At 73.9% G+C, this 113,235-nt stretch carries 95 protein-coding genes and 2 pseudogenes (1 of these 97 cut by a window edge); 49 read left to right on the top strand and 48 right to left on the bottom strand.

Features of this window, described 5'->3' with window-relative positions; genetic code table 11:
• Positions 1-54 precede the first annotated feature (54 nt).
• Together AB5J51_RS06370 and AB5J51_RS06365 are read left to right on the top strand one after the other, a co-directional pair.
• The gene (locus AB5J51_RS06370) at positions 55-1,131 is read left to right on the top strand and encodes a LacI family DNA-binding transcriptional regulator (RefSeq protein ID WP_053789911.1); all 1,077 of its coding nucleotides are present in this window, start codon (positions 55-57) and stop codon (positions 1,129-1,131) included.
• Positions 1,128-1,943: a sugar phosphate isomerase/epimerase family protein gene (locus AB5J51_RS06365; RefSeq protein ID WP_369777108.1), complete on the top strand. Its 816-nt coding sequence runs from the start codon at positions 1,128-1,130 to the stop codon at positions 1,941-1,943. The genes AB5J51_RS06370 and AB5J51_RS06365 overlap by 4 nt, the downstream gene beginning before the upstream one ends.
• Here AB5J51_RS06365 and AB5J51_RS06360 read toward each other — a convergent pair.
• From AB5J51_RS06360 to AB5J51_RS06340, 5 genes are all read right to left on the bottom strand, one after another.
• Positions 1,931-2,917, bottom strand: coding sequence for a hydroxyacid dehydrogenase (locus AB5J51_RS06360; protein WP_369780226.1), 987 nt, complete (start codon positions 2,915-2,917; stop codon positions 1,931-1,933). The genes AB5J51_RS06365 and AB5J51_RS06360 overlap by 13 nt on opposite strands.
• Positions 2,918-2,961: 44 nt before the next feature.
• Complete coding sequence (locus AB5J51_RS06355) at positions 2,962-3,894, bottom strand: carbohydrate ABC transporter permease (RefSeq protein WP_369777107.1); 933 nt, start codon at positions 3,892-3,894, stop codon at positions 2,962-2,964.
• The gene (locus AB5J51_RS06350) at positions 3,891-4,739 is read right to left on the bottom strand and encodes a carbohydrate ABC transporter permease (protein WP_369777106.1); all 849 of its coding nucleotides are present in this window, start codon (positions 4,737-4,739) and stop codon (positions 3,891-3,893) included. The genes AB5J51_RS06355 and AB5J51_RS06350 overlap by 4 nt, the downstream gene beginning before the upstream one ends.
• Before the next feature lie 131 nt (positions 4,740-4,870).
• A complete protein-coding gene (locus tag AB5J51_RS06345; protein WP_369777105.1) occupies positions 4,871-6,196 on the bottom strand; it encodes an ABC transporter substrate-binding protein in 1,326 nt (441 codons plus the stop codon).
• Positions 6,197-6,332: 136 nt separating this feature from the next.
• Complete coding sequence (locus AB5J51_RS06340; protein ID WP_369777104.1) at positions 6,333-7,466, bottom strand: substrate-binding domain-containing protein; 1,134 nt, start codon at positions 7,464-7,466, stop codon at positions 6,333-6,335.
• A 189-nt stretch (positions 7,467-7,655) separates the two neighbouring features.
• Between AB5J51_RS06340 and AB5J51_RS06335 the strand changes: the two genes are divergently transcribed.
• From AB5J51_RS06335 to AB5J51_RS06320, 4 genes are all read left to right on the top strand, one after another.
• Positions 7,656-9,470: a beta-galactosidase family protein gene (locus AB5J51_RS06335; RefSeq protein WP_369777103.1), complete on the top strand. Its 1,815-nt coding sequence runs from the start codon at positions 7,656-7,658 to the stop codon at positions 9,468-9,470.
• Between the two features lie 84 nt (positions 9,471-9,554).
• On the top strand, positions 9,555-10,595 hold the full coding sequence (gene galT / locus AB5J51_RS06330; protein WP_369777102.1) for a galactose-1-phosphate uridylyltransferase: 1,041 nt from the start codon (positions 9,555-9,557) through the stop codon (positions 10,593-10,595).
• Complete coding sequence (galK, locus tag AB5J51_RS06325) at positions 10,592-11,749, top strand: galactokinase (RefSeq protein ID WP_136223795.1); 1,158 nt, start codon at positions 10,592-10,594, stop codon at positions 11,747-11,749. Before galT ends, galK begins: the two co-directional genes overlap by 4 nt.
• A 90-nt stretch (positions 11,750-11,839) precedes the next feature.
• Positions 11,840-12,781 carry an aldo/keto reductase gene (locus AB5J51_RS06320; RefSeq protein WP_053789919.1) on the top strand — a complete coding sequence of 314 codons (942 nt, stop codon included), beginning with the start codon at positions 11,840-11,842 and terminating at the stop codon, positions 12,779-12,781.
• A gap of 27 nt (positions 12,782-12,808) precedes the next feature.
• Here AB5J51_RS06320 and AB5J51_RS06315 read toward each other — a convergent pair whose 3' ends face one another.
• From AB5J51_RS06315 to AB5J51_RS06305, 3 genes are all read right to left on the bottom strand, one after another.
• Complete coding sequence (locus tag AB5J51_RS06315; protein ID WP_369777101.1) at positions 12,809-13,540, bottom strand: carbonic anhydrase; 732 nt, start codon at positions 13,538-13,540, stop codon at positions 12,809-12,811.
• A 179-nt stretch (positions 13,541-13,719) separates the two neighbouring features.
• Complete coding sequence (locus tag AB5J51_RS06310) at positions 13,720-14,598, bottom strand: ABC transporter permease (protein WP_369777100.1); 879 nt, start codon at positions 14,596-14,598, stop codon at positions 13,720-13,722.
• Positions 14,595-17,339, bottom strand: coding sequence for an alpha/beta fold hydrolase (locus AB5J51_RS06305; protein WP_369777099.1), 2,745 nt, complete (start codon positions 17,337-17,339; stop codon positions 14,595-14,597). The genes AB5J51_RS06310 and AB5J51_RS06305 overlap by 4 nt, the downstream gene beginning before the upstream one ends.
• A gap of 152 nt (positions 17,340-17,491) precedes the next feature.
• Between AB5J51_RS06305 and AB5J51_RS06300 the strand changes: the two genes are divergently transcribed.
• The 5 genes from AB5J51_RS06300 (at position 17,492) to AB5J51_RS06280 (ending at position 21,537) form a co-directional block, all read left to right on the top strand.
• Entirely contained in the window at positions 17,492-19,018 is a 1,527-nt protein-coding gene (locus AB5J51_RS06300) for an ATP-dependent DNA ligase (RefSeq protein ID WP_369777098.1), read from the top strand.
• 79 nt (positions 19,019-19,097) lie between these two features.
• Complete coding sequence (locus AB5J51_RS06295) at positions 19,098-19,787, top strand: helix-turn-helix domain-containing protein (RefSeq protein ID WP_369777097.1); 690 nt, start codon at positions 19,098-19,100, stop codon at positions 19,785-19,787.
• Positions 19,788-19,797: 10 nt separating this feature from the next.
• The gene (locus AB5J51_RS06290) at positions 19,798-19,920 is read left to right on the top strand and encodes a DUF6126 family protein (RefSeq protein WP_037635127.1); all 123 of its coding nucleotides are present in this window, start codon (positions 19,798-19,800) and stop codon (positions 19,918-19,920) included.
• Positions 19,921-19,978: 58 nt separating this feature from the next.
• Positions 19,979-21,061: a dihydrodipicolinate reductase gene (locus tag AB5J51_RS06285; RefSeq protein WP_369777096.1), complete on the top strand. Its 1,083-nt coding sequence runs from the start codon at positions 19,979-19,981 to the stop codon at positions 21,059-21,061.
• Complete coding sequence (locus AB5J51_RS06280; RefSeq protein WP_030296442.1) at positions 21,058-21,537, top strand: carboxymuconolactone decarboxylase family protein; 480 nt, start codon at positions 21,058-21,060, stop codon at positions 21,535-21,537. The genes AB5J51_RS06285 and AB5J51_RS06280 overlap by 4 nt, the downstream gene beginning before the upstream one ends.
• A gap of 71 nt (positions 21,538-21,608) precedes the next feature.
• On the opposite strand, the gene AB5J51_RS06275 is transcribed toward AB5J51_RS06280, so the two are convergent.
• From AB5J51_RS06275 to AB5J51_RS06265, 3 genes are all read right to left on the bottom strand, one after another.
• A complete protein-coding gene (locus AB5J51_RS06275) occupies positions 21,609-23,264 on the bottom strand; it encodes a GMC oxidoreductase (RefSeq protein WP_369777095.1) in 1,656 nt (551 codons plus the stop codon).
• A gap of 91 nt (positions 23,265-23,355) precedes the next feature.
• On the bottom strand, positions 23,356-23,982 hold the full coding sequence (locus tag AB5J51_RS06270) for a DUF6629 family protein (protein WP_369777094.1): 627 nt from the start codon (positions 23,980-23,982) through the stop codon (positions 23,356-23,358).
• A 13-nt stretch (positions 23,983-23,995) separates the two neighbouring features.
• A complete protein-coding gene (locus tag AB5J51_RS06265) occupies positions 23,996-25,501 on the bottom strand; it encodes an MFS transporter (RefSeq protein WP_133895977.1) in 1,506 nt (501 codons plus the stop codon).
• Between the two features lie 164 nt (positions 25,502-25,665).
• Here AB5J51_RS06265 and AB5J51_RS06260 point away from each other — a divergent pair, with 164 nt between their 5' ends.
• Positions 25,666-29,229, top strand: coding sequence for a S8 family serine peptidase (locus AB5J51_RS06260; RefSeq protein WP_369777093.1), 3,564 nt, complete (start codon positions 25,666-25,668; stop codon positions 29,227-29,229).
• 59 nt (positions 29,230-29,288) lie between these two features.
• Here the strand turns inward: AB5J51_RS06260 and AB5J51_RS06255 are convergent, their stop codons facing one another.
• Positions 29,289-29,984: an ATP-grasp domain-containing protein gene (locus AB5J51_RS06255; RefSeq protein ID WP_369777092.1), complete on the bottom strand. Its 696-nt coding sequence runs from the start codon at positions 29,982-29,984 to the stop codon at positions 29,289-29,291.
• A gap of 170 nt (positions 29,985-30,154) precedes the next feature.
• Between AB5J51_RS06255 and AB5J51_RS06250 the strand changes: the two genes are divergently transcribed.
• From AB5J51_RS06250 to AB5J51_RS06235, 4 genes are all read left to right on the top strand, one after another.
• Positions 30,155-31,045, top strand: a complete 891-nt coding sequence (locus AB5J51_RS06250) for a hypothetical protein (protein ID WP_369777091.1) — start codon at positions 30,155-30,157, stop codon at positions 31,043-31,045.
• Positions 31,046-31,326: 281 nt separating this feature from the next.
• Complete coding sequence (locus tag AB5J51_RS06245; RefSeq protein WP_136223804.1) at positions 31,327-32,592, top strand: cytochrome P450; 1,266 nt, start codon at positions 31,327-31,329, stop codon at positions 32,590-32,592.
• A gap of 35 nt (positions 32,593-32,627) precedes the next feature.
• The gene (locus tag AB5J51_RS06240; protein ID WP_136223805.1) at positions 32,628-33,425 is read left to right on the top strand and encodes a hypothetical protein; all 798 of its coding nucleotides are present in this window, start codon (positions 32,628-32,630) and stop codon (positions 33,423-33,425) included.
• Complete coding sequence (locus tag AB5J51_RS06235) at positions 33,422-33,655, top strand: hypothetical protein (RefSeq protein WP_053789931.1); 234 nt, start codon at positions 33,422-33,424, stop codon at positions 33,653-33,655. The genes AB5J51_RS06240 and AB5J51_RS06235 overlap by 4 nt, the downstream gene beginning before the upstream one ends.
• Here the strand turns inward: AB5J51_RS06235 and AB5J51_RS06230 are convergent.
• Positions 33,641-35,038 carry a gluconate:H+ symporter gene (locus tag AB5J51_RS06230; RefSeq protein WP_053789932.1) on the bottom strand — a complete coding sequence of 466 codons (1,398 nt, stop codon included), beginning with the start codon at positions 35,036-35,038 and terminating at the stop codon, positions 33,641-33,643. The two genes, AB5J51_RS06235 and AB5J51_RS06230, sit on opposite strands and share 15 nt — an antisense overlap.
• 12 nt (positions 35,039-35,050) lie before the next feature.
• Complete coding sequence (locus AB5J51_RS06225; RefSeq protein ID WP_369777090.1) at positions 35,051-35,626, bottom strand: gluconokinase; 576 nt, start codon at positions 35,624-35,626, stop codon at positions 35,051-35,053.
• A gap of 105 nt (positions 35,627-35,731) precedes the next feature.
• On the opposite strand from AB5J51_RS06225, the gene AB5J51_RS06220 reads away from it, so the two are divergent.
• Together AB5J51_RS06220 and AB5J51_RS06215 are read left to right on the top strand one after the other, a co-directional pair.
• Entirely contained in the window at positions 35,732-36,448 is a 717-nt protein-coding gene (locus tag AB5J51_RS06220; protein WP_369777089.1) for a FadR/GntR family transcriptional regulator, read from the top strand.
• Positions 36,449-36,498: 50 nt separating this feature from the next.
• Positions 36,499-37,419, top strand: coding sequence for a hypothetical protein (locus tag AB5J51_RS06215; RefSeq protein ID WP_369777088.1), 921 nt, complete (start codon positions 36,499-36,501; stop codon positions 37,417-37,419).
• Here the strand turns inward: AB5J51_RS06215 and AB5J51_RS06210 are convergent.
• The 4 genes from AB5J51_RS06210 to AB5J51_RS06195 form a co-directional block, all read right to left on the bottom strand.
• Positions 37,416-38,276 (bottom strand): NAD(P)-dependent oxidoreductase, encoded by an 861-nt coding sequence (locus AB5J51_RS06210; protein WP_107093668.1) that lies wholly within the window; start codon positions 38,274-38,276, stop codon positions 37,416-37,418. The two genes, AB5J51_RS06215 and AB5J51_RS06210, sit on opposite strands and share 4 nt — an antisense overlap.
• 125 nt (positions 38,277-38,401) lie before the next feature.
• A complete protein-coding gene (locus AB5J51_RS06205; protein WP_369777087.1) occupies positions 38,402-39,529 on the bottom strand; it encodes a MerR family transcriptional regulator in 1,128 nt (375 codons plus the stop codon).
• Between the two features lie 56 nt (positions 39,530-39,585).
• A complete protein-coding gene (locus tag AB5J51_RS06200; RefSeq protein ID WP_369777086.1) occupies positions 39,586-39,972 on the bottom strand; it encodes a VOC family protein in 387 nt (128 codons plus the stop codon).
• A gap of 64 nt (positions 39,973-40,036) precedes the next feature.
• The gene (locus tag AB5J51_RS06195) at positions 40,037-41,938 is read right to left on the bottom strand and encodes an ABC transporter ATP-binding protein (RefSeq protein WP_369777085.1); all 1,902 of its coding nucleotides are present in this window, start codon (positions 41,936-41,938) and stop codon (positions 40,037-40,039) included.
• 129 nt (positions 41,939-42,067) lie between these two features.
• Here AB5J51_RS06195 and AB5J51_RS06190 point away from each other — a divergent pair, with 129 nt between their 5' ends.
• Positions 42,068-44,164: an AMP-binding protein gene (locus AB5J51_RS06190; protein ID WP_369777084.1), complete on the top strand. Its 2,097-nt coding sequence runs from the start codon at positions 42,068-42,070 to the stop codon at positions 44,162-44,164.
• Here the strand turns inward: AB5J51_RS06190 and AB5J51_RS06185 are convergent.
• Positions 44,080-45,954, bottom strand: coding sequence for a GNAT family N-acetyltransferase (locus AB5J51_RS06185; RefSeq protein ID WP_369777083.1), 1,875 nt, complete (start codon positions 45,952-45,954; stop codon positions 44,080-44,082). The two genes, AB5J51_RS06190 and AB5J51_RS06185, sit on opposite strands and share 85 nt — an antisense overlap.
• Positions 45,955-46,069: 115 nt before the next feature.
• On the opposite strand from AB5J51_RS06185, the gene AB5J51_RS06180 reads away from it, so the two are divergent.
• On the top strand, positions 46,070-46,492 hold the full coding sequence (locus tag AB5J51_RS06180; RefSeq protein WP_136223812.1) for a DUF350 domain-containing protein: 423 nt from the start codon (positions 46,070-46,072) through the stop codon (positions 46,490-46,492).
• Positions 46,493-47,090: 598 nt separating this feature from the next.
• On the opposite strand, the gene AB5J51_RS06175 is transcribed toward AB5J51_RS06180, so the two are convergent.
• Complete coding sequence (locus tag AB5J51_RS06175; protein ID WP_369777082.1) at positions 47,091-47,702, bottom strand: SMI1/KNR4 family protein; 612 nt, start codon at positions 47,700-47,702, stop codon at positions 47,091-47,093.
• Between the two features lie 127 nt (positions 47,703-47,829).
• Between AB5J51_RS06175 and AB5J51_RS06170 the strand changes: the two genes are divergently transcribed.
• The gene (locus AB5J51_RS06170) at positions 47,830-48,198 is read left to right on the top strand and encodes a hypothetical protein (protein WP_136223814.1); all 369 of its coding nucleotides are present in this window, start codon (positions 47,830-47,832) and stop codon (positions 48,196-48,198) included.
• A gap of 227 nt (positions 48,199-48,425) precedes the next feature.
• On the opposite strand, the gene AB5J51_RS06165 is transcribed toward AB5J51_RS06170, so the two are convergent.
• From AB5J51_RS06165 to AB5J51_RS06145, 5 genes are all read right to left on the bottom strand, one after another.
• A complete protein-coding gene (locus tag AB5J51_RS06165; RefSeq protein ID WP_136223815.1) occupies positions 48,426-48,842 on the bottom strand; it encodes a hypothetical protein in 417 nt (138 codons plus the stop codon).
• 155 nt (positions 48,843-48,997) lie between these two features.
• Positions 48,998-50,209, bottom strand: coding sequence for an acyltransferase (locus AB5J51_RS06160; protein ID WP_369777081.1), 1,212 nt, complete (start codon positions 50,207-50,209; stop codon positions 48,998-49,000).
• A complete protein-coding gene (locus AB5J51_RS06155) occupies positions 50,206-51,249 on the bottom strand; it encodes an alpha/beta hydrolase (RefSeq protein ID WP_136223817.1) in 1,044 nt (347 codons plus the stop codon). Before AB5J51_RS06155 ends, AB5J51_RS06160 begins: the two co-directional genes overlap by 4 nt.
• Positions 51,250-51,380: 131 nt before the next feature.
• Positions 51,381-52,061 carry a response regulator gene (locus tag AB5J51_RS06150; protein ID WP_369777080.1) on the bottom strand — a complete coding sequence of 227 codons (681 nt, stop codon included), beginning with the start codon at positions 52,059-52,061 and terminating at the stop codon, positions 51,381-51,383.
• Positions 52,058-53,422, bottom strand: a complete 1,365-nt coding sequence (locus AB5J51_RS06145) for a sensor histidine kinase (protein ID WP_369777079.1) — start codon at positions 53,420-53,422, stop codon at positions 52,058-52,060. The genes AB5J51_RS06150 and AB5J51_RS06145 overlap by 4 nt, the downstream gene beginning before the upstream one ends.
• A gap of 84 nt (positions 53,423-53,506) precedes the next feature.
• Here AB5J51_RS06145 and AB5J51_RS06140 point away from each other — a divergent pair, with 84 nt between their 5' ends.
• The gene (locus tag AB5J51_RS06140; protein WP_369777078.1) at positions 53,507-54,454 is read left to right on the top strand and encodes an AEC family transporter; all 948 of its coding nucleotides are present in this window, start codon (positions 53,507-53,509) and stop codon (positions 54,452-54,454) included.
• A gap of 64 nt (positions 54,455-54,518) precedes the next feature.
• Positions 54,519-54,914: a hypothetical protein gene (locus AB5J51_RS06135; protein ID WP_369777077.1), complete on the top strand. Its 396-nt coding sequence runs from the start codon at positions 54,519-54,521 to the stop codon at positions 54,912-54,914.
• Here the strand turns inward: AB5J51_RS06135 and AB5J51_RS06130 are convergent.
• Complete coding sequence (locus tag AB5J51_RS06130) at positions 54,868-55,788, bottom strand: serine protease (protein ID WP_063785290.1); 921 nt, start codon at positions 55,786-55,788, stop codon at positions 54,868-54,870. The genes AB5J51_RS06135 and AB5J51_RS06130 overlap by 47 nt on opposite strands.
• A 66-nt stretch (positions 55,789-55,854) precedes the next feature.
• Positions 55,855-57,375 (bottom strand): FAD-binding oxidoreductase, encoded by a 1,521-nt coding sequence (locus AB5J51_RS06125; RefSeq protein ID WP_369777076.1) that lies wholly within the window; start codon positions 57,373-57,375, stop codon positions 55,855-55,857.
• A gap of 336 nt (positions 57,376-57,711) precedes the next feature.
• Between AB5J51_RS06125 and AB5J51_RS06120 the strand changes: the two genes are divergently transcribed.
• Positions 57,712-58,845, top strand: a complete 1,134-nt coding sequence (locus AB5J51_RS06120) for a hypothetical protein (RefSeq protein WP_369777075.1) — start codon at positions 57,712-57,714, stop codon at positions 58,843-58,845.
• 17 nt (positions 58,846-58,862) lie between these two features.
• Here the strand turns inward: AB5J51_RS06120 and AB5J51_RS06115 are convergent, their stop codons facing one another.
• On the bottom strand, positions 58,863-60,413 hold the full coding sequence (locus AB5J51_RS06115; RefSeq protein ID WP_369777074.1) for an IucA/IucC family protein: 1,551 nt from the start codon (positions 60,411-60,413) through the stop codon (positions 58,863-58,865).
• A gap of 111 nt (positions 60,414-60,524) precedes the next feature.
• Here AB5J51_RS06115 and AB5J51_RS06110 point away from each other — a divergent pair, with 111 nt between their 5' ends.
• The 6 genes from AB5J51_RS06110 to AB5J51_RS06085 all read left to right on the top strand — a co-directional run bounded on the left by AB5J51_RS06110 (position 60,525) and on the right by AB5J51_RS06085 (position 67,609).
• Positions 60,525-62,108 (top strand): IucA/IucC family siderophore biosynthesis protein, encoded by a 1,584-nt coding sequence (locus AB5J51_RS06110; RefSeq protein WP_369777073.1) that lies wholly within the window; start codon positions 60,525-60,527, stop codon positions 62,106-62,108.
• A 150-nt stretch (positions 62,109-62,258) separates the two neighbouring features.
• Positions 62,259-63,026, top strand: a complete 768-nt coding sequence (locus AB5J51_RS06105; protein WP_136223826.1) for a GntR family transcriptional regulator — start codon at positions 62,259-62,261, stop codon at positions 63,024-63,026.
• Between the two features lie 180 nt (positions 63,027-63,206).
• Positions 63,207-64,127, top strand: a complete 921-nt coding sequence (locus AB5J51_RS06100) for a SigB/SigF/SigG family RNA polymerase sigma factor (protein ID WP_136223827.1) — start codon at positions 63,207-63,209, stop codon at positions 64,125-64,127.
• 177 nt (positions 64,128-64,304) lie between these two features.
• Positions 64,305-65,366, top strand: coding sequence for a glycine betaine/L-proline ABC transporter ATP-binding protein (locus AB5J51_RS06095; protein ID WP_053789953.1), 1,062 nt, complete (start codon positions 64,305-64,307; stop codon positions 65,364-65,366).
• On the top strand, positions 65,366-67,159 hold the full coding sequence (locus tag AB5J51_RS06090; RefSeq protein ID WP_369777072.1) for an ABC transporter permease/substrate binding protein: 1,794 nt from the start codon (positions 65,366-65,368) through the stop codon (positions 67,157-67,159). The genes AB5J51_RS06095 and AB5J51_RS06090 overlap by 1 nt, the downstream gene beginning before the upstream one ends.
• A 207-nt stretch (positions 67,160-67,366) precedes the next feature.
• Positions 67,367-67,609: a hypothetical protein gene (locus AB5J51_RS06085; protein WP_136223829.1), complete on the top strand. Its 243-nt coding sequence runs from the start codon at positions 67,367-67,369 to the stop codon at positions 67,607-67,609.
• Here AB5J51_RS06085 and ligA read toward each other — a convergent pair.
• Positions 67,599-69,677, bottom strand: coding sequence for an NAD-dependent DNA ligase LigA (ligA, locus tag AB5J51_RS06080; protein WP_369777071.1), 2,079 nt, complete (start codon positions 69,675-69,677; stop codon positions 67,599-67,601). The genes AB5J51_RS06085 and ligA overlap by 11 nt on opposite strands.
• Before the next feature lie 183 nt (positions 69,678-69,860).
• Between ligA and AB5J51_RS06075 the strand changes: the two genes are divergently transcribed.
• The 3 genes from AB5J51_RS06075 to AB5J51_RS06065 all read left to right on the top strand — a co-directional run bounded on the left by AB5J51_RS06075 (position 69,861) and on the right by AB5J51_RS06065 (position 75,072).
• Complete coding sequence (locus tag AB5J51_RS06075; protein WP_053789956.1) at positions 69,861-70,469, top strand: TetR/AcrR family transcriptional regulator; 609 nt, start codon at positions 69,861-69,863, stop codon at positions 70,467-70,469.
• 22 nt (positions 70,470-70,491) lie between these two features.
• Positions 70,492-71,709, top strand: a complete 1,218-nt coding sequence (locus AB5J51_RS06070) for a cytochrome P450 (RefSeq protein WP_369777070.1) — start codon at positions 70,492-70,494, stop codon at positions 71,707-71,709.
• 153 nt (positions 71,710-71,862) lie between these two features.
• Positions 71,863-75,072, top strand: coding sequence for a TIM-barrel domain-containing protein (locus AB5J51_RS06065; protein WP_369777069.1), 3,210 nt, complete (start codon positions 71,863-71,865; stop codon positions 75,070-75,072).
• Between the two features lie 13 nt (positions 75,073-75,085).
• Here AB5J51_RS06065 and AB5J51_RS06060 read toward each other — a convergent pair whose 3' ends face one another.
• Positions 75,086-75,658, bottom strand: a complete 573-nt coding sequence (locus AB5J51_RS06060) for a DUF6817 domain-containing protein (protein WP_136223830.1) — start codon at positions 75,656-75,658, stop codon at positions 75,086-75,088.
• 189 nt (positions 75,659-75,847) lie between these two features.
• Between AB5J51_RS06060 and AB5J51_RS06055 the strand changes: the two genes are divergently transcribed.
• Positions 75,848-76,756: a LysR family transcriptional regulator gene (locus AB5J51_RS06055; RefSeq protein WP_053789958.1), complete on the top strand. Its 909-nt coding sequence runs from the start codon at positions 75,848-75,850 to the stop codon at positions 76,754-76,756.
• On the opposite strand, the pseudogene AB5J51_RS06050 reads toward AB5J51_RS06055, so the two are convergent.
• The 3 genes and pseudogenes from AB5J51_RS06050 to AB5J51_RS06040 form a co-directional block, all read right to left on the bottom strand.
• A pseudogene (locus AB5J51_RS06050) lies at positions 76,739-78,070 on the bottom strand (MFS transporter); the annotation flags it as partial. The gene AB5J51_RS06055 and the pseudogene AB5J51_RS06050 sit on opposite strands and share 18 nt — an antisense overlap.
• Complete coding sequence (locus AB5J51_RS06045) at positions 78,067-78,750, bottom strand: TetR/AcrR family transcriptional regulator (RefSeq protein WP_369777068.1); 684 nt, start codon at positions 78,748-78,750, stop codon at positions 78,067-78,069. The pseudogene AB5J51_RS06050 and the gene AB5J51_RS06045, both read right to left, overlap by 4 nt.
• 42 nt (positions 78,751-78,792) lie before the next feature.
• Positions 78,793-79,710 (bottom strand): alpha/beta fold hydrolase, encoded by a 918-nt coding sequence (locus tag AB5J51_RS06040; protein WP_136223967.1) that lies wholly within the window; start codon positions 79,708-79,710, stop codon positions 78,793-78,795.
• Positions 79,711-79,863: 153 nt separating this feature from the next.
• Between AB5J51_RS06040 and AB5J51_RS06035 the strand changes: the two genes are divergently transcribed.
• Positions 79,864-80,478: a TetR/AcrR family transcriptional regulator gene (locus AB5J51_RS06035; protein WP_053789960.1), complete on the top strand. Its 615-nt coding sequence runs from the start codon at positions 79,864-79,866 to the stop codon at positions 80,476-80,478.
• Positions 80,479-80,482: 4 nt separating this feature from the next.
• Here AB5J51_RS06035 and AB5J51_RS06030 read toward each other — a convergent pair whose 3' ends face one another.
• Positions 80,483-81,601: a M20 family metallopeptidase gene (locus tag AB5J51_RS06030; RefSeq protein ID WP_369777067.1), complete on the bottom strand. Its 1,119-nt coding sequence runs from the start codon at positions 81,599-81,601 to the stop codon at positions 80,483-80,485.
• Between the two features lie 95 nt (positions 81,602-81,696).
• Here AB5J51_RS06030 and AB5J51_RS06025 point away from each other — a divergent pair, with 95 nt between their 5' ends.
• Entirely contained in the window at positions 81,697-81,939 is a 243-nt protein-coding gene (locus tag AB5J51_RS06025; RefSeq protein WP_053789962.1) for a DUF6158 family protein, read from the top strand.
• Between the two features lie 22 nt (positions 81,940-81,961).
• On the opposite strand, the gene AB5J51_RS06020 is transcribed toward AB5J51_RS06025, so the two are convergent.
• The gene (locus tag AB5J51_RS06020; RefSeq protein WP_369777066.1) at positions 81,962-82,126 is read right to left on the bottom strand and encodes a DUF6126 family protein; all 165 of its coding nucleotides are present in this window, start codon (positions 82,124-82,126) and stop codon (positions 81,962-81,964) included.
• A 172-nt stretch (positions 82,127-82,298) separates the two neighbouring features.
• On the opposite strand from AB5J51_RS06020, the gene AB5J51_RS06015 reads away from it, so the two are divergent.
• Positions 82,299-83,834, top strand: a complete 1,536-nt coding sequence (locus AB5J51_RS06015) for an MFS transporter (protein WP_369777065.1) — start codon at positions 82,299-82,301, stop codon at positions 83,832-83,834.
• A 30-nt stretch (positions 83,835-83,864) separates the two neighbouring features.
• Here AB5J51_RS06015 and AB5J51_RS06010 read toward each other — a convergent pair whose 3' ends face one another.
• Positions 83,865-85,199, bottom strand: a complete 1,335-nt coding sequence (locus tag AB5J51_RS06010; protein ID WP_369777064.1) for a tetratricopeptide repeat protein — start codon at positions 85,197-85,199, stop codon at positions 83,865-83,867.
• 150 nt (positions 85,200-85,349) lie between these two features.
• Here AB5J51_RS06010 and AB5J51_RS06005 point away from each other — a divergent pair, with 150 nt between their 5' ends.
• Positions 85,350-86,717 (top strand): M64 family metallopeptidase, encoded by a 1,368-nt coding sequence (locus tag AB5J51_RS06005; protein WP_369777063.1) that lies wholly within the window; start codon positions 85,350-85,352, stop codon positions 86,715-86,717.
• 20 nt (positions 86,718-86,737) lie between these two features.
• Here the strand turns inward: AB5J51_RS06005 and AB5J51_RS06000 are convergent, their stop codons facing one another.
• Both AB5J51_RS06000 and AB5J51_RS05995 read right to left on the bottom strand, forming a co-directional pair.
• Positions 86,738-87,889 carry a serine hydrolase gene (locus AB5J51_RS06000; protein WP_053789966.1) on the bottom strand — a complete coding sequence of 384 codons (1,152 nt, stop codon included), beginning with the start codon at positions 87,887-87,889 and terminating at the stop codon, positions 86,738-86,740.
• A 124-nt stretch (positions 87,890-88,013) separates the two neighbouring features.
• Positions 88,014-88,577, bottom strand: coding sequence for an HPP family protein (locus tag AB5J51_RS05995; protein ID WP_369777062.1), 564 nt, complete (start codon positions 88,575-88,577; stop codon positions 88,014-88,016).
• Between the two features lie 185 nt (positions 88,578-88,762).
• Here AB5J51_RS05995 and AB5J51_RS05990 point away from each other — a divergent pair, with 185 nt between their 5' ends.
• The 4 genes from AB5J51_RS05990 (at position 88,763) to AB5J51_RS05975 (ending at position 91,963) form a co-directional block, all read left to right on the top strand.
• Entirely contained in the window at positions 88,763-89,020 is a 258-nt protein-coding gene (locus AB5J51_RS05990; protein WP_369777061.1) for a hypothetical protein, read from the top strand.
• A 64-nt stretch (positions 89,021-89,084) separates the two neighbouring features.
• Positions 89,085-90,158 carry a GNAT family N-acetyltransferase gene (locus tag AB5J51_RS05985; RefSeq protein ID WP_136223837.1) on the top strand — a complete coding sequence of 358 codons (1,074 nt, stop codon included), beginning with the start codon at positions 89,085-89,087 and terminating at the stop codon, positions 90,156-90,158.
• Between the two features lie 171 nt (positions 90,159-90,329).
• On the top strand, positions 90,330-91,340 hold the full coding sequence (locus tag AB5J51_RS05980; RefSeq protein WP_369777060.1) for an isopenicillin N synthase family dioxygenase: 1,011 nt from the start codon (positions 90,330-90,332) through the stop codon (positions 91,338-91,340).
• An 89-nt stretch (positions 91,341-91,429) separates the two neighbouring features.
• Positions 91,430-91,963 carry a GNAT family N-acetyltransferase gene (locus AB5J51_RS05975; protein WP_053789969.1) on the top strand — a complete coding sequence of 178 codons (534 nt, stop codon included), beginning with the start codon at positions 91,430-91,432 and terminating at the stop codon, positions 91,961-91,963.
• Positions 91,964-91,997: 34 nt separating this feature from the next.
• Here the strand turns inward: AB5J51_RS05975 and AB5J51_RS05970 are convergent, their stop codons facing one another.
• On the bottom strand, positions 91,998-92,279 hold the full coding sequence (locus AB5J51_RS05970; RefSeq protein WP_053789970.1) for a hypothetical protein: 282 nt from the start codon (positions 92,277-92,279) through the stop codon (positions 91,998-92,000).
• On the bottom strand, positions 92,276-93,010 hold the full coding sequence (locus AB5J51_RS05965) for an HNH endonuclease family protein (RefSeq protein ID WP_107093676.1): 735 nt from the start codon (positions 93,008-93,010) through the stop codon (positions 92,276-92,278). Before AB5J51_RS05965 ends, AB5J51_RS05970 begins: the two co-directional genes overlap by 4 nt.
• 242 nt (positions 93,011-93,252) lie before the next feature.
• Between AB5J51_RS05965 and AB5J51_RS05960 the strand changes: the two genes are divergently transcribed.
• The 5 genes from AB5J51_RS05960 (at position 93,253) to AB5J51_RS05940 (ending at position 106,219) form a co-directional block, all read left to right on the top strand.
• Positions 93,253-94,122 carry a DUF4132 domain-containing protein gene (locus AB5J51_RS05960; protein ID WP_053789971.1) on the top strand — a complete coding sequence of 290 codons (870 nt, stop codon included), beginning with the start codon at positions 93,253-93,255 and terminating at the stop codon, positions 94,120-94,122.
• Positions 94,119-99,080, top strand: coding sequence for a DNA-binding protein (locus AB5J51_RS05955; protein ID WP_369777059.1), 4,962 nt, complete (start codon positions 94,119-94,121; stop codon positions 99,078-99,080). The genes AB5J51_RS05960 and AB5J51_RS05955 overlap by 4 nt, the downstream gene beginning before the upstream one ends.
• Before the next feature lie 109 nt (positions 99,081-99,189).
• Entirely contained in the window at positions 99,190-100,353 is a 1,164-nt protein-coding gene (locus AB5J51_RS05950; protein WP_053789972.1) for an AAA family ATPase, read from the top strand.
• On the top strand, positions 100,350-104,273 hold the full coding sequence (locus AB5J51_RS05945) for a DUF5682 family protein (protein WP_369777058.1): 3,924 nt from the start codon (positions 100,350-100,352) through the stop codon (positions 104,271-104,273). Before AB5J51_RS05950 ends, AB5J51_RS05945 begins: the two co-directional genes overlap by 4 nt.
• A complete protein-coding gene (locus AB5J51_RS05940; protein ID WP_369777057.1) occupies positions 104,270-106,219 on the top strand; it encodes a hypothetical protein in 1,950 nt (649 codons plus the stop codon). Before AB5J51_RS05945 ends, AB5J51_RS05940 begins: the two co-directional genes overlap by 4 nt.
• Before the next feature lie 2 nt (positions 106,220-106,221).
• On the opposite strand, the gene AB5J51_RS05935 is transcribed toward AB5J51_RS05940, so the two are convergent.
• Both AB5J51_RS05935 and AB5J51_RS05930 read right to left on the bottom strand, forming a co-directional pair.
• Positions 106,222-106,608 (bottom strand): hypothetical protein, encoded by a 387-nt coding sequence (locus tag AB5J51_RS05935; RefSeq protein ID WP_369777056.1) that lies wholly within the window; start codon positions 106,606-106,608, stop codon positions 106,222-106,224.
• A gap of 81 nt (positions 106,609-106,689) precedes the next feature.
• A complete protein-coding gene (locus tag AB5J51_RS05930; RefSeq protein ID WP_053789974.1) occupies positions 106,690-107,214 on the bottom strand; it encodes a hypothetical protein in 525 nt (174 codons plus the stop codon).
• A gap of 76 nt (positions 107,215-107,290) precedes the next feature.
• Here AB5J51_RS05930 and AB5J51_RS05925 point away from each other — a divergent pair, with 76 nt between their 5' ends.
• Positions 107,291-108,022 carry a hypothetical protein gene (locus tag AB5J51_RS05925; RefSeq protein WP_159047336.1) on the top strand — a complete coding sequence of 244 codons (732 nt, stop codon included), beginning with the start codon at positions 107,291-107,293 and terminating at the stop codon, positions 108,020-108,022.
• Between the two features lies 1 nt (position 108,023).
• Here AB5J51_RS05925 and AB5J51_RS05920 read toward each other — a convergent pair whose 3' ends face one another.
• The 4 genes and pseudogenes from AB5J51_RS05920 to AB5J51_RS05905 all read right to left on the bottom strand — a co-directional run bounded on the left by AB5J51_RS05920 (position 108,024) and on the right by AB5J51_RS05905 (position 110,569).
• Positions 108,024-108,641 carry a carboxylesterase family protein gene (locus AB5J51_RS05920; RefSeq protein WP_369777055.1) on the bottom strand — a complete coding sequence of 206 codons (618 nt, stop codon included), beginning with the start codon at positions 108,639-108,641 and terminating at the stop codon, positions 108,024-108,026.
• Positions 108,642-108,771: 130 nt separating this feature from the next.
• Positions 108,772-109,626, bottom strand: a pseudogene (locus tag AB5J51_RS05915) (carboxylesterase family protein); the annotation flags it as partial.
• Positions 109,627-109,756: 130 nt separating this feature from the next.
• Positions 109,757-110,266, bottom strand: coding sequence for a DUF664 domain-containing protein (locus AB5J51_RS05910; protein ID WP_369777054.1), 510 nt, complete (start codon positions 110,264-110,266; stop codon positions 109,757-109,759).
• A 114-nt stretch (positions 110,267-110,380) separates the two neighbouring features.
• Entirely contained in the window at positions 110,381-110,569 is a 189-nt protein-coding gene (locus tag AB5J51_RS05905) for a DUF6381 family protein (protein ID WP_106975077.1), read from the bottom strand.
• A gap of 233 nt (positions 110,570-110,802) precedes the next feature.
• On the opposite strand from AB5J51_RS05905, the gene AB5J51_RS05900 reads away from it, so the two are divergent.
• Complete coding sequence (locus AB5J51_RS05900; RefSeq protein WP_369777053.1) at positions 110,803-111,834, top strand: hypothetical protein; 1,032 nt, start codon at positions 110,803-110,805, stop codon at positions 111,832-111,834.
• Between the two features lie 79 nt (positions 111,835-111,913).
• Here AB5J51_RS05900 and AB5J51_RS05895 read toward each other — a convergent pair whose 3' ends face one another.
• Together AB5J51_RS05895 and AB5J51_RS05890 are read right to left on the bottom strand one after the other, a co-directional pair.
• Positions 111,914-112,939, bottom strand: a complete 1,026-nt coding sequence (locus tag AB5J51_RS05895) for an NAD(P)/FAD-dependent oxidoreductase (RefSeq protein WP_053789977.1) — start codon at positions 112,937-112,939, stop codon at positions 111,914-111,916.
• On the bottom strand, positions 112,936-113,235 hold the 3' portion of the coding sequence (locus AB5J51_RS05890) for an isoprenylcysteine carboxyl methyltransferase family protein (RefSeq protein WP_136223972.1). The gene runs 252 nt beyond the window's last position; 300 of the gene's 552 nt are visible here — the last part of the coding sequence; the start codon falls outside the window, past its right edge; the stop codon is at positions 112,936-112,938. The genes AB5J51_RS05895 and AB5J51_RS05890 overlap by 4 nt, the downstream gene beginning before the upstream one ends.

Here is a 113,235-nt window from a genome sequence, read left to right as displayed (position 1 = left end):
AGGGCACACACCGGATGAGACGATGACCCGGGACGAGCAGGAGGGGTGTGCAGGATGGCGGTGACTCTCGCCGAGGTCGCGGCGCACGCGGGCGTATCGCCCGCGACGGTCTCGCGGGTGCTCAACGGCGGATACCCGGTGGCCGGGGGCACCCGGACGCGTGTGGAACAAGCCGTCGAAGAGCTCGGCTACGTGGCCAACGGCCCCGCCCGCGCCCTCGCGGCCGCCACGTCCGACCTGGTCGGCGTCCTCGTCCACGACGTCGCGGACAGCTTCTTCGGCATCCTCGCCGGATCCCTGCAGAGCGCCCTCTCGCCGGCCGGCCGGCCGGACGCCCGCCGGCTCGCCGTCGTCTGCAACACCGAGGGCGCCCCCGCGGCCGAACTCGCCTACCTCACCCTGCTGGAGGGCCAGCGGGCCGGCGGGGTCGTCCTGACCGGCGGCGCCGTCGAGGAGCCCGGGCACACCGCCGCGCTCACCGCCCGCATCACCCGGATGGCGGGCAGCGGAGCTCCCGTCGTCCTGTGCGGCCGGCCCCCGCTGCCCGTACCCGCCGCACTGCCCGTCGCCACCGTCATGTTCGACGACCGCGGCGGCACCTTCCGCCTCGCCGAGCACCTGCTGACGCTCGGCCACCGGCGCATCGCGTACGTCGCGGGCCCGCCGGGGCTGAGCACCACCCGGGAGCGGCTCGGCGGACACGTCGAGGCGCTGCGGCGCCACGATCCCGCCCTGCCCGCGGCCTGCGACCCGCTCACCGTGCACGCCGGCTTCGAGCGCTCCGCCGGGTACGACGCCACCCGCGAACTGCTGCGCCGCGGGGAACCCTTCACCGCCGTCGCCGCGGCCAACGACACCGTCGCCACCGGAGTGGCCGCGGCCCTGCGCGAGGCCGGTCTGCGCATCCCCGAAGACGTCTCCGTCGCCGGCTTCGACGACCTCCCCTTCTGCGTCGACACCGCCCCCGCGCTCACCACCGTCCGCGTGCCGCTGCGCGAGGCGGGCATACTCGCCGCCCAGCTGGTCACCGGCCGCAGACCGCTGCCCCCGGGCGGCATCACCACCCTGCCCACCGAGCTCATGGTGCGCGGTTCCACCGCGCCTCCCCCGGCCGACGAGAGCCGTCCGTGAGGTACGCCTACTCCACGCTCGGCCTGCCCGGTACGCCGCTCGACCGGACCGCCGCCCTCGCCGCCGCCCACGGCTACGACGGCCTCGAGCTGCGCGCCCACCCCGAGGAGCCCCTGCACCCCGACAGCCCGCCGGCCGACCGTGCGGCGGGTCTGCGCACCCTCACCGCCGCCGGCGTCACGCTCCTCGGGGTCGCGGGCTATGCCCGAGTGGCCGCCCCCGGCGCGGACGAGCCGGTCCTCGCCGAACTGCACGACCTGGTGCGGCTCGCCGCCGACCTCGAAGCCCCGTACGTCCGGGTGTTCCCCGGCGGAGCCGAGCAGTCCGCGGCCGTCGCCGACGCGCATGCGGTACGCAGGCTGACCGCCGCCGCGCCGTTCGCCGAGCGGCACGGGGTACGGATCCTGCTCGAGACGCACGACTCGCACCGGACCGGAGCCGCCGCCGGGCGGGTGCTGGACCGGGTCGCGCAGGGCGGTGCGGGCGCGCTGTGGGACGTACTGCACACCTGGCTCGGGGGCGAGTCCCCGGCCGAGACGCGGCGGGCCCTGGCCGGGCACCTGGGCTACGTACAGGTGAAGGACGTGGCGTCGGCGCAGGAGCTCACCCCCCTCGGGCTCGGCACCGGAGTGCTGCCGCTCGCCGAGGTGGTGGCCGCCGTGCCGCCGGACGGCTGGCTCTGCTGGGAGTACGAGAAACGCTGGTATCCCGGCGCCGCCGAGCTGCCGGGACAGCTCGCACGGGGCCGGGATTACCTGGCGGGCCTGGTGGCGAAGGTCAAGGCGACGGCGGCCGCGCCTCAGGCCGAGTAGGCGAGCCGCCCGCGATCGACGGCGTAGCGGAAGTCCAGGCCCATGGCGTACCGCTCCAGCTCCTCGACCGCGGTGGCCGCCAGCCGGTCCAGCTCCCCGCCCAACGAGCCCGCCACATGCGGGGTGAGCAGTACGTTCGGGAGGTTGTACAGCGGGGAGCCGGTGGGCAGCACCTCGGGCTCGGTGTGGTCGAGCACGGCGTGCAGCCGTCCCGCGACCAGCTCCTCGGTGAGCGCCACGGTGTCGACGAGCGAGCCCCGCGCGGTGTTGACGAGCGTCGCGCCGTCCGGCATCAGGGCCAGCCGGGCGGCGTCGAGCAGATGGCGGGTCCGGGGGAGCGCGGGGGCGTGCAGGCTCACCACGTCGCTGCGGCGCAGCAGTTCGTCGAGCGCGCAGGATTCGCCGCCCAGCGCGGCGAGCTCGGCCGGGTCGGCGTACGGATCGTGGACGAGTACCCGCAGGTCGAACGGGCGCAGCAGCTCCATGACCCGCCGGCCGATGAGCGAGGCGCCGACGATGCCGACGGTGCGGTGGTAGTTGCCGACGGCCGGGTAGCGGCGCAGCAGGTCGATCGGGGCGCGCGCCGCCCGGTAGGCGTGGGCGGACTCCAGGACCCGCTTGTTGGCGAACAGGATCGCGGCGAGCGTGTACTCGGCGACCGGTACGGCATTCGCGGCGGCGGCGCTGGAGACCAGCAGCCCACGTTCCCAGCAGGCCTCCGTGACATGGTGTTTGACGCTCCCGGCGGCATGCACCACGGCGCGCAGCCGCGGCATCCGCTCCAGCGCCCCGGCGTCGAGCGGCGGGCAGCCCCAGCCGGTGAACAGCACCTCGGCCTCCGCGAGGCGGCGGTGGAGCTCGGGCTCGTCGTGGTCGAAGCCGGTCAGCAGCAGATCGGCGTCCACATCGGCGACGCGGACGAGCTCGGGCAGCATCCGGCCGCCGAGGACGGCGGCCCGGGTGCCGGGGCTCATGGCGAGCACCGTGGCGGGGCGCCGCCGGGGGAGGAGACGGTGGGTCACTTGACGGCTCCTGCAGTGAGACCCGAGCGCCAGAACCGCTGCAGGCCGAGGAAGGCCAGCACGAGCGGGACGACGGCGACGAGTGAACCGGTGATCAGCAGGGGATAGAGCTCGGGCTGCTGGTAGACGCTGCGGTTCCACATGAACAGGCCCAGACTGACGGGGTAGAGCCGCTCGTCGTTCAGCATGGTCAGGGCGCCGTAGAAGTTGTTCCAGATGGCCGTGAAGGTGAACAGGAAGATGGTCACAAACCCCGGCCACAGCATCGGGAACGACACGTGCGCGAACAGCCGCAGTTCACCCGCGCCGTCGACGCGGGCGGCGGCCAGCACCTCGTCGGGGACGTAGCCCTCGGCGAACACCCGGGCCAGGTAGACCCCGAAGGGATTGACCAGGGCGGGCACCAGGTAGGCCCAGTACGTGTTCACGGCGCCGGCGGCCGAGGCCATCAGGTACAGCGGCAGCTGGAGCACGGTGGCGGGGACCAGGATGCCGGCGAGGACGACGCCGAAGAGCTTCTCCTTGTGCCGGAACTCGTAGGCGTGGAAGGCGTAGCCGCAGGCCACGCTGATGAGGGCCGAGAGGGTGGAGCCGACGACGGTGTAGAGCAGGCTGTTGGCGAGCCAGCGGCCGAAGACGCCGTCGTCGTACGTGAAGACCTCGCCGAGGTTGGCGAGGAGGCCGAAGTCCCCCAGGGCGTAGGGGTCGGTGGCGAAGAGGTCGCGGCGGTTCTTCGTGGCGGCCAGGACCAGCCAGGCGAGGGGCATCAGGGTGTAGGCGGCGACGAGGAGGAGGGCCGCGTTGACGGCGGTACGGGAGAGCAGGGCGCTCCTCGGCGCGGGGCGGGCCGGGGCGGGTTCGGCGGCCTGGCCGGGGGCAGGGCCGCGGGCCGGGGGCGCGGCCTCGGCCCGGGCGAGCGAGGCGGTCATGCGGACCTCCAGCGGTTGCCGAGCTTCGTGACGACGTAGGAGGCGGCGCCCGCGGCCAGGGCGAGGAGCAGCGCGCTCGCGGCCGCCAGCCCGTAGTCGTGGCCCTTGAACGCGGCGCTGAAGATGTACATGGTCGGGGACCAGGACTCGCCCATCTCGGTGGCCCGCAGCTGGAGCAGCTGCGGGGCGTCGAAGAGCTGGACGGCGCCGACGCAGGTGAACAGGACGGTCAGGATGATGGTGGGCCGGATGCTCGGCACCTTGACCTGGAAGGCGGTGCGGACGGCACCGGCGCCGTCCATGGTGGCGGCCTCGAGGGTCTCGCGGGGGACGGCCTGGAGCCCGGCGTAGAAGATGATCATGTTGTAGCCCATCCACTGCCAGGCCGAGACGTTGACCACGGACAGCAGGGCCTCGTCGCGGCCGAAGAAGTTCCAGGAGATCCCGGCCGAGTCGAGGACGTCGAGGACGGGGCTGAGGCCGGGGGTGTAGAGGTAGAGCCAGATCATCGCGGCGATCAGGCCGGGGACGGCGTGGGGCAGGTAGAAGGCGATCTGGAAGAACCGCCGGGCGCGGGCGAGGGCGGAGTCCAGGAGCAGGGCGAGGACCAGGGCGCCGCCGACCATGACCGGGATGTAGAGCAGGCAGTAGACGGCGACGTGGCGGAACGAGGCCAGGAACAGGGGATCGGACAGAGCCTTGGTGTAGTTCCCGATTCCGCTGAAGACCTGTCGGGCGCCGCCGAATCCGAGGCCGGACTGCTCCGCGCGGAAGAGGCTGAGCCAGGCGGCGTACCCGATGGGGGCGAGGGTCACGAGCGCGAAGAGGAGGAAGAAGGGGGCCATGAACCAACCGGCCGCGCCGGTGCCTGCGGCGGTGGGAACGGTTCGGGCCGAGTGCGCAGAGCGGCGTCCGGCTGCCGGGCGGGTGGCCGTGGGGGCGGGGTGGTGGGAGGTGCGCGGCTGGGGGCTGCGCATCAGCCGGCCAGGCCCAGGCCGCGGTCCTTGATGGCCTTCTCGGCGGCCGACTGGCCCTCGGCGAGGGCCTTGACCAGGTCCGGCCCGGCCGCGTTCTGCGCCGAGTTGACCTGGAGGTGGACCGGACCCCACGTCCAGCCCGGCACGATGGTCGCCGCAGCGGCGCCGGCCAGGCCGTACGGGTCCTGCCCCTCGAAGTACGTCGTGTCGAACAGCTTCGCGGCCTCGGCCCGCATCTCGGCATTGGCCGGCAGGGCGCTGCTCGGCGATTTCAGCGAGCTGAGCCGCGCCTTGATCGCGTCCGGCTCGGTGGTGACCCATTGGATGAACTCCGCCGCGGCCTTGGTGTGCTTGCTGCCCTTGGGCACGATGTACGAGGTGCCGCCGTACATGCCGGTCGCGGGCTTGCCGTCCCAGGTCGGGAGCGGGGCGATGCCCCACTTCCCCTTGAGGTCCGGGTAGTTCGCGAGGAAGGTGCCCGCGGTCCAGGCCGCGCCGATCACGGTCGCGACCTGCCCGGACGAACGTTCCTTCGCCTCACCCTCGCCCCACAGCGGGGTCTTCGACGCCACCCCCGAGGCCATCAGTCCGTTCCAGTACTCCGCCACCTTCTTCGAGGCGGGGTCGTCGATCGCGACCTTCCACTTGTCGCCCTCGGTGCCGTACCACCGGGCGCCCGCCTGCCACGAGAGGCCCGCGAGCACCGCCGGGTCGCCACCGCCGAAGTTCGTGATCTTCACCGAGGGGTCGGCCCGGTTGATCTTCTCCGCGGCCGCCTTGTACTCGTCCCACGTCTTCGGCACGGCCACCGCGTGCTCCTCGAAGATGTCCTTCCGGTAGAAGAGTTCGAGCGGGGTGACGTCGAACGGCACCGCCCACGTCTTGCCGCCCAGCTTCACCAGGGACTGGACCGCCTCGGGGAACTTCTCGGAGACCAGCTTCCCGGAGGTCCCGCTCAGGTCCTCCAGGTTGCCGCCGCTCGCGAACTCCGGGAGCGCCGAGTAGTCCATCGTCGCGACGTCCGGCGCGTTGCCGCCCTTGACCGCGTTGGCCAGCTTGGCCGCCCCGTCCGGCCCGCCGGGCACCGCCGAGAACTGCACCCGGATGTTCGGGTGCGTCCTGTTGAAGGCGTCCGCGGTCTGCTGCGCACCCGCGGACGAGGACCAGTACGTGACGGTGACCGGCTGCTCCGGCGAGCCGCCGGCCGCCCCGGCCGTGCCCGGCTCCGTCTTCCCTCCGCACGCGGTGGCGATCAGGGCGAACGAGACGGCCGAGGCGGTCAGGACGGACCGGGGCATGCGGGAGGAACGGAAGCTGCGCGACATGGAGTGACTCCTACGGACGACCGCAGACGGCGGCGGATGGGAGAACGCGGCCCATCTTTTGTGCGAACACGCACACCGTCAAGAGCGAATGCGCAACTCGATCGAAATGATCGGTCCGGGAGTCCTTTCCTGTTCCTTACGAGCGGATCGTCAGGCGGGGGAGCAGGTCCAGGTGCTGCCGCGCCCCCGCCTGCTGCTCCGTGTCCCGTCCCTCGCCGGCCGCCGTCACGCGGTCCAGCAGCAGTCCCGCCGCCCGCGCCCCCACCTCGTGCTTGGCCGGTGCCACCGCCGAGAGCGGTACGTCGGCCAGCCCCGCCACCTCGTCGTCGTACGTGATCACCGCGAGGTCCTCCGGCACCCGTACGCCGCGCGCCTGGAGTCTCGGGATCAGCATGATCGCGTCGGTGTCGCTGTGGATCAGGGCGGCGGTCACCCCGCCCGCCGTCACCGCCTCGCACAGGTAGTCCAGCGTCCGCGCGAACAGGTCGGCGTCCGAGAGCGGGCCAGGCCCGGCCTGCGGCCACGGCGGCGCCGGCTCCAGTCCGAGGGCGGCCACCGCCGCCTCGTACCCGGCCCGCAGCCGCGGCGTCGTCGGCGTCGCACGGCTGGCCAGCGCGATCCGCCGGTGGCCCCGTTCCACCAGGTGCTGCACGGCCGCCGCAGCGCCGTGCGCATGGTCGGAGGCCACCCGGTCCAGGGCCGCGGCCGGATGCCCCGGCGGGGCCCACCGCTCCACCAGCACCGTCGGAACCGGCAGCTCCGCCGTCCACGCCCCCTCCCCGGGGCCGGGCGAACCGGCGACCCAGTTCGGGGTGAGCAGCAGCCCGTCCGCCCCGGTGGACAGCAGACGGTCGGCCTGCGTCCGGTCCTCGCCCGGCAGGTACCGGGTCAGGCCCACGGTCAGCCGCGCGCCCCGCGCCTCGACCACCTCGCGGGCTCCGCGCACGACCTCCGCGTAGTAGTACTCCGTGGTCGGCACCACCATCCCGATCACCAGCCCCTCGCCGGCCGAGGCGCCCGCCGAGGCACCCGCCGACGCCGGTGGCGCCGACGCCCGGGCTGCCGGAGCGCCCGCCCGCCCGGTCTCCACCCGGCTGATCACCCCGTGCATCCGGTGGATCTCGCCCCGGGCCGCCATCGCCTCGATGTCGCGCCGCAGGGTGACCGGCGAGACGCCCAGCTCCTGCGCCAGGTCCGCCACGCGCACGCTGCCCCGCGCCCGGACGAGCGCGAGCACCTGCGCCTGGCGCTGGTCCACATGTGGTCTCAAGGTTGCCGTACCCCCTGCGGTTTTTCGGCGGCATCACTGTCCGCGCCGTGTCCAGGCCATCATAGAGAACCGAACCGATCGATTCGATCGTTTCCGATCAACCGGTCATTGACGGCGCGGAGGGTGCGTTCATATATTCGGCGGCGTCCGGCACCTCACGGCATCACGACCTCTCTCGGGAGTCAGCGCATGCTCACGTACGACCAGGACGGATTCCGGCGCGCAGGCCGCCCCCACCGCATCGTCTCGGGAGCCCTGCACTACTTCCGGGTCCATCCGGACCTGTGGGAGGACCGGCTGCGGCGGCTGCGCGCCCTGGGTGCCAACACCGTGGACACGTACGTCCCCTGGAACTTCCACGAGACCGCCCCCGGCAAGGCCGACTTCACCGGCCCGCGCGACCTCGGCCGCTTCCTGCGCACCGCCCAGGACCTCGGCCTCGACGCCGTCGTCCGCCCCGGCCCGTACATCTGCGCCGAATGGGACTTCGGCGGCCTGCCCGCCCGGCTCCTCGCCGTCGACGGCCTCCACCTGCGCTGCTCCGACCCGCGCTTCGAGGCCGAGGTGGACGGCTGGTTCGACCTGGTCGTCCCCGAGCTGCTGCCGCTGCTCGCGAGCCGCGGCGGTCCGGTCGTCGCCGTACAGATCGAGAACGAGTACGGCTCGTACGGCAACGACACCCGCTACCGCGCCCATGTGGAACAGGCCCTGGTCGAACGCGGCGTGGACTGCCTCTTGTTCACCGCCGACGGGCCCGAGGACGCCATGCTCCAGGGCGGCACGGTCCCCGGCCGGCTCGCCACCGCCACCTTCGGCGCCCGGCCCGCCGAACGCCTCGCCCACCTGCGCCGCTACCAGAGGACCGGCCCGCTCACCGCCATGGAGTTCTGGATCGGCTGGTTCGACCACTGGGGCGAGGGCCACCACGTCCGCGCCGTCGAGGACGCGGCGCAGTCCCTCGACGAACTCCTCGCCACCGGCGCCTCCGTCAACCTCTACATGGCCCACGGCGGCACCAACTTCGGCTTCTGGGCGGGCGCCAACCACACCGGGTCCCGCCCCGGCGACCCCGGCTACCAGCCCACCGTCACCAGCTACGACTACGACGCCCCCATCGGCGAAGCCGGCGAACTCACCCCCAAGTTCCACGCGTTCCGCGAGGTCATCGGCAAGTACGTACCGCTGCCAGACGGGCCGCTGCCGCAGCCGCCGCCCCGTATCACCCCCGCCCTCGCCGTCCCGGCCGGCACCGCACCGCTCCTGGACCACCTCGACCTGCTCGGCGGGGAGCCCGCGCTGCGACCCGCGCCCGAGTCCATGGAGAAGCTCGGCCAGGCCCACGGCATGATCCACTACCGCACCACGGTCACCGGCCCGCGCCCCGCCATGCCCGTCCGGATCGACGGCCTCGGCGACCGCGCGTACCTGTTCGCCGACGGGGAGCCCCTCGGCATCCTCGACCGCAACCGGCCCGACGAGGGGCTCGACCTGTCCGTCGGCGAGGCGGGGGTCGTCCTCGACGTCCTCGTCCGCGCCCAGGGCCGGGTCAACTACGGCCCGCTCCTCGACGACCGCAAGGGCATCTGGCGCGGCGTCCGCCACGGCCACCAGCTGCTGTTCGAGTGGGAGATCCGGCCGCTCCCGCTGACCGACCCGACCGGCCTGCGCTGGTCACGCCACACACCCGACGCACCCGAGGCACCCGGCACACCCGGCGCAGGCCGCCCGGCCTTCCACCGCTTCACCCACGCCCTCCCGGACGCGCCCGCCGACGGATTCGTCGACGTCTCCGGCTGGGGCACCGGCCTCGTCTGGCTGAACGGCTTCCTCCTCGGCCACTACGACACCCCGCGCGGCCCCCAGCGCACCCTCTACGCGCCCGCGCCCCTGTGGCGGACCGGCCGGAACGAGATCGTCGTCCTCGAGCTGGAGCATCCCGGCGCCGACCTGCCGCTGCGCGACCGCCCCGACCTGGGCCGCCCCACCGTCGTCACGCTCGAATGAACCCCGCCGCGCCCCCGGCCAACCCCGCGAGCCGCCGGCACCCCAGTGCACTGCGGTGACCATCCCTTGAGAGAAGCTCTCCCCGTGAAGCGAACGAGCACCCGCCTGGCCGACGGCCGCGAGATCCTCTACTACGACGCCGACGACGCCGCAGCCCGCGCCGTCCCCGACACCCGCACCCTCGACGCGTCCGCCACCTCCCCCGAGGTGCGCCGCGACCCGCTGCTGGGCGACGCCGTCGTCATCGCCTCCCACCGCCAGGGGCGCACCTACCACCCGCCCGCCGACGCCTGCCCGCTGTGCCCCTCCACCGAGGGGCGCGCGAGCGAGATCCCGGCACCCGACTACGACGTGGTCGTCTTCGAGAACCGTTTCCCCTCCCTCGCCGGCGACACCGGCCGCTGCGAGGTCATCTGCTTCACCCCCGACCACCTGACCTCCTTCGCCGAGCTCGACGAGGGACGCGCCGCGCTCGTCCTGGCCGCCTGGACCGACCGCACCGCCGAACTCTCCGCCCACCACGGGGTCCGGCAGGTCTACTGCTTCGAGAACCGCGGCACCGAGATCGGCGTGACCCTCGCGCACCCGCACGGCCAGATCTACGCCTTCCCCTTCATCACCCCGCGCACCACCCGCATGCTCGCCACCGTCTCCGCCCACCGCGCCCGCACCGGCGGCAACCTCTTCGAGGAGGTGCTCGCCGCCGAACGCGCCGAGGGCACCAGGGTCGTCCTCGAAGGGGAGCACTGGACCGCCTTCGTGCCCTACGCCGCGCGCTGGCCGTACGAGGTCCACCTCTATCCGCACCGCCGCACCGCCGACCTGACCACCCTGGACGACGCGGCCCGCGCCGAGTTCCCCCGCCTCTACCTGGAGCTGCTGCGACGCTTCGAGCGGCTGTTCGGGACGCCGGGGCCCACCCCGTACATCTCCGCCTGGCACCAGGCGCCGGTCTCCGGCGAGGGCCGGGCCGACTTCGCGCTCCACCTGGAGCTCTTCACGGTCCGCCGCACCGCTGACAAGCTCAAGTACCTGGCGGGAACCGAATCCGGCATGGAGGCCTACATGAACGACGTCCGCCCCGAGGACGCGGCCGCGCGGCTGCGGGAGGTGGCGAGCCGATGAACCAGGCAGCGGACGGGTTCCGCCGGCTGTACGGGTCCGAGCCCGAGGGAGTCTGGGCGGCTCCGGGCCGGGTCAACCTGATCGGCGAACACACCGACTACAACGACGGCTTCGCCCTGCCCTTCGCGCTCCCGCAGCGCACGGAGGTCGCCGCCGCCCGGCGCGCCGACGGGATCCTCCGCCTCCACTCCGCCGACGTCCCCTCCGGCGTGGTCACCGTCCGCCCCGCCCACCTCGACCCGGCCCGCCCGCCCACCGGCGCCGCAGGATGGGCCGCGTACCCGGCCGGCGTGCTGTGGGCCCTGCTGGACGCCGGCCTTCCGGTCGGCGGCGCCGATCTGTACATCCGCTCCGACGTGCCCACCGGAGCCGGACTGTCCTCCTCCGCCGCCCTGGAGGTGGCCACCGCCCTCGCGCTCACCGACCTGTACGGGATCCCGCTCACCCGGACCGAACTGGCCGCGCTCGCCCGCCGCGCCGAGAACGCGTACGTCGGCGTGCCCTGCGGGGTGATGGACCAGACGGCCTCGGCCTGCGCCACCGAAGGCCACGCCCTGCACCTGGACACCCGCACCCTCGAACAGCGGCACATCCCCTTCGACTGCGCGGCGGCGGGCCTGCGCCTCCTGGTCATCGACACCCGGGTCAAGCACGACCTGGCCGACGGGGCCTACGCCGAACGCCTCGCCTCCTGCCACGGGGCGGCCGCCGAGCTCGGGCTGCCCGCCCTGCGCGACCTCCCGTACGAGGAGCTCGACCGGGCCCTGGCCCGCCTCGACGACCCGGTCCGGCGCCAACGGGTCCGGCACGTCGTCACCGAGAACGAACGGGTCGTACGGGTGGAGGAACTGCTGCGCGCCGGACGGCTGCGGGAGGCGGGCCCGCTGCTGACCGAGGGCCACGCCTCGCTGCGGGACGACTACGAGGTGTCCTGCGCCGAGCTCGACCTGGCGGTCGCCACCGCCAACGCGGCGGGCGCGTACGGGGCCCGGATGACCGGCGGCGGGTTCGGCGGTTCGGCCCTGGCCCTGATCGACGCGGAGGCCGAGCCGCTGGTGGCCGAGGCCGTCACGGAGGCCTTCGTACGAGCGGGCCACAAACCGCCGCGCATCACGGCGGCGGAACCCTCCGCAGGGGCGGGCCGGACGGTCTGAGGAGAGGAAGAGCAGCTTCCGTCGAACCGGCGTGCCTAGACTCGTCACTTGGTCGATCATGTGCCGGACGAGTGCGGAGGAACGAAACGCATGCGCTACATCCCGCTGGGCAGTTCAGGTCTGCAGGTATCCGCCGTCGGACTCGGCTGCAACAACTTCGGCGGCCGCCTCGACGCCCGGGCGACCCGCGCCGTCGTCGACGCAGCCCTCGACGCGGGGATCACCCTCCTCGACACCGCCGACATCTACGGCGGCCGCGGCGGCTCCGAGCGCCACCTCGGGCAGGCCATCAAGGGCCGCCGTGACCAGGTCGTCCTGGCCACCAAGTTCGGCTACGCGGGCATGGACATGGAGTACGGGCCCGCCGCCGGATCCCGCGGCGGCCGCGCGTACATCCGGCGGGCCGTCGAGGAGTCCCTGCGCCGCCTGGACACCGACCACATCGACCTCTACCAGCTGCACAGCCCCGACCCGGCGACCCCCGTCGCCGAAACCCTGGCGGCGCTCACCGAGCTGGTCACCGAGGGCAAGGTCCGCTACATCGGCCACTCCAACTTCAGCGGCTGGCAGCTCGCCGAAGCCGCCCACGTCGCCCGCGAAACGGGCGCGGCCCCCTTCGTGTCGGCGCAGAACGAATGGTCGCTGCTCCGGCGGAACGCGGAGGCGGAGCTGGTCCCGGCCGCCGTGCACTACGGCCTCGGCGTGCTCCCGTACTTCCCGCTCGCCAACGGCCTGCTGACCGGCAAGATCCGCCGGGGTGCCCCGGTCCCGGCCGGCTCCCGCCTGGAGGGGCGCGACGCGTACCTCACCGAGGAGCGGCTCGACACGGTCGAGGCGCTGGCCGCCGTCGCCGACAAGCACGGCCGCAGCGTCCTCGAACTGGCCATCGGCTGGCTCTCCGCCCAGCCCGGCTGCTCCTCCGTCATCGCGGGCGCCACCTCCCCCGAGCAGGTACGGGCCAATGCGGCCGTCGCCGACCGCCCGCTGGAGCCCGAACTGCTGGCGGAGATCGACGCGATCGCGGGGGCCTGAGCCGCAGCGCAGCTCCGGCGGGGCGGCTCAGGCGGGCACACCCGTCAGGACCTCCACCTTGCCGGTGTCCAGCGAGTAGTAGGCGCCGACGACGGCCAGGGCGCCCTTCTTCACGAGGGGCCCCAGGTCGGCGTTGGCCCGCAGATCGTCCGCGGTCACCTTGATCTGGTGGTGGGTCATGGTGTCGACGGGGTCGGCGCCGGGGTTCTCGGCCGTCAGCTCGTACGCCGGCACCATGGCCTTGGCGATGGCCTGCAGATTGCCGGGCAGCGGGGTGCCGCCCTTCAGCGCCTTGTACGCGGCCTCGATCGCGCCGCAGCGCTGGTGTCCGAGCACGACGACCAGCGGGGTGCCGCCCGTCATGGGCCCGTACTCGACGGAACCGGTCACGACCGGGCCGACCGCCTGTCCGCCCGTGCGCAGGACGTACAGGTCGCCGAGCCCGGTGTCGAAGATCAGCTCGGGTGCCACCCGGGAGTCGATGCACGAGAGGACCACCCCGAAGGGGTCCTGCGCCTCGGCGACCAGCTCGCGCCGCTCGGGATCGCGGTCGGGATGTTCGAGGTTTCCGCTCACCCAGCGCTGGTTGCCCTCCATCAGGCGCGCGAACGCGGCCTGAGGGGTGGCCGGGCGCGGCGGCGGGGCCGCGGTCGTCACCCGGGGCGGCCTCGGGGACGAGCATCCCGAGAGCGCGACGACGGCGGCCGCGAGGCCTCCGGTCAGCAGGGCCCTGCGGGCCGGAAGTCCTGTCGTGTGCATGGGTGGTACCCCTCGGTGCCGCGCAGACGCGTCCGTACGTCATGACGACCGCGATTGTTCAGCGCGCCGGGGGCGCCCGGACGGCAGGCACACGCGGGCACACACCCCATTGGCACGGACGGCCCACACCCCGGGCGGGGCCGGCCGAAAGCCGACGGCCCGCCCGGCGCTTGCGGCGGTCAGGACACGATGTCCTTGCGGGCGAACCCGCGGAACGCCAGCGCGAACAGCACCACCGCGTACGCCACCGACACCGCCGTCCCCTTGACCATGCCGCCCCACTCCAGCTGCGGCTGCAGCGCGTCCGCCCACGCGAACTGCCAGTGCGCCGGCAGGAACTCCCGCCAGGAGCCGAGCGCCGTCACCGCGTCCAGCACGTTGCCGACGATCGTCAGACCGACCGCCCCGCCCACCGCACCCAGCGGCGCGTCCGTCCGGGTCGACAGCCAGAACGCCAGCCCGGCCGTGACCAGCTGCGACACGAAGACGAACGCCACGACCAGGGCGAGGCGCGGCACGGTGTCCGCGGCCGGCAACGAGCCGCCCGTGGGCAGCTTCAGAGGTCCCCACCCGTACGCGGCCGTGCCCGCCGCCAGCGCCACCAGCGGCAGCAGCACCATCGCCGCCAGGCTGAAGCCCAGCGCCACCACCAGCTTGCTCCACAGCAGCCGGGCCCTCGGCACCGGCGAGGCCAGCAGGTAGCGCAGCGAGGACCAGCTCGCCTCCGAAGCCACCGTGTCCCCGCAGAACAGCGCCACCGGTACCACCAGCAGGAACCCGGCCGACACGAACAGACAGGTGGCCGCGAAGTTCGCGCCCGAGGCCGTCGCCGTGTCGATGAGAGTGATCCGGCCGTCCCCGCCCCCGCGGCCGCCGTCCTGTCCGCCGCCCACCGCGAACGCGATGATCATGACGAAGGGGAGCGCGGCCAGCACCCCGGCCATCACCAGCGTCCGCCGCCTGCGCCACTGGCGCAGCGCCTCCACGCGCAGCGGCAGCGTACGGCTCGCCCGGTAGCCGGGGGCCACCTCTGTCACGGACTGCGTCACGGCGCTCACGCCGCACCTCCGATCAGGGTGAGGAACGCGTCCTCCAGCCGGCGGTGCGGCCCCACTGCGGACACCGGCACCTCCAGCCGTACCAGCTCGGCGATCAGCCCTGCGGCCGTCGCTCCCTCCAGCCGTACCAGCAGCCCGTCGTCGGCCGCCGCCACGGAACCCACTCCCTCCAGAGCCGCCACCTTGCCCACGACCCCTTCGTCCACCGGCTCCGCCAGCGTCACCAGCAGCACGTCCCCACCACCCGTGATCTCCGCGACCTCGCCGGCCTGCACGAGCCGTCCGCGGTCCATGACCACCAGATGGGTGCACGACTGCTCGACCTCCGACAGCAGATGGCTCGAGACGATGACCGTCCGCCCGCCCGCCGCGTACCGGATCATCACGTCCCGCATCTCCCGGATCTGCGGCGGGTCCAGACCGTTCGTCGGCTCGTCGAGGATCAGCAGGTCCGGCATCCCGAGCATGGCCTGCGCGATCGCGAGCCGCTGCCGCATGCCCTGCGAGTACGTGCGCACCGCGCGCTCCAGCGCATCGCCCAGGCCGGCGATCTCCAGGGCCTGCGCCATGTGCGCGTCCTCGGCCGGCCGGCCGGTGGCCTGCCAGTACAGCTCCAGGTTGGCCCGCCCCGACAGGTGCGGCAGGAAACCGGCCCCCTCGACGAACGCCCCGACCCGCGACAGCACCGGAGCACCGGCCCGTACCGCGTGCCCGAACACCCGGATCTCCCCGGCGTCCGGGGAGATCAGCCCCATCAGCATCCGCAGGGTGGTGGTCTTTCCGGCGCCGTTGGGCCCGAGCAGGCCCAGGACCTGCCCCTTCTCCACCCGGAACGACAGGTCTCGCACCGCATACCGGTCCTGTGCCTTTGCGTACCGCTTCGTCAGACCGGTGATTTCAAGCGGTACGTCGGCCAGCGCGGGGTCGGGCTGCGGTACCCCGGCCCGCGCCCCCGCACCCTCCCGGCCGGTCCTCCGGATCCCCAGCAGCGCCGCGGCCAGCAGCGCAGCGCCCAGCGGCAGCCCCCAGGTCCACGCGGGCAGCCCCGCCGAGGCGGTCCGTACCCCGTCGGCCACCGGAACGGCCAGGGCGCCCTGCGCCGCGACCGTGTAGGTGGCCGGCGCGGCCGGGGACGCGTAGCCGAGGTCGGTGGCGGCGACGACCAGCCGCAGCCGGTGCCCGGCCTGCACGGCGTGGTCGACGGCCGGGAGCCGCAGCTGCACCGTCGCCCCCTCCTGCGCGTTCTCCACGCGCACCGGGGCGACCAACTGGCTCGGCAGCACCGCTTGGCGCCCGTCGGGCCCGACGTCGTACAGCTTGCCGAACAGGACGGCAGAACCGTCCGCAGCCGTCGACCTCACGTTCAGGGTGATGGTCGGCGTCCCGGTGATCCTCACCTCCCCGGCCAGCGGCTCCGACTCGAACCGGGCGTTCTGCCCGGGGAAGTCCAGCGAGAGCCCGGCTCCGAACGCGGCGAGCTGCCCGCCGATCCCCGGCAGGGACGACAGCGCGGGCGGAGCGCCGCCCGCCGGATTGCCGAAACTCTGCTCCCGGCCGCTCAGGGCGAACTCCCGGGGACCGGACGTCAGCCCCGGGTAGCGCTCGCCGTTCGCGCCGCGCAACTGGACCGCCCCGTCGGTGGAGTCGATGCCGCCGGAGCGCGAGACGCGGAAGGCCGGGCCGGTGTCCGCGCCCCGGTCGTCCTTCAGGTAGCGGTCGAACCAGGCGGCCACCCGCGCCTCGACCCGGCCCGACTCGCGCATGCCGCCGTCGTGCCCGCCGGCCGCCCAGTCCACGGAGACGGGCGCACCGTTCGCCGCGATCGCCCTCGCCATGGCGTCGGCCTGGTCGAGCGGGAAGAGGGAGTCCTCCTGGCCCTGCACGATCAGGGCCGGCACCTTGATCCGGTCGCCGACCGCCGACGGGCTGCGCCGCTCCAGCAGGGCGCGGGCCTCGGCGTCGGGCTTCCCGGCCACCGCGACCCGCTCGTACATGGCGCACAGCTCCGGCTGGAACCGCCCGCAGGCGGTGGCCGTGTCCGCGGCGCCGGAGGCGGGGGCGCCCGCCGCTGCGGGGTTGCCCGTCGCCAGCGCCCCGGGCTGCATCCCGTCGGCCGAACCGGTGGTGAAGAACAGCCCCGCCCACAGCTTCTTGAACACGCCTTGCGGGAAGAGGGAGTCCGCGAGGTTCCAGTACGTGATCTGCGGGGCGATCGCGTCGATCCGCCGGTCGTATCCGGCGGCGAGCAGCGAGATCGCCCCGCCGTACGAGGCCCCGGTGACGCCGACGCGCGGGTCGCCGTCCCCGTCGAGCCGCACCTCGGGCTGTTGCGCGAGCCAGTCGACGAGCCGCGAGACGTCCTTGACCTCGTGCTCGGGGTCGTTCAGCCCGATATGGCCGCCGGAGCGGCCGAAGCCGCGCGCCGACCAGGTCAGCACGGCGTACCCGTCCCGGGCCAGCTGCTCGGCCTGCGCCCGGACGTCGTCCTTGCTGCCGCCGAAACCGTGCCCGAGGAGCACGGCGGGCCGCTTGCCGCCGCCGCCCGCCGTGAAGTACGAGGTGTCGATCCCGGCGCCGGGCATCTCCAGCGTCCGGTCCTGGCGGTGCACGGGGGTCGCCCCGCCGGACGCGGCGGCGGTCCACGTACCGGCCCCCGCGACGACGGCGAGCGCGGCGGCGCCCGCGAGCAGGCGGCTTCGGCGGCGCCGTGGCGGCCGGAGCTTCGGCAATCGGAGCTTCATACGGGAACCCTAGACGCCGGACCGCCCGGCCCTGAGCGCCCCCAGGGGGAACCGCCCACCTCCTCGAGGAGTACACGGGCGGCCCGGCATACCGCACCTGCGGTACCGGGACCCGACCTGCGCGGTACGCCGAGCGGCGGGAGGATGACGGCATGCTGCTCGCCGAGGTCGCGCGCGTGTCCCGGGAGGTCGCCGAGACCTCCGCCCGGTCCCGGAAGACCGCCCTGCTCGCGGAGCTGTTCGCCGCGGCGCCCCCCGAGGAGGCCGGCCTGGTCATCTCGTACCTCGCAGGGCGGCTCCCGCAGGGCCGGCCCGGCATCGGGTGGCGCGCGCTCGGCCGGGAGGTCGAACCCGCCGCCGAACCCACCTTGACCGTCACCGCCGTCGACGCGGCGGTGACGGAGCTCGCCGCAGTGGCGGGCGCGGGCTCGCAGGCCGAGCGGCGCCGGATCCTCGACGCCCTGCTCGGCGCGGCCACCGCACCCGAGCAGCGGTTCCTGCGCAGCCTGCTCTCCGGCGAGGTCCGCCAGGGCGCCCTCGACGCGGTCGCGCTGGAAGGCGTCGCCGCGGCCTCGGGGGTGCCGGCCGCCGAGCTGCGCCGGGCCGTGATGCTGGACGGATCGCTGCCCCGGGTGGCCGCGGCGGCGCTGGCCGGCGGCGCGGCGGCCCTGCGCGAGGTCACCCTGCGCGTCGGGCAGCCCGTACAGCCGATGCTGGCGAACACCGCCAAGTCGGTGGCCGAGGCCCTGGCCGCGCTCGGGCCCTGCGCGGTGGAGGAGAAACTCGACGGGATCCGGGTGCAGGTGCACCGGGACGGGGACGACGTACGGGTGTACACGCGCTCCCTCGACGAGATCACCGGCCGGCTGCCGGAGGTGGCGCAGCTCGCGCGGGCGTTGCCGGGGGAGAGGTTCATCCTCGACGGCGAGGTGATCGGGCAGACGCCGGACGGCCGGCCGGTGCCCTTCCAGGAGGTCGCGAGCCGGGTCGGATCGCGGGTCGACGTCGAGACCGCGCGGCGCACCCTGCCCGTCGTCCCGTACTTCTTCGACGTACTGGCGGCGGGGGACGAGGTGCTCCTGGACCTCCCGGTGCGCGAGCGGTATGCGGTGCTCGCCGCCCTCGTGCCGCAGGAGTCCCGGGTCCGCCGTTTCGTCGTCGAGGACCCGCAGGAGCAGGCGGCCGCCGCCGAGGAGTTCTGGGCCGAGACCCTGCGCCGCGGCCACGAGGGGGTGATGGTCAAGGGCCTCGACTCGACCTACGCGGCCGGGCGGCGCGGCAGACACTGGCTCAAGGTGAAACCGGTGCACACGCTCGACCTCGTGGTGCTCGCGGTCGAATGGGGGCACGGCCGGCGCACCGGACTGCTGTCGAACCTGCACCTCGGGGCCCGGGCCGCCGACGGCACGTACGCCATGCTCGGCAAGACCTTCAAGGGGCTCACCGACGAGATGCTGCGCTGGCAGACCGCCCGGCTGCGGGAGCTGGCGGTGGAGGACGACGGCTTCACCGTGCGGGTGCGGCCCGAGCTGGTCGTGGAGATCGCGTACGACGGCCTCCAGCGCTCCCCGCGCTACCCCGCCGGGGTCGCCCTGCGCTTCGCGCGGGTGCTGCGACACCGCCCGGACAAGCGCGCGGAGGAGGCGGACACGGTGGAGACGGTGCTCGGCGGGAGCTGAGGGGACGACCAGGACCAGCCTTTTTGCCTCAGAGGCAAGTGAAATTGCCAGGCGGGCAGGATTCTGGCTCAATCTGGGTATGACATCCGGTCCTGCACCCGGCCCCGAAGGCCCCGAGCGTCCCGACGACCAGGTCGGCAAAGACGATCCGGTCGGCACCGACGTCGGCGCCGGCGCCGACGAGCTGCCGTCCGTGGCCCCGCAGCTGCGTGAGCTGCGGCGCCGCGCCGGGCTCACCCTGGAGGCCGCCGCCGCGCGGGCCCGGCTCTCGCCCGCGCACCTGTCCCGGCTGGAGACCGGGCGGCGCCAGCCCTCGCTGCCGCTGCTGCTCGGACTCGCCCGCACCTACGGTACGACGGTCTCGGAACTGCTCGGCGAGACCCCCGCCGTCGCCGATCCCATCGTACGGGCGGGCGGTCCCGGCGCCCGCGAGGCCGACGGGTGGACGTACTGGCAGGCAGGCGGCCCCGGCCGCGGGATGCAGGCGCTGCGCGTGCACGTCCCGCACGGGCGCAGCCAGGGGGAGCTGGTCCGCGTCCACCCCGGCGAGGAATGGCTGTACGTCCTCAAGGGGCGGCTGCGGCTGCACCTGGCGGAGGCCGAGTACCTGCTGGAGCCGGGGGACAGCGCGCACTTCGACTCGCTGACCCCGCACCGGATCGGCGCGGCCACCACGGGCGGAGCCGACCTGCTGTTCGTCCACACCCTGCTGCAGAGCAGCCTCGCCGGGCTGTGCCTCGGCGGCGGCACAAACGCCCACCAGCCCTAGGAGCCCCACCATGAACATCCAGTCCAAGTTCCCGCGCGGTCTGGTGATCCGGCTGATCGCCTACTTGTTCGTCGGCCACCTCTTCGCCTTCTTCGTCTACCTCCTCTTCGTCCTGGGCGGCCAGAACCAGTGACCGAAGGCCGGGGCCCGCGACTCTGGAAACGTGCAGGTCCTGTCGCTACCCTCCGCGCATGATTTCCACGGTTGTCTGGGGTACCGGCAACGTCGGCCGTTTGGCCATCCGTGCCGTAGAGGCCCATCCGGCGCTGAAACTGGCCGCCGTCATCGTCCACCATCCCGACAAAATCGGCCGCGACGCGGGCCGGCTCGGCGGACTCGACCACGACACCGGGGTCCTGGCCACCGACGACATCGAGGCGGTCCTCGCCGCCCGGCCGCAGGCCGTCGTCTACGCGGCCTCCGGCGACACCCGCCCCGACGACGCCCTCGCCGACATCACCCGGGCCATCCGGGCCGGCGCGGTCGTCGTCAGCCCCGCCCTCTACCCGCTCTACGACCACCGGGGCGCCCCGCCCGAGTTCCGCGATCCGGTGGCCGCCGCCGTCGCGGAGGGCGGCGGCTCGCTCTTCGCCTCCGGCGTCGACCCCGGCTGGGGCAACGACGTACTCCCGCTCCTGCTCAGCGGACTGGGCAGCACGATCGACGCCATCCGCTGCCAGGAGATATTCGACTACTCCACCTACGACCAGCCGGACTCCGTCCGGTACCTCGTCGGCATGGGCCAGCCCATGGACTTCGAGCCGATGATGCTGATGCCGTCCGTCCCGACCATGGTGTGGGGCGGGCAGATCCGCATGATGGCCCGGGCCCTGGGCGTCGAACTCGACGAGATACGCGAGACCGTGGACCGCCGCGCCCTCGACAGCACCGTCACCACCCGCACCATGGGCGAGTTCGCGGCCGGCACCCAGGGCGCCGTCCGCTTCGAGGTGCAGGGCATCGTCGAGGGTGAACCCCGCCTCGTCATCGAGCACGTCACCCGTATCCACGCCTCCTGCGCCCCCGACTGGCCCACGCCGCCCGACGGCGGTGACGGCGCCCACCGGGTGGTCATCGAGGGCCGCCCGCGCATCGAGGTCACCGTCGAGGCCACCGACGAGGGCGAGAACCGCTCGGCAGGCGGCAACGCCACCGCCGTCGGCCGTCTGGTCGGCGCCATCGACTGGCTGGTGGAGGCCGGACCGGGCCTCTACGACGCCCTCGACGTCCCCCTGCGCCCCGCCATCGGCAAGCTCGGAAGGAAGAAGTCATGAGGATCGACATACCCGAGGGCCAGCACCCGATCGAGTACGTGTGGGGCGACATGGTCCCCGGGATCGGGATGGCCGCCGCGAACTTCTCCCTGTCCGTGTACGCCCACACCACCCTGGGGCTGCGCGAGTTCGAGGCCGCCCGGCTGCGCGTCGCGCAGATCAACGGGTGCGTGTTCTGCCTCGACTGGCGGACCGAACGGGACGGGGAGAAGGTCGAGGAGGAGTTCTCCGATGCCGTCACCGAGTGGCGCACCACGGACCGCTTCGACGAACGGACCCGGCTGGCCGCGGAGTACGCGGAGCGGTACACGCTCGACCACCACAACCTCGACGAGGAGTTCTGGGAGCGGATGACCGCGCACTACAGCCAGCTCGAGATCGTGGAGCTGACGATGAGCATCGGGTCCTGGCTGGCCTTCGGCCGGCTCAACCACGTGCTCGGCCTCGACAGTGTCTGCGTACTGCCGGGGCACTGAGGCCGGTTGCAGGGCAACGGGTCCGGGGCCGGTCGGTACGTCCGACGGCCCCGGGGCTGTGGGCGGACCGCCTACAGGTCGGTGGCGATGATCTTCTCGATGTTGCGCTCCGCGAGCGCCGTGATGGTGACGAACGGGTTGACGCTGGTGTTGCCGGGGATCAGCGAGCCGTCGATCACGTACAGGCCGGTGTAGCCGTGCAGGCGGCCGTAGTTGTCGGTGGCCTTGTTCAGGACCGCACCGCCGAGCGGGTGGTAGGTGAGGTGGTCGCCCCAGATCTTGTTGGTGCCGAACAGGTCCGTGCGGTAGATCGTCCCCTCCTTGGAGTTGATCTTGTCGAAGATGGTCTTGGCCATGTCGATGGACGGCTGCTTCCACGCCGTCTGCCAGTTCAGCTCCACCGCGCCCGAGGCCGCGTTGTACGTGAACTCGGCGCGGTGCGGGTTCTTGGTGATCGACAGGTAGAAGGAGGCGTACGTCTCGATCCCGGTCGGCAGCGGCGCCACCTCGGCGAACGCCCCGCCCGCGTCCCAGTTGTCGATGCCGCCGCAGGGGATGGACGCCTGGACCTTGCCGGTCGGGTCCCACAGGTGGTTGGCCCGCCCGCACATGACGTTGCCGTTGTCGCCCCAGCCCTTGCCGACCTCGCCGTTCAGGGCGGGCAGTGCGCCGGTGGCCTTGAGCCTGACGAGCAGTTTGCTGGTGCCGACACTGCCGGCCGCGAAGAACACCTTGTCGGCGATCACCGTCTTGGTGGCGGTGGCCGCGCCGGTGGTGTTGATCTGGTCGATGACGACGGTGTACCCGCCGCCGGCCGCGGGGGACACGGAAGTGACCTTGTGCAGTGGGGAGATGGTGACCTTGCCGGTGGCCCGGGCCTGGGCGAGATAGGTCTTCTGCAGCGATTTCTTGCCGTAGTTGTTGCCGTAGAGGATCTCCCCGGCGACCGCGGACTTGGGAGCGGTCCCGGCGGCCTCCTGCTTCATGTAGTCCCAGTCGTAGACGTCCGGGACGAAGACGAACGGGAAGCCGGAGCGCTGGGCGTGCTTGCGGCCGACGCGCGCGAACTGGTAGCAGTCGACGGTGTCGAACCAGGCCGGGTCGACCAGGCCGACCCCGAGCCCGGCGTTGGCCCGCGGGTAGTAGGTGGTGTACATCTCGTCGGCGTCCACCGACGGGAGGATGGCGGCGAAGTTCGCACGCTTCGGGGTGACCGCCATACCGCCGTTGACCAGCGAACCGCCACCGACGCCGCGGCCCTGGTAGACGATGATGCCGCCCATCTCCTCGGCGTCCAGGATCCCGGTGTAGCGGGGGATGTCCCTGTCGATCGGGAAGCCGAGGAAGTTGCTCAGCGGCTGCTTGGTCTTGGTCCGCAGCCAGTAGGAACGCTGGTCCGGACTGGTCGTGTTGCAGAAGATCTTGCCGTCCGGTCCCGAGGTGTCCCAGGCCATGCCCATCTCGATCATGTGGACGTCGACGCCTGCCTGGGCGAGTCGCAGGGCGGCGACGGACCCTCCGTAGCCGGTGCCGATCACCAGCGCCGGTACGTGCGCGCCGTTGTCGATGGGGCCGACGGCCGCTGCGACTGAGGCGACCGTCTGCGCGTGGGCCGGGGTGCTCTGACCGGCAAGGGCAGCCGCCCCGAGAATAGAACTTGTTCTCGCCATGAATCCACGGCGCGAGATTCCCTTGGAGCCGGATTTGTGCAGGGCTTTGTCACCCATGTGACGTTCCTCACTCTCGGCGGAATGGGAACGAGTTCTACTGCCGGTCGCATGGGAAGTCACTACATACGTCTAGGTAACTTTCGGCCTGTCATGTCACAGAGGCGCCGGGCCGGGCGCGCCGTACCCACCCCAGCACCAGCAGGGACGCGACCGCCGCCCAGGCGCACCAGGTGGAGACGAATTCCAGCCGCCACAGCGCTGAGCAGGCCAATGCCCCGGCGCCGAGCACCGCACCGAGGAGCCGCAGCCGCCGCTCGCCCGACAGCAGCAGGGCGCCCAGGGTGGCGAACAGGTAGCCCGCGAGGACGAGCGGTATCCACGGAACATTCACGCCGTAACCCAGGGTGTGACCCCGGATCTCGGCGGTCGCCGGCCGGGTCGCGAGGCAGTACGAGAGCACCGCGGCGGTGGCGAGACCGGCGACGGCCGGCCCCCACGGGAGGCGGCGGTCCGCCGGAGCGGCGGCGAGCAGCACCCCGAACGGCACCCACACCGGCAGCACCGGCAGGGCGATCACCACCCAGGCCGTGGTGGCCGGGCCGCAGCCGCCGCCCGCGTGCCACACCGCGGCCTCCACCAGCTGGTGGGCGCCCAGCAGCAACGGCAGTGCGGCGATCGGCAGATCGCGGGCCCGCCGTACGCGCGCCACGCACACGACGCCCACGGCGGTGATGACCGCACCCGCCGTCAGATCTGCCGTGGCGTTCCAGCACATGGCGGGCCGTCGGTCAGGGCTTCGCCGTCCTCGGGGGTTCGAGCGGCGGGGAGGTCGTCGCGCAGAAGGTGTGGCACTCCGGGTGGCACCCCGCTCCCGGTACGGGCTTGCGTACGGTGGCCCAGGCCACGGCCGCGCCCGCCACGAGCAGCCCCGCGCACCACAGCATGGCCCGCCCGAACGCGGCGTCGAACTCGGACGCCGAGCGGTAGGCGTCCGGCCCCATGCCGGCCAGCAGCGGCAGTGCCGCCACCGCCAGCAGTCCGGCCGCCCGGGCGGCCGCGTTGTTGATGCCGCTGGCCAGGCCCGCCCGGCCGGGGTCCACCGAGGACAGCACGGTCGCCGTCAGCGGAGCCACCAGGGCCACCATGCCCATGCCCATCACGATCAGCGCCGGCAGCACGTCCCGTACGTACGAGGCGTCCGGCCCCACCCGCAGCATCAGCAGCAGCGCCGCCGCGCACAGCAGCGGCCCCACCGTGAGCGGGATCCGCGGACCGATCCTCTCCCCGAGCGCCCCCGACCGGGCCGACAGCAGCAGCATCAGCGCGGTCGTCGGCAGCAGAGCCGCCCCCGCGCCCAGGGCCGAGTAGCCGGAGACCACCTGGAGCTGGAGCACGAAGAGGAAGAAGAACCCGCTGAAGGCCGCGTACACGAACAGCGTGACCACGTTGACGGCGGTGAACTGCCGGGAGGCGAAGATGTCGGGCGGCAGCATCGGATCGGCCCGGTGCCGCTCGACGTACACGAACACGGCGGACAGCAGCACGCCCCCGACGGCCGAGGCGATCACCAGCGGGGACCCGGACCGGGCCTCGATCAGCGCGTACGTCAGCAGGGCGAGGGCGGCTGCCCCCAGGAAGGCGCCGAGCACGTCGAACCGCCCGTGCGCCTGCGGGTCGCGCGATTCCGGTACGTGCCGCAGGGCGATCGGCACGCACACCGCGGCCACCGGCACGTTCAGCAGGAACACCCAGCGCCAGCCGGGCCCGTCCACCAGCCAGCCGCCGAGGAACGGCCCCACGGCCGCGCCCACCCCGCCGAACCCCGACCACAGCCCGACGGCCCGGGCCCGGTCCTCGGCGGCGATCGAGCCCTGGATCAGCGCGAGCGAACCGGGGGTCAGCAGTGCGCCGCCGGCACCCTGAAGGGCCCGCGCGGCGATCAGGACCCCCGCGTTCGGCGCGATCCCGCACAGCAGCGAGGCGCCCGCGAACCACACCACCCCGAGGACGAAGATCCGGCGCCGCCCGAAGCGGTCCCCGAGCGCTCCGCCGACGAGGATCAGTCCGGCCAGGGTGAGCATGTAGGCGTTGGCCGTCCACTGGAGCACGGCCATGTCGGCGTCGAGGTCCACCCCGATCGTGGGGAGGGCGACGTTGACCACGGTCGAGTCGAGCAGGGCCATGGTCGACCCGAGCACGGTGGTCAGTACGATCCACCGGCCCCGGGCGGAGGCGAGCGGCACACCGGGCCCGGCCGGAACGCGTTCTTCCGTGCCCGGCGCTGGATCGGTCATGTCTTCAGGCTGGCCCGCCGGGACCGCGATGGCCACCCCAGGCGCGCAGCATACGGCTCATTAGGCCCTCTTGTAATGAGCATGACCCCTCCTTCACCATGACCGCGCACGTCACGCACGCCCTTCCCGCACAACCTGCACACGGCGTCCGAGGAGGACCACACGTGGCCCAACGCAACAGACGACGATCCTTGCGCGCGGCGCTGGCCGCGCTCACCGCAGCCCTGCTGTTACCCGTCGGCGCGGGCGTGGCGGCAGCCGCGCCGGAACCCGGGCCCACCCCCGGAGCGGCCGAGCGCAAGATCGAGCCGAAGCTCCGCACCCAGCTCGACGACTCCGGCAAAGCCGCCTTCTGGGTCTACCTGGACAGCGCCGCCGACCTCTCGGCGGCGGGCAGGGAACGGACCCGCGCCGCCAAGGCAGAAACGGTTCTGCATGCCAAGCAGCAGCACGCCGCGCGCAGCCAGGCCGAGGTGATCAAAGCCCTGGACGGCGCCAAGGCCGAGTACACCTCGTACTGGATCGTGAACGCCGTCCGCGTCGTCGGCAGCCAGAAACTCGCCGGAACCCTCGCGCAGCGCCCCGAGGTCTCCCGGATCGACGCCGACGACAAGGTCACCCTCCCCAAGCCCGCCGAGGGCAAGCGGGAGAAGGCCGCCGCCGACGCCGTCGAGTGGAACGTCGACCGCATCAAGGCCCCGCAGGTCTGGGACCAGCTCGGGGTGCGCGGCGAGGGCATCGTCGTCGCCAACATCGACAGCGGCGTCGACTACACCCACCCGGCCGTGAACGGCCAGTACCGCGGCAAGAACGCCGACGGCTCGTACGACCACGACTACAACTGGTTCGACCCGGCCGGCGTCTGCCCCACCGCAGCCCCCTGTGACAACAACGACCACGGCACCCACACCATGGGCACGATGGTCGGCGACGACGGCGGCGCCAACAAGATCGGCGTGGCTCCCGGCGCCAAATGGATCGCCGCGAAGGGCTGCGAGACCAACTCCTGCTCCGAGGCCTCCCTCCTCGCCGCCGGCCAGTGGATCGTCGCCCCGACCGACCTGAACGGCCGCAACCCCCGCCCCGACCTCGCCCCGCACATCGTCAACAACTCGTGGGGCAGCGCGACGCACGACGACTGGTACCAGCAGATCGTCGACGCCTGGCGCGCCGCCGGCATCTTCCCCGCCTTCTCCAACGGGAACTCCGGCCCCGGCTGCGCCACCAGCGGATCGCCCGGCGACTACGCGAGCTCCTACAGCTCCGGCGCCTTCGACATCAACGGCGCGATCGCGCCGTTCTCCTCGCGCGGCGCGGGACCCGGCGGCATCATCAAGCCCGACATCGCGGCCCCCGGCGTGAACGTCCGCTCCTCCGTCCCCGGAGGCGGGTACGAGGCCTTCTCCGGCACCTCGATGGCCTCACCGCACACCGCGGCCACCGTGGCCCTGCTCTGGTCCGCCGCACCCGCCCTCGAAGGCGACGTCGCGCAGACCGAGCAGCTGCTGAACGGCACCGCCCAGGACACCGACAACGGCCAGTGCGGCGGCAACGCCGCCGACAACAACGTCTTCGGCGAGGGCAAGCTCGACGCGCTCGCCGCCGTCTCGGGCGCCCCGCGCGGCGCCATCGGCGCCGTCTCCGGCACCGTCCGCTCCGGCGGACAGCCGGTCGCGGGCGCGAAGGTCACCGCCACCGGACCGATCGCCCGTACGACGACCACCGCGGCCGACGGCAGCTACACCTTCCGCTCCCTGTCGGTCGGCGCCTACACCCTGACGGCCGCCAAGTTCGGCTACGGCCAGGAGACCGCCACGGCGACGGTGACCGAGAACGCCACCGCCACCGGTGACTTCACCCTCACCCAGGCCCCCTCCGGCAAGCTCACCGGCACCGTCACCTCGGCCGCCGGACCAGCCGCGGGCGCCACCGTCACCGTCACGGACACCCCGGTGACCGCGACCGCCGACGCGCAGGGCCGCTTCGAGGTCACCCTGCCGCACGGCACGTACGAGGTACGGGCCGCGCACTCCTCCCGCTGCGTCACCGGCGGCAGCGCCACGACCACCGTCGCCGGCGACACCACGGTGGCGGTCACCCTGCCCGAGCGCACCGACGGCTACGGCTACGCCTGCTCCACCGCGGGCAGCCGCCCGTACGCGGCGGGGGACCGGCAGCTCGCGCTGACCGGCGACAACACCACCGAGCGCGTCGACCTCCCCTTCCCCGTCCCGCTGTACGGCAAGACGTACGGCCAGGCCTGGATCGGGACGAACGGCACGGTCAGCTTCGGCGGAAACAACACCGGTGACATCAACGGGGACATCCCGAGCACGGCCACGCCCAACGCGGCCCTGTACCCGTTCTGGGACGACCTGGTCGTCGGCGCGGCCGGCAGCGGCTCGGGCGTCTTCACCGCCGTCACCGGCACCGCCCCGCACCGGACGTACGTGATCGAGTGGCGCGAGGTGTCCCACTGGTCGGCGCAGACCGACAAGTTCTCCTTCTCGGCGGCGATCGGCGAGGACGGCACCGTCGCCTACACGTACAAGGGGACCGGCGGCACCGGCATCAAGGGCGGCTCCACGGCCACGGTCGGCGTGGAGAACGCAGCGGGCACGGACGCCTTCAAGTACTCCTTCAACCAGGCGGTCGTCACCGACGGGCTCGCCATCGCCTTCCGGACCACCAAGAGCGGCGTGGTCGCGGGCCGGGTGCTCGACGCGAACGACGGCAACGGCGTCGCGGGAGCCACGGTGACCGTGGGCACCGGCGACACGGCGGTGTCGGCGACCACGGCGGCGGACGGCGGATACGTCGTCCAGAGCCCGTCCGGGGCGCGGGCGGTGTCCCTCACCGCCCCCTCGTACGAATCCGCGGCGGCGACGGTCGACGTCAAGGCGGCCGACGTCACGACGGTGACGCAGTCGCTGCGCACGGGCCGGGTCACCGCCGCCAAACCCGCGGTGGAGGTCGTCCTCCCCGCGGACCAGAAGCGGACCCGCACCCTCGACCTCACCAACCCGGGCCTCGGCACGGACTTCACGGTGACCGAGGACGCGGCCTGGCTGACGGCCACCCCGGGGACGGGGAACCTGCCGACCGGTGGCAAGGCCGCGGTCACGCTGGCTGTGGACACCAAGGGTCTGGCTGCCGGGACGGTCCTCACGGCCGACCTGAAGATCACCTCGGCCAGTGGGCGGGCGCCGGTGCTCACGGTGCCGGTCAAGGTCGTCGTCCCGCGCTACCAGGTCGCCCTGGACGCGGGCTCCGACTACACGGCCACGGACACCCTGGGCGACAGCTGGTCCCCGGACCGCAAGTACACGGCCGGGTCGTACGGCTACCAGGGCAACTCCTCGGTGAACGCCACCGGCCGCACCATCGCCGGCACGGCCGAGCAGAAGCTGTTCCGCAACGCCCGTGAGGGCATGTACGAATACCGCTTCGACAACGTCCCGAACGGCACGTACACCGTGGAGCTCGGCTTCGCGGAGCTGTCCTCGACGAAGCCGAACAAGCGCGTCTTCGACGTCCTGGCCGAGGGCACGCAGGTCCTGCCGTCGCTGGACATCTCGCTGGAGGCGGGCACGTACACGGCCCTGACCCGGACGTACACGGTCACGGTCACGGACGGGGTGCTCAACGTCCGCTTCGTCGCGCACGGGGGCTACGGCAAGCCGCTGCTGAACTCCCTGCGGGTGACGGACCGCCCCGACAAGAGCTGACGCGGTCGGGCGGGTCTTTTCGGGGGCGGGGCGCCGTGGGGCGCCCCGCCCCTCCCGTGTCACCGCAGGAACGGCCGGTCGCGCTCCGCGACGGTGTGCAGCGGGGCCGCGGCGCGCAGGACGACGTCGAGGGCGCGCTGCGGATCGCAGGTGTACATGCCGCTGGCCCAGGCGGCGTTGGCCTCGATCACCGACCAGCGGCCGTCCGCGACGCCGACGTCGACGACGATCGCGGACGGGAGGGTGACGAAGGGCAGCCGCTCGGCGAAGGCCACCGCCTCAGGAGCCGCCGGGCCGAGGCTCAGGCTGCCGTCCTCCGCGTAGCGGCCCGCGGTGTGCACGGCGCCGTCGAGGAGGTACGTCCGGTACTCGGCCGTGAAGCGCACGACGTCGCTGACCAGCACCTCGGTCTCCGGGTCCACGGCGTCGGGGCCGGGGAGGCGGGAGCCGTCGGCGTAGACGAGGGCCGGGATCGACTTGTCGTTCGGCGACTTCACGAAGACGGGCCGGCGCAGTGCGTAGGCCTCGCGGATCGGGATCAGGCGGACCTCCCGCCCGGTGAACTCCTGCGGCAGCCGCGCCAGCCAGTCCGCCGGGGCCTCCAGCAGGCCGATCCCGAGCGGCGGCGCCACGACGTCGGCGAAGGCCGGACCGGCATGCACATGCCGTGCGCGCAGCCCGTCGGGCACGGCGAAGGTGTCCAGCCGTACGGTGTCCAGCCCGCGCGCGCGGGCGGCCCCCGCCGAACAACACATGCTTTTCCGGCCGCGGGCACGGCCGGGCCGAGGGCAGCCCGCCGTCGGCCATCGGCGTCGGCCGCCGGGCGGCACGTGGCTGGCATTCGGGTGGCCCGGGGGCGAATCAGCGCCGAGTTCATGGCGACGCTCTCGCGAGGGCGGTCGGCGGGTGGCTAGCGTGGGGAACCATGACGCTCCAGAGCGACCATGCCGATGCGGCCGAGCCGGCCGACACAGCCGCGCGAGCCGATGTGGCCGACGCGGTCATGCCAACCGACGGTGCCGAGCGGGCCGGCGGGGGCCGTGGGGCCGCCACGGCCGGCGCGGGCCGGGTGGCCGACGCGGTCTGCGGGGCGGACCTGGCCGACCCCGTCGGTGCGGTCTGCGTGGCGGAGCGGGTCCGGGACGTGGTGCAGGGCGCGGATCCCGATGCGGTGTGGGCCTTCGGGGGGCCGGGCGGGGTTCACGGCGGCACGGCGGGTGACGGCTCGGCCCTCGACGTCGGCGGGCTGGTTCCCGTGCTCGCGCTGTGGCCCGTGATCGGCAGCCTCGTCGCCGAGAACGAGCTGCGGCTGCACACCCCCCTCGCTGCGTACGGGGTCGAAGCCGAACCCGGCGTCACCACCCACCACCTGCTCAGCCACTCCACCGGCCCCGTGGCCCACGCCGCCCTCACCCGTCTCGCCGAGCACCTCACCGGCAGTCCCCTCGCCGAGCTCGCCGCCACCCGCATCTGGCACCCCCTCGGCATGACCGGCACCCGCTTCGCCGACGGCACCCTGCGCGCCCCGCTGGCCGACCTCGGCCGTTTCCTGGTCCACCTCGTCTCCTCGGTGGACCACCCCGTCTCCCGCGCCTGGATCACCGAGTCCCTCCGCATCCGGACGGGCGAGTTGACCCCCTCCCGGGGCCTGCTCTGGCACCCGTCCCGGCACGGCACCTGGTCGTACGGTGAAGCCCCCGCGGTCTGGGTGTCCCCCCGCCTCCACCGCTGGGCGATCCTCCTCCCCACCCACCCCCCGGGCCCCCTCCGCCAGACGTTCCGCGACGCCGCCTTCGCACCGACCCCCTCTCCCTGAGCGCACCTCGAGGCCAGAGGGCGAGGAGGGGAGGTGCTCGTCGAGCGGGGGACGCCGGTCGACGAGGCGGTGACGCCCGTGCGGCGGCGCCGGTCGGCCTGGGCGCTGGGCGCGACGCCTGCACCTCATACCTCCCTCTCCGCCCGGGTTCGGCGTCGCCGCGCTGCTCGTGGGGCCGGACCCGCGCGCGTGGTGCTCGGGGCGCGGTCGCCGCGAGGCCGACGTACGGTGAGCTCGATGTCACCGACCGTTGGTTTCCGGCTGCGCGCGGAGGTACACGGATGCGCACGCTTCACGAGGCCGCCCTCGACGTGCTGCGCGTACGGCGCCGGCGCCCGCCGGAGGACCCCGTCGCCCGGAACGGCCGCCCCGCGCGGCCTCCGGCGGCCCGATCCCGGGGAGGTGGTGCAGCCGTGACCGGTCCTGGTACGACCCAGTCGGCCGTTTCGCGCGGACAGCAGGCGCGGACCGGGCGCGCCGGGTCCGTCCGGTTCGTCGCCGGCCGCGCCCTCCCGCTCTTCGTCCGGGGCTCCGGCGGTGCCCGCCCGGTCTTCTCCGCCGACGCGCTGCGCGCCCTGCGGGCCCGCCACGGCGGGGCTCCCGTCCTCGTCCGCGGGCTGTCAGGGGCCGTGCTCGTCCTGCTGGACCGGCAGGAACTGCGGCAGTTCTACGAAGCCGAGGCCGACGCCGAGGCCGACACCGAAGCCGCGGTGCCGTCGCCCGGCGCCGGCGGGATCCGCCCGTGCGGAGCCGTCAGCAGCATCGTCGCCGAGGAGGCCCGGCACCTCACCGCCGCCGCCACCCTCGACCTGGCCCGCGTCCGGCACACCGTGGCCCGCACCGCCCGGCGCATCGTGCTCGGCGACGCCGCCGCCGCGGGGGACGAGCAACTCACCGGCCTGCTCGGCCGCCTGCGCCGCCGAGGCCGGGAGCGTGCCGGGGCGGCCGACGGGCACACCCGGCTCGGCCGGGCCGGCGCGTACGCCGACCGCGAGGAGCGGGCCCTGCGGGCCATGGACTGCATCCCCGCGACCCTGCTGCGCACCCTGCTCCTGCTCGCCGCCCATCCCGCCGAACAGGACGCGGCTGCGGCGGAAGCCGCCGGATCGGCGGCCCCGGGGGAGCTGCCCCGGCTGCGCGCCTGCGTACGGGAGTGCCTGCGCCTGTACCCCGCGGTGCCCGACCTGATCCGGGTCACCCGCGCCGAGACCGAGTGGAGGGGCGTGCGCCACCCGGCCGGCACCTCCGTCCTGCTGCCCGCCCACTTCCACCAGCGCGACCCGGAACACGTGCCCGCCCCGCACGTCTTCGTCCCGGGCCGCTGGAAGACCCCCGGCGCGGACGAGGACATCCGGATGGCTCCGTTCGGGCACGGCCCGGGCCGCTGCCCGGGCGACCGGCTGGGCCTGCTGATCACCACCGCGCTGTGCGCCGAGGTCCTGCGCCGGCGCCGCATCACGGGCACCCGTCCGGTGCTCGACCCGCCCGGACCGCTGCCCGTGGCGCTGGACCCGCGCGGCATCCGGCTCACCCTCACCCGCCGCTGACGCCACCCTCCCCACCGACATCCCGCGAGGATTCCATGTCCGACGCCGCGACCTCCGCGCCCACCGACCCGGACGCCGAGCTGCTCGACGCCCTGTGCCGCGAGCTCGCCGAGGCCGCCGACGCCGTCGGCGAAGCCGCCCGGCACGCCTCCGAACTGGCCCTCGGCCCCCGACTCCCGGCCGCAGCCCTGGGCCGCCGCAGGGCCCGTGCCCGCGCCCGCTCCCGGCGCGGCTGGCGCACCCTGCTGCGCACCCTCACCGATCCGGCGGGCCTGGGCTGGGCCCCGCGCGGCCGGGGTGTCGCGCGGGCCGGCTGGTTCGCGGGGATCCTCACCGGCCGCGAGAGCCTCGCCGTCAGCCTCGCCGTCTGCGGCCTCAAGGCCCGGATCCGGGTGGCGAGCGCGGGCCGCCCCGATCTGCTGGACGACCCCGACTGCGCGGCGATCCTGCGCGCCGTGGACGAGGACCGGCAGGCGGCGGCCGTCCGGGTGTTCCGCCGACTCGTGCGGGACCGGGGAGCGGAGCGGGCGTTCGCGCTGCTCTCCCCGTCCTTCGCCGACCTGCTCGCGTGGAACGCCCTGACCGACGTGAACCCCTTCAACGACCACGCCGGCTGGCAGGTGGCCACCGGCCGCGCGGTGCCCGCCGAACCGCTGCTCGGACTCGGCGCCGCCGTACGGGCGTTCCTCGACCGGGACCGCGACCGGGATCGCGATCAGGTCCCACGTCCCACCCCGGCCGCCCCGGCCGCCACGCACAAAGGCTGCGTCCACACCATCGGCCTCATCGGCACCGGCGGCATCCTCCTCGTCCAGCCCTGGCGCAGCCGGTGAGCCCCGCCACGAGGCTGCGGTCCGGGCCGCCGGATCCGGCCGACGGCCTGCGCAGCCACTCCGCCGTCCTGCGCGGCCACGCGTTCCGGCTGCGCGCGGCAGCCGAGGCGCTGGACTGGCAGGGCCCGCAGGCCGACGCGTTCCGCGCCGAGGTCGCCGCCCTGGCCGATCGCTGCGCCACCGCCGCGAACGGCCTCGCCGTGGCCGCCGCGCAGCTACAGGACGAGTGACAGCAGCAGGACGAAGCCCAGGCCGACCACCGAGATGATGGTCTCCATGACCGACCAGGTCTTGATCGTCTGGCCGACGGTCATTCCGAAGTACTCCTTGACCAGCCAGAATCCGGCGTCGTTCACGTGGCTGAAGAACAGCGAGCCCGACCCGATCGCCAGCACCAGCAGGGCCGTCTCCGTGGTCGACATGCCCGCGGCGAGCGGGGCCACCAGCCCGGCCGCCGAGATCGTGGCGACCGTCGCCGAGCCCGTCGCCAGCCGGATGGCCACGGCGATCAGCCAGGCCAGCAGCAGGGCCGGGACGGACCAGTCCTTCGACAGCTCCAGGATCATCCGGCCGACGCCCGCGTCGATCAGGGTCTGCTTGAAGCCGCCGCCCGCGCCCACGATGAGCAGGATGCCCGCGATCGGGGCCAGCGACTTCTCCACCGTCGTCGCGATGCGCGCCTTGCCGAACCCGGCTGCCCGGCCGAGGGTGAACATGCCCACCAGCACCGCCGCGAGCAGCGCGATCAGCGGGGATCCCGCGACGTCCGTGATCCGCTGCAGGCCGTTCTCCGGATCGTCGACAACGATGTCGACGAATGCCTTCACCAGCATCAGCGCCACCGGCAGCAGCACGGTGAACACCGTCGCCCCGAACCGCGGGCGGTGCTCGAGCTCCGCCGACGGCCGCTGCGGGATCATGTGCTCGGGCGCCGGGATGTCCACCCAGCGGGCCGCGTACTTCGAGAACAGCGGCCCGGCGATGATCACCGTCGGGATCGCCACCACCACGCCGAGCGCGAGCGTCACGCCCAGGTTCGCGTGCAGCGCGTCGATGGCGACGAGCGGACCGGGGTGCGGCGGGATCAGCCCGTGCATCACGGACAGGCCGGCCAGCGCCGGGATGCCGATCCGCATCAGCGAGTAGTTGCCGCGCTTGGCCACCAGCAGCACCACCGGGATCAGGAGCACGATGCCGACCTCGAAGAAGAGCGGCAGCCCGATCACCGAGGCGATCAGCACCATGGCCCACGGCATCGCCCGGCCCTTGGCCTTGGCGAGGATGGTGTCGACGATCTCGTCCGCGCCGCCCGAGTCCGCGAGCAGCCTGCCCAGGATCGCGCCGAGCGCGATCAGTACGCCGACCCCCGCGACCGTGGCGCCGAGCCCGGCGGTGAAGCTGGCGATGGTCTTGTCCAGCGGAGCGCCCGCGAACACCCCGAGGGCGAGCGAGCCGATCGTCAGCGCCAGGAAGGCGTGCAGCTTGAGGCGGGTGATGAGCAGGACGATGACGGCGATGCCCGCGAGGACGGCCAAGCCCAGCTGGGCGTTCCCGGCCGAGGTGATCGGGGCGGGCGCGGCCGCTGCCAGTATCTCGGCGCTGAGACCTGTCACGGTGAGGGTTCCTTAGCTTTCTCGGGAGGGAGCGGTGGGCGGGCACACGCCGGGCAGCGCGCACAGCGCGGCCAGGGCCCGTTCGGTGATCTCCTCGGGTGATCCGGACACGTCGACGACGACGCCGAGTTCGTCCTGCTGGAGCGGCTCCAGCGTGGCGAACTGCGAATCCAGCAGGGCGGCGGGCATGAAATGGCCCGTGCGGGCCGCCATCCGCCGCTCGATCAGCGGGCGCTCTCCGGTGAGGTGCACGAACACGGCGTCGGGCGCGGCGCTGCGCAGCCGGTCGCGGTAGGCGCGCTTGAGCGCCGACGAGGCCACCACCGCGCCCCGTCCCGCGGGCCGGGCGCGGATCCACTCGCCGATGGCGTCCAGCCAGGGCCACCGGTCTGCGTCGTCCAGCGGGATCCCGGCGGACATCTTGGCGACGTTGGCCGCCGGGTGGAACGCGTCGCCCTCTACATACGGGAGACCGAGCGCGTCCGCGAGCAGCCTGCCCACGGTCGTCTTGCCCGTGCCGGCCACGCCCATCACCACCATCACGCGCTGGGTGCCGCTCACGTCGTACCTCGCTGTCTTCGTCGACATCGGTTCGTGCGCCCTCACTGAAGCCCATTAAGTAGTACTTATTCAAGAGTCTGGCAGTAAACATCACATCTTTTGTTCACCGAAGGGTGACCGTACGCTTACTCCATGACCACTGACGGCCAGGGACTCCACTCCCACGTGCTGGACACCCTCGGCCTGGCGATCACCGCGGGGGAGCACCCGCCCGGCACCGTGCTGCGCACCGACGAGATCGCCGAGCGCTTCGACGCCTCGCGCACCGTGGTCCGCGAGGTCGTCCGCGTGCTGGAGTCCATGCAGCTGGTCGAGTCCCGCCGCCGGGTCGGCGTCACCGTCCGCCCCGCCGAGGAGTGGAACGTCTACGACCCGCGCGTCATCCGCTGGCGTCTCGCCGGCACCGACCGCCCCCGCCAGCTGCGCTCCCTGACCGTGCTGCGCTCCGCGATCGAGCCGGTCGCGGCCGGCCTCGCCGCCGCCCGGGCCACCCCCGACCAGTGCGCCGCGCTCACGGAGGCCGCCCTCGGCATGGTCCGCACCTCGCGCGGCCACCAGCTCGACGGCTACCTGCACCACGACATCGCGTTCCACCGGATCGTGCTGAACGCCTCCGGCAACGAGATGTTCGCCCGGCTCGGCGATGTCGTCGCCGAGGTCCTGACCGGCCGTACGCAGCACGCGGTGATGTTCCACGACCCCGACCCGGCCGCCGTCACCCTGCACGTCCGGGTCGCCGAGGCCGTACGGGAGGGCGACGCGGCCCGCGCCGAGGCCCTGACCCGGCAGATCGCGGTGGGCGCCCTGGAGGAACTCGACGTCCTCGCGCCGGCGCCCACCTCCCCGTGACGGGCCTCCCGGCCGACGGAACGGAACAAGTCATTCAATAGAGTCGGGCCATGAAGTTCTTCCGGTCCAAGTCGGCCACCTCGTACGATCCCCATCTGCCCGCCCTGACGGCCCGCCAGGCCGAGCACCTCCGGGAACTGGTGCACCGTCACCACGCCGACCAGGGCGCGCAGGTCACCGTCACCGGCGACTGCGTCCACGCACCCCAGGGCACCCGGGCCCTGCACAACCTCGCCGAGTTCGTGCGCCGCGCCGACCCGCGGGACTGGCCCCGCATCGTGGAGCAGCACTTCACCGCCCTCGACAACGCCTCCCGGTCGACGGCGGACGCCCCCGACCGGACGCTGCGCGGCGCGTACCTGCGGCTCGTCCCCGAGGACGCCATCCCGCCGCAGGCCGCGCCCTCCTTCAGCTACGCCCGCCGCATCGCGCCCGGACTGCTCGAGACGCTCGCACTCGACCTTCCCGACGCCGTACGGATCCTCGACGACCAGGACGTCGCCCGCATCGGCCTCGAGGCGCTGCGCACCGCCGGCCGCGCCAACCTCGTCGCCGAGCCCGTCGAGTACGAGACGACGCGCATGCAGAGCGGCGGGCTGCTGCACATCGTCTCGGGCGAGTCCATGTTCGTCGCGAGCAAGGCGCTGGTCCTCGACGAGCTCGTCCGCTCCGTGACGGGGAGCCCGCTGCCGGACGACGGCGCCCTGTTCACCGTGCCCAGCCGGCACCACCTCGTCTTCCACCCGCTGGCGGACCACCACGTGGTGGACGCCGTCAACGACCTGGCCGCCTTCGGGCTCGGCGCCTACCAGGACAACAATCCGGGCCCCCTCTCACCGCGGCTGTACTGGTGGCGCCAGGGCGCCGTGACGAGCCTGACGCAGATCGACGACGCGACCCGGTCCTTCTCCGTGGTCCCGCCCGACGAACTGATGGCGGTCATGCGCCGCCTGCACGCTGCGAACGCCTAAGGCGTCTGCTCGAAGCCGGCGAAGTAGGCGGCGGCCATGTCCTGTTCGGCATGGCCGGCCGCCGCGGCGCGGTGGAGGCGGGCCGCGGCGGCCCGGGCCAGGTCGACGGCCACGCCCGCCCGGTCCGCCGCCTCCGCGATCAGGCCGGTGTCCTTCTCGGCGCCGTGCACCGTGAAGCTCGGGGCGAAGTCCCGTTCCAGGACCGCCTTCATCTTCGCCTGGAGGTACGGGTTGTCCATCGGGCCGCCGGTCACCGCCTGTGCGAACAGGCCCGGATCCACCTCCAGCCCCTCCGCCAGCGCGAGGGCCTCGCCGACCGCCGCCGTCAAGGTGATCGCGTACCCGACCGTGGTCAGCTTCAGGCGGGTCGCCGCCCCGGCTTCCTCCCCGGCGCGGAGCGTCTTGGCGCCCACCGCGGCGAACACCGGCTCCAGCCGCGGATCCGCCGGCCCGGAGGCCAGGACCACCAGCGTCCCGGCCTCGGCGGGCTGCCGGGTCCCCTGCACCGGGGCGTCCACGAACACCAGGCCGTGCTCCCGGGCGAGGCCGGCCAGTTCCTCGAGCGCGGCCACGCCGACCGTGCTCATCTGCGCCCATACCTGCCCGGCCCGCAGCCCCGGCGCGGCTGCGGCCATCGCCTGCGCCACCGCCGCGCCGTCCGTCAGCATGGTCAGCACCACACCGGCCCCGGCGACCGCCTCGGCGGGGCTGTCCACGACGACCGCGCCTTCGGCGGCCAGCGGCTCGGCCTTCTCCCGGGTCCGGTTCCACACCCGCAGCCCGAGCCCGGCCCGCAGCAGGTTCCGGGCCATCCCCGAGCCCATGATCCCGGTGCCCAGCAGCGCGACAGTCTCCACGGCGACACTTCCCTTCCCAGTACGTCCGGTTGCCCGTCCAGTCTGGACGCCGCGCGCCACCGCCGGGTCACCCCGCGCCCGGGGCCCGTGCCGTGCATGCGGCCGGACGACCTCCGTTTCCGGACTCACGGGGCCCGGCCTCCGCCGGCCGGGCGGGCGGGCAGGGCGACGGGCATGACCAGCGTCGTGAAGCTGCCCTGGTCGGCAGAGCGGACCAGGACCGGGCGGGCGGGCGCAAAGGAGATCTCCAACAGGACGTCCGGCCCGACGGCGGCCTCCAGCGCCGGTGCCAGCACCGCCGGGTCGAAGCCGATCCGCACCGGCTCGGCCTCCTCGCGCACGGCGGCCAGCCGGGCGGCGCAGACGCCGGTGTCCGGCCGGGACACGAGCAGCCGGTCGCGGCCCAGTTCCACGGCGACGGCCGGGACATCGGCCCCGCACGTGTCGAGAGCGGCGATCAGCGCGGCCCGGTCCACGACCACGCGGTGGGCGGGGCCCTCGAGGGCCGCCAGCATCTCCCGGTACGCGGGGAACGCGCCGTCGGCCGGGACCACATCGCGGGAGCCGCCGGGATGCCGGATCGTGAACGGGATCCCGGACCCCTCGGGGCCTGCCGTCACCGTCACCTCGGCGGCCCGGGCCGCCCATGCCCCCAGTGCGACCAGGGCGTCCGCCTCGATCAGGAACCGGCCCGGCGGACCGGTCAGCGCCGAGGGGCGCAGCGTGCGCAGGGCGAACCGGTAGCGATCGGTGGCCACGAAGCGGACCTCGTCCTCCTCGAACTCCAGCAGCACACAACCCAGGACGGGATGTCCGGGATCCCGCCCGGCGGCAGGCGCCACCTGCCGGGCCGCGCTCGCCAACTCGGCTCCGCCGAGCGTGAACTCGGTGACCCCCGGTCCGCCGGGCAGCCCGCCCAGCACTGCCCGGATCGCCTCGTCGGCGGCCCGCCCGCGCTCCCGGACCGCGGCCCGGTGCCGCTCCAGCACCTCCCGGGCCCCCTCGGCCGGCCCGTCGAGTACGGCGACCACGTCGGCCAGCGCCAGCCCGGCGGCGCGCAGATCGCGCAGCAGCGCGGCCCGGGGCTCCTGCGCGGCGGTGTAATGGCGGTAGCCGGTCAGGGGGTCCACGTGGGCGGGCAGCAGCACGCGGCAGTCGTCGTAGAAGCGCAGGGCGCTGGGTGCGAGTCCGACCCTGCGGGCGAACGCGCTGATGGTCATCAGGTCGGGCGGGGTGTCGCGGGTGTCATCCATGACGGCGATTGTCGACTTTCATCCCGCTTGAAGGTCAACTCGCCGCCAGACACCCCCTAGCCCTCGGCTGCCGCCGCTTTGCGCGGGGTCGTCTGCTGCACCGCCCAGCCGTTGCCGTCGGGGTCGGAGAAGTAGACGAACGAGCCCCACGGCATGTCCTGGATCTCCGTCACCTCGATGCCCCGGCCGCGCAGGTCCGCGTACGCCTCCTCGATGTCGGTGACGACGACCTGCATGTTGTCCAGCGAGCCGGGGGCCATCCGGGTGAGGCCCCTGCCCAGGGCGATCGAGCAGGCCGACCCCGGCGGGGTCAGCTGCACGAAGCGGATGTCCTCGCTCACGGTGACGTCGTGATCGGCGTGGAAGCCGACCCGCTCGTAGAAGGCCTTGGCCCGGTCGACGTCGGTGACGGGGACGGCGACCAGCTCCAGCTTGATGTCCATCGGTGCTCCACGTGCTCCACGGTCGGTGGTCGGCAGGGGCCCGCCGCATGAGGGCCTCCCGGCATCATGCTCCCGCAGCCGGTACGGCGCCGCCCGGTGCGGTGTCCGACGCGGCGAACTGGGTCCGGTACAGCTCCTCGTACCGGCCGCCCGCGGCCAGCAACTCCGGGTGCGTTCCGCGCTCCACGATCCTGCCGTCCTCGACCACCAGGATCAGGTCGGCCGCCTGTACGGTCGACAGCCGGTGCGCGATGACCACCGCGGTCCGGCCCGCCAGGGCCTCGCCGAGCGCCTCCTGCACCGCCGCCTCCGAGGTGGAGTCCAGGTGCGCCGTGGCCTCGTCCAGGATCACCACCCGCTGCCGTGCCAGCAGCAGCCGCGCGATGGTCAGCCGCTGCCGCTCGCCGCCCGACAGGCGGTAGCCGCGCTCGCCGACCACCGTGTCCAGGCCGTCCGGGAGCGAGGCGACCAGCCCGTCCAGCCGCGAGCGCCGCAGGGCCTCCCAGATCTCCTCCTCGCCCGCATCCGGCCGGGCCAGCAGCAGATTGGACCGCACCGACTCGTGGAACAGGTGACCGTCCTGGGTGACCATGCCGAGCGTCTCCCGGATGGAGTCGGCCGTGAGGTCCCGTACGTCGACCCCGCCCAGGCGGACGGCGCCCGCGTCGGCGTCGTACAGCCGCGGCAGCAGCTGCGCGATGGTGGACTTGCCGGCGCCGGACGAGCCGACCAGGGCGATCATCTGCCCGGGCTCGGCGCGGAACGACACCTCGTGCAGGACCTGCGTGCCGCCCCGGGCGTCGAGGACCGCGACCTCCTCCAGCGAGGCGAGCGAGACCTTGTCGGGGGAGGGGTAGCCGAAGGAGACCCGGTCGAACTCCACGGCCACCGGCCCGTCCGGCACCCGGCGTGCGTCCGGCTTCTGGGCGATCAGCGGCTTCAGGTCGAGGATCTCGAAGACCCGCTCGAAGCTCACCAGGGCGCTCATCACCTCGACGCGGGCCCCGGCGAGCGAGGTCAGCGGGGCGTACAGCCTGGTGAGGAGCAGCGCGAGGGCGACGACGTTCCCGGCGTCCAGGGTCCCGCGCAGGGCGTAGTACCCGCCGAGCCCGTAGACGAGCGCGAGCGCGAGGGCCGAGACCAGGGTGAGCGCGGTGATGAACGCCGACTGGGCCATCGCCGTACGGATCCCGATGTCCCGTACGCGCGCCGCCCGCGCCGCGAACTCCGCGGACTCGTCCGCGGGCCGCCCGAAGAGTTTGACGAGGGTGGCGCCCGGCGCGGAGAAACGCTCCGTCATCTGCGTGCCCATCGCCGCGTTCAGCGCCGACGCCTCCCGCTGCATGGCGGCCATCCGAGCCCCCATCCGGCGGGCCGGCAGCACGAACACCGGCAGCAGGACGAGCGCCAGCAGGGTGATCTGCCAGGAGATGCTCAGCATCACGGCCAGCGTCAGCAGCAGGGTCACCGTGTTGGCGACCACCCCGGACAGGGTGTTGCTGAACGCCCGCTGCGCGCCGATCACGTCGTTGTTGAGCCGGCTGACCAGCGCCCCGGTCCGGGTCCGGGTGAAGAAGGCCACCGGCATCCGCTGCACGTGGTCGAAGACAGCCGTCCGCAGGTCCAGGATCAGCCCCTCCCCGAGCGTGGCCGACAGCTTGCGGGTGAGCAGCCCGAGCCCCGCCTCCGCGACCGCGATGACCGCGATGAGCAGGGCGAGCCGGGTGACCGCACCGCTGTCCCGGCCGTCCACGATGGCGGTGACCACCCGGCTCGCGAGGACCGGCGTGGCCACCGCGAGCAGTGCGGTCACGACGCTGAGCAGCAGGAACAGGGTGAGCCCGCGGCGGTGCGGGCGGGCGAATGCGGCGACCCGGCGCAGGCTCGCCCGGGAGAGCGGGCGCCGGTCCTGCTGGGCGTTCATCGCGCTGTGCAGCGATGTCCAGGCGGTGACTTCCATGTCCATGGTGGGAACGCTAGGACCTCAACCAAACTCGAGGTCAACCTTTTGGCCGGATCGGTACCGAACTCCCGCTCGTACGGGGGATGTTCACGTCTCCGGCCCGCTGTCGGCGGCGGGTGTCATCATCGGGGGATGACGCAGGGATCGACGCAGGAACCAGGGTCCGATCGCTCCGGCCGGGCCACCGCCGCCACCGTCCTGGACCTCTTCGAGCAGCAGGCACGGGACACCCCGCAGGCATACGCCGTCATCGCCGGCGCGGACAGCATCACCTACGGACAACTCGACGCCCGCGCCAACCAGTTGGCGCACCATCTCATAGCCGGCGGGCTGTCGCCCGGCGCCGTCGTGGCGATCGGGACCGCCAGGCGGCCCGAACTCGTCGTCGCCCTCCTCGCGGTCCTCAAGGCCGGCGGGGTCTACACGGTCATCGACGTCGAGGTCCCGCTCACGGGGCAGCGGCAGCTCTCCGCCGGCACGCCGTACGTCCTGCTCACCCACGCCGCGCACCACGCCCGGCTCGACGACGGCAGCGGCCTGCGGGTGATCCGCCTCGACACGGAGGCGGCCGCGATCACCGGCCGGCCCACCGAACCCCCGGAGCGGCCCGTGCCCGGGACGGCGGCCGCGGCCGTCCTGTTCACCGGAGCGACGGTGCCGCGCGCCGTCCCCGTCGGCCACGCCCGGCTGCTCGCCGCCCAAGAGGGCTGGGCCGAGGTCACCCGGCCGGGCCCCGAGGACCGCCACCTGATCACCCCCGGAGCGGACGTCACCGCCTTCGCCGCCGGCTGGACCCGGGCCCTGTGCTCCGGCGGCGCCCTCGTCGTGCCGGAGCGCGGGCCCTGGACGCCCGAGGGGATCCGCCGGGCCGTCGCCACCGAACAGGTCAGTGTGGTGCACACCGACCCGGCCGGGGCGGCCCGGCTGCTCCTGCACCCCGCGAGCGGCGCCGGATCCGGCTCCTCGGCCGCGCCGCGCAGGCAGCGCCGCGACCCCGACCCGGCCCTGCGGTCGCTGCGGCTGGTCACGGTCACCGGGGACCGGCTCTTCCTCGACGAGCAGGCCGCCCTGCAGCGCACGCTCCGCCCCGGCGCCCGGCTGCTCAACGTCTATGGACCCACCGACACCGCGGGCGTCGGCGCCTGGTTCGAACTGCCCCAGCTGCCCCGCCCGTTGGACGACCCCGAGCAGATCGCCCTGATCGGCACCCCGTTCCCCGGCTGCCGCGTGGACCTGCGCGACGGGGAGATCCACCTCACCCCGCCCGACGGCGGCGATGCGATCCCCACCGGCGACCGCGCGGAAATCCGCCCGGACGGACTGCTGGAGTTCCGCGGCCGCATCCGGGACCAGCTCACCGTGGCCGGTGCGGTGCTCCACCCGCACGCCGTCGAATCCGTCATCCGGACCCACCCGGACGTCGGCGCCGCACTCGTCGCCAAGGTCCCGGACCGCGACGGTACGGGCCGACTGGTCGCCTACGTGGCCCCGCCCGCCGACGAGCACTCCTGGCCCCCGGGCGCCGGCCTGCCGGACAGCGGTGAGCTCCGTGCCCACCTCACCGGGAAGGTGCTCCCGACGCGGACCCCGAGCGCCGTGGTCCGGCTGCGCACCCTGCCCCGCAACCGCGCGGGCCAGGAGAACCGGCAGGCCCTGGCGAAGCCCGCGCTCGCGGCGAAGCCGGGCGAGGGGGGCGCCGGAAAGTACAGGGCCGCCGTCAGCGGCAACCTCACGGCGTTCGGGATCGTCTGTTTCGGCGTTCCGTTCCTGGCCGGCACCGGCCTGCTCTTCTTCATCCTCTCCAAGATCTTCTGGCCGGGCGCGACCGACCTGAGCGGTGTGCCCAACCCGTGGGCGTTCCTCTTCTTCGTGCTCTACCTGTTCGAGGGAGCCGCGTTCGCCGCCGGGCTGATCTTCCTCTTCACAGGCCGCGCGCTGATGATGCGCCACGGCCCGGGCGCGAGCCCGGGCCAGAGGCCCGGCTCCACCGCGGCCGCGCACCTGGCGGTGGTCTACCTGCTCATCGCCTGGTGGCCGCAGGACAACTCCTACCGGCTCGCGGCCAAGCAGGACTGGCCGGTCCAGGCCGCGCTCGTCTACCTCTTCAACATCCCGCTGATGATCGCGGCCGTCGTCGTCGCCCTCTACGTCACCCGGAAACCGCCTTCGCCGTTCGACTTCGACGAGGCCGACGAGGCCGACGACGCCGAGGGCTCCACCACCCGCTGATCCTCGGCGAACGCCGCCCCCACCGCGAGTGCCTCCGCCCGCACCAGTGTCTCGGCCGCGTCCAGCACCTCCCTGCTGTGCGCGGCCACGAACACGCCCAGCCAGGGCGCCGGGTCGAACGCTCCGGTCGGGATGGCGGGGAGGAACACCGCCCCGAGCTCCGTGCAGCGCCGGGCCAGCATCTCGCACAGCTCCTCGAGCGGGGCTTCGGGCAGCCGGGCCCCCAGCTCCACCCGGTCCACGATCCGTACGAGATGGCCCGCGCCCCGCAGCGCGTCGAGCCGGGCCGCCACCATGAAGGCGACGGACGGCCCGGTGAGCCGCAGGTTCGTCTCGGTCGGCGCCAGCCGTCCCGCGCCGTCGGCGACGAAGTCCACGTCGAACCAGCCCCGGTAGCCGGCGGCCGCCAGCTCCCGTCCCACCGCCTCCCCGAAGGCGAGCAGCGGCTTCTCCGCCCATGCGGGCACCACCCCGGGGCCCACCGTGGCGCCGCGGTACCCGGTGCCCGCCACGTCCATCACCGCGCCGCCGGCCTCGTGCACCCGGCCCGCCCCGTCCACGAACCCGTCGTACGTCAGATCGCGCGGTGCGCCGGCTTCCGTCGGGCCTGCCACGTACTCCTCCACCAGCAGCGGCCCGCGCGGCAGAGCACGCAGGACCGCGCGGGCGCCGCCGGCCGCCCGGACCCGGTCGGGCGTCACCACGGTGGTGCCCGAGCCGCCGACACCGTGCTCCGATTTGAGAACGGTGCTCTCGCCCGCCTCGGCCCGGGCGGCCAGCAGCCGCGCCGCGGCCCGCCGGTTGGCGGCCCGCCACTGGGCGGGGAGCACGATGAGGGGGTGCCCGCCGCCCGCCAGGGTCCGCGCGAACAGGCCGTGCGCCGCCGACTTCGACTCGTACCGCAGCTCGCGCGGCCGCCACGGCCGCCCGGTCAGCCGCGCGAAGGCCTCCGTCCGGCCCCACGGTACGAGGGGCAGCCCGGCCGCGGTCAGCCGCCCGGCCAGCGCCGGGCGGGCCCGTACGGCATCCGACAGTCCGGAACCCCCGTCCACCAGGCCGTCGTACACCTCCGGCCCCTCCCCTTCGGATCCCTCCCACTCCAAGACGTGGCAGACCCGGTCGATCCAGTCCCGCGGCACCGCCCCGGGCAGCACCAGCGCCCCCGGCCACGGGCTGTAGAACGCGGCCAGGCAGGCGTAGTGGTGCGCGGCCCGCTGTTCGCGGTCCAGGGAGGCGTCGGCGAACTGCGCGTTGTACTCGGCGACATTGCCGACGTGCACGGCCGGTCCGCCGCCGGTCCAGGCCCGTGCCCAGCCGGCGAGCGGCGCGGGCGCCGCCTCGAACCGCACCAGGCCCGCGGGCACGTCCTCGTCGCCCGGCCGGCAGGACGCCGGTGAAGCCAGCGCGCCCATCGCCCGGTAGAACCCCGCCGCATGCGGATCGGCGTCGATCAGCAGCCTGCGGAACCCCAGTGCGGCAGCCCGGCGCAGCGCATCCCGGTACAGCCGCCGCCCCACGCCCCGTCCGACGGACTCCGGCTCCACGAACAGCAGCCCCAGCCTGGCCACCGGCGCCGTGCCCTCCAGGGAGGCGAGCCCCAGCACCCGGCCGCCGGACGCGTCTTCGGCCACCACGATCCGGCGGTCCGCCACCTCATCGGCCCGGATCCGCAGTTCGTGCGCGAAGGAGGCCAGGAGCTCCGCGTCGTACCCCCAGTACCCCTTGGAACGCAGCACCAGCGCCGTGAGCGCCTCCGCCTCACCGGCCCCCGCCGCTCTGAGCTTTACCATTCCCTGACCTCCCCATGGTCTGCCGTAAGACCGTGCGATAGATTCGGCCACCCTGACGGCAGGTGCGCGTCAGGTACGGCAGGACCTTCCTACCCCCGCGGAGAACGGCTTCTCAATGAGCGACATCATCAACGGACTTGGCCGCACCAGCGCCTTCGGTGCCCTCGGCCTGGTGCTGCTGATCCTCGGCATCGTCCTGGTGGACGTGCTGACGCCCGGGAAGCTCCCCAAGCAGATCTGGGAGGAGCGCAACCGGAATGCGGCCGTCATGCTGAGCTCCGCGCTCCTCGGCGTCGGCGGGATCGTCTTCACCTCGATCTGGACCACGTACGACGACTTCGGCAAGGGCCTGCTGTCCACCGCCGCCTTTGGCCTGCTCGGCCTGGTCCTGATGGGCGTGGCCTTCGTCGTGCTGGACTGGGTGACCCCCGGCAAGCTCGGCGCCATCGTCGTCGACCCGGAGCCGCACCCGGCGGTCTGGGTCACGGCCTGCTGCAACCTGGCGGTGGCCGCCATCGTCGCGGCCTCGATCGCCTGACCTGCTTCCCGACCACGCCGAGAGCGCCGCTCCCTTCGGGGAGCGGCGCTCTCGGCGTGGGCCATCGGGCCACTTTTGTCCCGTCTCATTCAGACAAGGGGCTCTGGCCTGCGAATTGTCATTTTTGCTGGGACGTCGGTGGCGAGGGTCTCATTGAAGATGGCATTTTCCAGGAGCGGCGAGCGCAAGCTCCCGTGATCAGAACCTGCGGTGCCACCAGGCCAGTTCGGAAGCTGCCTGTGGTTCGTGATGGGTCCGCCGCAGCAACACCGAGTCCAGACCATCGACCTGTGCTCGTAGTTCGCCTGAGGCTCGGGGCGGAAGCATGAAGACAGTCTCTTCGAGCTTGTCGCGGGCCCAGCCTTCGCCGCAGCAGGCGCAGGTGAATTCGGCCTCCCATGGCTTCCAACGTCGCTGGGTCCCGTGGACTCGGGCGGACCACACGCTCACGGCCGTGGCGACGATCCCGGGTATCAGTCGATCGCGCTCCAAGCAACGGATGGCTGCGTTTGCGGGTCCTGACAGGCGCGGGACATCGCGGTAGCGCACCCATGGGCTACTCCATGATCGTTGGCGCGATCGAAGTGATGCTGGCGTTCTATGCGGCATGGACCCTTCGGGTGCAGTTCCGGTGCTGCCTCAGGATGCGGTCGACCGGCGCTCGCAGGGCTGGTGAGGTCAGTTCCAGGTCACGGTTGTCGCGCCCGGCGAGCATGTGGTCGAGCCAGCGTTCGTACCAGGCCAGGAAGTCAGTGGCCGACGAGACGTTGGGGCCCCGGAAGCCGTCAGCGTTTCCGGTGACGACGCGGCCCGTCAGGGGACCGGTGATACCGAGAAGCACCAGGTCGGTGCACCCTGCCTCGATGATGTGCAGGAACAGGTCACCTCGGTGAGGCGGGCCGCTGGCGAACGTGAACCCCCGAGGGCGGCTGGGCTCGCCTTGGGGGTCCATCGTGAACGGTCGGCATGACTGCAACGGCAGCAGGCCGTAGAAAGGCGATGCTCCGCCCCCGCCCAGTGTGGTCAGGAAGCTGCGGTAGGGATCGGGCAGCTCGATATGGTGGCCGGCCTCGAACTCGGCGACCTTGCTGTCCAGCAGCGGGGGTTCGAGGCGGAACCGGTGCTTCTCTTCACCGAAGGAGTGGCTTCGCAGCGCGGCGTAGGGCACCTTGGCTAGTTTGCGTCGGATGCGGATGATCCGGGAGTCCATGCGAACTCTTCTCTCTGTCGTCCCGCAAACTACCTGCTCACTAGCCGGAGTGTCACCAGTGTGATCAGCTGCCCGCAAGCCAGTTGTGCCCGGCGTCGCGGGCTGGGATCCTCCCCAGGTGACCAGCATGAGCACGGAACTGCGTTCCGAGGCCGGATGGGACGGCCCTTACTATCGCGTCCGAACCGATGGCTTCGAGGCTTTCTTCCTCCCGAACCCTGATGAGGTACTCGACCGGGTCTGCAACGTCGATGCTGAGGTTCGCCTCCCAAATGGCTCACGCTGGAGTGCGACGATCTTCACAGTCGCCGAGGTCAGCCGGTTGATGAAGAGGTGGGAGGAGACGGGAGAAGCCGCAGGCGGCCGGTGCTTCTGGTGCTCGGACGGGCTGATCGTTCGGGATCCCGGCATCCGAGGGATGGTGAGCGTGATCGCCGAGCTGATCGCCTCTGGAGAGTTCGAAGGAGCCTTCCACCATCTGGACGACTCGGTCTGAGCTTGACGCTTCATGACTTTGCACGAAACGCCCGGATCGCCTTGAGCCCCCCCGAGAGAGGTCTGAGACGGCCGCGTCAGGGTTCTCATTGAAGTAGCGGTTTCCTGGTCACGTCGGGTGGCAGCTGCCGGGGAGAGATGCAGCCACCAGACCTGAGAACCGAGGCCGCCCAGCCCGGATCAGTGAGACTCATCCAAGCTCAGCGAGACGGGGCAACTTTGCCGCACTCAGGTGATCACGCTCTTGGCCTGCGGCGGGGGACCGCACGGAGCAGTGACGCAGATCCAGACCGGTTCCTTGCGGGGCAACTTCACTCGGGTGTCGTCGTTTCGATGACTCTTGCCGGAGGCGGCGCCCGGGTCGTCGTCCCGGCCTTCGAACACGCGCTCGTTCAAATTGGCCGTGGCGTCGTTGACGTCGGGCTTGACGATGATCCGGCCCTCGTCGCCGTCCTCGGGAACGACCAGGAGGAGGGTGGAATTCCTGTCCTGTTCGGGGGTGGCGGGCTTGCTCTCGGCTACGACGGTGTGCGGCGTTGCCTCCGTGGCGGCGAATGCGCCGGTGGGCAACAGTACGGCGCCTGCAGCCGCGGCGGTCGAGGCGGCGAAGACGAGGAAGTGCCGCGTCCGAAAGGGGTGCTTCATGGGAATTCTCCTTGGGTGAGTGGGCCGATGCGGGCGGGACCACTTCGCTGCGTGAGCCCACGTCCAGTAAGGCCCGGCCCGCGCATCGCGTCATGCCCCTGCATCCCGTGGCTTGACGGACGGCAACGGTCCTGCTAATCACCCGGCAGACGCGCCTACGCCAGACCCAGTGCGAACACCGCGAAACCGGCCGCCAGCAGTCCCGCGAGCGCCCGCCGCACCGCCGTGGCCCGCTTCCACGGCTCCTCGAACCGGCGCGCGTACCGGGCGATGCCCACGAGCAGCGCCGCGAACACCGGCATCCACGCGAGCCGCGCCGCGATCCACCCCAGACTGTCAGGCGCCGTCGTCAGACCCGCCAGCTCTCCCACGAACGCACCGGGCACGGCCGCCGCCAGCATGGCCGTCTGGTGCCAGCACAGGATCGTCATCGCGCACAGGTTGATCACGACCACCGGCGCCCACAGCGCCGGCCGGGCCAGCAGCCTCGCCAGCCGGTCCCGCAGCAACATCGCCGCCCCCGACTGCGCCGCGGCCAGGGCCGGCACCAGCAGCGACGGCGGGTGCGAGTTCGTCCGCGCCTCGCCCGGTACGCCGACCATCGACGCCGGGTAGTGGAACACCGTCAGCAGCGCCGCGAACAGCACGGTCCCGCCCACCAGCAGCAGCCAGGCCCCGCGCCGCCCGATCCGCCGCTCGCCCCAGGACACGCCCAGCTGGTACGCGAACAGCCAGCCCGGCAGGATGTTCACCAGCGCCAGCCAGGAGGGCACGGAGTCGGCGAGCGGCCCGTAGCGCAGGAAGTCCACCACCGCGACCGAGGCCAGCAGCGGGGCCGCCGCCCAGCCGCCGAGCCGGTGCGCCGCCCGTACGCAGTACGGAGTCAGCGCGGTGACCACCACGTACACCCCGACGAACCACAGCGGCTGGATCACCAGGGTGGCTCCCGTCCGCAGCGTGGCCTCCGGCACGCCCGCCGCGTACAGCACCGGCGCCGCCAGCGCCCACACCGCCGTGACCCCGAGCACCGGCCGCCCCAGCCGGGCGACCCGGCCCTTCAGCCAGGCCCCGGCGGACCCCGGGCGGCGGTGGTACGAGAGCACCGAGGCGTAGCCGCCGACCAGGAAGAAGATGCCGAGCATCTGGAGCACCCAGCCGGCCGGCGCCAGCCCGCCGAAGGCGGACAGCGGGCTGGCATTGTGCAGGCCGCCCTCCGCGTCGAGGGCGAACCCGCCGAGCAGCCAGTGCCCGGTCGGTACGGCCAGCAGGGCGAGGGCGCGCAGCCCGTCCACGGCCCGGTCGCGGTGGGCGGGGGTCTGCCGCTCGATCCGGTCGGCGGCCCTCCTGAGCGTGGTCAGGGTGCTCATCGGACCTCTCCCTTCGCGATCGCGGCGAACGCGGCCAGGGACTGGGTGCCGGGCACGAGGTAGCCGGTGTGGCCGTGCACGTCGGCGGCGGGCACCTTGCGGGCGCCGAAGCCGGCGGAGGTCGGATCGGCGCCGTGGCCGAGCCCGGCGAGCTGCACGTTCGGCACGTCGGCGATCCAGTCGGCGGGCCCCCGGGCCGCCCAGACGCGGGCGCGGGTGTGCAGGCCGGCGGCGGTGTCGGCGCGCATGCCGGGGGAGCCGAACACGACGATGTCCCTGGCGTCCGTACGTCCGGCCGCGAGCCCCCCGACCACCGAGCCGTAGCTGTGGCAGAACAGCACCGGGTCGGGCGCGCCGACCGCGTCGAGCCCGGCCGTGAACCGGGCCAGCCGGTCCGCGCCCGCCTCGGCGAGCCGCCCGGAGGCCGCGTCCAGCCCGACCCCGACCGGGGTGGTGTAGCCGGTCCAGGCCACCACCGCGGTGTTCTCACCGGCCGCGGCGCGCAGAGACCGGGCCATCCCGGCCGGACCGGTGTTCGGCGCGCGCTTCGCGTCGTACGTGGTGGCGTCGCTGTCGGAACCCGGCACGATCACCGCCACGTGTGCGGCCCGCTCCAGATCCCCGAAGACCTCGACGACCTGGCCGCGCCCGCGCGGGTCGAACGCGAGGATCTGCCGCCCCGGCGAAGCGAGCGAGGCGTAGCGCGCCTCGCCGGTCGCGAGGACGCCCAGCCGGTTGGCCTCGTACCTGAGGGGGACCGGGGCTCCGTCGAGGTTGCCGACCACCAGCGGGTGGCGCCGGACGAGCTCGCGGCGCCCGGCCTCGTCCAGCCCGGCGAAGAACCGGGCCACGTCGTGCGGCGAGGCGCTCGCGGGGTCGGGGAGCGAACGGCCGGACGCGGACTCGGCCCGCCAGGCGGCGGTGCCGGGCGGCGGTCCGGTGACCGCGTGCTGGCTGTCGCCGGAGGCCCATCCCGCGGTCCCCCCGACCACGGCCACGGCCAGTACGGCCGTGACCAGGGTCCTTCCGAAGCGGCGCATGCCCCTTCTCCTCTCCTCGTGACGAGGAGGAAATTAAGGAGAAGGTGTCGCAGCGGACGTCGGACCGTGGAGCCAAGTCGGATGTCATACCCCGGTAGGGGGTGGAGGAGACCGCCGCGCTCGGGAAGGCGTCAGTCGGCGTCGCCCGGCCGGACCAGCCCCGCCTCGTAGGCGAAGATCACTGCCTGCGCCCGGTCCCGCAGGTCCAGCTTGGCCAGCACCCTGCCGATGTGCGTCTTCACCGTCTGCTCCGCCAGAACCAGGTGCCCGGCGATCTCCTGGTTCGACAGCCCGCGCGCGATGAGCTCCAGTACCTCGGTCTCCCGCGGGGTCAGCCCGTTCAGCCGCAGCGCCGGGTCCTTGCGCGGGGCCGGCCGCTGCTGGACGAAGTCCGCGATCAGCCGCCGGGTCACCGAGGGCGCCAGCAGTGCATCGCCCGACGCGACCACGCGGACCGCCGCGATCAGATCGGCCGGCGGCGCGTCCTTCAGCAGGAACCCGGAGGCACCCGCGCGCAGCGCCTCGTACACGTAGTCGTCGATGTCGAAGGTGGTCAGCATCAGCACCTTCGGCCGGTGGACGACCCCCGGCGGCGGGCTGAGCAGCTCCCGGGCCGCCGTCAGCCCGTCCATCTCGGGCATGCGCACGTCCATCAGCACCACGTCGGGATGCACCGTGCGCGAGACCTGCACCCCCTCCCGCCCGTCGGGGGCCTCGCCCACCACGTCGATGTCGGCCTGCGCCGACAGCAGGGCGGCGAACCCCGCCCGCACCATGGCCTGGTCGTCGACGATGATCACACGGATGGTCAACTGGCGTCCTCGGTCGGGTCGTTCGGCGGTTCGTCCGTCGGTTCGTGCAGGGGCAGGCGGGCCGCGACCCGGAAGCCGCCGTCGGGCAGCGGGCCGGTGTCCAGTGTCCCGCCCGTCAACCGTACGCGTTCCTGCATGCCCACCAGACCGTGCCCGGTGCCCGAACTCTCCAGCGCCACCACGGCATCGCGGGCGGCCGGACCGTTCACCACGAGCACGAGGACCTCCTCGGCGTCGTGCGTCACCGACACCCGGGTCTCGGCCCCCGGCGCGTGCCGCACCACGTTCGCCAGGGCCTCCTGCACGATCCGGTACGCCGACAGGTCCACGGCAGGCGGCGCCGCCCGCGCCGCTCCGGCGGCGAGCGACAACTCCACCGGCTGCCCGGCCCGTACGGTCGCCTCCACCAGCTGCTGGATCCGGCCGATCCCCGGCTGCGGGGCCAGTGCGCCCCCGCTGCCGGACGTTCCGTTGCCGCCGTTCGCCCCATCGCTGCGCAGCACCGTCAGCAGCCGCCGCATCTCGCCCAGCGACTCGCGCGCACTCGCCGCGATCGCCGCGAACTCCTCCTGCACCGGCTCCGGCATGCCGGGCAGCCGGTACGGCGCGGAATCCGCCTGCACGGTGATCACCGACATGTGGTGGGCCACCACGTCGTGCAGCTCCCGGGCGATCCGCGCCCGTTCCTCGAGCAGGGTCCGCCGGGCCCGCTCGGCCTCGCTGATGCTCTCCTGCTCGGCGATCCGCTGCTGCGCGTCGCCGATCCCGCGCAGCGCCCCGGTCACGGCGAGGAAGGCCCCGCTGAGCACGAAGAGGAGGGCGGCCGTCGTGGTCACCCCGTCGAGCTCGTAGAAGCCCAGCGCCACCCCGACCGCGCCCGTCACCAGCCACACCCCGACCAGTGTCCGGATGGATTCGCGCAGCCCCAGACAGATCATCAGCAGCAGGTAGCCGACGATGTTCATCGGGGTCCACGGCCAGGCGTGCCCGGCCACCGCGTCGGCGGAGGCGAGCACCATCGCACCGGCGGTGTCCGCGAGCAGGATCAGGGCCCACGCGGGCACCGGCCGCGTCACGGCCAGCAGCAGCGGCACGGTCTGGGCCACGCCCAGCGCCCCCGCCCAGCCGCCACCCGCCTTGTAGTCGTTCGTCAGCACGGCGATGGTCGTCGGCAGCAGCGCCACCACGAAGACGCCGACGACGATGTACGGCAGCATCCGCTGCCAGGCCTTCGGCGCCTGCGCGAACAGGGGCTGCGCCGCCCGGGCCGGCGTGCGCAGCACCACCGTGAACCGCATCGGCGCCCGGGCCGCCTTCGCGGGGGCCGGCGTACGGGGGCGGGCTTCGTCGCGATCGCTCATGATCGGACCAGCCTATGCGGCCGAAGCCCGCCGGGCGGGCACGAGTAGGCTGCTCGCGGTCGATCACAGGGGGAGCCGGTACGCATGGGCACGGCAGCCGCACTCGAGAAGCTCGTGCCGGTACTGCTGGCCTTCGGCGGCGGTGTCGTACTCGCCCGCCGCAAGATCGTCCCCGCCGAGGCGTCCAAGGCCTTCGCCGACTACGCCTTCCTCTTCGCGGTCCCCTGCTACCTCTTCGGCAACATCTACGCGAGCGACCTCGGCACCCTGTTCAACTGGCGGGCCATCGGCGCCTACGCCGCGGCCGCCGGCGTCGCCGTGCTCGCCATCGTCTTCGCCTCGGGCGCCCACGGCGTGCGGGAGCCCCGCGACGTGGCGCTGCGCGTGATGGCCGGAGTCCAGGTGAACACGGCCTACTTCGCCGTCCCGGTGTTCATCACCCTCTTCGGGACGGCCGCGCCGATCTTCCCCGTCCTGCTGTTCCAGGTCTGCGTGCTGTCCCTCGTCGTCATCTCCATCATGGAGCTCGGCCGGGCCGGCCCGGCCGCGGGCGGTCCCGGGCAGCGGCTCCTCCGGGCCGTCGGCGCCTCGCTCTCGACCCCGCTGGTGCTGGCCTGTAATGCCGGGATCCTGCTCAACCTGCTCTCGGTGCACGTCCCGAAGGTGGTCCTGGACGGGGCCGGCTTCGTCGGCGACAGCGCCTCGCCGATCGCCCTGTTCGCCCTCGGCCTCCACCTCGGCGGCCTCGGACTGGACATCCGGGGCACCGGCCGCGAGGAGCTGGCCCTCATCGCCTTCAAGTGCCTTGGCTTCCCGCTGCTGGCCTGGGCGGTGTGCGGGCTGCTGTTCGGCGTACGGGGGGAGTGGCTGACGTACCTCGTCCTGATCGCCGCGATGCCCGCCCCGCAGAACCTCTTCGTCTTCGCCCAGCGCTACGACGTCGGCGTGGACCTCTCCGCCTCGCTCGTGATCAAGAGCTCGGTGGTCTCCCTGCTGCTGCTCCCGGTCTGGCTGCAGACGGTGGCCGCCTGAGGAGGCGGGCGGATCCGGCGGCCCGCCGGTCGTTCCCCGCGGGGGCTTCGGTCGTTGACCCGGCATGGAGCTGCTGCCGACCATCGCGGCGCCGGGCGTCGGTCAACGGGCCGACGCCGCGGCCGATGCCGCCTGCCACCTCTACGACGCCGTCGCCCCCTGGAGCTCCGCCGAGCCCGGCGGGTGGAGCCGTACGGCCGCGGAGGACGCCGCCGAGACCATCGAGACCACCGCGCACGCACTCGTGTACGCACATCCGCGCGCCGAGGTGATCCTGGCGCCGGTGCACGCGGCCCTCGCCGACCTGCGGCGCCAGCTCGGGCTCCCGCCCGCCGACCAGCTGACCGCCGACGGGCTCCCGGCGACCCCGCGCACGGTGGGGAACCCGAGGCGCACCCGCTGGGTGCGGGTGCTCACGCCGCCTTTGCCCCGGCAACCGCCTGTTCGTACAACTTCCTGACGTCCGGGCCGAAGTACGAGCTGTACGAGGTGTCGGCAGTGTCCCCGCCCGTCTTCCAGCCGCCGATGACCCCGACGACGTCCCCGGTCTCGGTCACCTTGTCGTAGTTCTTCAGGAAGGGGCCGCCGCTGGTCCCGCCGGGGTACCCGGTGCAGTCGATGCGCAGGAACGATCCGGGGATGCCCGCGTCCTTGCTCGTGAACTTGGTCGTACGGTTCACGCACAGCCGCGGGCGCGCAGCCGATGCCGGATAGCCGATCAGCGACACGTTCGCGTGCTCGTAACCGGCGCCGGTGACCAGGCGGTTCCCGCCGACCACGTCCTCGACGGGGAACCCGTCGGCATCCGGCCCGACCTGTGCGAAGGCCACGTCGAGGGTGGCGCCCTTGTCCGCGCCCAGGCTCTTGTAGCGCGGGTCGATCCACACCTTGGACTTTCCGTCGGCGGCCCGCTGCACCGGGAACATCCCGTACGGCTGCGGGTTGTCCGCCGTGTACAGCGGTACGAAGGCCACCTGGCGGGCGTCGGTGCCGAGCAGGCAGTGGGCCGCGCTCAGCACCAGGTTGCGGCCGGGGGAGGCGACCACGCTCGCCGTGCAGAAGTACGCGCCGCCGCCCTTCATCACGAACATCCGGCCGACGACCGGGATCCCGTCGAAGTCCTGCCCGGTGCCGGGGTCCGTGGCCGGAGCGGCCGACGCGAGGGTCATGGGGGCCGCGGCCGCCATCCGGTCGGCCGTCCAGAAGTTCTCCGCCTCGCGGGCGGACCACTTGCCGGGCGGCGGCATGGCGCTCCCGGCCTCGGCCACCGGCAGCGGCCCGGCGGGCAGCAGCAGGGCGGCCGTCGCCGCCGCCACGGTCAACGTACGTCGCATGTCGAGCTCCTTTGGGGGGTGTCGTGTGGATCACGCCGCGAGCCCGGCCGGATCCGCACGACACCCCTAGATGGCCTGCGGGAAGCGGAACAGCCGGTCGGGGTCGTAGGTGCGCCGGACGTCTTCGAGGCGGGTGAGGTTCGGCCCGTAGTAGGCCTCGCGCCAGGAGGGCAGTTTCGGGTCGACGTAGTTCTGGTACGCGCGGCCGCTCGCCCAGGGGCGCAGGTCCTGCCACAGCCCGTCGAGCCAGCGCTGGTGCCCGGCCACCTGAGCGGGCGTCGCGGACGCGGGCCAGTAGGCGAGGTACTGGGTGAGGAAGGCGCTGTCGCGGTGCACGAACGCGGTGTCGGCCGCCGCCGGCCGGTTCACCGCACCGCCGCATTCGCCGCTGAACTGCACGACCCCGAGCCCGCCGGCCGGCACGCTCTGTCCGTACCTCCGTACGGCGGCCAGCACTGCGGCGACCCCCGCGTCCGGCAGCCCGGCGGCGCCCCAGAAGTCGGAGCGCCCGCCGTACGATTCCCGGCCGATCCGGCCCTCGGGGGTGCGGCCGGGCAGGGTGCCGGGCAGATGGCACTGGGCGGCATCGCGGTCCTCGCAGCCCGACATGGCCCGCAGCGTCTCCTCGTACGTGCGTACGACGGTCCAGCTGTCCCGGAGCGGCTTGCCGACCAGGTCGGAGAGCCGGGTCAGCTGCCGTTCGAGCTCGGCGCGCCCGTCGAGGCACAGGACGCGTACGGCCGGGGCCTGGGCCGCAGTCCCTTCGACGAGGAACTCGACCTGGCTCCAGAAGGGGTCGGGGAGGGCGGCCAGCCAGCGCTGCCAGGCGGACAGCACGGGGGCGGAGTCGGCTTCGGCCCAGTGGAGTTCGGCGTAGGCGCAGTCGGTGGCCGGGTGGGTACGGAAGCGGAACTCCGTGACCACGCCGAAGTTTCCGCCCCCGCCGCCGCGCAAGGCCCAGAACAGCCCCGGGTCGTGGGTGGCGTCGACCTCCCGCACGACCCCGTCGGGGGTGACCACGGTGGCGCCGGTGAGGGCGTCGGAGGTCGTCCCGTAGGCCCGGGAGGCCAGGCCCAGGCCCCCGCCCAGGGCGAGCCCCGCGATCCCGACGGTGGGGCACAGCCCGGTCGGGATGCCGAGGCGCTCCACGGAGAGGGTGCGGTTGACGTCGCCGAGCCGGGCCCCGGCGCCGATCCGCACGCGCTGCGCCCCCTCGACGGTGATCCCGGCCATGGCGCCGACGTCGACGACGAGCCCGCCTGCGCAGGTGGACCAGCCGGCGTAGCTGTGGCCGCCACCGCGCGGTACGACGGGGACGGCGGAGCGGTGGGCGAAGTCCAGGCAGACGGCCACGTCGGCGGCGTGCGCGGGATACGCCACCGCGCCCGGCGCGACCGTGTCGTACCGGGGCTGGAACAACTGCCGGGCCTCGGGGTAGTCGCGGTCGCCCGGCAGCACCACCCGCCCGTCCATCCCGCGGGCGAGCGCCGCCCAGTCGGGGCCGCGGGCCGGTGCCGCCGCGACGCCGAAGGCGCCCAGCACGGCTGCGGGTGCGCTGCCCAGCAGCTGGCGGCGATGGAGGCTCATCCCTCCTTCCTGCCATCGCCCGGGCCGATCGGAGCGAAGGCGGGCCCAGGGAGACAACGCTGCCCCCCGAACGGCCCAGGGGAGCGGGGCGAAACCAGCACGCTCCCGGCGGCGTTGACCGAGACGGTGGCCGTCGGCTCCGGAGAACCCTTGGGATCTGTTCCGGCCCTCCGGGCAGTCTGCCGCCCACGCACGGTCCGGTCACCACAATCGACCACGGCTCGAGACGACTTGGGCGCCCCGGAAATCCCGTCGCCGGACGGCCGACGGGGGCCGTAAGGGAATGGTTCGACACCCCGGGCTGCGAGGGGCTCGTGAGGTGAGTACGGTCTGCCCATGCAGATCGACGGAGCCGGCAGGCAGCAGCGGGGGCATGTTCTTCTCATAGCGGGCGACGCCGCCGTACGGCGGCGGGCCGTCCAGGTCGCGCCGAGTGCGAATCTGGCCGCGCTCGGGGTGCTGCCCGCGTCGGCGCTGTTGAACAGTCAGATCCCGACCGACACCACGTACCTCGACGGGGCCCGGGATCCGAACACCGTGCTGATGCGGCTGCGCACCGCCGCCGCCACGCCGGGGCCGCTGCTCGTCTACCTGTCGGGGCGGCTCACCCTCGACCGCCGCGGGCACCGGCTCCACCTCGCGCTGGCCGGGACCACGGCCTCCACCGTCCGCTACACGGCCCTGCCTTGGGACTGGCTGGGCACCGAGCTCGGGGCCAGGTCCGCCGGGCCGACCACCGTGGTGCTCGACCTCGTCGCCGACAAGTCCGCCTGGCCGGTGCTCCAGGAGTACGGGTGCCTGCCCGCGCCGCCCACCGCCGAGGTGTACGGGGTCGTCGTCCCGCCCGCCTTCGCCGGCGGAGCGGACCGGGTGAGCTCGTACACCCACCACTGGATCGACCAGCTGCGCCGCAGCCCCACCCGCCCCGCCAACCTCCAGCTGCACGCTTTCGCCGTCGGGGCCGCCGCCCTGCCGCCCGGCACCCTCGTCCTCCCGGCGACGCGCGAACTCAGCGCACCCGCCGCCCAGGAGCAGCAGGTGCAGGTTCCGGACCCCCGTCCGCACATCCACGCCCTCGCCGCCGGAGGCCGGCACCATGAGGCGGCCACGCTCGCCCAGGCCTGGGAGCAACACGTGCTGCAGACCCACGGGTACTCCTCGCCCGAGGCCACCCACTGGGCGGAGATCCGCGCCGACCTCGCCCGCATGGCCGGAAACTACCGGTCGGCGACCCAGCTGTGGATCAACGCCGGGCGCACCCGCCTGGAGCACCAGCCGCCGGACGCCCCCGAGGTCCTCGCGGCCGCGGCGGGCGCCCTCTACTGCTGGACCCAGCTCAAGGACCAGGCGGAGGCACGCGACGCCGGCCCCGAACTCGTCCGCCTGCTGCGCGCCCTGCCGAGCCTCGAACCGCGACTGCTGCGACTGACCCAGCAGCGGCTGGAGGTGCTGGAGGGCAGCAGGGCCTGAAGGTGTTTGCGGCGGTCCTAGCCCTGCCGCCGCCCCCGCCCGCCGGCCCCGGCCAGGGGATTGTCCAGCTGCGCCCACTGGTCGCCGGGGATACCGGGGCTCAGCCGCATCAGCGTCAGGGCCTTGGTCGGCAGGGGCGCGGTCAGCAGGGCCTCCGTATCGGCGGTGGCCGGGAGGCCGGCGGCTTCGGCCAGCGCCTCGCCGAAGGCCGTCGCCGAGCCCGTCGTGGCCCCCAGGGTCCCGGTCAGCAGGGAGCCGAACAGTTTGCGCCGCAGCAGGGTCACGTCGTCGGTGATCAGCCGGCCCGCCAGCGGCGGCACCGGCAGACCGTGCCGGAGGAGCCGGTCCGGGCTGATCCGGATGTCGGCGAGGTCGCGGTAGACCAGCCGCAGTGGATCCCCGGCCGGGGACAGGACGACGAGGAGGTTCTGGCCGTGGGCCTCCAGCGCCACCCCGAGGTCCAGCACCCGCAGGCACACGGAGAGCGCCAGCCGGGCGAGCTCGGCCCGCCACGACGCGGAGCGCGCGAGCGGCGACAGGGCCAGGGCCGCCACCGGAGCGACCCACTCGCCCGCCGCGGCGTCCGCGTACACCTCGGGCGGCTCGCGCAGCACCGCGGCCAGGTCAGAGCTGCGTGCGGTCGCCGCGCCCAGGGTCCGGGTGACGTGCAGCCGCCCGTCGAGCCGCTCGGACAGGGCTTGCGCGAACGCGGACACCGCTGCCGCCGTCTCGATGGAGTACTCCGAGATGTCCCGTACGGAGGACGTCAGCCGCGTGCTCAGCGCCGTCTTGACGTGTGCACCGCCCGCCACGGGGGCGAGGGTGCGCAGGGCCATCAGGGGATGCGCGGCGAGGCCGGGGCGCAGCGCCCCCGGCTCCCGGCCCGTCTGTTTCAGGACGTGTTCCGCCTGCCACGGGTGCACCGGCAGCAGGAGCCGGCCGCCCTCCCGCAGCTCGGCCGGCCAGGCTCCCGTGACCAGGCATTCCCCGGCCCGTACGGCGGCCAGCCCGAGCTCGACCACCGGCCGGTGCTCCGGCGCGTACGCCAGCTGCTCGGCCACCGAGAATCCGGGCCGGGAGCGGCAGTTGGGGTGGTAGGGATGCCCGTCGACCACCCGCTGCTCCCACGCCCAGCCGGTCTGCGGGGCCTGGTCCTCCGCGGCCGGCTGCCCGGCCCGGGACAGCGCGAGCGAGGCCGTGCTGTCGTCCAGCTCGGCGGCGAACGCGTCCCCGTGCGGCACCCCGAGCGCCACCACCAGCCGCCCGGCCTGCCGGTACGGGGCGCCGTCGAGCAGCACCTCGGACACGTACGGGTCGGTCGCGTACGGGTCCGGCAGCGGGCCCTCCAGCCGTCTGCCCCCGGACAGCAGGAGCGTCAGCCCGCCGGGCCCGCGCTCCCGGCGCTCCACCCAGGGCAGCGGTTCGAAGGCAAGCGCCCGCCACAGCCGCGTCAGTACGGCGGCCCGGGCGCCGGCGAGTGCGGCCCCGTACGCGGAACCGAGCGCGGGGCGCACCTCGGCCAGTTCGGCGGACACGGCCTCCTCGGCCGGGGAGGCGGGAAGGTTCATGCTGGAGTCCAGGGCCCTGTTCCTCTCACGGGTGACGTGATGATCACTTCATCATCGCGGATACTGAAGATCACGGCCGGTGGTACGCCCCGCGAGCTCCCGGCGCATTGGATGGACCGAATGGAATCCGTGGACCTCAACGCCGCAGCCGACGCGTACGCCGGCAGCCCTCTGCTGAACTGCCTGCTGCGGGAAGCGGCCGATCCCGCCGAGGAGTCCGGCACCAGGACGGACGATGCCCGCGCGGGGCACGTCCACCGGCTGCGCGGCAGCGGACGGCTGCTGCGGGTGCGGGGCGGGCGCCGGCCGGTGCGCCCCGAACTGCGCACGGCGGACGGGTGGCATGCGCTCAGCCACACCGAGCTGGTCAAACTGACCGCCGACGAGCTGCACCGGTACACGGGCGCGGCGAACGACGAGCTCCCGGTCGAGATCGCCGACAGCCGCGAGGCCGTCGCCGCGCTGCTGGCCGCCCGCGCCGCGGCCGCGCCCCCGCAGGACCCGTACGTGCTCTCCGAGCAGTCCCTGGTCATGGGACACCCGTACCACCCCGCTCCCAAGGCCCGGGGAGGCGCGCCCGCCGCGAGCTGGCTGCCGTACGCGCCGGAGGCGTACGCCCGCTTCCCGCTGGTCTTCCTGGGGCTGCGCGAGGACCAGGTGGCCGAGGAGGGCGGGCCCGCGGCGGCCGGGGCGATCGAGTCGCTGGCCGGGCTGCTCGACGGCCCGCGCGCGCCGGCCGGGTACCGGCTGCTGCCCGCGCATCCGTGGCAGCTGGACCTGGCGGGCTGCTCGGAGCCCGTACGCGAGGCCTTCGCCGACGGGCGGCTGCTGCGGCTCGGCCCCGGGCGGCTCCCGGCCTGGCCGACCGCCTCGATCCGGACGTTGTACGTACCCGGCGAAGGGAACGGCGAGCGGGACCTCTTCGTGAAGTTCAGCCTCGACGTCCGGATCACCAACGACGTGCGCCGGCTGTGGCGGCACGACCTGCTGAAGCTGCGCCGTACGGACGCCGCGGTCGAGGCCGGATTCGCCGATCTGCGCAGCTCCGGGTCGAACGCGGTCTGGCTCGCCGACCGCGGCTACCGGACGGCGTGCTTCGCCTTCGAGGAGCTCGCCGTCCTGGTCCGCGACGGCCTGCACGCGCAAGTGGAGCCGGGGGCCACGCCGTTGGCCTCCGCCGCGCTCGCGGAGGGCTTCGCGGGCAGCCCGCTGGCCGTGACGGGCGATCCGGTCGGCTGGTGGCGGGCGTACCTGCGCCACGTCGTGCCGCCCGTGCTCGACGTGTTCGCCCGGCACGGCGTCGTGCTGGAGGCGCACCTGCAGAACACCCTCGTGGCGGTCGACGCCCAGGGCATGCCGGTGCAGGCCCTGTTCCGCGATGCGGAGGGGGTGAAACTGCTGCCGGACGTGGAGCGCGATGCCGCCTGGCAGCGGCTGGTCTACTGCCTGGTCGTCAACCACCTGACCGAGGTGGCGGGGGCCCTCGCCGAGGAGCACCCGGGCGCTGCCGCCGCGGTGTGGCCGGCGGTGCGCGAGGAGTTCCTGCGCTACGACGCCGAACACGGTCTCCCCGAGATCGCGGAGCTGCTCTCGGCCCCGGCACTCCCGGCGAAGACGAACCTGCTGCTGCGCTGGACCCGCGCCGACGGCGCGGACGCGCGCTACATCCCGCTCCCGAACCCGCTGCGCGGCTAGGGGGTTTCTTGGTCGGCTCCGGTGCAGGGGCGTCGGGATCCGGCCAAGGTGGGCCGGGATCGCGGAGTCCCTCTCACTGAAAGGTATAGACCAATGCTAGGTTGGCCGGGCAGACCGCGCAGTCCTTGACCACCCGTCAGAGGAGAAGCCATGCCCTCCCCTTCGCGGGGCGGCGGCCCGGCCGTCATGCCCAAGTACCAGTGGATCGCCGCAGCGCTGCGGCGCGAGCTCGAGCGCGCCGCGACCCCCGGCGGCAGACTGCCCTCCGAACGTACCCTGGCCGCCCGCTACCAGGTCAACCGGCAGACCATCCGGGCCGCGCTCCAGCACCTGCGCGAGGACGGCCTCGTCGTCACCGGGCGCCGCGGCACCCGCTCGGCCGTCGAGGCCCCGGCCGCGCCGCGGCGCACCGTGGTCGCACCGGCCGCCGCCGTACCCGCGTCATCGCCCGCGGCCACGCCCGACCAGAGCTGGCTCACCCTGGTCACCGTGCCGCCCTCGCTCGCCGCGCTGCTCGGCATGCGCGGCGGGGACCGCACCCTGGTCCACCACCGCCGCGAGCGCGGCCCGTCGGGGGAGACGCTCCGGCACGCCGTCACGTACCTCTGCCCGCGCGCGATCGCCGAGAGCCCCGAACTGGCCCGCTACCGAGACCGGTCGTCCGTCCGGGACGAGGACCTCGGGCCGCTGCACCGGTGGCTCGAGCGGGCCGCCGGGCAGGGCCGGGTCGCCGAGACCCTCACCATGACCCGCAGCAGCCACCCGCCGGCCGCGGCCGCGGTCTGCGGCCTGACCGTGCGCCGCACCCTGCACGACGGCGCCGGCCGGCTGCTGGCCATGACCGATCTCACCTTCCCCACCTGGGACCGGCTGACCTTCCACCGGGACCGCGCGGTGACCGGATTCCGCATCACCTGAACCGACAGGGGACGGGGCCGACGGGACAGCGCGCACGAGCACGCGGACGCGCCTCGCGTGCGCGGGAGTAAGCGGACGACCGCATTTCCGACGATTCTTGACGTATAAGCTGAAAGAGACCACCATCTACGGCAGTCAAGGTCCCGCGCCGCAAGCCGACAAGCCCAAGGAGCGAACCCCATGCCCGCCCCTGCCCCGTCCTCCACTTCCGAAACCGTCACAGTCGTCCCCCGTCCGCGCCGCGGCATCCAGGCCGCCCGGATCGCGGACCTGCCGCGGATCGAGGAGCCAAGGGAGGTGGCCCCCGCCGATGCGAGGGAGCTCTCGAGGGTGTTCTTCCGGCGGCTGCACGAACTGTCCGAGGGCACCCCGGAACACCAGTACGTCCGCAACGCGCTCATAGAGATGAACGCCTCACTCGTCCAGTACGCCGTCCGCCGCTTCCGCGGCCGGGGTGACGGAGGCGACATCGAGGACATCGTCCAGGTCGGCACCATCGGCCTGATCAAGGCGATCGACCGGTTCGACCCGGCCCGCGAGAACGAATTCGCCACCCTCGCCATGCCGTACATCACAGGTGAGATCAAGCGCCACTTCCGTGACACCTCCTGGGCCGTCCGCGTCCCGCGCCGGCTCCAGGAGCTGCGCATCGACATCGCCAAGGCGAAGGAGCAGCTGACCACCACGCTCGACCGCTCGCCCACGGTCGCGGACCTCGCCGACCACCTCGGCCTCTCGGACGAGGAGGTCATAGAGGGTCTCGTTGCCGCCAACGGCCACACCAGCGGCTCCCTGGACGCCCCGCACACCGCGCACGCGGAGCGCGGCGACGGCTCCGCCGACGGCCACACCCTCGCCGACGTCATGGGCGAGGAGGAGCCGGCCCTGGAGCGCGTCGAGGACATCCAGACCCTCGCACCGCTGCTCGAACAGCTCACCGACCGCGAGCGCCGCATGCTGCAGATGCGCTTCGGCGAGGAGCTGACCCAGGCGCAGATCGGCGCCGCGCTCGGCATCTCGCAGATGCAGGTCTCTCGCCTGCTGACCCGCATCCTCGAGCACCTGCGCACCTCGATGCTGGAGGACCCCGACCCGGCGTGAGGTGGGTCACCTCGGCGTTTACCCCGGAACACCCCGGGCACCCGCGGATCCGGAGCGAACCCTTCCGTCGGCCGTGACACGGCCGGCGCGGGGGCGGGCGGATCCCGCACCGCTCCACGGCTGCGCCCGGCCCACCGGCCGGGCGCGCGCCGTTCCGGTACGACCCGCGAGGTGTATGTGTCCACGCTCCAGGCCGAGCACGTTTTCAAGGTGTTCGGAAGACGACCCGGCGACGCCGCTGCCGCGGTCCGCGCGCTCCGGGGCGGCGCCGGCCGCGACGAGCTGCGCGCAGCCGGTACCACGGCCGCTGTGATCGACGCCTCATTCCGCGTCGAGCCCGGCGAGATCTTCGTCGTCATGGGTCTGTCGGGATCCGGCAAGTCCACGCTGCTGCGCATGCTGAACGGACTGCTCGCACCCACCGAGGGGCGCATCCTCTTCGACGGCCAGGACCTCACCTCGCTCTCCCGGCGTGAGCTGCGCCACGTCCGCTCCACCAAGATCAGCATGGTCTTCCAGCACTTCGCGCTCTTCCCGCACCGCAGCGTCCTCGAGAACGCCGCCTACGGGCTGGAGGTGCAGGGCGTCGCCCGCGCCGAGCGCGAGCGCCGCGCCACCGAGGCGCTGGAGCTGTGCGGGCTCGCCGGCTGGGAGGCGTCCTGGCCGGACGAGCTGTCCGGCGGCATGCAGCAGCGCGTGGGCCTGGCCCGCGCCCTGGCCACCGACGCCGACCTGCTCCTGATGGACGAGTCCTTCAGCGCGCTGGACCCGCTGATCCGCCGCGACATGCAGGACCAGCTGCTGGAACTCCAGCAGCGGCTCAAGAAGACCATCGTGTTCATCACACACGACCTCAACGAGGCCATGCGCCTCGGCGACGGCATCGCCGTCATGCGCGACGGCCGCATCGTCCAGCAGGGCACCGCCGAGGACATCCTGACCCGCCCCGCCGACGACTACGTCGCCTCCTTCATCCAGGACGTCGACCGCTCGCGCGTGCTCACGGCCGACGCCGTGATGACCGACCCCGTCGCCGGGAGCTGCGCCTGTGGCTGCCCCAGCGTCACCGCCGACACCCCGCTCGCCGACCTGTGCGCCATCAGCGCCCGGGTGCCGCACGCCGTCGCCGTCACCGACGCGGACGGCGCCCTCGTCGGCTCCGTGCCGCAGGACCGCCTCATCGCCTTCATCGGCGACGAACAGCGGCCCCCGATGGCCTGCGTGGAGGTGGCCGCCTGATGCCCCGCCTGCCCCTCGGCGCCTGGGTCGACAGCGCAGTCGACTTCCTCCAGCGCCACCTCTCCTGGCTGTTCGACGCCGTCAGTGCGCTCGTCACCGGGCTGTACGACGGCATCCACGCCGTGCTGGACGCGCCCGCCCCGCTGCTGTTCGCCGGCATCCTCGCCGTCGCCGCCTGGTGGCTGCGCGGCCTGCTCGCCGCGCTGCTCGCCTTCGCCGGCTTCGCACTCGTCGACTCCGTCGGCCTGTGGGCCGACGCGATGTCCACGCTCTCCCTGGTCCTGGTCGCGACCCTCGTCACACTCGCGTTCGCGGTCCCGCTCGGCATCTGGGCCTCCCGGTCCGACCGGGTCAGCGCCGTCCTGCGGCCCGTCCTGGACTTCATGCAGACCATGCCGGCCATGGTCTACCTGATCCCCGGCATCATCTTCTTCGGGGTGGGCGTGGTGCCCGGCATCATCGCGACCATCATCTTCTCGCTGCCGCCCGGCGTACGGATGACCGAGCTCGGCATCCGCCAGGTCGACACGGAACTCGTCGAGGCCGCCGACGCCTTCGGGACCACGCCGCGCGACACCCTCGTACGCGTCCAGCTGCCGCTGGCCCTGCCCACCATCATGGCGGGCATCAACCAGGTCATCATGCTCGGCCTCTCCATGGTCGTCATCGCCGGCATGGTCGGCGGAGGCGGGCTCGGCGGCGCCGTCTACCGGGCCATCGGCAACGTCGACATCGGCCTCGGCTTCGAGGCGGGCATCTCCATCGTCATCCTCGCCATGTACCTGGACCGGATGACCGGCGCGCTCGGCCGCCAGGTGTCCCCGCTCGGCCGGCGCGCGCTCGCCAAGGCGCAGGCCGCCGCGAGCGGCGCCGCAAAGCTGTGGAACCACCGCCCCCAGCCCGCGTACGCCGTCACCGGCGCCGTGGTCCTCGCCCTCGTCGCGGGCGGCCTGAACACCTTCGGCGGCTCCGGGCAGCCGACTGCGGCCGGGGCGGACGGCGGCACCGGCAAGGGCCGCAAGATCAGCATCGGCTACATCCCCTGGGACGAGGGCATCGCCTCGACCTACCTGTGGAAGGAGCTCCTGGAGCGCCGGGGCTTCCAGGTGGAGGCGAAGCAGCTGGAGCTCGGCGCCCTGTTCACCGGTATCGCGGGCGGCCAGGTCGACTTCCAGACCGACGCCTGGCTGCCGGTCACGCAGGCCCAGTACTGGGAGAAGTACCGGAACAAGCTGGACGAACTCGGCTCCTGGTACGGACCGACCTCCATCGAACTGTCCGTCCCCTCCTACATGAAGGACGTCACCTCCCTCGCCGACCTCAAGGGCAAGGGCGGCGAGTTCAAGGGCCGGATCATCGGCATCGAGCCCAGCGCGGGCGCGATGGGGATCCTGAAGGGCAAGGTGCTCCAGGAGTACGGCCTCGACGGCGAGTACGAGGTCGTCGACGGATCGACCCCCGGCATGCTCGCCGAGCTCAAGCGGGCCTACGAGAAGCAGGAGCCGGTGGCGGTGGTGCTCTGGTCGCCGCACTGGGCCTACGCCTCGTACGACCTGAAGAAGCTCGAGGACCCCAAGGGGGTCTGGGGCCAGGGCGACGGCATCCACACCCTGGCCCGCAAGGGCTTCGCGGACGACGAGCCGGAAGTGGCCTCCTGGCTGCGCTCGTTCAAGCTGACCGAGGCCCAGCTGACCGGCCTGGAGGCGAAGATCCAGGAGGCGGGCAAGGGCAAGGAGCAGCAGGCGGTCCGCGCCTGGCTGACGGAGCACCCGGAGATCGCCAAGGCCGCGTGATCGCCGCGAGGCCGTGAAGGCGCCGGCGCTCGGTGGGGGAGTACCCCCCCACCGGCCGTCGGCGTCTTCGTCCGCCCGGGCGGATCGGCGGGTCTGCACGGGGAACGCACCCCTGACCAGCCGAGATCCTGGAGGATCGGCCCGTGCCCCGGAGAGGCGGTCCATGACACAGTGCCAGGAGCACGACCGTCGGACCAGGGAGCCCCCATGCGTGAACCGCACCCCGTGCCCCGGCTCGCGTCCGCCCCCGCACGCCCGGCGGAGCCGAGCCCGCTGCCGCGCTGTCCCGCGTGCGCGGGCGCACCGGAGCGGATCTCCTGGCGCCAGCGCCCGGGCCGGCCGGTGGTGCTGGTCTTCGACCCCTGCGGCCACCGGTACACCTCGCCGGCCCCACCGGTCCTGGCCGTCACCCCGCCGCCACCCGAAGGGCCCGCACCGTTCAGCAGGTGAGGAACGCGGCGATCCGCTCGGCGAACGCCTCCTCGCCGACGATCTCGATGCCCGCCTCCTCGGCCTTGGCCACCTTGCTGCCGGCCTTGGCACCCGCCACGAGCAGCGTCGTCCGCCCCGATATGCCGCTCGCGGACTTACCGCCGGCCCGTTCGATCAGCTCGCGCACCTTGTCCCGCGTGTCGTACGCCGCCAGCGCGCCCGTCATCTTCCCCGTGACCACCACGCACTGCCCGGCGAGCGGTCCCTCGGCGCCCTCTTCTCCGGCGGGGCGCTCCACGTGCGGCTCGACGAGGTTGACCCCGGCCGCGGCCAGCTTGTCGATGACCGGCCCGAGCTCCGCGACCTGGGCGACGATCCCGGCGGCCTTGGTGTCCCCGACCAGTTCGACCTCCGTCATCGCGGCGGCGTCGGCGGCCCGGATCGCCTCCATCGTCCCGAAGTGGCGGGCGATCCGCCGGGACATGCCCCGCCCCGTGCCGACGACCCCGAGCGCGCAGAACACCCGGGCCAGCGGCCTGCCCTTCGCGGCCTCGATCTGCTCCAGCAGCTTCACGGCCCGCTTCTCGCTCCCCGCCGCCTCCGCGAGCGCCGCGTGGTCCAGCCCGAACAGGTCGGCCACGTCACGGACCCGGCCGGCCTCGACCAGCGCCCGTACGTACGTCTCACCCAGGCCGTCGATGTCCAGCTGGTCGCGCCCGGCGGCGTACAGGATCGCGGCGATCCGCCCGCAGTCGGCCGGCTGGGCGCACCGCCACCGCTCCTGGCTCCGGTCGATCTCGCCCTGGCAGCCCGGGCAGACGGACGGCAGCTCGATGGCCCGCTCCTCACCGGTGCGCAGCTCCACCACCGGGGCCTCGATCCGCGGGATGACGTCGCCCGCCTTGTACACGGTCACGGTGTCGCCGAGCCGCAGGCCGCGGCGCTCGATGTCGGCGGGATTGTGCAGGGTGGCGTGCCGCACCACCGAGCCGTCTATCTCCACCGGCTCCAGCACGGCGGTCGGCGCGAGCACCCCGGTCCGGCCCACCGCCCAGGTCACGTCCAGCAGCCGGGTGCGCCGTTCCACGGCGGCCAGCTTGTACGCGGTCGCCCAGTGCGGGTGGCGCGAGCCGGTCCCGGCCGCGGCCTGCTCGGCCAGGGAGTCCAGCTTGACGACGACCCCGTCGATCCCGAACGGCAGCCGGGCGCGCAGGGCCGCGATCCGGTCGACGTGCTCCTGCACCTCGGCGACCGTGTCCACCACCGTCAGCCCCGCGGGGGTGGCCGCGGCCGTCCGGACACCCGCGGCGGCGACGAAGGCCATCGCCTCCGCATGCGTGCTCCCCGGCAGCACCGCGGGGCTGTCGGAGCCGTCAGGGCCGTCGAGTTCGCCCGCCCCGAACGCCCAGAACGTCATCTCCACCGTGTACGGGCGGCCCTTGGCCCGGAGCGTGCCGGCCGCGCCGTTGCGCGCGTTGGAGAACGCCCCGGCGCCGTGCGCGGCGCGTATCTCGTTGGCCCGCTCGAACTGGGCCGTGGTCAGCAGGACTTCGCCGCGCACCTCGAAGGAGACGTCCGAGGTGAGCCGCTCCGGCAGCCCGACGATGGTCCCGATCGCATGGGACACGTCCTCGCCGCTCGTGCCGTTGCCCCGGGTGACGAGCTGGACCAGCCGGCCGCCCCGGTACCGGGCCGCCAGCGAGGCCCCGTCGAGCTTCGGCTCGACGACGAAGCCGCCCGTGACCGGTGCGCCCAGCCGGCGTACCACCGAGGCCTCCCAGTCGAGCAGGTCCTGCGGGCCGAACGCGTTCGCCAGCGAGAGCATCGCCGCCGTGTGCGCCACCTCCCCGGCCGGCACGGCGCCCCCGGCCACCTTCCCGGTCGGCGAAGCCGGATCGATGTGCTCCGGGTACCGCTCCTCGTAGGCCAGGATCAGCGAGACGAGGAGGTCGAACGAGGCGTCGTCGAGCGGCGAATCGCCGGACCCGTAGTACGCGGCGGAGGCCCTGATCGCCGTACCGATCGCATCGGCGTACTCGTCGCGGGTGGTGAGGGCGGGACCGGCAGGAGCGGTGGTGATCGTCATGACCTGATCGTCGCGCAGGGGTCTGACAATGCCCCCGAGCCCGGCCCCCGCCGGAGACGGCCTGGCCGGACCGGTTCACCGGGCGAACGGCACACCGTGCCGTGCACGAGGGTTGACGTGGCGTCAGCTCCGGGAGCAACTTATATCGGAGGCCCGATATAAGTTGCTCCCGGAGGCAGAACCATGGCACCCGACCGCACCCCGCAGGCCCAGCGGAAGTCCGAGACCCGCACCCGCCTCATCGACGCGGCCGCCGAACTCTTCGCGCGCAAGGGCTTCCACGCCGTCTCGGCCGAGGCGGTCGCCGACGCGGCCGGGCGCACCACCGGCGCCCTCTACAGCCACTTCGGCGGCAAGGAGGGCCTCCTGCTGGCCCTCCTCGAGGTCTGGAAGGAACGCACCGCCGAGGAGCTGGCCGCCGAGATCGCGGGCAGCCCCGACCCGGCGGACCCCGCCGTGCACTTCTCCGCCATGTGGGGCAGCCTCACCCGCCCGCACCCCGACCACGGGGACTCCTGGCTCCTCCTGGAAGCGGAACTGTGGCTGCACGGCGCCCGGGGCCCGCTCATCGGAACCCAGCTCGCCCAGCGCTACGCCGAGATCCGCGCCCAGCTCGGCGAAGGCCTCGCCGACTGGGCGGCGGCCACCGGGACCCCGCTCACCCGGCCGCCGGAGGAGACGGGCGCCCTCGTGCTCGGTGTCCTCCTCGGCCTCGCCATGCAGCACCGGCTCGACCCGCAGGGCATCCCCGACGCCCTCGTCGTGGAAGCCCTCGGCGCCGTCCTGAAATGAACCGAAGGGAAGTGGACCGACCGTGATCCCCACCGGCGAGACGGACCTCCTGGAAGACACCTGGGCCCGCGAGGTCCCGCACGCGCAGTTCACCCGGCTGCGCCGGGAGGACCCCGTCCACTGGCACGAGGTGCCCGGCCCCCACCAGGGCTTCTACGCCGTCACGCGGCACGCCGACGTCAAGGCCGTCAGCCGCGACCCCGAGCTGTGGTCCACCGAACTCGGCTCGTTCATGATCCGCGACCAGAGCCCCGAGTCCCTGCAGACCCTGCGCCTGGTCCTGCTCGGCATGGACGCCCCGCGCCACTCGCGCTACCGCTCCCTGGTCAGCGCCGGCTTCACCCCGCGCGTCGTCCGCCGGCTGGCGGCCCGGATCGGCGAGCGGGCCGCCGGGCTGGTGGAGAGCGCGGTCGTGCCCGGCCGGGACATGGACTTCGTCTCCGAGGTGGCCGCCTGGCTGCCGATCCAGACGATCTGCGAGATGGTCGGCGTACCGCCCGGCGACGAGCGGCTGATCTTCGACTGGAGCAACCGGATGGCCGGCGGCCAGGATCCGGAGCTCTCGGCGGGCAAGCACGACAGCGACCTGGCCGCCGCCGAGATCTACGCGTACTGCGACGCCCTGGCGGCCGAGCGGCGCGCCCGCCCCCGCGAGGACATCCTCTCGACGCTGGTCCACGCGGAGGTCGACGGGGACCGGCTCGCCCCGGACGAGATCAACATGTTCTTCGTCCTGCTGTGCGTGGCGGGCAACGAGACCACCCGCAACCTGCTCTCGGCCACGCTGCTGGCCCTGATCGAACACCCGGCGGCCCGCGCAGAGCTGGCGGCGTCCCCGCAGGACGAGTCGCTGTGGACCTCGGCCACGGAGGAGTTCCTGCGCTGGGGCGGCTCGATCCACAACTTCCGCCGCACCGCCACCCGGGACACCGTCCTGCGCGGCCGCGCGATCGCGGAGGGGCAGAAGGTGGTCACGTACTACACCTCCGCCAACCGCGACGAGGACGTCTTCGCCGACCCCTTCGTCTTCGACATCCGCCGCAACCCGAACGAGCACCTCACGTTCGGCGGCGGCGGTCCCCACTTCTGCCTGGGCGCCGGGCTGGCCCGCACCCAGATCAAGGCCCTGATCCGCGAACTCCTGGCCCGCCACCCCGGCTTCGGCCTCACGGGCGAGGTCCGGCGCCTGCGCTCCGACTTCATCAACGGCATCAAGCACCTCCCCATCCGCTTCGGCTGAGGCCGCATCCTGGCCATCTGAAAGATGCTCAAAGATGCTTGATTGAAGACTACTTCGAGCAGCATCCTTCAAGTGATCTCCGTGGGCCGCTATCTTGCCAGGCGCATGCCAAAGCGGTGTGTCCGCAATCCGGACCGCACGAGGAGCTGCCCCATGAGACTCATCCGCATCCCCAGCCGCATCCACACCCGCAAAAAGGTGAAGCGGCGGCGAGCGCCCCTCGCCGCGGTGCTCGCCGGGGCCCTTGCCGTCGCGGGGCTGGCCGCCGCCGGACCGATGACCTCGCCGGCCGCCGCGGCCCCGGCCCCCGCCACGGCAGGCAACGCCACCGGCCTCACACAGTCCGGGAACACCTTCACCGTCACCACGACCGCCGGTGCGAAGGCCCGCGTGGTCGTCGCCCGCGCCGACATCTTCCGCATCTGGCTGTCACCCGACGGCGCGTTCACCAACGATCCGGCCGGCTCCGACCTCGCCCCGACCACCGACTTCGGCTCCGTCGACACCACCTTCACCGACGCGGGCGCGTACTACCGGATCACCACCGGAGCCCTGAACATCCGCGTCAACAAGACGCCCCTGCAGTTCTCGGTCTACCGCGCCGACAACTCCACCCTGGTCTGGCAGGAGACCCAGCCCACCTCCTGGACCGCTACCCAGACCACCCAGTACCTGGCCCGCGGCGGCGACGAGCAGTTCTACGGCACCGGCCTGCGCCTCGGTGAATGGGCGCTGCGCGGCAAGACCGTCCCCGTGGCCGTCGACAACAAATGGCGCGAGAACAACAACGCCAGCCCCGCCCCCTTCTACATGTCCACCAACGGCTACGGCGTCATGCGCAACACCTGGGCCCCCGGCTCGTACGGATTCAACGCCCCCACGACCCTCACCCATGACGAGAAGCGCTTCGACGCCTGGTACTTCACCGGCGGCTCGCTGAAATCCGTGCTCGACGCGTACACCGACGTCAGCGGAAAGCCCTTCATGGCCCCGATGTGGGGCCTGGAACTGGGCAATGCCGACTGTTTCAACGCCTCCAACCCCGACTACCAGGGCGACCACAACCGCCTGCGCCACCAGACCACGCCCGATGTGGCCGGCTACGCCGCCGACGCCCGCGCCGCAGACATGCCCTCGGGCTGGTTCCTTCCCAACGACGGCTACGGCTGCGGCTACACCGCCCCGCTCAAGTCGACGGTCGACGCCCTGAAGGCCAAGGGCTTCCAGACCGGACTGTGGACCTCCACCGGTCTCGGATCCATCGCCGACGAAGTCGCCGTGGCCGGAACCCGCGGCGTGAAGACGGACGTCGCCTGGATCGGCGGCGGCTACAAGACCGCCTTCGCCGGCGTACAGCAGGCCGTCGACGGCATCGAGAAGAACTCCGACGCCCGCCGCTACGTCTGGACCGTCGACGGCTGGGCCGGTACCCAGCGCAACGCCGTCGTGTGGACCGGCGACACCAACGGCACCTGGGACGACATGCGCTGGCACGTCCCGGCCATCGCCGGCGCCGGCCTGTCCGGCCTCAACTACGCCTCCGGCGACATCGACGGCATCTTCGGCGGCAGCCCCAAGACGTACACCCGCGACCTCCAGTGGAAGGCCTTCACCCCCGCCTTCATGACCATGTCGGGCTGGGGCGCGACCAACCCGTCCGCCGGCTACCAGGACAAGCAGCCCTGGCGCTTCGCCGAGCCGTACCTCTCCATCAACCGCAAGTACCTGCAGCTCAAGATGCGGCTGATGCCGTACCTGTACACGATGAGCCGCACCGCGCACGAGAGCGGCGTGCCGAGCACCCGCGCCCTCGTCCTGGAGTACCCGGACGACCCGGTGGCCCGCGGCAACCTCACCAGCGGCCAGTTCATGGCAGGCGACTCCTTCCTCGTCGCCCCCGTCGTCTCCGACACCTCCGTCCGTGACGGCATCTACCTGCCCGCCGGAACCTGGACGGACTACTGGACCGGCAAGACGTACGCCGGCCCGGGCTGGCTGGGCAACTACCAGGCGCCGCTCGACACCCTCCCGCTCTTCGTCAAGGGCGGGGCGATCGTGCCGATGTGGCCGCAGATGAACTACACGGGCGAGAAGCCCGTCTCCACCCTCACCTACGACATCCACCCGCGCGGCAACTCCTCCTTCAGCCTCTACGAGGACGACGGGCTCACCCGTGCCCACCAGTCCGGCGCGTACGCCCGTCAGCAGGTGGACGTCACCGCCCCGGCCGCCGGCTCCGGCACGGTCAGCGTCTCCGTCGGCGCCCCCACCGGCAGCTACACCGGCAAGCCCGCCGCGCGCGGCTACGAGTTCACCCTCCACGTGGCCTCCGCGCCGGGCACGGTGACGGCGGACGGCAGCGCCCTGGCCCGCCAGACCTCCAAGGCCGGCTACGACGCGGCCGCGTCCGGCTGGTACTTCGACCCCGCCGACCGCGGCGGCATCCTGTGGGTCAAGACCGGTACGAAGTCGGGCGCGTTCGCCATCACGGCCACCGGCACCTCGATCCCGGCGGCCGACCCGGTCCCGGCGACCTCCGCCCCGATCCCGCAGTCGGCCTGGACCCTGGTGTCCGCCGACAGCCAGGAGACCGCCGCCGAGGACGGCGCGGCCAAGAACGCCTTCGACGGCAACCCGGCCACGCTCTGGCACACCGCCTGGTCCTCCGGCACCCCGGCCGCGCTCCCGCACGAGATCCGCATCGACCTCGGCGCCCGCTACGCGGTCGACGGCCTCGGCTACCTGCCCCGCCAGGACGGCGGCGTCAACGGCCGGATCGGCGGCTACGAGGTGTACGTCTCCGACAGCACCACCGACTGGGGCTCCCCGGTGGCGACCGGCAGCTTCGCCGACACCGCCGCGGCCAAGTCCGTGTCCCTGTCCGCGAAGACCGGCCGCTACCTCCGCCTCAGGGCCCTCACCGAAGCCGGCGGCCGCGGCCCCTGGACCAGCGCCGCCGAGATCAGCCTCACCGGGCGCGCCGCCCCGCTCCCGGCCGACGCCACCCTCGTGAACGCGGCCTCCGCCCGCTGCGCCGACCTGCCGCACAGTGCGACCGTGCCGGGCACCGAACCCACCCTGTACTCCTGCCACGGCGGCCCCAACCAGCGGTGGAGCCTGAAGACCGACGGCCACGTCACCGGCCTGGGCGGGGTCTGCCTCGACGGTACGAGCCCCTCCCGGATCACCGTCCAGACGTGCGGCGCAGCCGCCGGCCAGACCTGGCAGCCGGGGCCGGACGGCAGCCTCCGTACGCTCGGCCAGTGCCTGGCACCGGTCGGCGCCGGCACCGCGAACGGCACCGCACTCACCCGCACCGCCTGCGACAACAGCCCGGCCCAGCGCTGGACCTTCACACCCTGATCCCGCTCACGGCTCAGGACGCACCGCCGAGCACGGCCTGGCAGTCCCGCCAGGCCGGCTCGGTCAGCAGGCCCCGCAGCCGGGTGAACAGCGCGAGGAGACCGGGCCCGTGGGCCGCGCGGAACGCGGGGTCGATCCGGGCGAGGTCCAGTTCGTTCGCGGCGGACAACTCGGCGAAATCCCGCCGCGACCTGCGGTCGGGGGAGTACACCTGGCCGGTGAACCGGTCGCGGAACGAAGCCGCGCCCTCCTCGTCTGCGGCGAGCGTCGGATAGGAGGCCGCGCGGTCGCAACCGGCGTAGAAGTAGACGATCGCCTCGGCCTCCGCCCCGATCACCGCCGCGAGCGCGGACCGCCGGTCGACCGGCAGCAGGGCGGTGGCGAAGCCGTCCGTACCGTAGAACGCGTGGCACAGACCCGCGAGTCGGAGCGCCGGCCGGGCACCCCACGCCCCGAGCTGCGCCCGTACGCGTTCCAGATGAGCGAGCAGGGTGCCGCCGGGGTGTTCGAGCCGCCCGGCGCCCAGCTCGCGCAGCAGGGCAAGGGCGCGGGCCTCCGGCCCGTCGGGCTGTGCCGGTACCGGCATGGGCGTGTTCCTTCCTCGCGCCTGGACGAATGGTGCGGGTCGACACCCGTCCCCGCCTGCGCCGGGTCCGGACCGTGGTGCAGGCGGGGACGGGTTGCCGCCCTGGGCCCTGTATTGATCATGGTTCAGCCGTAAACCCAAGTCAATCCTCTGAATTCCTATCAACACCCAAGCTGTAGCTTGGATCCCATGACCCTCGACGATCTCCGCGTCTTCGTGGCCGTCTGCCGGGCCGGCAGTCTCAGCGCCGTCGCCCGCGACCTCGGCTGCACCCAGTCGGCCGTCAGCCAGCACGTCCGCCGCCTCGAGAAGCAGACCGGCACCGGTCTGCTGGAGCGGCACGCCCGCGGCGTCGTCCCCACCGAGGCCGGGCGCATCCTCCAGGCGGCCGCCGCCGACGGCATCGCCGGGCTCGACGGCGCCCTGCGGCGCCTCGACGACCTCGTCCGCGGGGACACCGCCTCGGTGCGCATCACCACGGGCGCGACGACCGTCCGGCACTTCATGTCCGAGGCGGTCGTCGACTTCCGGCGCCGCCACCCCCAGGTCAGCCTGGAGTTCCAGACCGAGAACTCCAGCCGCAGCTGCTTCGACGCGCTCGCCGCCGACGACCTGGACCTCGCCTGGATCACCATCGGCAGGCCCGTGCGCGGCATCGAACAGCGCCCGGTGATGGAGCTGCCCTGGGTGCTCGCGGTCTGCGCCGACGACCCCCTCGCCGCCCGGACCCGCATCGAGCCGGCCGACCTCGCCGGCATCCGCCACATCCGGCTCCCGGAGAACTCCGCGTCCCGGGCCCACCTCGACGCCGCCTTCGCGGAATCCGGCATCCGGATACGGTCCGACACCAGCGTGGCCGACTGGGACACCGCCCTGCTGCTGGCCGAACTGGGCCTCGGCCACGCCGTCGTGCCGGCACTGCCCGGCTGGCGGGTCCCCGGGTCAGACGGCCCGCTGCGCCTCGTCCCGGTCCCGGCGCTGCCTGCTCTCGCGGTCGGCTGGGCCGTTCGCCGCTGGGCGTCCCTGTCCCCGCTGGCCCGGGTCTTCGCCGACGACGTCGCCCGCAGCTGCACGGCGCGCGCCGCGCGGCAGCAGTGACGCCGGCAGCAGTCCCACGGCGGACAGCGCCGCCAGGACGAACAGGGCGGCCGGCGCGGCCCCGGCGCCCGCGCCCCCGCCCGCCGCGACGGCGATGCCCAGGGTCGGACCGACGTTCATCGCCGTCTGCTTGAGCCCGCCGACGACCCCCGCGTACCCGGCCGGGGCGTCCCCGACCACCGTGCCGGTGGCGGTCACCATGACGGCGGCGAACCCGGCGCCGAGCACCGCGAAGGCCGCCATGACCGCCGGGCCGGACCATGCGCCCAGTCCGCCGACCCCCAGGACGACCAGGCCCGTACCGGTGAGCGCGGTCCGGCGCGGCCCGTACCGGCGCAGCGCCGTTGCCGCCAGCGGCGCGCCCGCGACCATGCTGCCGGTCAGCGGGAGCACCAGCAGGCCGGTGGCGAGCGGGCCGAGCCCCCGTACGTCCTGGAGCAGGAACGTCGCCGTGAACAGCGCCCCGAACATGCCGCCGGAGACGGCCAGCAGCAGCGCCATCGAGGCCGCGACCGGACGGGACCGCGCCACCACGGCCGGTACGAGGGGCTGCGCCGCCCGCCGTTCGTACCGTACGAGCACGGCCGCGAGGGCGGCGGCCCCGCCGAGCCCGAGCAGCGTCGGCGGCGCGGTCCAGCCCCGGGCGGGTACGCCGGCCAGCGCATGGACGAGTACGGCGAGGGCCGCGGCCAGCAGGGCAGCCCCGGTCAGCGAGGGCCGGGCCGATCCGGGGCCGTCCGGCCCGAGCCGGTCCGGCGCGGGCACCCGTACGACGAGAACGAGCGCGGCGATCGCGAGGGCGATCGGCACGTTCAGCACGAACACGGAACGCCAGCCCGACTGCGCGACCAGCACGCCCCCGAGCAGCGGACCGGCCGCGGCGGCCACGCCGATGGCACTGGTCCGGACCGCCACCGGGGTGGAGAGCCGGTCGGCCGGGTACGCGAGCCGCAGCAGTGCGAGGGTCGCCGGCTGGAGCAGGGCCCCGAACACCCCCTGGGTGGCGCGCAGGGCGATGACCCAGCCGATCCCGGGGGCGAGCGCGATCCCGGCGGAGGCCGCGGCGAAGCCGAGCGCGCCGACGAGGAGCAGCCGCGGATGCCCGTACCGGTCGCCGAGGCGGCCGGCGATGACGAGGAAGGCGGCCACGGCGAGGAGATAGGCGGTGCTGGTCCACTGGACCTGGGCCACGCTCGCCCCGAGGCCGTGGCGCAGGCTGGGCTGCGCGACGCTGAGGACGGTGCCGTCGAGGGCGACCAGCATCGCGCCGCCGACGCTGACCAGGAGCGCGATCCGCGGCCGGGGGCGGCTCATGCGGGGACCGCCCCGAGGTGGGCGTCGAGGGCGGCGTCGACGAGCCGTTCGACCCCGGCCCGGTGGCCGGCCGTATCGCCGAGGACCAGGGGCAGGCTGCCCCAGGCCCACAACTGGGCCACGCCGTGCAGGTTGGCCCACAGGGCGGCGGCGGTGACCTCGGGGTCCCCGCCGGCCCGGCAGCGGGAGACGAGCCCGACGAGCAGGCGGAACAGGGGGAGGGTGGACTCACGCAGCCTCGGCTGCTTCCCCGAGGTCCCCTGCCCGGAGTCTTCCTGCTCAGAGTCTTCCTGCTCAGAGTCTTCCTGCACGGTGTCCGATGGCCCGGCGCTCTCCTGTCCTTCGCTGTCGAGCAGGTCGTGACGGAACATCAGCTCGAACATCCCGCGGTGCTCCAGCGCGTAGCCGACGTACGCGTACCCGAGCGCCTTCACCTGCTCGCGCGGCGATGGAGCACCGGCGGTCGCCGCCGCGAACCGGCCGCCGAGATCGGCGAATCCGCGCCGGGCGATCGCCGAGAGCAGGGAGTGGTGGGTGGGGAAGTAGCGCCGGGGTGCGCCGTGCGACACCCCGGCGCGGCGGGCGATCTCACGCAGGCCGAGGGCGGCGGTGCCCTCGGTCAGTACGAGGTCGACGCCGACGTCGATCAGACGTTCCCGGAGCGGGCTGTGCTGTTCCATGGACAGTGTCTACCAAGATGCGTAGACACTGTCTACTCCCGCTCAGTCGATGGAGTCCATGAACTTCAGCATCCGGGCGTTCGTCTCGTCGGCGTGGTCGATCTGGGGTCCGTGACCGGTGTCGCCCATGATCTCGACAAGGGCGCCGGGGATCAGGCGCGGTACGCGCTCGCGCTGCCGCTCCGGGTGCACGAGCAGGCTCTGCTCGCCGAGCAGGACGTACAACGGCTTGCGGATGGTGCGCAGTTCGTCCTCGGTCAGGGGCTGCGGGCTGGGCCGGCGGATCCGGTACGCGCGCACGCCGAGCAGGACCATCGCGCGCAACTCCGGGACGATGAGCACGGGTTGGTCCAACCAGGCTGCGATGCGCCGCCGGATCGGCTTGGGGGCGATGGTCGCGAACAGGCTGATGAAGATCCAGAAGAAGAAGCGGGCTCCCGTCTTCTCCAGGCCGCCCGGGTCGAGCAGGGTGACCGAGGCCAGCCGCTCGGGCCGGCGGTGCACCTGGTTCAGCGAAAGCCAGCCGCCGTACGAGCTGCCGACCAGGTGGACCCGGTCGAGGCCGAGGCGCTCGATGACCTCGTCGAGCCACTGCGCGGCGCGCTCGGGCTGATGGATGGGGGTGTGCTGCACGCTGCGGCCCGGATCGCCAAGGGTGTCGACGGCGAACACCGGCCGCCGGGCGCTGAGGGCGGCGAGATTCGGGTACCACATCGAGGAGTTGGACCCGGCGCCGTGCACGAGCACCACCGGGGTCCGGGAGGCGGCCTGCGGATCGGCGGGGCCGAACCGGTAGACGTGGGTCGTCCCGAAGCTCGTCTCGATGTCCATCTCGGCGTCCGCGGCCGGCGCGAGGGCGTAGACGGCGTCGCAGGCGGCGAAGTACCGCTCGCGCAGCTCGTCGCTCACGTAGCGGCCGACGTCGGCCGGGACGCGGTTGCGGTCGCGGTCGCGCGTCATGGTCTCGGGCACGGGGCACCTCCGGTGGTCCGTCGCTCTATTTGATACGACCGTACCACGATGCTGGTACGGCGGTACCATGAAAAATCTGCGGCAGGGCCGGGGCCGGACCGGGCCGGACCGCGACGGATCGAACGGGCGGAGACACAGCCGATGCCGAAGCGTGTGGACCACGAGGAGCGGCGCAGCCAGATCGCGGAGGCGCTGGTACGCGTCGCCGGTCGGCGAGGACTGCACACGGTGGGCATGCGGGACGTGGCCGCGGAGGCGGGGGTTTCGCTGCGCCTCGTCCAGTACTACTTCCAGACGAAGGAGAACCTGCTCCTGTACGGGCTCCAGCACCTGGCCGCCGGCCTCGGCGCCCGGGTCGCGCAGCGGCTGCGGGCGGTGGGGGAGAATCCGGGGCCGCGCGCGGTGATCGAGGCGCTGCTGATGGAGTCACTGCCCACGGACGAGGCCAGCCGGACGTTCCACGTCGTGTACACCGCGTACGCGGCCCTGGCCCTGACGGACGAAGCGCTCGCAGCGCAGCCGTTCATCGACAATCCGAACGCGGCCGAGGACGCCCTGACGGGTCTCCTCCAGCAGGCGGTCGACGCGGAACTGGCCGCGCCGGACACGGACGCGCGTACGGAGGCGATCAGCCTCCTGGCGATGTCCGCGGGCCTCGGCACCAGCGTCCTGGTGGGTCAACGCACCCACGAATCGGCCGCATCGGTGCTCCGCCACCACTTGGACCGCCTCGTCCCGCCGCCGGCACCGCGCTGACGGCCTAAGCGTTCTCGCTCTCCTGTGCGTTCTGGATCGCGTGCACCAGCCCGGCGACGAGGCTCGCCCGCTCCGCCATGGCCTCGATGACCACGTACTCGTGGTCGGCGTGGGCGCCGCCTCCGACGGCTCCCAGGCCGTCAAGGGTCGGCACCCCCAGGGCGGCCGTGAAGTTGCCGTCGCTTCCGCCGCCGACCGACCGGCCTTCGAGGCCGGGAAGCAGCTGCCGGGCCACCGCGAAGAGACCGGCCGACGCCGATTCCGGCATCGGGGGACGGCCGATGGATCCGCGGACCGTGATCTGCGCGCCTTCGAGATGCGGAGCGAGCGCGGCGAACGCGGACTCGATGCGTTCCTTCTCGTCGGCCGACTCGACCCGGACGTCGACGCCGACGGTCGCCTCGGCGGGAACGACGTTGTCCAGGGTTCCCGCGGATGCGACGGTCGGGGTGACGGTCGTGCCGATCTCGGGCCGGCCCAGCGCCGCGATGTCCAGCACCTGGTGTGCTGCCTCGATCAGGGCGTTGACCCCGGCTTCGGGCTCGAGGCCGGCGTGCGAGGCCCGGCCCGTGACGGAAACCTGGAAGCTGCCGCAGCCCTTGCGCCCGGTCTTCAGGGCCCCGCCGTCGGCGGCGCCTTCGAAGACCAGGACGGCGCCGCAGGCGAGGGCCCGTTCCTCGATGAGGGCCCGGGAGGAGTGGGAGCCGACCTCCTCGTCGGCGGTCACCAGGATCTCGACGCCCGACCGGTCCTCGAGCGCCGCCAGACCGTGGATCGCCTGCACCAGACCGCCGAGCATGTCGAAGACCCCGGGGCCGGTCGCGTGGCCGCCCTCGACCGCGAACGGGCGGCGTTCGAGGGTGCCGAGCGGGAACACCGTGTCGTGGTGACCGAGGATCAGCACCTTGGGCGCGCCGCCGGCCGACCAGTGGACGTGCGGTCCGGCTTCGCTGTCGACGAGGACGGCCTGGCCGCCGAGGCGGCTCTCGATGACGCCGGCGACGGTTTTGGCCGACGCAGTCAGGGCCTCGAGGTCGCGCGAGGGAGACTCGGTTTCGACGAGTGTCCTGAGGTCCTCGATCATCGCGTCGACACTCACGTCGACGGTCGTGCGCAGCGTCATGGGGCAAGGGTAGCCGGGACGCCCCGGGGCGGAGGGCCGCGGCCGGGACGAACGCGGCGGTGGAGGGGATGATGGAGTGGAGGAGGTGCAACGCCATGGCGGAGCATGACGGCGGTCCGTCGGCAGGGAATCTGGAGGAGGGCAAGCTGCTCAAGGAGCTGGAGGCCATCCACCGGACCCGCCACGAGACCCTGCTGTACGGGTCGGACGAGGCGCTGGTCACCCATACGCAGCGGATGAACGAGCTGGAGCACGAGTACGTACGCCGGCACCCGCAGCGTGCCCAGACGCCGGGGCGGACCCGGTCGGGCGCCCGGGCCCGGACCGGCGAGGACTGAGGCCCTGCGGCCCTGAGGGGTCCTACTTCTTGGCGTGTTCGCCCAGGTAGAACAGCAGCCAGACGAACCCGGCGAACACGTGCGTCCCGAAGATGTAGAAGAACGCGCGCAGAGCGACGCCCTTCTCCTTCCACTTCTCGTGCTTCGCCGCCGCGGAGGCGTGATCCTCGGTGTTGTCCTCCGGCACAGCGGATCTCCGTTCAGCGGCGGGCGGGCGGGTCGAAGGAACAGCGTACGTGGATCTCGAGCATGAGCGTCCTTTGCATCGAATGAGACAAATTTGTATCATTCGAGGCGAGGGAGGCTCATTCTGATGCGATGCGACCGCCTCCTCGCCGCGCAACCCCGAACGGAACCCCATGCACGCCCGCCGCCCCGCCGCTCCACTCGACCCGCATCGGTGGATCGTCCTCGCCATCCTGTCCGGCAGCCTCCTGCTGATCTCGATGGACACCACGATCCTGAACGTGGCCTTCCCCTCCCTGGTCGGCGACCTCCGGCCCGGCGCCGTGCAGCAACTGTGGATCATCGACGTCTACGCGCTCGCCCTGTCCGGCCTGCTCGTCACCGCCGGCGCCCTGGGTGACCGCTGGGGCCGCAAGCGGCTGCTGATGGCCGGCTTCGGGATCTTCTCCGCCGCCTCCCTCATCGCCGTCTTCTCCACCGAGGCCTGGCACGTGATCGCGGCCCGCGCCCTCCTCGGCATCGGCGGCGCGGCGATCATGCCGTCCACCCTGTCGATCCTGCGCACCGTGTTCACCGACGCCAGGGAGCGGGCCTTCGCGCTGGCCGTCTGGGCGGCCGTCTTCGGCGGTGGCATGGCCTTCGGCCCGGTCGTCGGCGGGCTGCTGGTCCAGGACTACGGCTGGCACTCCGCGTTCCTCCTCAACCTCCCCGTCGCCGCCCTCATCGTCGCGGCCGGCCTGCGCTACCTCCCCGAATCCCGCTCCGCGCGCAGCGCCGGCCGCTGGGACTGGTGGGGCGTCGGCCAGTCGATCGTCGGCATGCTCGCCCTCGCGGGCGGCATCAAGCAGCTCGGCAAGAGCGGTGTCGCGGCTCCGCTCCCGTGGGCCCTGCTGGCCGTGGCCGCCGCCCTGCTGACCGTCTTCGTACACCGCCAGCTGCGCGCGGAGAACCCGCTGCTGCAGGTACGGCTGTTCGCCATGCCCGCCTTCAGCGTCGCCGCCACCGCCATCTTCCTGCCCATGGTCGGCATGGGCGCGATCCTCTTCCTCGTCACCCAGTGGTTCCAGTACGGCCAGGGCTACACCCCGCTCGAGGCCGGGCTGCGCCTGCTGCCCGCCCCGCTCGCGCTGATCTGCGCCTCGATGGTGGCCCCCCGGCTGATGCAGCGCTTCGCGATCCGGCACGTGCTGGGCGCCGGACTGGTGGTCCTGGCCGCGGGCATGGCCCTGCCCTGGACCTTCCAGCAGTTCGCCGACCTCGGCTACCCGGCGTTCGCCATCGCCCTGACGGTCATGGGCCTGGGCGCGGGCATCGCCACCACCGCCGCCTCGGTGACGCTGATCTCGGCCGCCCCGGCGGAGGAGGTCTCCAGCGCGGCCGCCATCGAGGAGACCTGCTACGAGCTGGGCTCGGCCATGGGCGTCGCCGTCCTCGGCAGCACCGCGGCCGTCCTCTACCGCGGCAACCTGCCGGCCCTCGACCTGGACGGCTCCACCCTCGCGGCGGTCCGCGAGTCCATAGGTGAAGCCGCCCACATCGCCGAACAGCTGGGCGGCACGGTCGGCAAGGGCCTGATCGAGGCGGCCTCCCAGGCCTACACCCTGGCCATCACACCGGCGTTCCTCGTCGCGGGACTCCTCGCGGTCACCGCGGCGGCCACCACCTGGACGATGATCCCGCGCGACCTCCGGCCCACCGAGAACCACTGACGAGGCCGGCCGCGCCCTCCGGGGCCCGCATCACCGCCGCAGCGGTGATGCGGGCGCCGGGCCCAGCGTGGTGGTCCCCGGCGCGGCCCGATGGCCAAGGCCCGTACGGTAGGCGTCCAGCGCGGCCTCGATCCGACCCGTACGCCGCAGCAGGTCGCCCAGCAGCCGGCACAGGTCCGCCAGATCGCCGCTCGCCCCGCTGCGCTCCAGCAGGGTCAGGGCCTGGACGTAGTGCTCCTCGGCGGAGTCGGTCTCCCCGCGCTCCTCGGCCATCAGGCCGAGCAGCCGGTGCGCGCCGCCCGCATGCACGGCCCCGTGACTGTCGCCCAGCTCCAGCAGTGCGGAGAGCAGCCGGGCGGCCTCCTCGCACCGGCCGAGCCGGCGCAGTACGTCGGCGAGCTCCACCTCGACCTGCGCCGTGAACAGGGCGGCCCGCCGGGCCGAGAGCATGTCCCGGGCCGTGCGCAACTCCGCCTCCGCCGCGACGAGATCACCGTTCTGCGCCTGTACGTAGCCGCGCATCCAGTGGCAGTGCGCCAGATCGGTCCGCAGCTGCAGCTGCCGGTAGATCGCCTGCGCCTTGGCGAGCGAGGCATCGGCGTCGGCCGGCCGCCCCGCGGTGAGGAAGGTACGAGCGACCTGCCGGTGCATCCCCGCCACCAGCGCCGGGTCGGTCACCTCCGGAGCCAGCGCCAGGGCCAGTTCGGCGGCGTGTGCGGCCCGGGCGTGTGCGCCCATGTCGATGTACGGGCCGATCACGGCGGCGTAGAGCAGTACCAGCGCCTCCGGATCGGCCAGCCCGCTCGCGCTGAGCTCGTCGATGGCGGATTCCAGCAGGTAGCAGGCGTAGCGCAACTCCCCGGCGAGCAGATGCGCGACGGCCCGGCCCCGGATCGGGCGGGCGCGGCGGGGGAGTGGCTCGTCGGCCAGCAGCCGCTCGGCCGCCTCGAAGTGACCGATGGCTTCCGGTAGTTCCCCCGATTCGATGGCGCAGTCGCCGAGGCCGAGCAGCGCCTCCGCCCGCTCGGCGTCGAGGCCGAGCCGTTCCGCATCCGCCAGGATCCGCCGGTAGTGGACGGCGGCCTCGGCGGCGTCGCCGGTGGCCAGCGTCTGCTGGGCGTCGGTGAGGGCGAGGCGCACCTCGGTGGCCAGGTGGGCCGGGCGCCCGGTGGCCAGCTCCTCGTACGAGGTGCCGAGCCGCCCGGCGAGGAAGCGCAGCGCCGTCTCGGAGGGCCGGACCTTGCCCGACTCCAGGGTCGAGATGTAGGCGGAGGTGTACGAGGGCTCCGCCAACGCCCTTTGTGTCAGGCCGAGTTCCGCGCGCATGCGCTGAACCCTGCGGCCGATCTCGGCCGGTTCGTCCATGAAGACCCCCTGGTCGTTCCAACTCCCCATGGTGCAGGGGTGGCAGGCCATTGCGCACGTCCCGTGCGCCCCCTAGTTTAAGCAACCGGTTCAGCCCACTTATCAAGCCGCTTACTCGCGGCAATTTCCGGCTTCCCGGGGGAGAACTCCATGAAAGCGTCCTTTCGCCTGACGCTGCGCGCCGCCCTCGCCGCGGTCTGTACGACGGCCCTGCTGCTGGCCGCAGGCCCCCTCGGCACGGCGGCCGCAGCCCCACCGCCGATCCCTTCGCCGACACCGGCGAAGAGCGGGACGGAGGTGGAGATTCCCGGGCCGCAGGACGGCACGGCCGCCGGGTCCGGCCACATCCGCGTCCCCGTCGCCGGGAAGGCGACGAAGGCCCCGCAGCTGTCCGAGGCCGAGCGGGCGGCCGACGGCGAGGTCGCCAAGATGGTCGACAACGGCCCGACCGCGGACCGCCTCGACATCGTCGTCGTCGGCGACGGCTACACCGCCGCCGAGCAGGACCGGTTCCACGCGGATGCGCAGGCCAAATGGGCCGAGATCGCCGCCGTCGAGCCGTACTCCACGTACCGCAGCCTCTTCAACGTCTGGACGGTCGACGCCGTCTCCCACGACTCCGGCGTATCCGGCGACCCCACGCCGGCCACCGTCCGCGACACCGCCCTCGGCTCGTACTTCTGGTGCGAGGACATCGAACGGCTGCTCTGCATCGACCAGCCGAAGGTCGACGCGTACGTGGCGAAGGCACCCGAGGCCGACCTGGTCCTCGTCCTCGCCAACAGCGCCAAGTACGGCGGCGCCGGCTACAACGAGCGCAGCGCCACCCTCGGATACGAGGGGATATCGACCGCGTCGGCCGGCAACGCGAAGTCCGGCCAGGTCGCCATCCACGAGACCGGCCACTCCCTGGGCAAGCTCGCCGACGAGTACTTCTACCCCGGCACCCCGGGCTACGAGAAGTACGAGGGCCCCGAGCCCGCCGACTCCAACACCTCCACGCTGCCCGCCGACCGGATGGCCGCCGAGCAGGCCAAGTGGTACCGCTGGCTGGGCGCCCCGTCGCCCGACGGCGGCACGGTCGGGGCGTACGAGGGCGGCGGCTACTACGTCACCGGCCTGTACCGGCCCACCGACAACTCGATCATGCGCGTGCTCGGCAAGCCCTTCAACCTGCCCGGCACCGAGGCGATGATCGCCGGCTTCTACCAGCACGCGAAGCCCGCCGCCGCGCTCACCCCGACCGGGCGCACCCTGCGGCTGCGCAACACGGCCAAGGTCTCCGTATCCCGGCTGGCCGGTGCGGACGGCCGGCAGCTCGACGTCCGCTGGTACCTCGACGGGCGGGAGCTGAAGCGGTTCGCGGGCCGGAGCGAGGTCGCGGTGTCCGAGCTGTGGCTCTTCGACCTGCGCACGCACAAGCTGTCGGTCACGGCCGAGGACCGTACGCCCTCGGTCCGAGACCCGAAGATCGCCCGCAGCCTGAAGGCGACGGTCGACTGGAACGTCCGCCTGTAGCGGGGCCGCACGCGCGCGTTTCAGGCGCCGGCCGCGTACGTCCAGAAGTCGCGCATCACGGCGGGCGGGGTCGGGCCGGTCATCTCCCGCTGGGTGAGCAGGACGGAGACGGCGCCGGTGGCCGGGGTGATGTGGGCCGCGGTCCCGGTGCCGCCGACCCAGCCGTACCGGCCCGGCACGTTCCACGGATCGCGGGCCGTGACGTCCACCGAGCCGCCGAACCCCCAGCCCTGGCCCTCCAGGAACAGCTCGCCGCCGGAGCGCTGGGCCGGGGTCAGCCAGTCGGTGGTCATCTGCCGCACCGACTGGGCCGACAGGAGCCGGCCCCGCTCCCCTTCCAGCGCCCCCTGCGCGAGCATCATCCGGCCGAACGCGTACCAGTCGTCGGCGGTCCCGACCAGGCCGCCGGTGGCGGAGGGGAAGGCCGGGACGCTGCTCCACTGCCCGTGGGGGGCGTCGGCCAGTTCGAGGGCGCCGTCGTCCCCGCGGTAGTAGCTCGTGAACCGGCCCAGGTCCGCGGGCGGGACGGCGAACCCGGTGTCCGCCATGCCCAGCGGCTCGAAGACCCGCTCGGCCAGGAACTCGGGCAGCGACTGCCCCGAGACCCGGGCGATCAGCACGCCCAGGATGTCCGAGCAGGTGTTGTACAGCCAGGCCTCGCCCGGCTGGTACAGCAGGGGGATGCGCGACAGCGCCTTCATCCACGCGTCCGGCTCCGCGATGTGCTGCGGCTGCGGCGGCCCCTGCTTCAGCTCGCTGACCAGCAGGCCGACCGCAGGCAGCGAGAAGTCGGACGGGAACCCGTAGCCGGCGCGGAACGTGAGCAGGTCGAACACGGTGATCGGGCGCGCCGCGGGCACCACGTCGTCGACCGGGCTCGCGGGCGTACGGACGACGACGCGCGAGGCCAGCTCCGGCAGCCACGGCTCGACCGGCTCCTCCAGCGCGAACCGGCCCTCCTCGACCAGCATCATGACGGCCGCGGCCGTGACCGGTTTGGTGAGCGAGGCGATACGGAAGATCGAATCCCGGACCATCGGAGCCGTGCCCTCGATGTCCGCCGTGCCGACCGCCTCGACCTCCACCCGGTCGCCGCGGGCCACCAGGCCCACTGCCCCGGGCAGCGATCCGCTGCTCACGTGCCGTTCCAGGATGTCGCGCAGGCCGGTCATCTCTCCACCTCTCCCGATGCCTCTCCCGATGCGGGGGCCGGCCGAGCGGACCGGCCACCGCAGACAAAGACTCCCGCAGCGGCGTGGATTCATCGGCCGGACGCGCGGCGCACGACCGGACGGGTCACCACCAGTAGGCGGGATACCGCGGTGCCTTGCGCCGGATGCGCGAAGCGGCGTAGCCGGTCAGCACGAGCAGCACGGTGGCGCCGAACAGCAGGGGGACGAACCGGGCCGGGGCCGGGTACTGGAGCACGATCACGACGGAGGTGGCGCAGGCGGGCGAGTGCGGGGTACGGGCGGCCATCAGCAGCGCGAGCGTGACACCGACCGCGACGGCCGCGGCCCAGGCGCTGCTGCCGGCGGCGGCGAGGACGCCGTAGCCGACGGCCATGCCCAGCAGATGGCCGACGACCACACCGCGCGGCTGGGCCAGGGGCAGGGTGGGGGCGCTGTGCACGAGGGCGGCGCTGGCGGCCAGCGGCGGTATCAGCACCGGCTCGTGGAGCATCGCTCCGATCCCGACGAGCCCCAGCAGCACCGCTGTCACGGCGCTGATGCTGTGGAACGCGGCAGCGGGGGTGGGGCGCGCGGGAGCCCGGCCGAGGGTGATCAGGGACCGGACCGGCTCGGTGGCGGATTCGGGGGCGGGGGTGGTGGCGGACGGGGACGGCATGGCGGTGCTCATGTGCGGTTTCCGGGGCAGGACGACAGGGTGAATGCGGTCGAGGCGGCACGGAGGCAGGGTGATCAACCGCCGCCTCGGCCTCGCGCCTGTCCCTGGTACGGCCGACGCAGACCGGCTACGACCTTAACCGCCAGGTGTGCGAGGGCCGCCCGGGGGGAGGGATACGGGTACGGGAAGGACGGAACATGACGACGCACGCGCACGGCCCCCGGACGCACGGCCCCGAGGCGCACGGCCCCCGGACGCACGGCCCCGACGCGCATGGCCCCGAGGGGCCGGGCGACCGCGGCCGGGTGCCCGCGCCCCCGCCCGCCCCCGCCGAGGGCGGTGAGCCGGCCTGCCTGCTCCACCTGGTCTGCCCCGACTGCGGACGGCTCGCCACCGAACGGGGCGCCCGGACCTGCTCCCGCTGCGGCGGCCCGCTCCCGGACCCCGGCCCGTGACCGCTCCGCGGCCGTGCCGAATATCCGCTGGCCCGGGCGCGGGCGCCGACCTAGGGTTCCGCCCATGACGATCATGGGCTCCGACGCCGTAGACCGATCCGTGTCCCTCACCGCACAGGCACTCCGAGGGGTGGCGCACCTCGACTGGTCCGCCCCGGCCGCCGACCTCGAGTGGAGCTGTTACGACACCGCCGTCCACGTGGCGAGCGATTTCACCGGGTACGCCACCCAGCTGACCGGGCGCTCGACCAGCGGGTACGCCCCCTTCGACATCAGCGCGGACCCCGGCACCACCCCCACCGGCCTGATCCAGGTCATCGAGGCCACCGGAGGCCTGCTGTCCGCCGCCGTGGCCGTGACCGACCCCGGGGTCCGGGCCTGGCACCCGTACGGCATGGCGGGCCCGGACGGCTTCGCCGCGATGGGCATCGTCGAGACGCTGCTGCACACCCACGACATCCTGACCGGCCTCGGCGCCCACGACTGGGAGCCCGACGCCGACCTCTGCGAACAGGTCCTCGACCGGCTCTTCCCGCAGGCTCCGCGCGGCATCGCCGCTCCCTGGCCCACCCTCCTGTGGGTGACCGGCCGGGCCGGACTCCCCGGCCTGCCCCGCCGCCGGGCCTGGCGCTGGTACGCCGAACCCATCGCCTCGGAGCGCGTCGTGCTCTGCGAGATCTCCCCGCTCGTCGCCGGCGATCTCCACGACGGCGGCACCGGCGGCTTCGCCTGGGCCGAGGACGGCCCCGGCGACGGCACCAGGGCCGCCGCCGGGATGGTGGCCAGGGCGAAGGAAGAGGGAACGTTCCGCCCGGGGTGGAGTGCGTACGCCGTCGTCCGTACGCAGGACCGGCGCGCGATCGGCGGGATCGGCTTCCACGGCGCCCCCGACGCCGAGGGGAACGCGGAGGTCGGCTACGACCTCGTACCGTCGGCCCGCGGCAACGGGTACGCCACCGAGGCGCTGAAGGGCCTGGCCGGCTGGGCCTTCGCCCAGCCGGGCGTGACCGCGCTGCACGCCCGGGTCGACGCGGACAACGCCCCCTCGCACGGCGTGGTCACCCGGGCCGGCTTCGAGCGGACGGGCTCCACCGAGAACGGCGAAGCCCGCTACACCCTGCGGGCCGCAGCCCGGTAGCGGCTGCCCGGTGACGGCTGCCCGGTAGCGGCGGTCGGTGACCCACCTGTGGGAGGAGATGCGGTCGTTCCACTCCCGTGCAGCGGGCTGGAGCGTCCTTGGGGCCCGGCGGGTGTGCGGGCGCTAGCCTCGGAGACGGACGCCCGACACCGGCTCGGAAGGCAGGTCCCGATGGCGAGTTCTCCCCCTTCCCCTCCTTCTCCCACTCCCTCCGCCTCCGCTCGTTCCCAGGTCCCCGTGATCGACCTCGGGCCGTGGAGGTCCGGCGAGCCCGGGGCCCGGGAGCGGATCGCCGCCCGCGTCGACGAGGCCCTCCAGGCCGCCGGGTTCCTCCTGATCACCGGGCACGGCGTCGACCCGGAGCTGCCCGCGCGGATCCGGGCGGCCGCCAAGGAGTTCTTCCGGCTGCCGGCGAAGGTGAAGGAGCCGTACGCGGTCGCGGTCGGCGGTCGCGGCTGGCTCGGCCCGGGCGCCGAGGCCAACAGCTACGCGGAGGGGGAGGCCTCGCCGCCCGACCTCAAGGAGTCCTGGTCCTGCGCGGCGGACGAGCCGACGGGGGACCCGTCCGTGGACGCCGAGTGGTTCCGCCCGAACGCCTGGCCGGCCGAGGTGCCCGCGCTGCAGCCGGCGGCCGTCGAGTACATCGCCCGGATGCGGGCCCTGTCCGACGAGCTGCTGGAGCTCCTCGCCACCGCGCTCGGCCTCGCCCCGGACCATTTCACCCGCCACACCGGGCACCCCACCTGGGGGTTCAACCTCAACTGGTACCCGGGCACCGAGGTGCTCGGCGAGCCCCTGCCCGGCCAGTTCCGCATCGGGGCGCACACGGACTTCGGAACGGTCACGGTCCTCGACCGCGAGCCGGGCTCGGGCGGGCTCCAGATCCACACCGACGCGGACGGCTGGCAGGACGCCCCCTACGACCCGGCCGCGCTCACCGTGAACATCGGCGACCTCATGGCCCGCTGGACCGGGGACCGCTGGCGCGCGGGCCGCCACCGGGTGCTGCCGCCGCCCGCCGACGCACCGGCCGAGGAGCTGATCTCGCTGGTCTACTTCTACGAATGCGACCCGCACACCCGGGTGGAGTCCCTCCCGGCACCGGTCGGCCGGGTGCTGCACGACCCCGTGGACTCCCACACGTACCTGCGGGGCAAGCTGGACGCGATCACCGTGTCCTGACGCCTCCCACCGGAGGGGGAAGTGGGACTCCGGCCCGGGGTGGAGACCCCGATTACCGCTGGTCGGCGGTGTTCGGCAGGATGGGGGGCATGACCGAGATCCGCACCCCCCGACTCCTCCTCCGCCGCTGGACCGACGACGACCTCGTCCCCCTGTCGGAGATCAACGCCGACCCGGACGTGATGCGCTGGATCGGCGACGGCTCCACGCTCGACCTGGAGCAGACCGCCGAGGAGATCGAGCGCTGGGAGGAAGAGTGGGACGAGGAGGGCTTCGGCCTCTTCGCCGTCGAACTGCTGGCTTCGGGGGAGCTGATCGGGGCGGTCGGCCTGTCCGTGGCGCAGTCCCCCGCGGAAGCACGGGACTTCGTGGCGGTCAGCTGGCGGCTCGGCCGGCAGTACTGGGGCCAGGGCTACGCCTCCGAGGCCGCGCAGGCCACCCTGGAGTTCGCCCTGCAGGACCGCGGCCTCGACCGGGTGATCGCGGTGAACCGGTCGGGTCACGAGGAGTCCGAGAACGTGATCCGCAAGCTCGGCATGGTGCTGGACCTCGACACGACGGACCCGGAGCACGGCCACCTGCTCCAGATCCACAGCATCGACCTGTCGGAGTACGAGGGCTGACCGCGGCTCGTTCCGGGCCCGGGCACGGCCCGGCTCAGGCGGGGGCCGCGCCCGGCGCCTCGGCCGCACGGCCCGCGCGGACCGCGGCCAGTGTGGCGGCGTGGACGGCGGCCGGGTCGCCGTGGTGGGGGACCGGGCTGCCGGTCAGGGTGTACCACTCCTCCGCGTCCTCGTACTGGATCTCGATCCGGACGCGGCCGCCCGCCACCGCGGTCGTCCGCACGGTCAGCGGGCCCGTGATGACACCGACCTCGTCGGTCATCGCGCCGCCCGGCCCGGCCAGGACCTCGTCGCGCCACTGCTGCCGTCCGGTCATGCCGCGCAGCTGTCCAGCATCGTCGAAAGCATCTTCTTCTCCGGTTCCGTCACGGTCAGGCCGTACGTCGATTTCACGGTGGTCCAGGCCCGCCCGTACTGGCACCAGCTCGACTTGTCCGGCGGCTGCCACAGGTCAGGGCTCTGGTCGCCCTTCGACCGGTTCGTGGCCGCGGTCACCGACAGCAGCTGAGGGTGGGTCAGGTCATTCGCGAAGGCCTTGCGCCGGGCGGCGTCCCAGCCGGCCGCACCCGAGCGCCAGCCCTCGGCGAGCGGCACCATGTGGTCGATGTCCATCTTCGACGCCTCGGTCACCACCACCCCGTCGTACAGGCTCGTCCACGTGCCGGAGACCGCCTTGCACTCGGAGTCCTGGGTGACGTCCTTGCCGTCGCGTTTGAGGACCACCTCGCGGGTGTCGCACTTGCTGCCCTGCTCGGCCCAGTGCGTGAACTTGGCCCGGCTGTAGCCGGCCATGGTGCCGGGCTGCGCCACCTTCAGCGCCGCCAGCCGGGTGCGGGCCTCCTGGACGCCGACCATGCCGGGCAGCACGTCCCCGGCGGCCGGTTTGGCGTCGCCCGCCCCCGGTACGGAGGGCGAGGTGCCGGCGGAGGCCGGCGGCGCCGAGGGCTTCGCGTCCTTGCCCGTCGTGCCGGTTCCCGAGCACCCGGCCACGGCCAGCAGCACCGATGCGGCCAGGGCCGTGCCCCGTACACGTATCTGACGTCCCATGAACCCCACCCCGAGCCGGCTGCCCACCCTGTCGGCGAAAGCCTACCCAGAACCGGACATTCAACCGGACCTTCCCCCGAACACCCAACCGGCCGCGCCCACGCCGAAGTCGGGCAGGGCCCCCTCGTGGGGCGTTGTCAGTGGCTCTCGCTAGTCTCCCCGCATACCGCAGCTCAGGGGGTCTTCTCCCCCTGGTCCACGCTGCGCGCATCCGGATCGGGCAGGCGGAGGGGCACGTACTGATGGCATGGCTGGCGGCGGGCGAGGGGTATGAGATCGCCCTGGTGGAAGGGAAGGTGGCGGCACGGTCCGCCACCGGCCGTGCGGCGGGACGGCAGTTGAAGACGCTGCCCAAGGCACTGCGCGACCACCCCGAGGTGGACCGGCTGCGCCGGCTCGCCGAATGGCTGGAGCGGCACGAAGCCGCCTGCATCGCCCAGGTGGACACCTGGATGGTGTCCTCGCTGCCGGTGCCGACGGAGCTGCTCGCGCAGGTCTGGCCGGACGAGGCCTGGCAGAACGCGCTGCGTGACATGGCCGTCGTCGGCGAGGACCCGGACGAGGTCGGCTTCCTGCGGGACGCCACCGCCTCCGGCGAGCTGAAGGTGGTCAACCTCGACGGCGAGACCGTACGGCTCGCCCCGCGCACCGTGACCCTGCCGCACCCGGTGCTGCTGCCCGACCTGGACGACGTACGGGACTTCGCGGCCGAACTCGGCATCGTCCAGCGGGTCGAGCAGATCCACCGGCCGACCTGGGAGAAGCCGCAGGGTCTGGCGGCCACCGCCACCGAGGTACGGGACTACGCGGGCGGGGTCTTCGCGAGCAGGTTCGGCCTGGCCGCCCGGGCGACGGGCCTCGGATACCGGGTCTCCGGCGGCTACGCGACCTGCAAGGTCCGCGACACGGGCGGCGGCACGGAAGCCGCGGTCTGGATCGGCGAGCCGTACTACGAGGACGAGACGAGCACCGGCGCGCTGAGCTGGCACGACGAGAACGGCCGGGCGGTGCGCCTGACGGAGGTCGGACCGGTCGCCTGGTCCGAGGGAATGCGGATGGCCGCGGCGCTGTACGCCGGGCGCAAGATCGAAGAGGGCGGGGACGCGCGATGAGCACCACCACGATGAACGCAGCCGACACCGCGGCCGAGGCCGAACTGCTGCTCAAGGCGGGCGCCGTGCTGCCCCGCGGCACCGAGGGCGCGGGCCCTTCGGCCGTCGACCTGACCGCGCGCACCTACCGCCACCCCGCCCTCGCCGACGACCGCGTCGTCGTCCGGCTGGCCGCCGCCGAGCTGGGTCCGGCCGAGGACCTGGCCGCCGGGTTCCTGGGACTCGTACCCGACGAGAGCGAGCCGCCCGTGGTCGGCCTCGGGCAGCGCCAGGCCCTCGGCTTCCCCGAATGGGTCCTCGTGCACCACCCGGAGGACGGCCACCACGCCCTCGCCGTCGTTCCCGAACTCGACCGGCTCGCCCGCCAGGCCAAGACCAAGCCCAAGGCCGCCCTCGACGCCTGCCACGAACTGGCCGGCCGGCTCGCCGCCGCCGTCCCGCACTTCCTGCCCGTCTTCTACGAGCAGGCCGCCCGCATCTTCCTCGCCGTCGAGAACACCACGTACGCCGCCCAGCTGTTCGGCCGTGCCCGGACCAGCGAGGCCCAGCACGGCCTCGCCGTCGACGAGGACCGCCTCGACGGCGTCTTCCTCGAATTCGCCCTGGTCGGCGCCCTCCCGGTGAAGGTGCTCACCGGCTACGCCAAGGAGCTGTCCGGCCGCGTCAGCCCCGCCGAGGCCCACGAGCGCTTCCGTCGCCTGTGCGTACGCCGCACGGCGGGCGGACTGCCCCCCTCCGCGCAGGCCGCGACCGAGCTGCGCCGCCTCGCCCGGGCCGCCGGCCTGACCGGCACCGAGGCCGAGCAGGACTACCTCGCCGAGCTGCTGCCGCTGCCCGCGACGCTGCGCGCCGCGTTCGGCTGGTGGAAGGCGCACCGCACGGCCCTGGTGGCGCTGGCCCGCCGGGTGCCGGCCGTACGGGGCACCCTGCTCGGTCTGATGCCGCCCGGCGGCGGCGACGGCGAACTCTCCACCCTCTGGCTGGGCCTGCTCGAGGAATCCGGCGCCACCGCCGGGCTGATCGAGGACGAACTGCCCGCCGAGCAGCGCTGCTCCGACGGCGCCGCCGGCTGGCTCGAACGCTTCCACGCCGCCCGCCACACCGGCTGGGGCTCGCGCCCCACGCTGCCCGCCCTGCTCGACCTGGTCACCCGGGCGGCCGGCCGGCTGCGCGCCGAACTCGCCGAGCCCGGCCGCGAAGCGGGCCTGAAGGTGGGCGTCGAGGACGCCGACCTGCTGGACCTGCTCCTGTCCCTGGACATCCCGGTCACCGACCCCGAGCCCGACTCCGCGCCCCGCCGGCGCCATGACCAGCTGAACCTGACCGACTGGGCCGGCTCCGACCAGCGCCGGGACCTCCTCGCCATCGCCGCCGACGAGCGCTTCCGGCCCGCCTTCCGGCGCGCCGCGTACGGCCTCTGCGGTGACGCCGACTCGGTGAACGTCATGCGGCTGCTCGCCGCCTCGCCCGGCGGCCGCCCCATGCTCACCGAGTGGATGCACGACGTGGCCGGCGCGTCCACCGCCGCCGGTCTGCCCGGTCTGCCCGAGGCCATCCGCCGGCTGACCTGGCTGCCCGCCGAGGCCCTCGAACTCGCCCGGGAGGAGGTGGCCGCCGCGGCCGCCGCCGACCTCGGCGAGACCCTCGCCCGCACCCTGCGTGCCGGTCTCTTCGAGGAACTCGCCTGGCCCGCCTGGGAGACCGCGGTCGCCGAGCTGACGCCCGCCCAGGGCGGGCGCGGCCTGACCGTCGTCGAGGCCTGGCCGTACCTGATCGTCGCCAACGCCACCCAGGTCCGCGTCATCGACGCCGACTCCACCGTCCTCACCCACGACCTGCGCGCACCGAGCAGCAACTCGCACCGGTACGGGTTCCACTACGTCGACGGCGAACTGCTCGTCTTCTGGTCCTCCCACTGGGGCGGCGGGGGCATCGAGGGCTACTGGCACACCGCGCCCGGCACCGTGTTCACCCTGGACCACTCCGGCAACCACTGGAACCTGCGCTCCGACGAGATCAGCCTGCCCCTGCCCGGCGGCGGCCGCACCACCGGCGGCGGCGTCCTGCACGCGGGAGACACCAGGCTGCCGCACGAGCGGACCCTGCTGCACGACGGCACCTCGTACTGGGTGTGGCAGCACCGCGACCAGGACAACGACGGAGGCTGGCGCGAGTACGACCCCTCGGACGGCGCCCTCGGGCGGCTCTCGCAGCCCGGCTTCCTCGCCGACGCCCTCACCCGTCGATCGGGCGCGCACCCCGCGGACGCCACCGTGCCCGCCCATTCCTGCTGGCTGCGGCCCGCGCCCACGGTCGAGGGCTCGGTCCTCGGCGCACCCGTGGACGGCCTGCTCGGCTGGCGCACCGTACGCCTGCCCGGGCAGGGCTGGGAGGGCTCCGACACCGCCGGACGCACCGTCAGCGTGCCCGAGGGCAGCGAAATGCCCGTCGCCGCGCTCGCCTTCCCCGGCGACGAGCGGCCGCGCGCCCTGACGCACCGCTGGCGCGAGCTGAGCATCAGCGACCCGGACGGCGTGGTCACCGCCCAGTCGCGCAGCGACTACCGAAACGCCGCCTTCGCCACCGGCAGCGTGGACCTGCCGCCGCTGCCCTTCTGGTACGCGCTGCGCCCGCGCGACCCCGAGGCCTCGGCCGCCCTGCGCGCGGCGGACCGGGTCACGATCGGTGCCCTGCTCCGGACGGCCGCCGCGGCCGAGGCCGTCACCGACCTGCCCGAGGTGGTGCGCGCCGCCCTGCCGCAGGTCACCGCCCCGAAGCTGATCGGGGGCATCATCGAGGTGCTCCGCTTCGCCCTCGTCCAGCAGAAGGCGCTGGACGAGGTCGCGGCCCGGCTGGACCCCGACACGGGTGCGGCCGCAGACCGGGAGCCGGAAGGCCCGACCGACGAGCTGATCGCCGAAGCGCTGTACGGCCTCGGCAACACCGGGTACTACCGCTGGGGCGCCCAGAGCGACGTCGCCCACCGCTACCTCGACGGGCTGGTCCGGGCGGCCGCCGACACCGGTGCCGAACCGGTCCCCGGCCGGCTCCACTTCGACCTGCCCGAACTGCCGTACTCGGCGCTCCCGTTCACGCCGCTGCTGGACCAGCCCGCGGCGATCGCGTACCGGGCCGTCGCCGTCGGCACCACCGACGAGCAGCGGACCGCCCTGTGCACCCTGCTCGGCCGGGTGGACGCGCTCGGGCTGGACTCGGCCGAGGGCTCCGCCGACCGCTGGCGCCGGGTCCTGGTCCACCTTGGCCAGCGCCACCTGCGCACCCCTGACGGCATCGAGCGGAACACCTCGTACCGCAGCCTGCTCCCGCTCGGCGGCGGAGCCGTCCTCGGGTTCACCGAGCACAACGTGTCCGTACCCGACGGCCACGAGTTCGGGGCGCTGCTGTACGACCCCGCCGGCCGCTTCGCCGTGCCCGGCCCGTACACCCTGCGCGGCGAGGCCCCGCTCGGCGACAGGGAGCGCGGCGCCGGCTGGCTGACGGCCTTCCTGACCGAGGCCGCAGAGCGCGGCCCGGCGCCGTTCTTCCCCGAAGCCGCCGAGGAGTTCGTCCGCCTCACCGGTGTGTCCGCCGCCCTGGCGCGGCTGCTGCTGGCCGGCCTGCCGAACATCGACAGCTACGAGCACGACTTCCTGCCGGCCGAACTCCGTACCGCCCTGGGCGTCAAGGTGGCCGACGCGAAGAACGCCCGTACCGAACTCAAGAGCCTCGACATCGAGCTGCGGCGCGAGCTGGTGGCCACGCTGCTGCCCGCCGACCCGGCGCGGCTGTGGACCGAGGGCCCGGACGCGGCCGCCGCCGCGGAGCTGTGGAACCGGCGCGTGGGCCGTCGCAAGCCCGTGCCCGAGTGGCTGCTCACCGAGGCCACGCGGGCCGCGAACACGTCGTGGCCCCTGCACCGCGCGCTGGCCGCGATCCTCGACCCCGCGGCGTCCCCGTCGCTCGGCGTCGACGTGCCCTGGGAAGTGAAGGGCGACCACGCCGAGCCCCGCGAGCCGGCCACCGAGCCCTTCACCGCGTCCGTCCTGACCGGCGCGCTGACCCTGACGGCCTGGCTCGCCCACCGGCTGCCCGCCGGCGATCCGGTACGAGCCGCCCTGCCGCCCGCGCTCACGGCCGTCCGGCAGCGGCTCGCCGCGCCCGAACTGCTCCTGGCCATCGGGCACTTCACCAGCCTTCCGGACTTCCGGAAGGCGGCGGGCACGCCGACCGAGACGGGCGAGGGCTACGAGCGGTACGGCGCGGTGGTCATGGCCACCCAGGACGACCGGCCCAAGCCCGCACTGCGGACGGCCCTGCTCGACTCCACCGGCTCCGACCCGTACCTGCCGGCGCTGCGCGGCGACGACCAGCAGCCGTCGTCGGTGGAGACGGCGCTGCGGGCCGCCCACGACCCGCGCTTCGCCGCACTGCTCGCCGACCCGGGCGCCCCGGCGGCGGGCGTCGGCGCCGTCGACAAGGACGGCACGTGGTGGCCGCAGGACCCGAGCCGCTCGGTACCCGAGCTGGTGGCGGAGGTCTCCGAGGCCCACGGCCTGGGCGCGGACGCGGCCGCCGTGTACCTGGCGCTGCTCGCCATGCCCGACCCCACCGACCGGAACGTGGCGCGCTGGACGGGCTGGAAGCCGGCCCGGCTGAAGGCCGCCCGCGCCGAACTGGCCGCCACCGAGCTCGTGGTGACGGCCTCCCGGACCCGGGCGGGGCGCTCGCTGTTCCTGCCCGGCGGCTGGGCGGAGATGTCCTCGCCGGTGCTGCCGGTGGAGCGGTGGAAGCTCCCGATGTACGGGCTGGTCCCGGGCGGGCGGCCGGTGCTGGGCGTCCTGGTGCCGGACGAGCCGGCCGCGGACCTCTACCGGCGGGCCTGGCAGCGGGTCCGCGAGGGCGACGTACCGCGCTTCGAGGCACTGAAGGTCAAGCGCACGCGCACGCGCCGCCGCTGAGGCCGACCCGCTGACCGCTGACCGCTGACCGCCGGCCGGGCGGCGCGCTGCTGCGCCGCCCGGCACCCCGCACCCCATGAGCCGTATCTTGCGAAGGACACACCACGCCATGACCCTGACCGACACACCCGTTCAGACTCCTGCGCGGCAAGCGCTGCCCGCCGAGGAGCGGTACGCCGCCGAACTCGCCTTCCTCGCCGCCCAGGACACCGGCCCCCGCCCGCCGGGCTGGGCGCTCACGCCGCGCGCCGTCGTCACCTTCGTGTGCGGCAGCGAGGGCGTGGAACTGCCCCTGGCGGGCCGCCGCCGCGCCGGGCTCCCGGCCAAGCTGGCCATCGCGCCGAAGTTCGTCGGCGAACGGGCCCTGGTGGAGCGGTGCGTCGTCACGCTCGCCGGGGAACGCGGCCTGCTCCTCACCGGCGAGCCGGGCACGGCGAAGTCGATGCTGTCCGAGCTCCTGGCCGCCGCCGTCTGCGGTACCAGTGCGCTGACCGTGCAGGGCACCGCCGGCACGACGGAGGACGCCTTCCGCTACGGCTGGAACTACGCGCTGCTGCTCGCCCAGGGCCCCACCTCGCAGGCGCTCGTCGACTCCCCGGTGCTCTCCGCGATGCGGACCGGGCGGGTGGTGCGCGTCGAGGAGATCACCCGCTGCCTGCCCGAGGTGCAGGACGCGCTGGTGTCGATCCTGTCCGACCGGCGGGTGAGCGTGCCCGAACTGACCGCCACCGAGGACGCGGTGGTCTCCGCGGCCCCCGGGTTCACGGTCATCGCCACCGCCAACCTCCGGGACCGCGGGGTCTCCGAGATGTCCGCCGCGCTCAAGCGGCGCTTCAACTTCGAGACGGTCGCGCCGATCGCGGACGCGGACGCGGAGGCAACGCTGATCCGCCGCCAGGCGGTGGCCGCGGTGCAGCGGGCGGGCGCGGCGTTCGGGGTGGACGACGCGGTGCTGGACGCGCTGGTCACGGTCTTCCGGGACCTGCGCTCCGGGCGCTCGGCGGAGGGCTGGGACGTGGAACGCCCCGGTACGGTCATGTCCACCGCCGAGGCGGTCCAGGTGGCGGCCTCGCTGGGCGTCGCCGCGGCGTACCTGCCGGGCGGCGACGTCCTGGACCTGCTGCCGGGCCACCTGCTCGGCGTGGTCCGCAAGGACGACCCGGCCGACCACGGCCGCCTGCTGGGCTACTGGGACGGCCCGGTCCGCCGCCGCGCCGAAGACGGCTCGGCGATGTGGCGCCGCCTCTGGGACCTCCGCGGAAACCTCCGATGACCGCGCCGAACACCGCCCCGCAGCCCGGCTCGCCGACGGCCCCGCGCCGGGTCACGCCCGCGAACCCGGACGCCGATCCGGCTGCGGTCGCGCCGGCGGCGCACCTCGATCCGTCGCCGGAGCCGGACGGCGTGGCCGGACTGCACAGAGGTGAGGCCGGGCCGGCGGCCGGCGGGCGGACCGAGCCCGTCGATCCGCGGGACGCCGTGGACGCGCTCGCCGCGTCCCGCGCGCCGTACCTGCTGGGTGTGCGCCACCACAGCCCCGCGCTGGCGGCGGTGGTCCCGGCGCTGCTGGACGCCTCGGAGGCGGAGGTGGTCTGCGTCGAGCTGCCGACCGACTTCCAGCCGTGGCTGGAGCACTTGGCGGACCCCGAGACCACGGCCCCCGTCGCCCTGGCCGGCACGGGCCGGGACGGCGGCCTGGCGTTCTACCCGTTCGCGGACTTCTCCCCGGAGCTGGCCGCGATCCGCTGGGCGCGTGCGCGCGGCGCGGAGGTCCGCTGCTGCGACCTCCCCCTGACGGACCCCGGCTGGACCGTGCAGTTCACGGACCAGGAGGCCACCCGGGGCGGAGCCGTCGACTGCTCGCCGGCGACGGCACCCGCCGCCGGGCAGGGCGGGTCCGCGGGCTCCGGTGCGCAGTCGAGCCGGGCCGCATCCCACGAGGCGGACCGGGCCCCGGCCGGCACCTCGGGCCGGTCCCCTGGCCGGCGGTCCTTCGCGCAGGCGCTGACCGCTTCCGGGACCGGGCGCGACGGTGACGACCTGTGGGACCGGGCCGTGGAGGTGCTGGCCCCCGGCTGCGCCCCTGAAGCGGTCCGGCGGGCCGCCCTCGGCGTCGGCTGGGCCCTGCGCCAGGACGGCCCCGTCCCTGCGACGGACCTGGCCCGCGAAGCCCACATGCGCAGCGTCATCGACGCCGCCGCCTCGGGGGGCCGGAAGGTCGCCGCCCTCATCGGCGCCTTCCACGCCCCGGCCCTGCTCGCGACCGGCCCGGCCCCGGACGGCGACGCCTCCGCCCCGGAGCACGCGGACCGGGCGGACGCCGGGGCGGACGCTGACCGTGCGCCGGGCACGGAACCCGCGGCCGTCCGCGGATCGGCCGCCGGGCCGGCTCGCGGGCCCGGGGCGGATGCCGGTGAGGGGGCCGTCACCTCGTTCGTGCCGTACTCCTTCGATCTGCTCGACTCCCGCTCCGGGTACCCCGCCGGGATCCGGGATCCGCTGTGGCAGCAGGCCGTGCTGCAAGCCGGCGGGGACGCGGCGCGGGTGCGGGATGCCGCCTCCGTCGCCGTCACCGGCGTCTGCCGGGAGCTGCGCCGCGCCGGGCACACCGCCGGGACCGGTGAGGCCGCCGAGACGCTGCGGCTCGCCTGCGACCTGGCCGTCCTGCGCGGGCTTCCCGCCCCCGGCCGGGGCGAACTCCTCGAGGCCGTCACCACCGTGCTCGGTCAGGGCGAACCCCTGGGCCGCGGCCGGGCGTTGGCCCGTGCGCTGGAGGCCGTGCTCGTCGGCACCGGCCGCGGTCGGATCACCCCGCACGCCCCCCGCTCCGGCCTCGGCCCCTCCGTCGAGGCCGAGCTGGCACAGCTGCGCCTGCCCGGCCCCGAGGAGCCCGCCTCCCGCGAGGTCCGCCTCGACCCGCTCCGCTCCCCGCTGGACCGGCGCCGCGAGGTGCTGCTCCAGCGGCTGGCCGTCTGCGGGGCCTCGTACGGGGAACCCCTCGACGTGGCCGCCACCGGCGACGGCACCGCGCTCGGCACCAAGTGGCGGCTGACCTGGACGCCTTCCGTCCCCGCCCGCCTCGACCTGGCCGGCGTCCGCGGCGTCACCGCCGCCCAGGCCGCTGCCGGGACCCTGCGCGACACCGCCCGTCGGGCCGCCGCCGACGGCGGTCCGACCCCGGCCCAGATCCTCACCGGCCTGGCCGCCGCCGCGCGCTGCGATCTGCCCGAGCTGGTCGACGTACGGCTGGACGAGGCTGCCGAGATCCTTCCGCAGACCGCGACCCTGCCCGAACTCCTCGCCTCGCTCGACCTGTTGGAAGGGCTCTCCCGCGGGCACCTCCCCGGTACCTCCGACGGCTCCCGCCGCGCCGCGGCCGCGCTCACCGGCCGGCTGCTCGAAGCCGCCGTACGGTCCCTGCCCGGTCTCGCGGGCAGCGAGGACCACGCCGACGCGCGCGCCCTCGTGGCCCTCGCCGACCGGGCCGCCACCCTGCACCTGGGCCTGCGGATGGACACCGCCCTGGCGGAACTGACCGCCACCGCATCCCCGTTGATGCAGGGCGCGGCACTGGCCGTACGGGTCCTCCTCGATCTCGATCCGGCCGCCGGCCTCGGCGACCGCGCCGCCGGATGGATCGACGACGCCGCCGCCCCCGGCGGCCGCCGCTCCCTCGTCCGCCGCCTCGGCGGCGTCCTGGCCGCCGCCGGACCGCTGCTCGACTCCTCCGCGGCCGCCCTCACCCCGGTCCTCGACCGGATCGACGGCCTCGCCGACCAGGAGTTCCTGGACCGGCTCCCGGCTCTGCGCGGCGGCTTCGACGTACTGGCCCCGGCCGCCCGCGACCGGCTGCTGGACACCGTCACCGAGCGGCTCGGCGACCGCCTCGACCTGTCCCTCGAGGCACCGCCCGCCCTGCTCGCCCTGTGGGCCGCCGCGGACGCCGCCGGCGCCGCGGCCCTCAAGGCCCTTCCGCTGCCCGTCCAGGCGGCGACGGCCCCCGAACCCGGCCCCGATCCGGAGGTACCCGTACCGCCCGTACCGGCGCCCCTGCGCGGGGACCACCGGCTGGCCCCCGCCGACCGCTGGCGCCTCCTGCTCGGCCGCCAGCGCGACCGGCTCCCCGCCGGCGCCCGCCGCTACGCCCACGCGCTCGACGAGCTGTACGGCAACGGCCGCGGCGAAGGCGCAGCCGACCTCGAAGGCGGCCGGGGCAGTGGCGGCAACGGCGGCGGCCGGGAGCCCTCGTTCCCCACGGCCCGCGAATGGTCGCAAGAGCTCGAATCGCTCTTCGGCACCGACGTACGCGAGGAAGTGCTCGCCGAGGCGGCCGACGCGGGCCGCACCGACGTGCTGAGCCAGCTCGACCCTGCGGCCGTCCGCCCTTCCGTGGAACTGCTCAGCTCGGTCCTGTCGCTGGCCGGCGGCATGCCCGAGGCCCAACTCGCCCGGCTGCGCCCCCTGGTCAGGCGGCTCGTCGACGAGCTCGCCAAGGAGCTCGCCACCCGGCTGCGCCCGGCGCTCTCCGGCCTCGCCACCCCGCGCCCCACCCGCCGCCCCGGCGGCAGGCTCGACCTGGCCCGGACCCTGCGCGCCAACCTCGCGCACACCCGCCGCCTCGACGACGGCCGGGTGGTCGTCGTACCGCAACGGCCCGTGTTCGGTACCCGGGCAAGCCGCGAGGCCGACTGGCGGCTGATCCTCGTGGTCGACGTCTCCGGCTCCATGGAGGCCTCGGTCATCTGGTCGGCCCTCACGGCCGCCGTCCTCGGCGGTGTACCGACCCTGTCCACCCACTTCCTGGCCTTCTCCACCCAGGTCGTGGACCTCACCGACCGCGTCGAGGACCCGCTGTCGCTGCTCCTGGAGGTCCGCGTCGGCGGCGGTACGCACATCGCGGCGGGCCTGGCCCACGCACGGTCCCTGATCACCGTGCCGAGCCGCACCCTCGTCGTCGTGGTCAGCGACTTCGAGGAAGGCGCGCCGATCGGCGGACTCCTCGGGGAGGTCCGCGCGCTGGCCGCGTCCGGAGCCCATCTGCTGGGCTGCGCCGCGCTCGACGACGCCGGCGCACCCCGGTACTCGGTCCCCGTCGCCCGGCAGCTCGTCGCGGCCGGCATGCCGGTGGCCGCCCTCAGCCCGCTCGCCCTCGCCCGCTGGGTGGGCGACCGCCTCCGTGGAGAACCCCGTTGAGCACCGAGACGAACACCGACACCGAGCCGAGTGCCGAGTCGAGCACGGGGCCCCTGCCGCCCGTCGCCCCGGAGGTCCTCGCCGAGGCGGTCGAGAACCTGACCGGCCGGCTGCGCAAGAAGCTTGACGCCGCCATCGAGGGCTGCGCCGCGGGCGCCGCCCGGGCGGACGACGGGAGCGTCACCGTCCGCTTCGGCGAGGACGCCCTCGTCACCCTCCGGCCGGGCCCCGCCGGTACGGTCACCGCAGCCGAACAGGCCGTCTGCACCTGCCTGCTCGCGCCGCGCTGCCTGCACCGGGCCGCGGTACTGGGCGCAGCACCCCTGGCCGACCCGGACCGACCACCGCACCCCGATGCCGATGCCGATGCCGATGCCGACGCAGCGTCCGCGTCCGCGTCCGTGCCCGATGGCCGGGCCGAGTCGCAGGCGGGAGTTGGTGCCGTCGGCCCTTCGAGTGCCGGGCGAGTCGGCTCGGGAGCCGGGCCCGGGTCCTCTCCGGACGGGCCCGAGCCCGCCGCCGAGGTCCTCACGGCTGCCCGGCTACGGGCCGCCGCTGCTCTCTGGCAGGCCGCCGCCGAGGCCCTCGCCGCCGGCGTCACGGCCGGCGGCGCCGTGGTCCAGGCCGAGCTGCTGCGGGCCGCCCACACCGCGCGCCTCGCCGGGCTGCCGCGGGCCGAGGCCGCCGCCCTGCGCGTCGTACGGGGCCTGCGCGCCGCCCGGGAGCGCAGCGGCGCACACCGGCTCGGCGACCTCACCGGCGCCTTCCGGGAACTCCTGCACATCGCCGGACTGCTGGCCTCCGGTACGGCCGGCCCGGCGCTCACCGGCACCGTTCGCCGCGACTACCGGCCGGGTGGCAGCCTTCGGGTGTACGGCATGTGCCGGGAGCCGGTCCTTTCGGCCACCGGGTACGGGGGAGTGGTCACCCACCTGCTCGCCCCCGACGGCGCCCGCCACTCCGTCTCCGACGTCCGCCCCGGCGGCCTGGCCCGCGCCCGCGGCGCCGGCTCCGCCTCCGTGGCACTCGGCGGAGCCGCCCTCGACCATGCGGGCCTCGCGCGCGGAGGCCTCCGTATCGCCGGGGCCACGGTCTCCGCCGACGGCCGCCTCGGCGCCGGACGCGGGGTCCAGGCCACCCCGCTGCGCGGAATCCCGTGGACCGAGGAGCCGGCCGCCGCGCTCTTCGGCCGCCCGGCGGCCGAGGCCGTGGCGGCCCAGCTCGCCGACCGGGACACCGACCCGGACGGAGCCGCGCCCGCCCTCCTCGGCTGCGAGGTCACCGTCGTCGGGGCGGCCGGCGAGGACCTGCTGGTCCGCGAGGTACGAGCGGACGCGCCCCTGCTGCGGCTGCGCGCCGCCCACCCGCATCCGGAGCTGCCGCACACGGCCAACCTGCGCCGTATCGCCGCCCATCCGGGGCTGGTGCTCCGCGTCCTGGGCCGGCCCGACCTGGACCGTGCCGCCACCCTGCGGCCGCTCGCCGTCGGACCGGTGCCCGGCGCGGAGTACACGCTGCGCCTGCCCGAGGAGTGGCTGGGCCGCGCAGACCTCGGCTACGACCTGCTCCAGGGCAGCCACTTCCCGCCCGGGACGGCCGCGGCCCCCGGAGCCCCTGCTGCCGAGGGTCCGGACCTGCTGGCCGACTCGCCGCTCTGGCGGGTACGCCGGCTGCTGGAATCCGGGGTCGCGGGCGGCCGGCGCGCCGTCGCCGAGGCGGCACGCGCCGCCGAGCCGGTCACCGCGTACCGCCCGCTGCGCCGGGCCGGCTTCACCGCGGCGGCGGAACTCGCCGCGGCCCTCGCCGCGGAGGCGGACCGCCGCCCCCGCGACCCCTTCGGCCGCCTGAAGGACCCGTCACCCGACGGCTACGCCCGGGCCTGGCTGGCCGCATCCACCCACCTGGCCGCGGCGGAACGCTACTTGGTGGCCGCGTCCTGGTCCTAGTACTACTCCGCAGGGGTTCGGGGAGGGCCGTCGAGCCGGGCGGCGTATGCGTCGGTGAGGATGCTGCAGGTGCACCAGTCGCCTTCGCACGGGGTGCCGGCCTCGGCTCCGTAGGGGCCGAGGCCGGTCATGAGGCCGAGCACCTCGGCACGTTCCGCCGCGGTGAGAGCGGGAAGCGCGGCACTGGGCCGCAACCGCCAGGTGTCCGGGACGTCATCGATGTCGCCGACGACCTGTGCGTCGATGAACAAGGTGTAGAGGGGATGTTCGGGAAAGTCGTTGAGCCGTAGAACCCACCAGCGTCCTTCGGCCCGGGCCGCCCAGCAGAAGACACCCGTGCCCGTGTCGTGCCAGGTGGACTGCGCGGGCAGGGCGGGGACAGGCTTCATGCCCGGACCTCCTGGGGCCGGTGTGTTGCCGTCGAGGTGCACGGCCCCATCCTGCAGCCTTTCGCCGTCCCGGGGCCATGCTCACGGTCGGGCATGGGCGGGCCCGCCCAGCCAGGCGGCCAGTGTGGCGAAGTCGGCGGGTCCGAGGCCGAAGCGGGGGTCCACGCGGTGGAGCAGGGCCGGGCCCGGGTGGTGTGCGGCCACCCAGGTCCGGTCGGCTTCGGTGATCTCGTCGTCGACCCACGCGAACGGGCGGCCGGCGGCGCAATGCACGAGGGCGCGGGTCTTCCAGTGGATCCGTTCCCGGTCGGCCTCCTCCTCGTACGGATCCGGCCAGTCCACCACCGGCAGTTCCGGCAGCCCGATGCGCGGCGCGACCCACTCGTTCGCGTCGTCCATCCAGGTCGTCGCCCAGACCAGTTCGCACGGCAGCGCCAGGAGGCTGGGTCCGAGCGTGGGGTCGAGCCTGGCGAGGAGGGGGTTCGCGTCGGGCCGCGTCCCGTACGCCGGATAGCCGTCCGGCAGCTCGTCGGGCGTGGCCCCGAACGGGATCAGGGGACCGTCGACGTCGAGGAAGAGGAGGGGGCGCTGCCCGGGGCCGGTCATGGCGGCACGATAACCGCCCCCGGACGTGGAACCGCGGGCGGCGTGATCGCCTCTCCATGGGCAAGGGGGGACGACCATGACGAGGACAGCTGTGTCCATGGCCGGGAGAGCGGCGGTGGCGGGGCTCCTGTGCGCCGTGCTCGCTGCCTGCGGCACGAGGCATGCCGGGGAGGCAGCCGCGCCGCCCGCGCCCGTGAAGGAGACCTGCGGCCTCGACCGTTCGACGGGCGGCAGCGGAACGGGTCTGCCGGATCCGCCGACGGAGGAGCAAGGGGGCGGCTACGCCGGTCCGCCGACGGATCAGGAGACGGGGAGCTACGCCGGGCCGCCCACGGATGAGGAGACCGGTGGTTACGCCGGTCCCCCGACCGATCAGGAGACGGGTGGCCCCGCCGGGCCGCCCACCGATCAGGAGACCGGTGGGTACGCGGGGCCGCCCACCGATCAGGACACCGGGGCGCCGGATCCGCCCACCGACGGGGACATCACCAACGGGGCCGGTCCCTGCGGGGGTGCCGGGTGGTTCGACATGACCCGGGACTTCAACGCCTACTACGCCGAGCGGCGCAGCAGGGCGGACCAGTTCCTGCCCGAGCAGGCCGTCAAGGAGGCCCGGGTCCGCAAGGGGCGGGATGCCGGCGAGGCGATCGTCACCTTCACGACCCGGGCCGTCGGCAAGGGCCTCGCGGAGGACGGCCGCCGGGTGGCGCAGGTGTTCGTGTCGTGGCGGCAGCAGGTGTACGGGGACCACGGCACGGTGTCCGTCCGGACGCCCGACGGGGAAGTCGTCACCACCGAGCCCTGGTGAGTCACGGCCACTGCGCGTCCCAGAACGCGCAGTGGTGTTCCGCAGGCCCGTTCACCACATGGATCCCGTCCGGCCCCGGTGCAAGGGACAGTACGGATCCGGTGGAGCCGAACCGCGGCCATGCGGCGAGGGGCCTGCCCGTGCGGGCGAACGCCGTCCAGTCGCCGGTCATCCGCTGCGACAGCTCGCGCTGCGGCGCGGTCAGGGCGGCGTCCATCGTGAACAGGTAGGGCAGTTCGAAGCCGTGCGAAGCGCCGTACGGGAACCCCTCCACCTCCGGCAGGCCGGTGAAGTTCGGCGCGTCCCGGTCGCTGAACCGGTAGGCGTACACCGGCACGTGCCGGGCCACCGCCCTGCCGTCCCGCAGCGCCGGGCAGGTGAACGAGGCGTCCGACAGTACGGCGGCCCAGGCCAGCGCCGGCGTCGGGTACGCCGCCACGGGGTACTGCGCCTCGACGGCCGGGACGGCAGCCGCGCCGAACGACTGCTCCACCCGGGCCCGGTAGGCACCTGCGTCGGGGATGGGGTACGCCGCGAGGCTCTGCGCCAGGAAGATCCGCATCTCGTCCCGGGTGCTGCCCTCGACCACCGGCACCCGGTGGAAGCGGCCGCCCTCCAAAGCCCGCCGGGGTTCCTCGGGCAGCAGGCGGTTGCCGTAGGAGACGAAGGAGAAGCGCTGTCAGCTCCGGGGTCGCGAGCGTCGCCGTGTCCCTCCCGCGCAGGCAGTCCACTACGGCGCCCGGCTCCGGCCGGTCGCAGCCGAGCGCGGCCGCCGCCGCGACCCCGTCCGCGACGGTGCGCTGCTCGGACACGAAGGGCTCGTACCGGCCCAGGGTGGGCAGCAGCGAGCGCGGCGGCATGGTGGTGGAGCAGGAGCCGCTCTGCAGGATCGCCCGCTGGAACAGGCCGCCCGAAGCCGGTGAGGTGAGGTGCGCGCAGACGCTGAGGCCGCCGGCCGACTCGCCGAACAGCGTCACGTTGGACGGGTCGCCGCCGAAGCGCGCGGCGTTGGCCCGCACCCAGCGCAGCGCCGCCTGCTGGTCGGCGATGGCGAAGCCGGGGGCGCCGCCGAGCGCCGGATGCCCGAAGAGGCCGAAGATCCCGAGCCGGTAGTTGACGGTGACGACCACCGCACCGCCCTGGACGGCCAGTTGTCCGGGCCGGTACAGGTCCCCGGCCCCGTTGACGAAGCCGCCGCCGTGGAACCAGACCATGACGGGCCGCCGCTGCCCGCCCGAGGACGATGCGTTCGGCGACGTGACATTCAGGTACAGGCAGTCCTCGGAGCCGCTCGGGCCGCCCGGCCCCACCGGCGGGAGCTGCACGCAGCGCGCCCCCGGGGCCCCGGCGTCGCGTACGCCCGTCCAGCGCGCCGCGGGCTGCGGAAGCCGCCAGCGGAGCGGGCCGGTCGGCGGCGCCGCGAACGGGATCCCCTCGAAGGTGCGGTACGTGCCGTGCGCCCGGCCGCGTACGGGCCCCCGGTCGGTGTCCACCACGGGGCGGTCCGTGGCAGGCGCGCCCGCCGCGGCGGACGCCGGTGCGGCGCCTGCCGTGGCGAGCAGGAGGAAGGCGCACCACACGGCGCACCACACGGCGCTCCACATGGCGTTCCGGCGTCGTGGGCAACGGGCACGGGACACGGGCGACCGCCTTTCGTCTCTGCCATGCATTCCCCGGAGCAGGCGCGAAATCCGGTCAACCTGCGGGCGGTGCGGGGGTGTTGGACGCGGGACGCTAGCGCCGCTGCAGGACGCCCCGTACGTAGGCCGCCTGGCCGGCGTGCTGGAGGTCGTCGGCGATGACGCTGACCAGCCGCACCCCCAGGGTGACCGCCGGGTCCCAGCGCTCGTCGACGACCCGTTCCAGGTCGGCGGCGGCGAGTCCGCGGATGAAAGCGGTGCTCTGCTCGTGGACGGCGTCGTAGTACCCCAGCAGCAGTTCGCCCGACTCGACCACGATCTTCCCGACCTGCGCAGCGGTCTGCCCGAAGCCGGTGGCCTCGGCGGGCACCGGCAGGGCGAAGCGGCTGAACCAGTCCTGTGCCGTCCAGACCTGCTCCCGGCCCGAAGCGTCCGCCACGTGGTCGTCCTGCACCCGGGTCAGATGCCACACCAGCCAGGTGATCGAGTTCGCCTTCGGGTCGACCCGCGCGTTCAACTCCTCGGCCGAGAGCCCCTCGACCACGTCGTGCACCACTTCCCGGATGCGTCCGAACGCATCGGCCAGAACCTCCGTAGCCTTCATGCACCGTCCCCAGACGTGTCCGCGAAACCACCGAAACCACCGAAATGACGTGACGTGACGTACGGCATCGGCCGGTGCCCGTGGCCACCGGCCGATGTGTGGGGCGACGCGGGGCTACATGGGATCCATGCCCCGGTCGTCGATCTTGCCTTCCTTCTCGCTCTGTTCCCGGAGTCGGCGGGCCTTCTCCTGGAGCCTTCGGCGTTCTTCCGGATCGGTGGAGCGTTCGGCCGCATTGCTCAGCTCCTGCGCCTTCTCGCGCAGTTGCCGGACCCGGCCGTGGGTTTCGCCAGCGCTCATGATCACTCCTCGGGTGTGGGGGGTAAGGAGGCCGGATTCAGCGAAGCAGCAGCACCGGGCGGGCGCATCTCGAACCGTCTGCACCGGTGACCGCCGGGAGGGCGGCTCCCCCGTTTGCCCGCCCCGAATGGCGCAGCGGAGCGGGGTCCCGCTGAATGTGACTGAACGTGCGATTCCCATGACGCACGTCGACCGGCGCGATGTGCAGACCCGCGCGTCGGCGAACGGAGCTTTCCATGAATGACCCCATCACGCTCGCGGCGACACAGGACGACGACCGCCGCGAGCTCCCCGACACCACCGGCGCAGCGACCACGACGGGTGCCGAGCCCATACGCACCCTGCTGGAGACGGCCGGCACCTGCCGGCCGCTCGAGGAGGTGGCCGAACTCGTGGGCCTCCTCAAGGACACCGGCCAGAGCCCCGACCACGGTCACCAGACGCTGCGCGCGGCCGCCGTAGGACGCCCGGTCCAGGACGTGGCGCTGCTGGTCGGCATCCTCGGGACGGGCGAGGACGACCGGCCTTCGGACCCGTCGGCCCCGTCGGACCCCTCGGACCCCGAGCAGACCGCCCGGGCCGGAGAAGTCCCAGAGGCCCCAGAGACCCCAGAGGCCGTAGAGGCCACCCCGGCCGTCCGGTCCGCGCACCCCGCCTCGGTGGCGCGCCCCGCCTCGCCCGCCCGCCGCGCGGATCCCGCCGGGCAGCGCCCGGTCGCACCCCCGGCGCGGTACGAACAGCGGAACGAGCCGCTCTTCGAGGAACCGTACGACGAGCCCTACGACGACGAGCCGTACGAGTCCTCCGAGCAGTACCGCCGACGGCCGTACGGACGCACCGCGAACGGCGCCCCGGCCGCCCGCGCCGGCTCCGGGGCGCTGCGCCACGTCCTGCGCCGGCCGGTGGCCGCCGCCCTGCTGCTCTGCGGCGTCCTGCACCTGCCGGGCGATCTGACGGCACTGCCGTCGCAGACCCCGACGGCCCTCCTCCCGCTCCTCGCCACCGTGCTGTGCCTGGGCCTCGGCGCCCTGCTGGCCGTGCGCGACACCGCCGCAGCGTGGCGGGCCGGCGCGGCGGGGGCCGTCGCCGTCGTCGCCCTGCACGTGGTCGGCGCAGTCGCGGGGTTCGACCCGCTGGAGGGCGCGGCGAGCGTCTCCCTGGCCTGGGCGGGCGCCACGGCGGTGTTCTGCGCCGCAGCAGCCGCCGTCCTGGCCGGCCTGGCGCTCCTGAACCGGTCGCCGCAGGCCCGGGCGGCCGCCGGCGGCTGACCGCGCGACGGGGGCGGGACCGGCGGTACGTGCCGGTCCCGCCCCCGTGGCATGCCTCCGTACGGCCGGTACCGCCGTCCTACGCGAGCAGGTTGACCCCGTGCGTGAACACCCTCGGCAGCCGGGCCGCCAACGGGACGATCCGCCCCGCGAGCCGCGGTTGTTGGCGTGCCCAGAGCAAGGACGCCGTGAGCGTGCGGTAGCTGCGTGACAGCTCCCGCCAGGCCCGCTCGTACGCCTGCGGCCGGCCCTCCCGCACGCAGCGGACGAGTGCGCCCGCGGCCGTCAGGGCCAGCGTCAGCCCCTCGCCGGTCAGTGCGTCCACGTACCCCGCGGCGTCCCCGACGAACAGCACCCGCCCCGCGACCCGTACCCGGGCCTGTTGGCGCAGCGGCCCGGCGCCGCGCACCGCCGAACCCGAGCACCCGGCCAGCCGCGAGCACAGCAGCGGGAACCTGGCCAGTTGCACGTCGAAGGGGGCGCGTTCGGTGGTGAGGACCGCCACGCCCACCCGGCCGGGCCCCAGCGGGGTCACGTACGCCTCGCAGTGCGCCGACCAGTGGACCTCGACCAGGTCGCTCCAGGGCTCCACAGCGTAGTGGCGGCGCAGCCCGTAGCGGGGCGGGCGCCCGGGAGCGGGCGGCGCCGCGAGGCCCAGGCCGCGCCGGACGGGGGAGTGCAGGCCGTCCGCCGCCACGAGGTGGCGGGCCGTCAGGCCGGCCGCGCCGACCCGGTCCTCGTCCTGGCGGACCTCGCCGACGCGCCGCGCGAGCACCCGTACGCCCAGCCGGTCGGCGCGTTCGGCCAGCGCCGCCTGGAGGACGGTCCGGCGGGTGCCGAGACCCGGCCCGGTGCGGAACAGCCCCTCCGCGTGCAGGCCGCTCACCCCGTCCAGGTAGCGGATGCCGCGGAACGGGCTGCCCGGCACGCAGACGCCGAGCTCCCGGAGACGGCGGACGGCCCCCGGCATCAGGCCCTCGCCGCAGGCCTTGTCGATCGGGGTGGGGCGCGGCTCCAGGACCACGACCTCCATCCCGGCCAGCGCCCCGTGGATGGCCGTGGCCAGCCCGGCCGGCCCACCGCCCGCGACGAGCAGGTCGATCACCGGACCCTGCCCTCCGCCGGTACGGCACTGCGGTACACGGGCGCGGCATGGGCCAGTGCGTCCTCCTCGCAGCGGATGCGTACGCCGAGCAGCAGGAGGTTCAGCACGGTGAAGCCGGCCGCGGTCATCCAGGCGGTGTGCACCAACGGCAGCGCCGCACCCTCCACGACGACCGCGACGTAGTTCGGGTGGCGCAGCAGCCGGTACGGCCCGGCCGCCACCAGCGGCAGCCCCGGGACCACCAGCACCCGGGTGTTCCACCGCGGGCCGAGGGTGGCGATGCACCACCAGCGCAG

Origin of the sequence: Streptomyces sp. R33 (assembly GCF_041200175.1) — a bacterium.
Lineage (GTDB): Bacteria > Actinomycetota > Actinomycetes > Streptomycetales > Streptomycetaceae > Streptomyces > Streptomyces katrae_B.
The sequence above is the reverse complement of the archived record's forward strand: the minus strand, read 5'-3'. Positions and strand labels throughout refer to the sequence as shown.

Coding starts and splice junctions, on each gene's coding strand:
- AB5J51_RS06305 (WP_369777099.1), bottom strand. CDS start 17,339: ATGAAGCTCCGATTGCCGAAGCTCCGGCCGCCACGGCGCCGCCGAAGC.
- AB5J51_RS06355 (WP_369777107.1), bottom strand. CDS start 3,894: ATGACCGCCTCGCTCGCCCGGGCCGAGGCCGCGCCCCCGGCCCGCGGC.
- AB5J51_RS06220 (WP_369777089.1), top strand. CDS start 35,732: ATGACCACTGACGGCCAGGGACTCCACTCCCACGTGCTGGACACCCTC.
- AB5J51_RS06155 (WP_136223817.1), bottom strand. CDS start 51,249: ATGCGCCGCTTCGGAAGGACCCTGGTCACGGCCGTACTGGCCGTGGCC.
- AB5J51_RS06295 (WP_369777097.1), top strand. CDS start 19,098: ATGACATCCGGTCCTGCACCCGGCCCCGAAGGCCCCGAGCGTCCCGAC.
- AB5J51_RS06085 (WP_136223829.1), top strand. CDS start 67,367: ATGCGTGAACCGCACCCCGTGCCCCGGCTCGCGTCCGCCCCCGCACGC.
- AB5J51_RS05950 (WP_053789972.1), top strand. CDS start 99,190: ATGACCCTGACCGACACACCCGTTCAGACTCCTGCGCGGCAAGCGCTG.
- AB5J51_RS06320 (WP_053789919.1), top strand. CDS start 11,840: ATGCGCTACATCCCGCTGGGCAGTTCAGGTCTGCAGGTATCCGCCGTC.
- AB5J51_RS06250 (WP_369777091.1), top strand. CDS start 30,155: ATGACGCTCCAGAGCGACCATGCCGATGCGGCCGAGCCGGCCGACACA.
- ligA (WP_369777071.1), bottom strand. CDS start 69,677: ATGACGATCACCACCGCTCCTGCCGGTCCCGCCCTCACCACCCGCGAC.
- AB5J51_RS05975 (WP_053789969.1), top strand. CDS start 91,430: ATGACCGAGATCCGCACCCCCCGACTCCTCCTCCGCCGCTGGACCGAC.
- AB5J51_RS06285 (WP_369777096.1), top strand. CDS start 19,979: ATGATTTCCACGGTTGTCTGGGGTACCGGCAACGTCGGCCGTTTGGCC.
- AB5J51_RS06350 (WP_369777106.1), bottom strand. CDS start 4,739: ATGGCCCCCTTCTTCCTCCTCTTCGCGCTCGTGACCCTCGCCCCCATC.
- AB5J51_RS06040 (WP_136223967.1), bottom strand. CDS start 79,710: ATGACGCGCGACCGCGACCGCAACCGCGTCCCGGCCGACGTCGGCCGC.
- AB5J51_RS05925 (WP_159047336.1), top strand. CDS start 107,291: ATGACGAGGACAGCTGTGTCCATGGCCGGGAGAGCGGCGGTGGCGGGG.
- AB5J51_RS06245 (WP_136223804.1), top strand. CDS start 31,327: ATGCGCACGCTTCACGAGGCCGCCCTCGACGTGCTGCGCGTACGGCGC.
- AB5J51_RS06185 (WP_369777083.1), bottom strand. CDS start 45,954: ATGGTAAAGCTCAGAGCGGCGGGGGCCGGTGAGGCGGAGGCGCTCACG.
- AB5J51_RS05970 (WP_053789970.1), bottom strand. CDS start 92,279: ATGACCGGACGGCAGCAGTGGCGCGACGAGGTCCTGGCCGGGCCGGGC.
- AB5J51_RS06010 (WP_369777064.1), bottom strand. CDS start 85,199: ATGGACGAACCGGCCGAGATCGGCCGCAGGGTTCAGCGCATGCGCGCG.
- AB5J51_RS05980 (WP_369777060.1), top strand. CDS start 90,330: ATGGCGAGTTCTCCCCCTTCCCCTCCTTCTCCCACTCCCTCCGCCTCC.
- AB5J51_RS06065 (WP_369777069.1), top strand. CDS start 71,863: ATGAGACTCATCCGCATCCCCAGCCGCATCCACACCCGCAAAAAGGTG.
- AB5J51_RS06135 (WP_369777077.1), top strand. CDS start 54,519: ATGGAGCTGCTGCCGACCATCGCGGCGCCGGGCGTCGGTCAACGGGCC.
- AB5J51_RS06090 (WP_369777072.1), top strand. CDS start 65,366: ATGCCCCGCCTGCCCCTCGGCGCCTGGGTCGACAGCGCAGTCGACTTC.
- AB5J51_RS06300 (WP_369777098.1), top strand. CDS start 17,492: ATGCTGCTCGCCGAGGTCGCGCGCGTGTCCCGGGAGGTCGCCGAGACC.
- AB5J51_RS06100 (WP_136223827.1), top strand. CDS start 63,207: ATGCCCGCCCCTGCCCCGTCCTCCACTTCCGAAACCGTCACAGTCGTC.
- AB5J51_RS05900 (WP_369777053.1), top strand. CDS start 110,803: ATGAATGACCCCATCACGCTCGCGGCGACACAGGACGACGACCGCCGC.
- AB5J51_RS06270 (WP_369777094.1), bottom strand. CDS start 23,982: ATGTGCTGGAACGCCACGGCAGATCTGACGGCGGGTGCGGTCATCACC.
- AB5J51_RS06280 (WP_030296442.1), top strand. CDS start 21,058: ATGAGGATCGACATACCCGAGGGCCAGCACCCGATCGAGTACGTGTGG.
- AB5J51_RS06035 (WP_053789960.1), top strand. CDS start 79,864: ATGCCGAAGCGTGTGGACCACGAGGAGCGGCGCAGCCAGATCGCGGAG.
- AB5J51_RS06290 (WP_037635127.1), top strand. CDS start 19,798: ATGAACATCCAGTCCAAGTTCCCGCGCGGTCTGGTGATCCGGCTGATC.
- AB5J51_RS06370 (WP_053789911.1), top strand. CDS start 55: ATGGCGGTGACTCTCGCCGAGGTCGCGGCGCACGCGGGCGTATCGCCC.
- AB5J51_RS06345 (WP_369777105.1), bottom strand. CDS start 6,196: ATGTCGCGCAGCTTCCGTTCCTCCCGCATGCCCCGGTCCGTCCTGACC.
- AB5J51_RS05930 (WP_053789974.1), bottom strand. CDS start 107,214: ATGACCGGCCCCGGGCAGCGCCCCCTCCTCTTCCTCGACGTCGACGGT.
- AB5J51_RS05965 (WP_107093676.1), bottom strand. CDS start 93,010: ATGGGACGTCAGATACGTGTACGGGGCACGGCCCTGGCCGCATCGGTG.
- AB5J51_RS06140 (WP_369777078.1), top strand. CDS start 53,507: ATGGGCACGGCAGCCGCACTCGAGAAGCTCGTGCCGGTACTGCTGGCC.
- AB5J51_RS06075 (WP_053789956.1), top strand. CDS start 69,861: ATGGCACCCGACCGCACCCCGCAGGCCCAGCGGAAGTCCGAGACCCGC.
- AB5J51_RS06225 (WP_369777090.1), bottom strand. CDS start 35,626: ATGTCGACGAAGACAGCGAGGTACGACGTGAGCGGCACCCAGCGCGTG.
- AB5J51_RS06315 (WP_369777101.1), bottom strand. CDS start 13,540: ATGCACACGACAGGACTTCCGGCCCGCAGGGCCCTGCTGACCGGAGGC.
- AB5J51_RS06165 (WP_136223815.1), bottom strand. CDS start 48,842: ATGAAGCACCCCTTTCGGACGCGGCACTTCCTCGTCTTCGCCGCCTCG.
- AB5J51_RS05910 (WP_369777054.1), bottom strand. CDS start 110,266: ATGAAGGCTACGGAGGTTCTGGCCGATGCGTTCGGACGCATCCGGGAA.
- AB5J51_RS06360 (WP_369780226.1), bottom strand. CDS start 2,917: ATGAGCCCCGGCACCCGGGCCGCCGTCCTCGGCGGCCGGATGCTGCCC.
- AB5J51_RS06110 (WP_369777073.1), top strand. CDS start 60,525: ATGGACCGAATGGAATCCGTGGACCTCAACGCCGCAGCCGACGCGTAC.
- galK (WP_136223795.1), top strand. CDS start 10,592: ATGAACCAGGCAGCGGACGGGTTCCGCCGGCTGTACGGGTCCGAGCCC.
- AB5J51_RS06025 (WP_053789962.1), top strand. CDS start 81,697: ATGGCGGAGCATGACGGCGGTCCGTCGGCAGGGAATCTGGAGGAGGGC.
- AB5J51_RS06265 (WP_133895977.1), bottom strand. CDS start 25,501: ATGACCGATCCAGCGCCGGGCACGGAAGAACGCGTTCCGGCCGGGCCC.
- AB5J51_RS06120 (WP_369777075.1), top strand. CDS start 57,712: ATGCAGATCGACGGAGCCGGCAGGCAGCAGCGGGGGCATGTTCTTCTC.
- AB5J51_RS06115 (WP_369777074.1), bottom strand. CDS start 60,413: ATGAACCTTCCCGCCTCCCCGGCCGAGGAGGCCGTGTCCGCCGAACTG.
- AB5J51_RS05990 (WP_369777061.1), top strand. CDS start 88,763: ATGACGACGCACGCGCACGGCCCCCGGACGCACGGCCCCGAGGCGCAC.
- AB5J51_RS06045 (WP_369777068.1), bottom strand. CDS start 78,750: ATGGAACAGCACAGCCCGCTCCGGGAACGTCTGATCGACGTCGGCGTC.
- AB5J51_RS06105 (WP_136223826.1), top strand. CDS start 62,259: ATGCCCTCCCCTTCGCGGGGCGGCGGCCCGGCCGTCATGCCCAAGTAC.
- AB5J51_RS05945 (WP_369777058.1), top strand. CDS start 100,350: ATGACCGCGCCGAACACCGCCCCGCAGCCCGGCTCGCCGACGGCCCCG.
- AB5J51_RS06030 (WP_369777067.1), bottom strand. CDS start 81,601: ATGACGCTGCGCACGACCGTCGACGTGAGTGTCGACGCGATGATCGAG.
- AB5J51_RS05955 (WP_369777059.1), top strand. CDS start 94,119: ATGAGCACCACCACGATGAACGCAGCCGACACCGCGGCCGAGGCCGAA.
- AB5J51_RS06200 (WP_369777086.1), bottom strand. CDS start 39,972: ATGGACATCAAGCTGGAGCTGGTCGCCGTCCCCGTCACCGACGTCGAC.
- AB5J51_RS06055 (WP_053789958.1), top strand. CDS start 75,848: ATGACCCTCGACGATCTCCGCGTCTTCGTGGCCGTCTGCCGGGCCGGC.
- AB5J51_RS06275 (WP_369777095.1), bottom strand. CDS start 23,264: ATGGGTGACAAAGCCCTGCACAAATCCGGCTCCAAGGGAATCTCGCGC.
- AB5J51_RS06130 (WP_063785290.1), bottom strand. CDS start 55,788: ATGCGACGTACGTTGACCGTGGCGGCGGCGACGGCCGCCCTGCTGCTG.
- AB5J51_RS06255 (WP_369777092.1), bottom strand. CDS start 29,984: ATGTGTTGTTCGGCGGGGGCCGCCCGCGCGCGCGGGCTGGACACCGTA.
- AB5J51_RS06170 (WP_136223814.1), top strand. CDS start 47,830: ATGAGCACGGAACTGCGTTCCGAGGCCGGATGGGACGGCCCTTACTAT.
- AB5J51_RS06005 (WP_369777063.1), top strand. CDS start 85,350: ATGAAAGCGTCCTTTCGCCTGACGCTGCGCGCCGCCCTCGCCGCGGTC.
- AB5J51_RS06335 (WP_369777103.1), top strand. CDS start 7,656: ATGCTCACGTACGACCAGGACGGATTCCGGCGCGCAGGCCGCCCCCAC.
- AB5J51_RS06160 (WP_369777081.1), bottom strand. CDS start 50,209: ATGAGCACCCTGACCACGCTCAGGAGGGCCGCCGACCGGATCGAGCGG.
- AB5J51_RS06060 (WP_136223830.1), bottom strand. CDS start 75,658: ATGCCGGTACCGGCACAGCCCGACGGGCCGGAGGCCCGCGCCCTTGCC.
- AB5J51_RS06015 (WP_369777065.1), top strand. CDS start 82,299: ATGCACGCCCGCCGCCCCGCCGCTCCACTCGACCCGCATCGGTGGATC.
- AB5J51_RS06205 (WP_369777087.1), bottom strand. CDS start 39,529: ATGGATGACACCCGCGACACCCCGCCCGACCTGATGACCATCAGCGCG.
- AB5J51_RS06190 (WP_369777084.1), top strand. CDS start 42,068: ATGACGCAGGGATCGACGCAGGAACCAGGGTCCGATCGCTCCGGCCGG.
- AB5J51_RS06000 (WP_053789966.1), bottom strand. CDS start 87,889: ATGACCGGCCTGCGCGACATCCTGGAACGGCACGTGAGCAGCGGATCG.
- AB5J51_RS05985 (WP_136223837.1), top strand. CDS start 89,085: ATGACGATCATGGGCTCCGACGCCGTAGACCGATCCGTGTCCCTCACC.
- AB5J51_RS05995 (WP_369777062.1), bottom strand. CDS start 88,577: ATGAGCACCGCCATGCCGTCCCCGTCCGCCACCACCCCCGCCCCCGAA.
- AB5J51_RS05935 (WP_369777056.1), bottom strand. CDS start 106,608: ATGAAGCCTGTCCCCGCCCTGCCCGCGCAGTCCACCTGGCACGACACG.
- AB5J51_RS06195 (WP_369777085.1), bottom strand. CDS start 41,938: ATGGACATGGAAGTCACCGCCTGGACATCGCTGCACAGCGCGATGAAC.
- AB5J51_RS06180 (WP_136223812.1), top strand. CDS start 46,070: ATGAGCGACATCATCAACGGACTTGGCCGCACCAGCGCCTTCGGTGCC.
- AB5J51_RS06125 (WP_369777076.1), bottom strand. CDS start 57,375: ATGAGCCTCCATCGCCGCCAGCTGCTGGGCAGCGCACCCGCAGCCGTG.
- AB5J51_RS06215 (WP_369777088.1), top strand. CDS start 36,499: ATGAAGTTCTTCCGGTCCAAGTCGGCCACCTCGTACGATCCCCATCTG.
- AB5J51_RS06240 (WP_136223805.1), top strand. CDS start 32,628: ATGTCCGACGCCGCGACCTCCGCGCCCACCGACCCGGACGCCGAGCTG.
- AB5J51_RS06145 (WP_369777079.1), bottom strand. CDS start 53,422: ATGAGCGATCGCGACGAAGCCCGCCCCCGTACGCCGGCCCCCGCGAAG.
- AB5J51_RS05960 (WP_053789971.1), top strand. CDS start 93,253: ATGGCATGGCTGGCGGCGGGCGAGGGGTATGAGATCGCCCTGGTGGAA.
- AB5J51_RS06175 (WP_369777082.1), bottom strand. CDS start 47,702: ATGGACTCCCGGATCATCCGCATCCGACGCAAACTAGCCAAGGTGCCC.